The sequence below is a fragment of the Arthrobacter sp. DualSoilB13 genome, from assembly GCF_055389195.1.
This window is the reverse complement of the sequence record NZ_AP035865.1, coordinates 2,343,404-2,455,670: the sequence shown is the minus strand read 5'-3', so window position 1 is coordinate 2,455,670 and position 112,267 is coordinate 2,343,404. Positions and strand designations below refer to the sequence as shown.

At 60.9% G+C, this 112,267-nt stretch carries 111 protein-coding genes, 6 tRNA genes, 1 other RNA gene and 1 riboswitch (1 of these 119 only partly in view); of the genes, 79 read left to right on the top strand and 39 right to left on the bottom strand.

Going from position 1 to position 112,267, the window contains the following annotated elements:
- Positions 1–104, bottom strand: partial view of a cysteine synthase A gene (gene cysK, locus ACZ5J0_RS11275; RefSeq protein ID WP_062069167.1) — the 5' end (the start) only. It extends 832 nt beyond the left edge of the window; the window shows 104 of its 936 coding nt (coding positions 1–104); it begins with the start codon at positions 102–104; its stop codon lies off the left edge, out of view.
- A 66-nt stretch (positions 105–170) separates the two neighbouring features.
- Entirely contained in the window at positions 171–695 is a 525-nt protein-coding gene (msrA, locus tag ACZ5J0_RS11270; protein WP_166840480.1) for a peptide-methionine (S)-S-oxide reductase MsrA, read from the bottom strand.
- Positions 696–840: 145 nt separating this feature from the next.
- On the opposite strand from msrA, the gene ACZ5J0_RS11265 reads away from it, so the two are divergent.
- Positions 841–1,752, top strand: coding sequence for a Nif3-like dinuclear metal center hexameric protein (locus ACZ5J0_RS11265; RefSeq protein ID WP_464093145.1), 912 nt, complete (start codon positions 841–843; stop codon positions 1,750–1,752).
- Positions 1,753–1,840: 88 nt separating this feature from the next.
- Positions 1,841–2,578, top strand: coding sequence for a zinc ribbon domain-containing protein (locus ACZ5J0_RS11260; RefSeq protein WP_166840484.1), 738 nt, complete (start codon positions 1,841–1,843; stop codon positions 2,576–2,578).
- A 24-nt stretch (positions 2,579–2,602) separates the two neighbouring features.
- On the opposite strand, the gene ACZ5J0_RS11255 is transcribed toward ACZ5J0_RS11260, so the two are convergent.
- Positions 2,603–3,367, bottom strand: a complete 765-nt coding sequence (locus ACZ5J0_RS11255) for a YaaA family protein (protein WP_464093144.1) — start codon at positions 3,365–3,367, stop codon at positions 2,603–2,605.
- Between the two features lie 57 nt (positions 3,368–3,424).
- On the opposite strand from ACZ5J0_RS11255, the gene rnpB reads away from it, so the two are divergent.
- An RNA gene (rnpB, locus tag ACZ5J0_RS11250) (RNase P RNA component class A) lies at positions 3,425–3,817 on the top strand.
- Positions 3,818–3,959: 142 nt separating this feature from the next.
- On the opposite strand, the gene ACZ5J0_RS11245 is transcribed toward rnpB, so the two are convergent.
- The gene (locus ACZ5J0_RS11245) at positions 3,960–4,340 is read right to left on the bottom strand and encodes a hypothetical protein (RefSeq protein ID WP_464093143.1); all 381 of its coding nucleotides are present in this window, start codon (positions 4,338–4,340) and stop codon (positions 3,960–3,962) included.
- Between the two features lie 88 nt (positions 4,341–4,428).
- Positions 4,429–4,899 carry a hypothetical protein gene (locus ACZ5J0_RS11240; RefSeq protein WP_464093142.1) on the bottom strand — a complete coding sequence of 157 codons (471 nt, stop codon included), beginning with the start codon at positions 4,897–4,899 and terminating at the stop codon, positions 4,429–4,431.
- 152 nt (positions 4,900–5,051) lie between these two features.
- On the opposite strand from ACZ5J0_RS11240, the gene ACZ5J0_RS11235 reads away from it, so the two are divergent.
- Together ACZ5J0_RS11235 and ACZ5J0_RS11230 are read left to right on the top strand one after the other, a co-directional pair.
- Entirely contained in the window at positions 5,052–5,408 is a 357-nt protein-coding gene (locus ACZ5J0_RS11235; RefSeq protein WP_464093141.1) for a 4-fold beta flower protein, read from the top strand.
- Between the two features lie 97 nt (positions 5,409–5,505).
- Entirely contained in the window at positions 5,506–5,682 is a 177-nt protein-coding gene (locus tag ACZ5J0_RS11230) for a hypothetical protein (RefSeq protein WP_464093140.1), read from the top strand.
- Between the two features lie 470 nt (positions 5,683–6,152).
- Here ACZ5J0_RS11230 and ACZ5J0_RS11225 read toward each other — a convergent pair whose 3' ends face one another.
- The 5 genes from ACZ5J0_RS11225 to ACZ5J0_RS11205 form a co-directional block, all read right to left on the bottom strand.
- A complete protein-coding gene (locus tag ACZ5J0_RS11225; protein ID WP_464093139.1) occupies positions 6,153–6,899 on the bottom strand; it encodes a hypothetical protein in 747 nt (248 codons plus the stop codon).
- A gap of 91 nt (positions 6,900–6,990) precedes the next feature.
- A complete protein-coding gene (locus tag ACZ5J0_RS11220) occupies positions 6,991–7,749 on the bottom strand; it encodes a hypothetical protein (RefSeq protein ID WP_464093138.1) in 759 nt (252 codons plus the stop codon).
- 711 nt (positions 7,750–8,460) lie between these two features.
- Positions 8,461–9,780 carry a PIN domain-containing protein gene (locus ACZ5J0_RS11215; RefSeq protein ID WP_464093137.1) on the bottom strand — a complete coding sequence of 440 codons (1,320 nt, stop codon included), beginning with the start codon at positions 9,778–9,780 and terminating at the stop codon, positions 8,461–8,463.
- A 188-nt stretch (positions 9,781–9,968) separates the two neighbouring features.
- Positions 9,969–10,430: a hypothetical protein gene (locus ACZ5J0_RS11210; protein ID WP_464093136.1), complete on the bottom strand. Its 462-nt coding sequence runs from the start codon at positions 10,428–10,430 to the stop codon at positions 9,969–9,971.
- Positions 10,423–10,938, bottom strand: a complete 516-nt coding sequence (locus ACZ5J0_RS11205) for a hypothetical protein (protein WP_464093135.1) — start codon at positions 10,936–10,938, stop codon at positions 10,423–10,425. Before ACZ5J0_RS11205 ends, ACZ5J0_RS11210 begins: the two co-directional genes overlap by 8 nt.
- A gap of 889 nt (positions 10,939–11,827) precedes the next feature.
- Here ACZ5J0_RS11205 and ACZ5J0_RS11200 point away from each other — a divergent pair.
- The 11 genes from ACZ5J0_RS11200 (at position 11,828) to ACZ5J0_RS11150 (ending at position 19,720) form a co-directional block, all read left to right on the top strand.
- Positions 11,828–12,526 (top strand): hypothetical protein, encoded by a 699-nt coding sequence (locus ACZ5J0_RS11200; protein ID WP_464093134.1) that lies wholly within the window; start codon positions 11,828–11,830, stop codon positions 12,524–12,526.
- A gap of 199 nt (positions 12,527–12,725) precedes the next feature.
- Positions 12,726–12,917 (top strand): hypothetical protein, encoded by a 192-nt coding sequence (locus ACZ5J0_RS11195; protein ID WP_464093133.1) that lies wholly within the window; start codon positions 12,726–12,728, stop codon positions 12,915–12,917.
- A 7-nt stretch (positions 12,918–12,924) separates the two neighbouring features.
- Entirely contained in the window at positions 12,925–13,638 is a 714-nt protein-coding gene (locus ACZ5J0_RS11190) for a hypothetical protein (protein ID WP_464093132.1), read from the top strand.
- Positions 13,639–13,846: 208 nt separating this feature from the next.
- Positions 13,847–14,374: a helix-turn-helix domain-containing protein gene (locus ACZ5J0_RS11185; RefSeq protein ID WP_464093131.1), complete on the top strand. Its 528-nt coding sequence runs from the start codon at positions 13,847–13,849 to the stop codon at positions 14,372–14,374.
- A 10-nt stretch (positions 14,375–14,384) separates the two neighbouring features.
- On the top strand, positions 14,385–14,699 hold the full coding sequence (locus ACZ5J0_RS11180) for a hypothetical protein (protein ID WP_464093130.1): 315 nt from the start codon (positions 14,385–14,387) through the stop codon (positions 14,697–14,699).
- A 37-nt stretch (positions 14,700–14,736) separates the two neighbouring features.
- Positions 14,737–15,144, top strand: a complete 408-nt coding sequence (locus ACZ5J0_RS11175; protein ID WP_464093129.1) for a hypothetical protein — start codon at positions 14,737–14,739, stop codon at positions 15,142–15,144.
- 247 nt (positions 15,145–15,391) lie between these two features.
- On the top strand, positions 15,392–15,577 hold the full coding sequence (locus ACZ5J0_RS11170) for a hypothetical protein (RefSeq protein WP_464097194.1): 186 nt from the start codon (positions 15,392–15,394) through the stop codon (positions 15,575–15,577).
- 69 nt (positions 15,578–15,646) lie between these two features.
- Positions 15,647–15,943, top strand: coding sequence for a hypothetical protein (locus ACZ5J0_RS11165; RefSeq protein WP_464093127.1), 297 nt, complete (start codon positions 15,647–15,649; stop codon positions 15,941–15,943).
- 1,120 nt (positions 15,944–17,063) lie between these two features.
- Positions 17,064–18,515: a glyceraldehyde-3-phosphate dehydrogenase gene (locus ACZ5J0_RS11160; RefSeq protein ID WP_208096151.1), complete on the top strand. Its 1,452-nt coding sequence runs from the start codon at positions 17,064–17,066 to the stop codon at positions 18,513–18,515.
- A 73-nt stretch (positions 18,516–18,588) separates the two neighbouring features.
- The gene (locus ACZ5J0_RS11155; RefSeq protein WP_142938976.1) at positions 18,589–18,798 is read left to right on the top strand and encodes a hypothetical protein; all 210 of its coding nucleotides are present in this window, start codon (positions 18,589–18,591) and stop codon (positions 18,796–18,798) included.
- A gap of 121 nt (positions 18,799–18,919) precedes the next feature.
- The gene (locus tag ACZ5J0_RS11150) at positions 18,920–19,720 is read left to right on the top strand and encodes an HNH endonuclease family protein (protein ID WP_464093125.1); all 801 of its coding nucleotides are present in this window, start codon (positions 18,920–18,922) and stop codon (positions 19,718–19,720) included.
- On the opposite strand, the gene ACZ5J0_RS11145 is transcribed toward ACZ5J0_RS11150, so the two are convergent.
- The 4 genes from ACZ5J0_RS11145 to orn form a co-directional block, all read right to left on the bottom strand.
- Positions 19,705–20,517 (bottom strand): acyltransferase domain-containing protein, encoded by an 813-nt coding sequence (locus ACZ5J0_RS11145; protein ID WP_464093124.1) that lies wholly within the window; start codon positions 20,515–20,517, stop codon positions 19,705–19,707. The genes ACZ5J0_RS11150 and ACZ5J0_RS11145 overlap by 16 nt on opposite strands.
- Positions 20,518–20,520: 3 nt before the next feature.
- Positions 20,521–21,093 (bottom strand): peptide deformylase, encoded by a 573-nt coding sequence (gene def, locus ACZ5J0_RS11140; RefSeq protein WP_464093123.1) that lies wholly within the window; start codon positions 21,091–21,093, stop codon positions 20,521–20,523.
- Between the two features lie 151 nt (positions 21,094–21,244).
- Positions 21,245–21,320: transfer RNA gene (locus tag ACZ5J0_RS11135), tRNA-His, on the bottom strand.
- A gap of 133 nt (positions 21,321–21,453) precedes the next feature.
- Complete coding sequence (gene orn / locus ACZ5J0_RS11130; protein ID WP_464094722.1) at positions 21,454–22,047, bottom strand: oligoribonuclease; 594 nt, start codon at positions 22,045–22,047, stop codon at positions 21,454–21,456.
- A 189-nt stretch (positions 22,048–22,236) separates the two neighbouring features.
- Here orn and mptB point away from each other — a divergent pair, with 189 nt between their 5' ends.
- Entirely contained in the window at positions 22,237–23,793 is a 1,557-nt protein-coding gene (gene mptB, locus ACZ5J0_RS11125; protein ID WP_464094721.1) for a polyprenol phosphomannose-dependent alpha 1,6 mannosyltransferase MptB, read from the top strand.
- Between the two features lie 33 nt (positions 23,794–23,826).
- On the opposite strand, the gene ACZ5J0_RS11120 is transcribed toward mptB, so the two are convergent.
- The gene (locus tag ACZ5J0_RS11120) at positions 23,827–24,513 is read right to left on the bottom strand and encodes a DNA alkylation repair protein (protein ID WP_464093122.1); all 687 of its coding nucleotides are present in this window, start codon (positions 24,511–24,513) and stop codon (positions 23,827–23,829) included.
- 98 nt (positions 24,514–24,611) lie between these two features.
- Between ACZ5J0_RS11120 and map the strand changes: the two genes are divergently transcribed.
- Complete coding sequence (map, locus tag ACZ5J0_RS11115) at positions 24,612–25,379, top strand: type I methionyl aminopeptidase (protein WP_142938982.1); 768 nt, start codon at positions 24,612–24,614, stop codon at positions 25,377–25,379.
- Between the two features lie 268 nt (positions 25,380–25,647).
- Here map and ACZ5J0_RS11110 read toward each other — a convergent pair whose 3' ends face one another.
- Positions 25,648–26,202 (bottom strand): single-stranded DNA-binding protein, encoded by a 555-nt coding sequence (locus ACZ5J0_RS11110; protein WP_142938983.1) that lies wholly within the window; start codon positions 26,200–26,202, stop codon positions 25,648–25,650.
- 219 nt (positions 26,203–26,421) lie between these two features.
- Here ACZ5J0_RS11110 and ACZ5J0_RS11105 point away from each other — a divergent pair.
- From ACZ5J0_RS11105 to ettA, 3 genes are all read left to right on the top strand, one after another.
- Positions 26,422–26,494: transfer RNA gene (locus ACZ5J0_RS11105), tRNA-Arg, on the top strand.
- A gap of 136 nt (positions 26,495–26,630) precedes the next feature.
- On the top strand, positions 26,631–27,146 hold the full coding sequence (locus tag ACZ5J0_RS11100) for a DUF6993 domain-containing protein (RefSeq protein WP_238703414.1): 516 nt from the start codon (positions 26,631–26,633) through the stop codon (positions 27,144–27,146).
- A 56-nt stretch (positions 27,147–27,202) separates the two neighbouring features.
- A complete protein-coding gene (ettA, locus tag ACZ5J0_RS11095; RefSeq protein WP_142938984.1) occupies positions 27,203–28,885 on the top strand; it encodes an energy-dependent translational throttle protein EttA in 1,683 nt (560 codons plus the stop codon).
- Between the two features lie 96 nt (positions 28,886–28,981).
- Here ettA and ACZ5J0_RS11090 read toward each other — a convergent pair whose 3' ends face one another.
- Positions 28,982–29,887 carry an acyl-CoA thioesterase gene (locus ACZ5J0_RS11090; protein WP_166840498.1) on the bottom strand — a complete coding sequence of 302 codons (906 nt, stop codon included), beginning with the start codon at positions 29,885–29,887 and terminating at the stop codon, positions 28,982–28,984.
- 63 nt (positions 29,888–29,950) lie between these two features.
- Between ACZ5J0_RS11090 and ACZ5J0_RS11085 the strand changes: the two genes are divergently transcribed.
- A complete protein-coding gene (locus tag ACZ5J0_RS11085) occupies positions 29,951–30,622 on the top strand; it encodes a DUF8185 domain-containing protein (protein WP_142938986.1) in 672 nt (223 codons plus the stop codon).
- A gap of 3 nt (positions 30,623–30,625) precedes the next feature.
- Here ACZ5J0_RS11085 and ACZ5J0_RS11080 read toward each other — a convergent pair whose 3' ends face one another.
- Entirely contained in the window at positions 30,626–31,102 is a 477-nt protein-coding gene (locus tag ACZ5J0_RS11080; RefSeq protein WP_464093121.1) for a globin, read from the bottom strand.
- Positions 31,095–31,793: a mechanosensitive ion channel family protein gene (locus ACZ5J0_RS11075; protein ID WP_464093120.1), complete on the bottom strand. Its 699-nt coding sequence runs from the start codon at positions 31,791–31,793 to the stop codon at positions 31,095–31,097. Before ACZ5J0_RS11075 ends, ACZ5J0_RS11080 begins: the two co-directional genes overlap by 8 nt.
- Before the next feature lie 87 nt (positions 31,794–31,880).
- On the opposite strand from ACZ5J0_RS11075, the gene ACZ5J0_RS11070 reads away from it, so the two are divergent.
- Entirely contained in the window at positions 31,881–32,894 is a 1,014-nt protein-coding gene (locus tag ACZ5J0_RS11070) for an NAD-dependent epimerase/dehydratase family protein (protein ID WP_464093119.1), read from the top strand.
- Here ACZ5J0_RS11070 and ACZ5J0_RS11065 read toward each other — a convergent pair.
- Together ACZ5J0_RS11065 and pepN are read right to left on the bottom strand one after the other, a co-directional pair.
- Positions 32,891–33,370, bottom strand: a complete 480-nt coding sequence (locus ACZ5J0_RS11065) for an OsmC family protein (RefSeq protein ID WP_464093118.1) — start codon at positions 33,368–33,370, stop codon at positions 32,891–32,893. The genes ACZ5J0_RS11070 and ACZ5J0_RS11065 overlap by 4 nt on opposite strands.
- A gap of 58 nt (positions 33,371–33,428) precedes the next feature.
- On the bottom strand, positions 33,429–35,990 hold the full coding sequence (gene pepN / locus ACZ5J0_RS11060) for an aminopeptidase N (protein ID WP_464093117.1): 2,562 nt from the start codon (positions 35,988–35,990) through the stop codon (positions 33,429–33,431).
- A 131-nt stretch (positions 35,991–36,121) separates the two neighbouring features.
- Between pepN and ACZ5J0_RS11055 the strand changes: the two genes are divergently transcribed.
- The 3 genes from ACZ5J0_RS11055 to ACZ5J0_RS11045 all read left to right on the top strand — a co-directional run bounded on the left by ACZ5J0_RS11055 (position 36,122) and on the right by ACZ5J0_RS11045 (position 38,575).
- The gene (locus ACZ5J0_RS11055) at positions 36,122–37,117 is read left to right on the top strand and encodes a hypothetical protein (RefSeq protein WP_464093116.1); all 996 of its coding nucleotides are present in this window, start codon (positions 36,122–36,124) and stop codon (positions 37,115–37,117) included.
- Positions 37,118–37,247: 130 nt separating this feature from the next.
- Positions 37,248–37,688, top strand: a complete 441-nt coding sequence (locus ACZ5J0_RS11050; protein WP_167532122.1) for a ribose-5-phosphate isomerase — start codon at positions 37,248–37,250, stop codon at positions 37,686–37,688.
- A complete protein-coding gene (locus ACZ5J0_RS11045) occupies positions 37,688–38,575 on the top strand; it encodes an Fpg/Nei family DNA glycosylase (RefSeq protein WP_464093115.1) in 888 nt (295 codons plus the stop codon). The genes ACZ5J0_RS11050 and ACZ5J0_RS11045 overlap by 1 nt, the downstream gene beginning before the upstream one ends.
- Before the next feature lie 56 nt (positions 38,576–38,631).
- Here the strand turns inward: ACZ5J0_RS11045 and ACZ5J0_RS11040 are convergent.
- Positions 38,632–38,705 (bottom strand) — tRNA-Gly (locus ACZ5J0_RS11040).
- A 128-nt stretch (positions 38,706–38,833) separates the two neighbouring features.
- On the opposite strand from ACZ5J0_RS11040, the gene ACZ5J0_RS11035 reads away from it, so the two are divergent.
- The 6 genes from ACZ5J0_RS11035 (at position 38,834) to ACZ5J0_RS11010 (ending at position 44,084) form a co-directional block, all read left to right on the top strand.
- Positions 38,834–38,908, top strand: a tRNA-Pro gene (locus ACZ5J0_RS11035).
- A gap of 68 nt (positions 38,909–38,976) precedes the next feature.
- Complete coding sequence (tig, locus tag ACZ5J0_RS11030) at positions 38,977–40,359, top strand: trigger factor (RefSeq protein WP_464093114.1); 1,383 nt, start codon at positions 38,977–38,979, stop codon at positions 40,357–40,359.
- A 220-nt stretch (positions 40,360–40,579) separates the two neighbouring features.
- Complete coding sequence (locus ACZ5J0_RS11025) at positions 40,580–41,191, top strand: ATP-dependent Clp protease proteolytic subunit (RefSeq protein WP_014922040.1); 612 nt, start codon at positions 40,580–40,582, stop codon at positions 41,189–41,191.
- Positions 41,192–41,229: 38 nt separating this feature from the next.
- Positions 41,230–41,889 carry an ATP-dependent Clp protease proteolytic subunit gene (locus tag ACZ5J0_RS11020; protein WP_024816918.1) on the top strand — a complete coding sequence of 220 codons (660 nt, stop codon included), beginning with the start codon at positions 41,230–41,232 and terminating at the stop codon, positions 41,887–41,889.
- 182 nt (positions 41,890–42,071) lie between these two features.
- On the top strand, positions 42,072–43,361 hold the full coding sequence (gene clpX, locus ACZ5J0_RS11015) for an ATP-dependent Clp protease ATP-binding subunit ClpX (protein ID WP_024816917.1): 1,290 nt from the start codon (positions 42,072–42,074) through the stop codon (positions 43,359–43,361).
- A gap of 78 nt (positions 43,362–43,439) precedes the next feature.
- Entirely contained in the window at positions 43,440–44,084 is a 645-nt protein-coding gene (locus ACZ5J0_RS11010) for a mycothiol-dependent nitroreductase Rv2466c family protein (protein ID WP_142938996.1), read from the top strand.
- A 32-nt stretch (positions 44,085–44,116) separates the two neighbouring features.
- Here ACZ5J0_RS11010 and ACZ5J0_RS11005 read toward each other — a convergent pair whose 3' ends face one another.
- Entirely contained in the window at positions 44,117–44,992 is an 876-nt protein-coding gene (locus ACZ5J0_RS11005) for an Fpg/Nei family DNA glycosylase (protein ID WP_464093113.1), read from the bottom strand.
- Between the two features lie 343 nt (positions 44,993–45,335).
- Entirely contained in the window at positions 45,336–47,957 is a 2,622-nt protein-coding gene (valS, locus tag ACZ5J0_RS11000) for a valine--tRNA ligase (protein ID WP_464093112.1), read from the bottom strand.
- Between the two features lie 73 nt (positions 47,958–48,030).
- On the opposite strand from valS, the gene ACZ5J0_RS10995 reads away from it, so the two are divergent.
- Positions 48,031–48,822: an SDR family oxidoreductase gene (locus ACZ5J0_RS10995; protein ID WP_142938999.1), complete on the top strand. Its 792-nt coding sequence runs from the start codon at positions 48,031–48,033 to the stop codon at positions 48,820–48,822.
- Between the two features lie 61 nt (positions 48,823–48,883).
- On the opposite strand, the gene ACZ5J0_RS10990 is transcribed toward ACZ5J0_RS10995, so the two are convergent.
- Positions 48,884–49,948 carry an endonuclease/exonuclease/phosphatase family protein gene (locus ACZ5J0_RS10990; RefSeq protein ID WP_464093111.1) on the bottom strand — a complete coding sequence of 355 codons (1,065 nt, stop codon included), beginning with the start codon at positions 49,946–49,948 and terminating at the stop codon, positions 48,884–48,886.
- 325 nt (positions 49,949–50,273) lie between these two features.
- On the opposite strand from ACZ5J0_RS10990, the gene ileS reads away from it, so the two are divergent.
- The 4 genes from ileS to ndk are packed head-to-tail and all read left to right on the top strand — an operon-like array spanning position 50,274 to position 55,850.
- Positions 50,274–53,570 (top strand): isoleucine--tRNA ligase, encoded by a 3,297-nt coding sequence (gene ileS / locus ACZ5J0_RS10985; protein ID WP_464093110.1) that lies wholly within the window; start codon positions 50,274–50,276, stop codon positions 53,568–53,570.
- Positions 53,571–53,573: 3 nt separating this feature from the next.
- Positions 53,574–54,935 carry a bifunctional folylpolyglutamate synthase/dihydrofolate synthase gene (locus tag ACZ5J0_RS10980; RefSeq protein ID WP_464093109.1) on the top strand — a complete coding sequence of 454 codons (1,362 nt, stop codon included), beginning with the start codon at positions 53,574–53,576 and terminating at the stop codon, positions 54,933–54,935.
- A 1-nt stretch (position 54,936) separates the two neighbouring features.
- Complete coding sequence (locus ACZ5J0_RS10975) at positions 54,937–55,389, top strand: DUF4233 domain-containing protein (RefSeq protein ID WP_464093108.1); 453 nt, start codon at positions 54,937–54,939, stop codon at positions 55,387–55,389.
- A 41-nt stretch (positions 55,390–55,430) separates the two neighbouring features.
- Positions 55,431–55,850 carry a nucleoside-diphosphate kinase gene (gene ndk / locus ACZ5J0_RS10970; RefSeq protein ID WP_142939004.1) on the top strand — a complete coding sequence of 140 codons (420 nt, stop codon included), beginning with the start codon at positions 55,431–55,433 and terminating at the stop codon, positions 55,848–55,850.
- Positions 55,851–55,930: 80 nt separating this feature from the next.
- Here ndk and ACZ5J0_RS10965 read toward each other — a convergent pair whose 3' ends face one another.
- On the bottom strand, positions 55,931–56,599 hold the full coding sequence (locus ACZ5J0_RS10965; protein WP_142939005.1) for a vitamin K epoxide reductase family protein: 669 nt from the start codon (positions 56,597–56,599) through the stop codon (positions 55,931–55,933).
- Positions 56,600–57,071: 472 nt separating this feature from the next.
- On the opposite strand from ACZ5J0_RS10965, the gene ACZ5J0_RS10960 reads away from it, so the two are divergent.
- From ACZ5J0_RS10960 to ACZ5J0_RS10905, 12 genes are all read left to right on the top strand, one after another.
- The gene (locus tag ACZ5J0_RS10960) at positions 57,072–60,260 is read left to right on the top strand and encodes an Rne/Rng family ribonuclease (RefSeq protein WP_464093107.1); all 3,189 of its coding nucleotides are present in this window, start codon (positions 57,072–57,074) and stop codon (positions 60,258–60,260) included.
- Positions 60,261–60,443: 183 nt separating this feature from the next.
- Positions 60,444–60,542, top strand: a riboswitch (TPP riboswitch).
- On the top strand, positions 60,533–62,077 hold the full coding sequence (thiD, locus tag ACZ5J0_RS10955; RefSeq protein WP_142939007.1) for a bifunctional hydroxymethylpyrimidine kinase/phosphomethylpyrimidine kinase: 1,545 nt from the start codon (positions 60,533–60,535) through the stop codon (positions 62,075–62,077). Its footprint overlaps the riboswitch before it by 10 nt.
- A 398-nt stretch (positions 62,078–62,475) precedes the next feature.
- A complete protein-coding gene (rplU, locus tag ACZ5J0_RS10950; RefSeq protein WP_018777818.1) occupies positions 62,476–62,784 on the top strand; it encodes a 50S ribosomal protein L21 in 309 nt (102 codons plus the stop codon).
- Between the two features lie 61 nt (positions 62,785–62,845).
- Positions 62,846–63,109 carry a 50S ribosomal protein L27 gene (gene rpmA, locus ACZ5J0_RS10945; RefSeq protein WP_003803426.1) on the top strand — a complete coding sequence of 88 codons (264 nt, stop codon included), beginning with the start codon at positions 62,846–62,848 and terminating at the stop codon, positions 63,107–63,109.
- Positions 63,110–63,263: 154 nt separating this feature from the next.
- Complete coding sequence (obgE, locus tag ACZ5J0_RS10940; RefSeq protein ID WP_142939008.1) at positions 63,264–64,850, top strand: GTPase ObgE; 1,587 nt, start codon at positions 63,264–63,266, stop codon at positions 64,848–64,850.
- Positions 64,840–66,021: a glutamate 5-kinase gene (proB, locus tag ACZ5J0_RS10935; protein WP_142939009.1), complete on the top strand. Its 1,182-nt coding sequence runs from the start codon at positions 64,840–64,842 to the stop codon at positions 66,019–66,021. The genes obgE and proB overlap by 11 nt, the downstream gene beginning before the upstream one ends.
- Positions 66,018–67,382, top strand: a complete 1,365-nt coding sequence (locus tag ACZ5J0_RS10930; RefSeq protein WP_142939010.1) for a glutamate-5-semialdehyde dehydrogenase — start codon at positions 66,018–66,020, stop codon at positions 67,380–67,382. Before proB ends, ACZ5J0_RS10930 begins: the two co-directional genes overlap by 4 nt.
- An 84-nt stretch (positions 67,383–67,466) precedes the next feature.
- Positions 67,467–67,706, top strand: coding sequence for a hypothetical protein (locus ACZ5J0_RS10925; protein WP_142939011.1), 240 nt, complete (start codon positions 67,467–67,469; stop codon positions 67,704–67,706).
- A 55-nt stretch (positions 67,707–67,761) separates the two neighbouring features.
- A complete protein-coding gene (nadD, locus tag ACZ5J0_RS10920) occupies positions 67,762–68,382 on the top strand; it encodes a nicotinate-nucleotide adenylyltransferase (protein ID WP_250821229.1) in 621 nt (206 codons plus the stop codon).
- Positions 68,383–68,389: 7 nt separating this feature from the next.
- Complete coding sequence (locus ACZ5J0_RS10915; RefSeq protein WP_464093106.1) at positions 68,390–69,610, top strand: hypothetical protein; 1,221 nt, start codon at positions 68,390–68,392, stop codon at positions 69,608–69,610.
- 102 nt (positions 69,611–69,712) lie between these two features.
- Positions 69,713–70,117 carry a ribosome silencing factor gene (gene rsfS / locus ACZ5J0_RS10910; protein WP_142939014.1) on the top strand — a complete coding sequence of 135 codons (405 nt, stop codon included), beginning with the start codon at positions 69,713–69,715 and terminating at the stop codon, positions 70,115–70,117.
- 116 nt (positions 70,118–70,233) lie between these two features.
- A tRNA-Ala gene (locus tag ACZ5J0_RS10905) sits at positions 70,234–70,309 on the top strand.
- A 79-nt stretch (positions 70,310–70,388) separates the two neighbouring features.
- Here ACZ5J0_RS10905 and ACZ5J0_RS10900 read toward each other — a convergent pair.
- A complete protein-coding gene (locus tag ACZ5J0_RS10900) occupies positions 70,389–70,979 on the bottom strand; it encodes a ScbR family autoregulator-binding transcription factor (RefSeq protein WP_223940419.1) in 591 nt (196 codons plus the stop codon).
- A 390-nt stretch (positions 70,980–71,369) separates the two neighbouring features.
- Between ACZ5J0_RS10900 and ACZ5J0_RS10895 the strand changes: the two genes are divergently transcribed.
- Positions 71,370–71,442 (top strand) — tRNA-Ala (locus tag ACZ5J0_RS10895).
- Positions 71,443–71,504: 62 nt separating this feature from the next.
- On the opposite strand, the gene ACZ5J0_RS10890 is transcribed toward ACZ5J0_RS10895, so the two are convergent.
- Positions 71,505–71,882, bottom strand: a complete 378-nt coding sequence (locus ACZ5J0_RS10890) for a cupin domain-containing protein (protein WP_142939016.1) — start codon at positions 71,880–71,882, stop codon at positions 71,505–71,507.
- 173 nt (positions 71,883–72,055) lie between these two features.
- On the opposite strand from ACZ5J0_RS10890, the gene ACZ5J0_RS10885 reads away from it, so the two are divergent.
- The 5 genes from ACZ5J0_RS10885 (at position 72,056) to ACZ5J0_RS10865 (ending at position 77,805) form a co-directional block, all read left to right on the top strand.
- Positions 72,056–73,210, top strand: a complete 1,155-nt coding sequence (locus ACZ5J0_RS10885; RefSeq protein WP_464093105.1) for a class I SAM-dependent methyltransferase — start codon at positions 72,056–72,058, stop codon at positions 73,208–73,210.
- A gap of 224 nt (positions 73,211–73,434) precedes the next feature.
- Positions 73,435–74,634: an ROK family transcriptional regulator gene (locus ACZ5J0_RS10880; protein WP_166840522.1), complete on the top strand. Its 1,200-nt coding sequence runs from the start codon at positions 73,435–73,437 to the stop codon at positions 74,632–74,634.
- A gap of 101 nt (positions 74,635–74,735) precedes the next feature.
- Positions 74,736–76,124: an extracellular solute-binding protein gene (locus tag ACZ5J0_RS10875; RefSeq protein WP_464093104.1), complete on the top strand. Its 1,389-nt coding sequence runs from the start codon at positions 74,736–74,738 to the stop codon at positions 76,122–76,124.
- Complete coding sequence (locus ACZ5J0_RS10870; RefSeq protein WP_142939020.1) at positions 76,121–76,990, top strand: carbohydrate ABC transporter permease; 870 nt, start codon at positions 76,121–76,123, stop codon at positions 76,988–76,990. The genes ACZ5J0_RS10875 and ACZ5J0_RS10870 overlap by 4 nt, the downstream gene beginning before the upstream one ends.
- Positions 76,987–77,805: a carbohydrate ABC transporter permease gene (locus ACZ5J0_RS10865; protein ID WP_223940415.1), complete on the top strand. Its 819-nt coding sequence runs from the start codon at positions 76,987–76,989 to the stop codon at positions 77,803–77,805. The genes ACZ5J0_RS10870 and ACZ5J0_RS10865 overlap by 4 nt, the downstream gene beginning before the upstream one ends.
- A gap of 7 nt (positions 77,806–77,812) precedes the next feature.
- Here ACZ5J0_RS10865 and ACZ5J0_RS10860 read toward each other — a convergent pair whose 3' ends face one another.
- Entirely contained in the window at positions 77,813–78,016 is a 204-nt protein-coding gene (locus ACZ5J0_RS10860; RefSeq protein ID WP_374206998.1) for a hypothetical protein, read from the bottom strand.
- Positions 78,017–78,131: 115 nt separating this feature from the next.
- On the opposite strand from ACZ5J0_RS10860, the gene ACZ5J0_RS10855 reads away from it, so the two are divergent.
- The 6 genes from ACZ5J0_RS10855 to ACZ5J0_RS10830 are packed head-to-tail and all read left to right on the top strand — an operon-like array spanning position 78,132 to position 83,205.
- Positions 78,132–79,139, top strand: a complete 1,008-nt coding sequence (locus ACZ5J0_RS10855) for an AAA family ATPase (protein WP_142939023.1) — start codon at positions 78,132–78,134, stop codon at positions 79,137–79,139.
- 12 nt (positions 79,140–79,151) lie between these two features.
- On the top strand, positions 79,152–80,081 hold the full coding sequence (locus tag ACZ5J0_RS10850) for a DUF58 domain-containing protein (RefSeq protein ID WP_223940414.1): 930 nt from the start codon (positions 79,152–79,154) through the stop codon (positions 80,079–80,081).
- Positions 80,071–80,541 carry a hypothetical protein gene (locus ACZ5J0_RS10845; protein WP_142939025.1) on the top strand — a complete coding sequence of 157 codons (471 nt, stop codon included), beginning with the start codon at positions 80,071–80,073 and terminating at the stop codon, positions 80,539–80,541. The genes ACZ5J0_RS10850 and ACZ5J0_RS10845 overlap by 11 nt, the downstream gene beginning before the upstream one ends.
- Positions 80,532–81,503, top strand: a complete 972-nt coding sequence (locus tag ACZ5J0_RS10840) for a vWA domain-containing protein (protein WP_464093103.1) — start codon at positions 80,532–80,534, stop codon at positions 81,501–81,503. The genes ACZ5J0_RS10845 and ACZ5J0_RS10840 overlap by 10 nt, the downstream gene beginning before the upstream one ends.
- Complete coding sequence (locus tag ACZ5J0_RS10835) at positions 81,500–82,501, top strand: vWA domain-containing protein (protein WP_464093102.1); 1,002 nt, start codon at positions 81,500–81,502, stop codon at positions 82,499–82,501. The genes ACZ5J0_RS10840 and ACZ5J0_RS10835 overlap by 4 nt, the downstream gene beginning before the upstream one ends.
- Positions 82,498–83,205 (top strand): hypothetical protein, encoded by a 708-nt coding sequence (locus ACZ5J0_RS10830; RefSeq protein WP_464093101.1) that lies wholly within the window; start codon positions 82,498–82,500, stop codon positions 83,203–83,205. Before ACZ5J0_RS10835 ends, ACZ5J0_RS10830 begins: the two co-directional genes overlap by 4 nt.
- 17 nt (positions 83,206–83,222) lie before the next feature.
- Here ACZ5J0_RS10830 and ACZ5J0_RS10825 read toward each other — a convergent pair whose 3' ends face one another.
- Together ACZ5J0_RS10825 and ACZ5J0_RS10820 are read right to left on the bottom strand one after the other, a co-directional pair.
- Positions 83,223–83,729 carry a DUF2004 domain-containing protein gene (locus tag ACZ5J0_RS10825; RefSeq protein WP_142939029.1) on the bottom strand — a complete coding sequence of 169 codons (507 nt, stop codon included), beginning with the start codon at positions 83,727–83,729 and terminating at the stop codon, positions 83,223–83,225.
- 50 nt (positions 83,730–83,779) lie between these two features.
- Positions 83,780–84,745, bottom strand: a complete 966-nt coding sequence (locus tag ACZ5J0_RS10820; protein ID WP_142939030.1) for a LysR family transcriptional regulator — start codon at positions 84,743–84,745, stop codon at positions 83,780–83,782.
- A 397-nt stretch (positions 84,746–85,142) separates the two neighbouring features.
- Between ACZ5J0_RS10820 and nrdH the strand changes: the two genes are divergently transcribed.
- The 5 genes from nrdH to ACZ5J0_RS10795 all read left to right on the top strand — a co-directional run bounded on the left by nrdH (position 85,143) and on the right by ACZ5J0_RS10795 (position 90,627).
- Complete coding sequence (gene nrdH, locus ACZ5J0_RS10815) at positions 85,143–85,385, top strand: glutaredoxin-like protein NrdH (RefSeq protein ID WP_142939031.1); 243 nt, start codon at positions 85,143–85,145, stop codon at positions 85,383–85,385.
- Positions 85,386–85,447: 62 nt separating this feature from the next.
- Positions 85,448–85,918, top strand: coding sequence for a class Ib ribonucleoside-diphosphate reductase assembly flavoprotein NrdI (gene nrdI, locus ACZ5J0_RS10810; RefSeq protein ID WP_142939032.1), 471 nt, complete (start codon positions 85,448–85,450; stop codon positions 85,916–85,918).
- A 32-nt stretch (positions 85,919–85,950) separates the two neighbouring features.
- Entirely contained in the window at positions 85,951–88,071 is a 2,121-nt protein-coding gene (nrdE, locus tag ACZ5J0_RS10805; RefSeq protein ID WP_214814948.1) for a class 1b ribonucleoside-diphosphate reductase subunit alpha, read from the top strand.
- A 116-nt stretch (positions 88,072–88,187) separates the two neighbouring features.
- Positions 88,188–89,162: a class 1b ribonucleoside-diphosphate reductase subunit beta gene (nrdF, locus tag ACZ5J0_RS10800; RefSeq protein WP_166840537.1), complete on the top strand. Its 975-nt coding sequence runs from the start codon at positions 88,188–88,190 to the stop codon at positions 89,160–89,162.
- Between the two features lie 832 nt (positions 89,163–89,994).
- Positions 89,995–90,627 (top strand): hypothetical protein, encoded by a 633-nt coding sequence (locus tag ACZ5J0_RS10795; protein WP_464093100.1) that lies wholly within the window; start codon positions 89,995–89,997, stop codon positions 90,625–90,627.
- A 39-nt stretch (positions 90,628–90,666) separates the two neighbouring features.
- On the opposite strand, the gene ACZ5J0_RS10790 is transcribed toward ACZ5J0_RS10795, so the two are convergent.
- A complete protein-coding gene (locus ACZ5J0_RS10790) occupies positions 90,667–92,160 on the bottom strand; it encodes an HNH endonuclease (protein WP_464093099.1) in 1,494 nt (497 codons plus the stop codon).
- 140 nt (positions 92,161–92,300) lie between these two features.
- On the opposite strand from ACZ5J0_RS10790, the gene ACZ5J0_RS10785 reads away from it, so the two are divergent.
- Complete coding sequence (locus ACZ5J0_RS10785; protein ID WP_464093098.1) at positions 92,301–93,284, top strand: dienelactone hydrolase family protein; 984 nt, start codon at positions 92,301–92,303, stop codon at positions 93,282–93,284.
- Between the two features lie 18 nt (positions 93,285–93,302).
- Here ACZ5J0_RS10785 and ACZ5J0_RS10780 read toward each other — a convergent pair whose 3' ends face one another.
- The gene (locus ACZ5J0_RS10780; protein ID WP_142939036.1) at positions 93,303–94,391 is read right to left on the bottom strand and encodes a PDDEXK nuclease domain-containing protein; all 1,089 of its coding nucleotides are present in this window, start codon (positions 94,389–94,391) and stop codon (positions 93,303–93,305) included.
- 60 nt (positions 94,392–94,451) lie between these two features.
- Between ACZ5J0_RS10780 and ACZ5J0_RS10775 the strand changes: the two genes are divergently transcribed.
- Positions 94,452–94,943 (top strand): DNA alkylation repair protein, encoded by a 492-nt coding sequence (locus ACZ5J0_RS10775; protein ID WP_142939037.1) that lies wholly within the window; start codon positions 94,452–94,454, stop codon positions 94,941–94,943.
- 67 nt (positions 94,944–95,010) lie between these two features.
- On the top strand, positions 95,011–96,513 hold the full coding sequence (locus ACZ5J0_RS10770) for an FAD-dependent oxidoreductase (RefSeq protein ID WP_464093097.1): 1,503 nt from the start codon (positions 95,011–95,013) through the stop codon (positions 96,511–96,513).
- On the opposite strand, the gene ACZ5J0_RS10765 is transcribed toward ACZ5J0_RS10770, so the two are convergent.
- Positions 96,510–97,499: a hypothetical protein gene (locus tag ACZ5J0_RS10765; RefSeq protein WP_464093096.1), complete on the bottom strand. Its 990-nt coding sequence runs from the start codon at positions 97,497–97,499 to the stop codon at positions 96,510–96,512. The two genes, ACZ5J0_RS10770 and ACZ5J0_RS10765, sit on opposite strands and share 4 nt — an antisense overlap.
- 78 nt (positions 97,500–97,577) lie before the next feature.
- Here ACZ5J0_RS10765 and ACZ5J0_RS10760 point away from each other — a divergent pair, with 78 nt between their 5' ends.
- The 3 genes from ACZ5J0_RS10760 to ACZ5J0_RS10750 are packed head-to-tail and all read left to right on the top strand — an operon-like array spanning position 97,578 to position 99,650.
- Positions 97,578–98,066 carry a DedA family protein gene (locus ACZ5J0_RS10760; RefSeq protein WP_464093095.1) on the top strand — a complete coding sequence of 163 codons (489 nt, stop codon included), beginning with the start codon at positions 97,578–97,580 and terminating at the stop codon, positions 98,064–98,066.
- A gap of 31 nt (positions 98,067–98,097) precedes the next feature.
- Positions 98,098–98,901: a thioesterase family protein gene (locus ACZ5J0_RS10755; protein ID WP_223940403.1), complete on the top strand. Its 804-nt coding sequence runs from the start codon at positions 98,098–98,100 to the stop codon at positions 98,899–98,901.
- Positions 98,901–99,650 (top strand): lipoate--protein ligase family protein, encoded by a 750-nt coding sequence (locus tag ACZ5J0_RS10750; RefSeq protein ID WP_142939042.1) that lies wholly within the window; start codon positions 98,901–98,903, stop codon positions 99,648–99,650. Before ACZ5J0_RS10755 ends, ACZ5J0_RS10750 begins: the two co-directional genes overlap by 1 nt.
- A gap of 36 nt (positions 99,651–99,686) precedes the next feature.
- On the opposite strand, the gene ACZ5J0_RS10745 is transcribed toward ACZ5J0_RS10750, so the two are convergent.
- The 3 genes from ACZ5J0_RS10745 to ACZ5J0_RS10735 form a co-directional block, all read right to left on the bottom strand.
- Entirely contained in the window at positions 99,687–100,325 is a 639-nt protein-coding gene (locus ACZ5J0_RS10745; protein ID WP_142939043.1) for an MBL fold metallo-hydrolase, read from the bottom strand.
- A complete protein-coding gene (locus ACZ5J0_RS10740) occupies positions 100,322–101,407 on the bottom strand; it encodes an S-(hydroxymethyl)mycothiol dehydrogenase (RefSeq protein WP_142939044.1) in 1,086 nt (361 codons plus the stop codon). The genes ACZ5J0_RS10745 and ACZ5J0_RS10740 overlap by 4 nt, the downstream gene beginning before the upstream one ends.
- A 142-nt stretch (positions 101,408–101,549) precedes the next feature.
- The gene (locus ACZ5J0_RS10735; protein WP_018777778.1) at positions 101,550–101,807 is read right to left on the bottom strand and encodes a mycoredoxin; all 258 of its coding nucleotides are present in this window, start codon (positions 101,805–101,807) and stop codon (positions 101,550–101,552) included.
- Between the two features lie 168 nt (positions 101,808–101,975).
- On the opposite strand from ACZ5J0_RS10735, the gene ACZ5J0_RS10730 reads away from it, so the two are divergent.
- Positions 101,976–102,722 carry an SOS response-associated peptidase gene (locus tag ACZ5J0_RS10730; RefSeq protein ID WP_238703412.1) on the top strand — a complete coding sequence of 249 codons (747 nt, stop codon included), beginning with the start codon at positions 101,976–101,978 and terminating at the stop codon, positions 102,720–102,722.
- Between the two features lie 30 nt (positions 102,723–102,752).
- Here the strand turns inward: ACZ5J0_RS10730 and ACZ5J0_RS10725 are convergent, their stop codons facing one another.
- Positions 102,753–103,142, bottom strand: a complete 390-nt coding sequence (locus ACZ5J0_RS10725; protein WP_014921999.1) for a hypothetical protein — start codon at positions 103,140–103,142, stop codon at positions 102,753–102,755.
- A gap of 46 nt (positions 103,143–103,188) precedes the next feature.
- Positions 103,189–103,725, bottom strand: a complete 537-nt coding sequence (locus ACZ5J0_RS10720; protein ID WP_142939046.1) for a TetR/AcrR family transcriptional regulator — start codon at positions 103,723–103,725, stop codon at positions 103,189–103,191.
- A 58-nt stretch (positions 103,726–103,783) separates the two neighbouring features.
- Between ACZ5J0_RS10720 and ACZ5J0_RS10715 the strand changes: the two genes are divergently transcribed.
- The 6 genes from ACZ5J0_RS10715 (at position 103,784) to pgsA (ending at position 112,160) form a co-directional block, all read left to right on the top strand.
- Positions 103,784–104,839 (top strand): FAD-dependent monooxygenase, encoded by a 1,056-nt coding sequence (locus ACZ5J0_RS10715; RefSeq protein WP_223940401.1) that lies wholly within the window; start codon positions 103,784–103,786, stop codon positions 104,837–104,839.
- 79 nt (positions 104,840–104,918) lie between these two features.
- Complete coding sequence (locus ACZ5J0_RS10710; RefSeq protein ID WP_464093094.1) at positions 104,919–105,263, top strand: DUF6504 family protein; 345 nt, start codon at positions 104,919–104,921, stop codon at positions 105,261–105,263.
- 4 nt (positions 105,264–105,267) lie between these two features.
- Positions 105,268–108,768 (top strand): DNA polymerase III subunit alpha, encoded by a 3,501-nt coding sequence (locus ACZ5J0_RS10705; protein ID WP_464093093.1) that lies wholly within the window; start codon positions 105,268–105,270, stop codon positions 108,766–108,768.
- Between the two features lie 151 nt (positions 108,769–108,919).
- A complete protein-coding gene (gene thrS / locus ACZ5J0_RS10700; protein WP_142939050.1) occupies positions 108,920–110,929 on the top strand; it encodes a threonine--tRNA ligase in 2,010 nt (669 codons plus the stop codon).
- An 18-nt stretch (positions 110,930–110,947) separates the two neighbouring features.
- The gene (locus tag ACZ5J0_RS10695) at positions 110,948–111,541 is read left to right on the top strand and encodes an HIT family protein (RefSeq protein WP_166840592.1); all 594 of its coding nucleotides are present in this window, start codon (positions 110,948–110,950) and stop codon (positions 111,539–111,541) included.
- Positions 111,531–112,160 (top strand): phosphatidylinositol phosphate synthase, encoded by a 630-nt coding sequence (gene pgsA, locus ACZ5J0_RS10690; RefSeq protein WP_142939052.1) that lies wholly within the window; start codon positions 111,531–111,533, stop codon positions 112,158–112,160. The genes ACZ5J0_RS10695 and pgsA overlap by 11 nt, the downstream gene beginning before the upstream one ends.
- Positions 112,161–112,267 lie beyond the last annotated feature (107 nt).

The window sequence follows — 112,267 nt, the reverse complement described above, 5'->3', positions numbered from 1 at the left end:
AGCTTGACGGCAACCGTGGCGTCGAGGCCTTCGGTGAGCCGGTTCAAACGAACCAGCGGGGTGCGGCCGACCAGCTGCGTGACGTCGTCGTAGATCCTTGCCATGAAAATTACGCCTATCTCTGAAGAGGGATTGCTGAGGTCAGCCTAACCAGCGGGATCGAAACCTCGCTAAGCAGTAAGCCATGCAGAGTAATATTTCCGGGCCTTTGCCAACTTCGGGTTGATGATCACCTGGCAATAGCCCTGATAAGGGTACTTTGCATAGTAATTCTGGTGCACTTCCTCGGCCTCGTGAAACTCGGGAAGTCGGCTGACCTCGGTCACAATCGGATCAGACCACAGGGACTGGGCACGCTCGATGGCTTCTTCGAAGAGGACCTTTTCTTCCGTCGTTGTGTAGAACATTGATGAACGGTACTGGGTGCCGACGTCATACCCCTGGCGATTCAAGGTGGTGGGGTCGTGGAGGGCAAAGAACATGTCCAGGATGACTTCTTCGGGAACTACGGTTTCATCGAAGGTCACCGCAACGACTTCTGCGTGGCCGGTGGTCCCGGAGCATACCTCGTAGTAATCAGGATTGCGGACGTGGCCCCCGGTGTAGCCGGATACCACAGAGCTGACGCCGCGGGTCTTCTGGTAAACGGCATCAAGGCACCAGAAGCAGCCGCCGCCAAGTACGAAAGTTTTCATGTTCTCTTCAATGGATCGGAGGGCCTGATGATTCCCGCTTCACCTTACGGGAGAATTACGGCACCAGGGAGGTGCCACGGAGTGGCGGCTACCTGATGGGGGCTCAGTAGGGAAGAAATCTGGCTCAGTAGGGAAGAATAAGAGCATGGAAGCAGTAAACACCCACATTTCTGATGTGGATTCCGTCGAAGAGGACGAAACAGAGGACGGCAACGCTGATCCTACGCTCGGTCAGGTGTTGCTGGCTGTGGAGGAACTGTGGCCGGAGTCCCTGGCTGAAGACTGGGATGAGGTTGGCCTTGTTGTTGGCCGGCCCAATGTTCCCGTCACCAAAGTTCTCTTTGCCGTGGATCCCACGCTGGCCGTGATCGATGAGGCCGTGGAGTGGGGAGCGGACCTGCTGATCACCCATCACCCGCTTCTTCTCAAAGGCGTGAACTCTGTTGCGGCCACCTCAGCGAAGGGCCTAGCGGTGCACCGGCTGATAGAGGCAGGGGCAGGGCTGTTGACCGTGCACACCAATGGAGATTCAGCCGTGGGTGGAGTTTCAGATGTTCTGGCTGATGCCTTCGGCCTGGAAAACGTCACGCCCTTGACGCCGGCAAGCAACGGTTTGCCTGAGGAGGGTATTGGCAGGGTAGGAGACCTCCCTGAGCTTGAGACACTCGGTGACTTCGCTGCCCGCGTCTTTGAAATGTTGCCGGCCGTCGCAGGCGGTGTCCGGGTAGCTGGAGACAAAGACGGCCTGATCCGGCGCGTTGCGGTGTGCGGCGGAGCCGGTGACAGCTTGTTCGACGCAGTTCGAGCCGCCAACGCTGATGTGTACGTCACAGCAGACATGCGTCACCATCCAGCATCCGAAGCCCGTGAGGGCGCCACCAATGGCCGGCCCTATTTGATTGACGTTTCGCACTTCGCCAGTGAGTGGCTGTGGCTGCCTGCTGCCGCTGAAGCGTTGGGCAACGTGCTGGCGGACCAGGGCTACGACGTCGAGATCCGCGTCAGCGGCACCAACAGTGATCCCTGGGACTTCATACTCACTCCCGGCGGGGACTAGAGTCTAGAAAGATATGGACAGCCCTGACAGTCAGAGGCGGTCCGGCCGGACCTGATCCCCAGGCCGGCAGCTAATAGCGGAGGTAAGCGTGGCGAAAGCAGCACCGGCAGAACAATTGAAGTTGCTTGAACTGCAGGGACTGGATGCCAAGCTCAGGTCGCTTGCGGGCCGCCGGAAGGTTCTGGAAACGGATCCACGCATCACTGACCTCACGGATGCGCTGAGCGTGGCCAACGGCGAGCTCGGCTCGGCCAAGGTTGCCGTTCACGACGCCGAAGCCGAACTTCGCCGCGCGGAAGCCGATGTGGAACAGGTAGCCACCCGTATCCAACGCGACGAGACCCGGCTGAACAGCGGCACCGGGCTGTCCAAGGATCTTGTGGCGCTGCAGAGTGACATTGCCTCTCTCAACAAGCGTCGCTCGGACCTTGAGGACGTTGAACTCGAAATCCTGGAGCGCCTGGATACTTTGCGCGAGCGGCAGGCAGCCCAGCAGTCGATCGTTGACGACATTCAGGGTTCCTTTGGCAGCATCCGGGCTGAACTGGATGAAGCCATTGCCGAGATCGCCGCCGAGGAAACAGTGGTTCGGGGGCAGCGCGCCGCCTTCGCCGAATCCTTGGACGCGGGCATTCTCGCCATCTACGAGAAGACCATTGCCAAACGTGGAGTCGGGGCAGCACGGCTGTTCCACGGAAAGTCCGAAGGCTCCGGCATGATGCTCAGCCCTGGCGACCTCGCCGAAGTCAAAGCCGCCGCTGAGGACGATATTGTCTTTTGCCCGGATTCAGGTGTCATCCTGGTCCGTTCGGCGGAGTGGAACTGACGCAGCCCAACATCAGTTGGACGCTCAGGTGGTGAGGATGATGTTGAGCGCGTGCGGCTTGCGGGCCGTGCCTTCAACGAGTTCAGCAGTCCAGATCTCCCGGGCAGCCTTCAAGAGCTGATCCGGGGTTGCCGGGGCCTTACCGCGCCCGGTCAGCAGGTGGCGGGCCAGTTCGCCCCGGGTGTGTTTGGCGAAGTGACTGACAACCGTGCGCTTGCCGTTCGCTTCGTTGAAAACGTTGATGTTGACTGTTTGCGTCGCCGGGGGAGCCCAGGCAGCAGCGTAGGTACTGGAGCGGCAGTCCACCAACAGTTCGCCGTCGGCGCGTGAGGCGAGGGCAGCGTTAAGCTGCGGCTTCCAGTACGTGGCGAGGCGGCCGACGTCGGGCAGTGCCGTTCCCATGGACAGGCGATAGGCAGGCACGTGGTCGCCGAAGCCTATGGCGCCCCACAGGGCGGAAACCACCAGGACGGATTCGTTCGCCTTGCGGCGCTGCGTTGGCGTCATGCTGTTGTAGCCCAAGGCGTCGTAGAGGACTCCGGAATAGACCTGATGTGCGGGAGCGGCTGGTTCGGCATGCAGCCGGGTATTGCGTTCGACGTCGTCCCGCAACGAGGCGCCGACCCCCAGCAGCGCCAGTGCATCCTCGTGCGCGCTCACCGTACCCAGTGCTTCGAGTACTTTTGCACGGTAGGGGTTCAGTTCGGGGAAGCTGAGCGATTCCCAGTTAATGGCGGGACCGTTGGCAGCGGGGGTCTTGCCTTCGGAAGGCGGCAGCAGAATCAGCACCAGTCGATATTACCGGGGACTTTGGTAGGCCCCAACGCCGGTAGACTGGACGGCGGATGGGTCGACCAGGCGGTCGCGCGTCACGGAAGTGGCTCGAGGAACGTCCGGGCTCCGAAGAGCAGGGTGGTGGGTAACGCCCACTCGGGGTAACCCGCAGGCCAGTGCCACAGAGAACAGACCGCCTGCGCGCTGTGATGTTTTGCATCGCGGGGCAGCAGGTAAGGGTGAAACGGTGGTGTAAGAGACCACCAGCTCCCTGGGTGACCGGGGAGGCTAGGTAAACCCCACCCGGAGCAAGGCCAGACAGGACACGCTTGAGGGCTGCTCGCCCGAGTGTCCGGGTAGGCTGCTGGAGGGCGTCGGCAACGGCGTTCGTAGATGGATGGCCGCCACTCCCTTGCCGGTAACGGCAGGGGATGACAGAACCCGGCGTATCGGTCGACCCATCCACACTAAGGGGCTGAAACTCCCGTGATTTCGCGGGGTTTGGCCCCTTTTTGCTGCGTGTTTCCGGGCTTTCTCGCTTTGCTGAGCTTTGGCGTACTTTTAGTGTTTTGCTGGCTCTGTCCGCGCAAAAGTCCCTGAAAAGTCCCTAGCCACCGTGGAGTCCCGACTCCCGGACGTTCTTGTCCCGCACCCGGTCCGCGTACTCCCGCAAAAGCACCCAGATAGGTTCCTCGCGGTCCGCCACGCGGTCCCGGAGCTCCCTCACCGGCGACGTCGGAGTCTTCGGGTTGGAGACCACCCTGCCAAGGATCTGCGCGCTATCGAACGTGGCCGCCCACGCCAGGCGTTCCGGTGTCACGTCCTGCCGGGCAAGGACGCCCAACACTACCTCCAGATGAACGTCAGACGTCATTAGAGCCCCCAGCACCTCCGGGCGGACCGCAGCACGCGACAGGACCGCCACAGCAGCCTTCCAATCCCCAGCAAGGGCGGCTGCCTCAAACTTCTCCGCGTCATATCCACTCATCCCACCACCGCCCGGGGTACGACAAAGAGCCCTATCCTCCCGGAATCGGGAAGATGAGGATTCTATTACGGGGGGAAGATATCCGGACCTAGTTGTCCCTGTGGAAGTAGACAGACTGGTCGAGGTCTACCTGCAAGTCATCACTCATCCCCAGGAGCTCAAGGTTGGCGACGGTCGGAAAGACCTTGACGGCTGCGAGCTGACCGTCAATGGTCTGGTGACCGTGTTGCACTGCGAGAGGGCGACCAATATGGGCTTGGTTCAGGTCTCGTACCCTGACTTCCTCGAGGGAGCCTTCTTGGCCTTGGTTGTCCGTGATGAACCGGCGGATGTCACGGCCAAACTCCAGAGCCAGTGAGGCTGAGTAGGAGACTACCGCGATGTGGCGCTCGGAATTGCGGGTGAGGAACCAGAGCGGGCCAACCTTTGTGACCCTTGTGCTCTTGCCCTCCTGCGGTGGCATGTAGATGATGAGCCGGTCGCAGACACCGTTCTCCACGTCGATGAGCGCCTGGTCGATGAAGTCCAGTGCCGGGGTTTGGATCGTGGCCGGATCCACGGCCTGGCAAGTTGCCCTGGGGAGTCCCAGTGTGGACGCTCGATCTTCTCAGGCTCCGGTGCCGGCTCGAACATGCGGGCCGCGCGTGCTCCCACATGTCAACAGCCACGTCATCCTCCGAAATTGTCTGTCTGGTCCGGCAGACTTAGGGCATGGAAGCTATCTATGACTCGCGAGGCGATGTAATCGGTTGGTTCGAGGATGCCAACATGGTCCGCAACCTGCATGGTGCTGTGGTTGCCTGGCATAAGAACGGGACCATCTACGATCTGGGCGGACATGAACGAGCTAAGTTCTCTGACGGGTTTTTCCGCGTGGCAGGTGATGCCTTCGCCTTCATTCAGGGTGCCCGTGTTGGCCCGTCACTTCCCATGAGGTCAGTCAGGCCCGTTCGCCCAGTCCGCCATGTGAAGCCGGTTCGCCCCGTTTTTGCGGTTCCCACTGTGGCTCCTGTAAGTTCCCGCAACTGGAGTCACCTCAGCCCCTCGGAAGTAATTCAGGGTCTATAGGGCCCAGGTTAATTTCTGGTCATTTCTGTCAGACCCAGCCGGTAGCGTTTAGGAGTTGGGCCACAGAGCGTGGCCCTCGCCACGAAAGGTGTTATCCATGGCTGTTTCTAAGGAAGTCCGCGAGGCCGACCAAGCTACACGCATTGCTCTGCTCAATGACATCAAAGACGAGATCGGGGGAGGCCAGTACAGCATTCTGGACCTCGCTAAGGCGTACAACTACGTGACCCAGAACGAAGCGCATCGCGAACCGTCGCAGATGCGCTCCATGTAGTTCGTTGCTGCCAGGCCCCGCCGTGGTGCACCGTGGCGGGGTCCGGCGTTGCCGAGTCTCGTAACCCGGGCTCGGCGCCGGATAAAGGGTGATCTGCCAGTATCAGCCGCTGGTTGATCAGTGCCCGGTTTGGTGACCGGTCATAAGGTTCCATGCATGCGCCCCGGCGTCAGGGTGCGGAACTGGTCGGTACGATTTGAAAGTTCTGAGGCCCGCCAGCTCTTGTGTTCCGGCGGGCTATTCAGTTGTGGGGGACGTTCTTAGGCAAGTCCGTCCGTTGCAGGGCCTGAAAGAGGGAGCCCTGGCCGGCCTTCACAGTGTCCGTGGTTCACGCATTGACTCGTCCTCGGACGTGAAAGAACCCGCCTCAAATAGGGGAAGGCGGGTTCAGTCGTGTTGCAATGGTTTGCCCCAAAGCCACTATTCGCATCATGAAAAGACTGTGGACCAAGTTGGCAACTGTCAAGCGTCTAACTAGCAAGTGTGAGACGCTCACGCCTGCCGGTTGGGGTGTCCCGATATACGGCGATGACAGAGGCAGGGGTGTAAAGCTCCCGCTGGGTCCCCAGGTCGCACACGTCAGGCTCCAACTTGCCAGCGTTGACCCAATTGCGGGCTTTTTTGATGTCGATGCGTGCGTGCCCTGAGGTGGTGAGCCAGCGGGCTACGTCGGGCAGGAACGCTTGAACGTGCCACGCCTCGCTGATGAGCCATTGCTGGCGTTCCTTGGATGAATCTGAGGCGCCGCAGAGCCTGCATTTCGCGATCCTTCCGGCGACGAGGGACATCATGATCCCACCGCAGGGGCCGCCTTCGAATTCGTTCCAGCGGGCGATGACAGGCTGTTCCCCAAATGGCCCAACGGTGGGGAGCTGCGACTTCCACCCGTCGAGGATTACGCGGAGAGTCTGCGCTCGGTCGAGGGCGTCAAGGTTCGCGGGTTCCTGCGAGGCAGCGTGCCCTCCGGAGCCGCCCACTGAGGGCGCCCCAACGTCGAGCCTGGAGCCGGACACCATGATGCCTTCCCAGATCCCGGCCACGGCGCGAAGGTCGGCTTCGAGTGGAGTGGTGCAGGAGTGGCAGAGGGTGAATCCATCGAGCGGCGCTTCGCAGTTCCCGCATTCTGTGCCGGGTGAGCCGGTGCTGTGACTCCCACTCGTGATGACCTGTTGCGGGTGCGTGATGACCCCCAAAGCACTCCCCAATTCCCGAGACATTTACCAGTGGTAACTTTAACATCTACAATGCGCTCAGGCGTCGGAGGAAAATGCCCGATTGCACATTGTGCCCCGGTCCCGCGTCTTGTCGTTAGGAGATGGCAACCACGTCTTCGTGGAACATCGAAACCAATGCGAACGCCAAGGCCAACGCGGTCTTGGCGCCCTGCATGGTTACGTGCTGGTAAGTGTCCGAACCATGGCGCTCTCCGCCAGACCAGAGTTTTTGCATCATGCCGATGACGAGTTCGCCGTCTGCCATGAATGTGTGGGCCAGCGGGAGAGTCACAGACTTGTCTTTGAAATGGGCAATCACGGATCCCAATGTTGCCCTGTTGTTGGCAGGCAGGAACCGCGGGCAAACAATGGTCTCGACGGCCTTCACCATGAGTCCATATGCGTTGTTGGGGTCCGCAGCTGGACCGTAGATTTCGTTGAAAGCCTCTGCCAAGAGGCCCCCGGCAGAGGCGGTCTTCGAGACGACATCTTGATATGCGGCGGCAACACCTTCCGGGATGCGCTGCGCCATTCGAGGCTTCCCTTCATCAACCTCAGTCACGGTCCACTCGGAGTGACCGAGATCGAGGATGAACTTCAGATGCTCAGAGTTCCGGGCAACGGCATCCACATGGAACAGGAGCCAGTCCAGAACGGACACAAGATTCGTACTGTCCATTTCACGGAGGTGGCGTGCGAATTCATAGCTAACGTGCGGGAAGGGTCGTTTAAACGTAAGCGTCAGCAGCTGAGGGATGGTCTCGTCGAAGTATCTTCCCCCCAGCTCGTCGACGACCCACTCAGTTATGTGCTGCCGCATGTACCCCGGAATTCCGGGCTCAATAGACGTCATTTTTGCGAACTCATCGTGCCCCATGGCGGGCGAAACCCATTCCGTCATCTTCCCCGTTTCGTAAATCGGCCTCAATCGATCTTACAAGTCAGGCGAGGTCCCGCCGGCAAGAAGACGGAGATGCTGGGGGACGATTTCCGGCACCAACACTTGTTGAGAGGGGACAGGTTACGCGATGCAAGGGTACGCCGGATAGCCTCAGCAACAAGGGCACCCTGGGACTCAGCCAGCTTCACCATTCTCTCCTCAATCGCAGCCTTCGCGAGGTGGTCGCGTTCCTTCAGGTACAGCTCATACCAAACCGTGGGGCCAGCCTTCTCCGTGGTCTTATCGATCGGCCCTTCCGGCCCGATACCAACCTCAGTCTTAGACCTGCTCCAAATTGGATCGTCATGCCTTAATTCTTGGACTTTTTCTCGCAGCCAGGCGACGTGGCCAGCTGTCCAGTGGATCTCGTCCAGCAACGCCTTGCCCGGTCGATGTCGAGGGGGAGGCTAAGGGTGCGCACGCCGCGCTCTAGTTCTATGCGGGTTTGGGCTTCCACAACGTGCTTCTCCGCGGCACGCCTCGCTTGAGGGGAGTTCCCACAATGACCCCAGCAACGCTTGCCGCCTTCGGTGGGCGCGTTGCCACACATCTTAGCTGCTTGCTTACCGCGCAACTTCGCTCCGCACTGCACCGGTGTGTGGACTCGTCTATCGTCCATCAACGTCAGTCCTCATCGTCATTTCTGTCGATGATTCTTAGTAGCGCTTCAATTTCTGCTTTCCGACCTCTGGCCCCCGCTATGCGTGCTTGAATTTCGCTCAACTGCTCCCGAAGCAAGGCTCGCCCGGGGTCATCCTCGGAAAGATCCTCCATGTCGTAGTGCAGAACTGCTGCATCGTGTTCTAAAAAGTCGAAAACTCCCTCCAGGGAAAGGAGCTCATCCTTTAAGTCCCGAACTACCGGGTTGGCATCGTCAGGCTTTTCGGCATACAACTTCCAGTGCCTTCGGCTCTGCGGTGACAATGTACCGGCGTTGCGAAGCCCGATTCTGCGCTTGGCGTCAAGACTTCGCTTTAGTGCCTCCATCAGGTCAATGACGTCAGAGCCTTCTGACTCAGCAGGGGCGACCTCCTTCGCTTCGGAAACCGCTGCTTTCATGTCTTCTTGAGCTGCGCGGACCTTGGCGTTTTCGTCTGGGTTGTCGTCGGACGCGGGAACTAGCGAATAGTAGAACTGTTCACTGTTGAGGATGAGTATGTCCTGGCCCGTTACCTCACGGAACTCCTGAACGAGTTCCGGGCGTGGCGCCAAGGACGTTCCGTCTTCACCTTTCAGCCACCAGTCCAGCTTGTCGTCATCGGTAACGAAGACTACGTGCCGTTTGACGTTCGTGGCATGATCCAGAAGCTGTCGCCACAGGATGTAATCGCCATACTTGCGGTTTCCATCCTTGCCACTGTCTTTGTAGCCGGGAGGAGTCTCGTTATTGAAACGTTCCTCGCCGTCCTTCCACATCTCTTCCAGATCTTCTGGACTGGGTTTGGTTCCGACGCCGTTGTCAAACACGTTGGCGATTCGGTCCAGTAGGGCATCTGGCGTGTTGTGGTGTGTTTGTCTTTCGATTTCCTTCTTCTGCTCGTAGAGTTCCTGCTTCAGCTTTTCCAGCCCAGCTAGTGCTTCTTCCTGGCTGGCTGGTGGAGCTGTGTAGATGCGGGTTTTCTTGTCAGTTGAGCGGAAGTGATCAAGGAGTTGCTTGATTTTGCCGATACGTTCGGTGTGGTTTGTTGTTTGCTTTTGCTTGGCCCGTTCCTTGTGAACATTCCGGTGGAACTCGGTTGCGACCTGATATGGGATCCACATCTGCTCCTGTCGACGCTCCATCGCGTCCAGGTACAGGCCTGAGGTGTGCTCGTGCACTTTGTACAGAGATAGCAGGATGTTGGCATCCAGGACGATGAGGCCGCCTCGCCATATGGTGTCCCACTCCGCTTGTGTGGGGTGGTAGTAGCCGCGGAACAGGTCGCGCAATGTGTCCTCCATCATAAATGCTTGTGGTCAATTCAACCGAGAAGTGCGGCTGGCTCCTAATTGGTCCTCTCCGTTGCGCAGTGCATACCCGGTCAGTGGCGGTGTCCATGATGGAGTGGGGCTCCGACTAAATCCATCTCTCGGGGAGCTAGCAAGTGCTTCGGCGTCGGATAGGGTAGGGCGTCGCGGAGGCGGAGCGTCCTCTACTTCCAGAGGGTGACGGCTCGGGCTGCGTCGCCATCGCTGGCTACGCCCTGTTCAAACGGGTCACCAACGTTGACAGCACTTTCGGAGGGTCCAATTGGTCTTGGTGCCCCCGGATCAAGCTTCAGGGTTTCCATCCGGTCGACGTATCTCGGTTCAGTGAAAGCAGAACCGAAGTTGATGCCGTGGCCTCCGACGTTAACCCTTTTGCTGCGGAACGTCTGAGCGAGGGTTATCTTAGGTCCAACCTCGACTGCGACGACAGAGATCTTAATTCGCTTGAACCCTCCCAAGACCTCACCTGAGTCTGGGTCCTTGATGCTGTCGGTGGTGGTGTCCAAGATATTGAAGTACATTCCCTTCTCCACGCCGTGGTCAGACCCGCGATTGAGGATAAGTTCTCTGTCGCTGACGATCTCCGCGACCTTGCCCTCAATCTTCTCTGTTTGCGCGTCACTCATGCCAGTTTCCTTCCTCAATAAGTTGCTTAAACCTTCGGCGCCCACTGTTCCTCGTCTCAATTACTCGGTCGACAACTCCGGGGGCTGCGCTGTTCCAGTTATCCACGGCACGGGCCAACAGCTCGTCCTGAACATTGAGTGTCTCCTGAGCTGATCCGAGGTGTACTGCCTGCAGTCCAGGGTTCTTTTCTGCGGCGGCGATGCCGATGGACTGCGACGCTCGCTGCAAATTACTCTGCACATCCAGAAGGGTTATCACTGACTGGGAAGCGATTTGGGAGTTATCAATCGGCTTTGGCGAAGGAGCTGCCAATGTTCCTACGAGAGCGCCTGCCACTGCCGCGGCACCGAGAAGAAGCCCGTTACCTAAATGGCCGGCCGCAATGATCGTCAGGACCACGACAGCAACTGCAAGGCCTAAGGCCCACCAGAGGCGTGGGCCGAAGTAGATGACGGAGTTCCGGAAGCGGATGCCCGGCCTTTCATCATCCCCATGTTGATTTTCCACGCGTGAATCATCTCATGTTCCCTCGCAGGTCTTGCCCGGCGCACCCGCATTTCGACGCTCCGTCCGTTATGGGGTGGTGTGTGGTTGCGGTGCAGCACTCTTGGTGGTGGTGGCCGTGTGCGGCGCAGTGCGGCTGACGGTTCACGGCGTTCCTTCGGTTGGGGGAAGGAAACCCCCGCCGGAGCGGCGGCTTCCTGAGTGCTAGACGTTGCCGTTGCAGCCGCTGCGGTTGCGTCATACGTGCTGCGGCGGACACTAACGGCCCAGCAGACTATCACAGCCGAAGCATTAGCCCTACAGCGAAGCCTCGCAACAGAGGCTGCAGAAAAGCAAGCAAAGCTGGCTGAAGCGCAACTTCGCGAGCAACGTGCAGGGCTTGAACTCCAGCTACAAGCGCAAAAGGAAGGGCTTGCCCTCCAGCTGGCCGAGCAGAAACGAGAAGCTGTGTTAGATCGAGAGCACGCAGCCATAACAAGTCTCATTGAGGTGCTCACGGACTCTGTAGGGGTCTCCCACGGACGCACATCCGACGATGATCGCACGATGATGACGCGTGTAGGCGGAGCAGCTGCTCGCTGGCAGCTAGAAACGACGAACGCAGAGCTCCGTCTAGCTTTGAATGGATGGGGCCAGCTTTGGTATACACCCCGAAGAGGGTAGGAAAGTAACGTCGCAAGCCCTGGCAAGCATGCTTGAGCTGTCCCGCGAATGGACACACGCTAACGCGGATAAGCGTATAACACTTCTGGCGAATATCACTCTAGCCCGGGCGAAGGTGGACGCAACTCGGAAGCGTGCGGATGCTCCTGCCGACTAGTTCAGCATGATGGGCACAGCTAACCGCTGCCTTCATCGGAGGATCTCCTCCGCGGCCTCATAGTATTCAGTTGTGAATAGTGATGAAACTTGGCTCTTGCAGTTGTGGAGCGGAACGTTTGGCGCAACGATCAGTGCATTTCTGGCAGCGGGGGTTGCGTACTTCGTTGTGATTCGAACTAACGCCCACCAAACAAAGCTGGCAAAAACAGCCCTTGACGAGCAGCGCGAAGATCTGCAACGACAAATAGACGAGCAGCGGGCGGAAAGTTCAAGGAATCGTGGTATCGCAGCAATTGCCGACTTACTCCCAGACTTCGGACAAATAGAGGCGACCACCAACGAGAGCACAGTACCGACTTTTAGCGAACTGACAGCCTTTCGGTTGAGAATCACCACGACCATTTCGCGTTGGAGGCTTGAGGTTGACAACGTGTCGATGTTCAATGAGTTGGACCATTGGCCCTCCCTTATTTTTCGCATGGCGAAGCGATGTGTGGACAGCAGTGGTGACTCGCGAGCGACCTGGATTGAGCTCACGCTGACAACGGCCGCCATCCGAGATGTGGCAATGGTTTGGTACATGGCAGATTCTGGTGGACAAGAAGCACTCGCCCAGCGGCTCAAGGCTCAACGTCTGATGTTGGATCCCCTGTTACGAGGAGCGGACAAGCAGAAAGCCGAAACTTTGAAGGCCCTGCACGCGGAGGCTGAAGCCGAGAGTTCCATTGCGGCATCCAGCGCCGACCTTGCAGAAGACGCCAAGCGTTGAGTGCGGATTGGGTGACGCCTGTTGGTTGGGTGGGGAGTCGCGATGAGATCGCCGAGATGTACGGAGGCTCGATAAACGGCGGGATGGAGTCGCCGGAGAAGACGGCCAGCGTCCTCCTGTTCACTGACCCGGGTGCAAGGAGAACGGCTACGAGTATGACGGCTGGTCTCCAGATGGAAGCGTCTTTTCCTACACCGGCATGGATCGGGTCGGGCCACAAAGGATGCACCGTGGAAACAAAGCCACACGCGACCACAAACTGAACGCCAAGAGCCTCCGTCTCTCCGGTCCCGGCATTCACCCCCGTGGCCCACCGCCAACTGGTGCTGTTTCCCGGGCCGGCACGCGATCTGCAGCGCGGACGTTCCCACGGCTTCCCATCCCCGGCTAACCCAGCGATGGCAGCTTTTCTCGACGGGTTCGTCGTGGACTACGCGGAAAAGCACGGATGGAGCCTGACCGCGACCAAAATCGTCCGCCGCGGACTTGCCATCGCCCTTGGCCTGCAGGACACCCCAGGGGCACCTCTGCGTGCCACGGACCTTCTCGAACTGCAGCCCGTTAGAACGAACACTTTGCGGTTGCTGGAGGTTTGCGATGCGGCCGGGCTGCTCGAGGACGACCGTGAACCGACCGTCGACAAGTGGTTCAGCACCGCCATCGCAGGTCTTCCCGAACAAATGCGCCACGAGCTGGGCCGTTGGTACGTGGTCATGACCCACGGCAGCATGTCCCCTCCGCGCAGTAAACCCCGGACGGAACAGCCCATCCGCCTGAACCTGCGGTGGCCCCTTCCTGCCCTGAACGCCTGGGCGGCGGCCGGACACACCACCCTCCGGGAAGTCACCGCAGAAGACGCCAGAGAAGTCCTTCCCGGCTCTGGCAATCCGCGCGCCACCATGGGGCAAGGACTGCGCTGCTTGTTCCGGGTCCTCAAAGCCCACCGTGTCGTCTTCTTCAACCCCATCGGGTCGATACGCACCGGCACCCACGAGACCCGCCAACCAATGCCTGTGGCCACTTCCGCGCTGCGTGCGGCCATCAACTCCACGAATCCGGCCCGCGCAGCGGTGACAGCGATTGTTGCCTTCCCTGGACTCCGGTCCGGCTAGGTGCGGAAGCTCCAACTGAGTCAAGGACGTGGGCAACGTCGGCCGCGACTAACCACGGTTCCCCGTTGAGTACCTCGGACCGGATGGCTGATCCTTAAAAGTTGAAGGAATACTGGGCAAAGTCGGCGAATTACACGGGTGGTTTTCCACCTTTGGGGCCTTGTTTCCCGATTACGCTGAGTTGTGTTTCCTAAGTTTTCCTACGAAAGTGAATCTCGTGATCAGCGGAGATGAAATAAGAGCGGCTCGCGAGAATGCCGGACTCACGCAACAGGAGCTAGCAAGCCTCCTGAGCGTTACGTTGCGCACCGTCGGCAACTGGGAGCGTGGAGAGTCAGTCCCTCGAAACAGGGAGGCCGCTATCCGCTCGGTATTAGCCGAGAAACTCAGTGGTGACCGTCCGCAGGGCGTCACTCTTGAAACCGCCTCTGATAAGCAGCTTCTCGCTGAGCTCGCCAAACGATTAACTCCCGACGAAGCAGCTAAGCAAGTCATCTATAGGACGAGAGTCGTTGATATTCCCGACGACTACCGCCTAGCTGCGGATGTCAATGAACACAATATTGCGGGGGACGACCTCCCGCATGACATAGGGAACTGTAGTGAAGAAGGCTCTTGCTGGTGTCGGGATAACGACCCTATTGCTTGTCGGCTGCGCCGCGCCCAGCCCAACCGTTACGATAACGGCTACGCCAACGCCTACTCCGGAGAAGTTCACAGCGACAGTCAAGCTTGAGCTTCAGGACATGAATTACGTGCAGAAGCTCTACAACGTAAACACCAAGACCGAGTCTGGGTGTAAGGGCAAGGGGCCATATCAGGACCTGGCCTACAACGGGAATGCCACTATCCAAGACCTGGATGAGCTTCCTCTAAGCCTGGCTGGTGATGTGGTCAAGTCCGAACTAACGGCGGCCGGCTGTCTTATGACCTATGAGTTCCGCAGGGTCGTCCCGGGAGAAAAGACCTACGTTCTGCAACTCGGGCACCGGTCACCTACTGAGTATTCGGAATCTGAGCTACGTGACGGCATTGAACTGACTATCGGCGGCAAATCCTAGCCGCCATCAGCAACTTTAAATGGATGAAGGAACGCTGATGCAAGAACCACTACAAGACACCCCCGGATCGCTTGCCTCGCTGATTAACAGGCGACGCGGATCTCGGACGTATGTGGAGCTGTCGAAGGACTGCGGCGAGAAGCCAACCCACAAGGCACTCCAGCAGATGGTTACCCGCCAGCTCAAGAACTTCCCTGACCCGGACACCATCCGCGGCCTCGCCCGCGGCCTCAATGTTCTTGAGTCTGACGTTGTCGACGTCTGCGCCCGTGAAGTAGGGCTAAAGGTTGGGGTTGACGTGGAAGACAGCCTTGTCTTGGCTCACGCCCGCCGCCTCCCGGCCAGTGCCCAAGACGTCCTGGCATCAATGGCCCGCGAACTCCTCAAGCTTCATGGCCTCGCCGAAGCAGCAGGTACAAAGACGCAGGGAAATGACGCTTTCTGAAAAGTGTCAGGGGTCGATCCTAGAGTTTCCTGGCATGGACTATGAGAGGTTGGTTGAAGAGATGGGTGTCAACCTCGTTGACGGCGTTCCGCCTAATGGTTTGTGGGAGTGCTATGACCCTGACACGCACACGATCCTGCGGCTGAAGACGCTGGCCCCTTCAAAAGCGTTTATCGACTTACCACGAGCTGGGCCACGCGTACTTCCGGCACGTCGGCCGCGCCTGAAGCAGGAGGCGTAGGCCAGCATGTGGGCAGCAAGGCCGATGATAGCCGTCCGGTCTTTCGCTGATGCCCACAGGCTCTCTGATGACGTCCATACTCTGGCGTTCAACCTGGGCGTCATGCCTCGGGACGTGCGGCATTTCGTGCAGACGCTCACTGAACCCGAGCGGATCTTCGTGCAGCAGCCAATCGAAGAAGATGCAGCATAGTGGCCCGCGTCGAAGGAACCATGGGTCCGGGAAAAGGACAAGACTAGAACCCCTCAGTACGGCAAGGATATGCGTTGGCGTGTCATCTGGGAAGAACCTGGGGGAGGGCTGAAGAAGAAATCCTTCCCAAACAGAGACGCCGCCGGCGCCTACGCCGTGAAGGTTCATTTTGAGATCCAACGCGGCGAGTATCACTCGGCAGCATCCGATGGCACCACCCTGAAGGAGTGGGCGGAGACTTGGTTTGCTGCCCAAGTGCACCAGACGGACTCTTCAAGGGAGCAGATCCGACGCCGTCTTGATCGAACAATCTTGCCTTCCCTTGGCCACTTCGAGATGGCAGAGCTAGTCCGCGCCGACATCTAAGCCGCGGTAGCTGATTGGTCATTGGTCTTGGCTTAGTCAACTGTCAAACTGACTTACACCTATCTGGTCGGTATGCTCCGTGCAGCGCAGGCAGAGAAGAGGATCCGGGAGTTGCCTACAGTGGGGTGTGAACCTGCCGAAGATCGACAACGCCCGAGTACGGCCTTTGAGCACCGACCCAGTTCAAGCTTTGGTTCGAATCATCAGCCTTGGCTACCGTGAGGCTGTGGTGTTCGCTGCGGTCACGGGTCTTCGCCTTCCGAACTGTTTGGGCTTACGTGGGACCGTATCGACCTCGACGCGGGGATTGCGACGTTGATCGGCAGCTCATTCGGAAGGGACCGGACGGTCCTGTCCTGGGGCCGCTGAAGACACATGCCTCGTACCGTTCCGTGAAGATCGGTTCTTTCACCATCCTGATGCTCAAAGCCCGGCCAGAGAAAGACCCTGCAGCGCTGGTGTTCCAGAACGCCGTCGGCGGCGCATGCCTGCGGAACACTCGTTCGACCGCTTAGCAGAACGCTCGGGAGAAGCTGCCCAACATCGGTGACGGGCTGGCACCAGCTCCGCCACGCGTCCCTGCTGATCGCAGCCGGACTCTCGCCTGTCGCGGTAGCGCATAGGCTGAGTCATAAAGACGCAAACGAGACCCTAAAAACCTACGCACACCTTGGTCCACGGATGATGACCGGATGGTGTCAGTAAGCGATGGTTTGGTCGTGCTGGATGAGGTTGAAAGTCCCTAGAAAGTCCCTACCTGGCGTCTCGGTCCGTCTTTCCGCCATGTTTTCAGAACCCGGCGTGTCGGTCGACCCATCCATTTATGACTCCCTAAAATCCGGGTGTGTGAGTGATTTCACGCCCTGGGGCCGCCTGGAAGCCCTCCGTCCGCCCTAGAATGGTTACTGAACGTAGATGTTCTGCCGCCGGGACTGCGTTCGCAGCCGGCGGATTTTCTTTGCTCTCGTTCAAGGCGCTGTGGGTGGACCGAAGCCCGCCGGCGCATGTGCCGCAGGACTACTCCGGGCGGCCGCTGCCATCTGCATACGAGGACGTATGTGGTTGACCCAAGGAAGGTAGTTCTGTGAGCCAGACGTCAGATTCTTGTCTTGATAAGTGGATGGGCCGGGAGGCTCTCGCCGAGGCCATGATTCCGGTAATCGGCCGGTTGTACCGGGAAAATAATGTGGTCACGAGCATCCACGGCCGGAGCCTGATCAACAAGTCCACCATGAACATCCTCAAGGCCCACCGTTTTGCGCGCCGGATGAGCAACCACGAGCTGCTGCTAGAAGAGACTGCGCCGCTGCTGAACGCGTTGTCTGAGTTGGAGCTCGGCGCAGCCGCCATTGACATTGCACGCTTGACTGAGAAGTTCCGGGCCGAAGGCAATGGTGCCTCCCTGGATGAATACCTGCGCTCCGAGCTCGCGGAGATCGTGGGAAAGCGTGGCGCTGACGACCGCACCAGCACCGACGTCGTTCTCTACGGCTTTGGCCGTATCGGCCGTCTCCTGGCCCGCATCCTCATTGAAAAGGCCGGTGGCGGACACGGCCTGCGGCTCCGCGCCATCGTTGTTCGCAAGGGCGCTGAGAACGATCTTGTGAAGCGTGCCAGCCTGCTGCGCCGCGACTCCGTTCACGGTTCCTTCGAGGGCACCATCCGCGTGGACGAGGAAGCCAACACCATCACCGCCAACGGCGTGCAGGTCCAGGTCATTTACTCGGACAACCCCGCCACTGTGGACTACACCGCATATGGCATCAAGGATGCCTTGGTGGTGGACAACACCGGCCGTTGGCGCGACGCCGATGGCCTCTCCCAGCACCTGCAGAGCAAGGGCGTTGCCCGCGTCCTGTTGACGGCACCAGGCAAGGGCGACCTCAAGAACATCGTCCACGGCATCAACCACAAGGACATCTCCGATGACGACAAGATCGTCACCGCGGCGTCCTGCACCACCAACGCCATTACGCCGGTGCTGAAGGCTATCAACGACAAGTTCGGCATCATTCACGGCCACGTGGAAACGGTTCACTCGTTCACCAACGACCAAAACCTGATCGACAACTTCCACAAGGGTGACCGCCGCGGCCGTTCGGCAGCACTGAACATGGTCATCACGGAGACCGGTGCCGCCAAGGCTGTAGCCAAGGCATTGCCCGAGTTGCAGGGCAAGCTCACGGGCAATGCCATCCGCGTGCCCACCCCGGACGTCTCCATGGCCATCTTGAACCTCAACCTTGAGAACGGCACCACGCGCGATGAAGTCAACGACTTCCTCCGCGAAATGTCCCTGCACTCGGATCTTCGCAAGCAGATCGACTACATTGACTCTCCCGATGTGGTGTCCACTGACTTCGTTGGCTCGCGTCGCGCCGGCATTGTTGATGGCCTCGCAACGATTTCCAACGACAAGAACCTGGTTCTTTACGTCTGGTACGACAACGAGTTCGGCTACTCCTGCCAGGTTGTGCGTGTCATGGAAGAAATGGCCGGTGTGAACCCGCCGTCGTTCCCCGCGCGTGACGTGATTGCTCCCATCGCAGTACTTGAAGGGGCAGGAGCCTAGGCGCTCCGAAGTATTCGCGGGTTTCCCGGCTGAGTCACTGGTATCAGCCGGGAAACCTGATCAAAATGGGTTCATGGAAAACGAATCAACGTTGGAACATGAGACCACGCTTGAACACGCCTTGGACGTAGCCAAGGCCAACCACAAACAAGCGCAGAAGCTTCTGGACCAGGCGGTGGCGGGAAACGCCGCAGGTGATGTGCCGGACGAACGTGTAGAACAACTACGAGGACTCCTCGCCCTGGCAACCGAGGACCTGCAACGCGTGACACGGGAGCAATAGACCCGGTCACGCGCCCCATCACTGCAGTGTGACTTCTCCTACACACTGTGGATATCGACTCTGATGTCGGGGCTTTGTCCTACGCTCGAAGGACGTCGCCAGTCCCACTGAACGGAGTCCCTTGAGTACCACTTGGTCTGCCTACAAACGCGCCCGGCGGAGGTCACGTCAAGCGTGGGCCATTCTTGGATTGGCAGCTGCAACCGTCGTTGCAGGGCTTTCCTGGTACTTCACCGCCGGCCAATTCAACGCCGCAGAACCGTGGGCGGCCGGCCCCACCGAAGCACCCGTCTTCAATCCTGATTGGATGAAACCCCTTCGCGGGGCGGCACTTGTTCCGCCCGAGAAGGCAAGCGATGCTTTGGAACATCTCCCGGTCAAAGGACGTGCGCAGAAGTCGGACTACGACAGAGCCGCCTTCGGCCAAGCCTGGGCAGACGCTGACCGCAATGGATGCGATACCAGAAATGACATTCTGCGGAGGGACCTCTCCGCAGTCGAGTTCACGAAGGGTTCATCGTGCAAGGTCTCCGGAGGTAGCTTCCACGAACCTTACACAGGGGCGCAGGTAACATTCCAAAGAGGCCAGGACACCAGCGCCGCCGTTCAAATCGATCACGTAGTAGCCCTCGCCGACGCCTGGCAGAAGGGGGCCCAGCAGCTCACTGTCCAACAGCGGCAAATGTTTGCGAACGACCCCCTGAACCTGATCGCCGCGGACGGACCCGCCAACGTCAAGAAAGGTGCAGGAGACGCCGCCACGTGGCTGCCGGCCAACAAAAATTTCCGCTGCCATTACGTCGCGCGGCAAGTCTCGGTGAAGGCGGCGTATCAACTGTGGATTACGCAAGCCGAAAAAGACGCCATGAAGCGGGTCCTTTCCTCTTGCCCGGACCAGCAAACCATCTACAGTGCCAGGTGACCGTGCCCCAGCTGCCAGGCGCCGCCGTCGTCGATCCGCTCCAGGACCACGCGCTGAAGTGAGGTTTCCCGCGGAAGCCTATCCAGGTTGTCCAGTCCCCGCTGCCTGAAGGTGAAGTAGATGGCATCCGTAGGAGCATCAGTGCAGCGATCCAAGGTGAAGCGACGAGCAAAGGACGCGATGTTGCTCTTAGGCAGGCGCTCCACGAGGTACGGGTCCAGCATCCAGGAATCGCATGTGGCTTTGTGGGCAGGCTTGTCCGGAAAATACCGGGTGAAGAAAGCCCGGGCCTGCGAGAAGCTGGCATCCACCAATTCGGGGGAGAGTGAGCCATCCTCGGGAATGTGGACCCCCAGAACCCACTCTGGGCCTGGATCTGCGGCGGGCACCAAATGGAACTGTAGCCGTCCCAGCCGGAATAGATTTCCTGCCATGTGCAATGTCAGCCAGGCCCAGGTATCCAGTCCAAACCGTCCATGGACCCGTCGGTTGATGCGGAGCTGTAGACCCAGGTCTGCCAAGGAAGCAGCCGAAACCGCCGGACTGATTCCGAGACCCACATGGTAAGCGTGAACTGACGGGGCAAAACGGAGCAGGGCTTCGATCCAGACCGCCTCCACGGCGCCTTCTGCCCGGATGCTGTCTACCGGAAAGGCACCAAGCCTCTCCTGCATCGCCTCCATAGCCTGAAGAACAGGCTCGTCCGCAGGCGTGTCCAGAAGGTGCGCGCATTCAGCGGCATCTTCGCCGGTGATATCCAGGAGCTCGAAAAGCTCCGTGTGAGGGCTGGCGGCCACGGCTCAGTGCCCGAACGGATCTGGATCGACGCCAGGCATCCAAGTCAGTCCAGGAACACCCCAGCCGTTCTTCTTGGCCTGCTTCAACGCCTTCTTGGAGTACCGGTCCACGAGGCGGTTGACGTACAGTTTGCCGTCCAAGTGGTCGAACTCGTGTTGCAGGATTCTGGCGAACCACCCTGTCGCTTCGAAATCCAAGGGGTTGCCGTTGCCGTCAAAACCCTGAACTCGTGCCCATTCTGCGCGTTGCAACGGGTAGTACTCGCCCGGGAAGGACAAGCATCCTTCAACATGTTCGTCGGGATCCGGAAGTGCCCCCGAGACCTTGGATAGTGTCAGCACCGGGTTGACCACCACGCCCTGCTCCGGAACGTCGTCGTCGTTGGCGTACTTGTAGACAAAGAGTCGCTTACCCACGCCGATCTGAGGAGCGGCGAGTCCAACCCCGTTGGCGGCATCATTGGTTTCGAACATGTCCGCGATCAAGCCGCGGAGTTCATCATCGAAATCTTCCACCTCGCTTGCCCGGCGGTGCAACACAGGTTCGCCCCAGATAGTGACTGGCAGGACGGTCATCTCAGCATTTCCTTCGTTTAGCGCGGTAGTCCGGTGGCGGTCCGGCCGCGGCCTCGGACGTGGCCGCGTGACCCGCTCCGGGTTAAAAGCAAAGGCCGCACCGGATAACCGGTGCGGCCTTTGTGGAAACCGGCTCTGGAGCCAATCTCGGTGGGGTGAGCTACGGGGGTTGAACCCGCGACCTCCTGGACCACAACCAGGCGCTCTGCCAACTGAGCTAAGCCCACCATGCGCCTTATCGGGACTGAACCGTTTGACCGGCTTTCCTTCAAGGCAACGACAAATAGCTTACCTGCTGTTTTGGGGTGCAAAGTCCACTTTTGCCGTTTTTGGCGAAAAAACCTTGAAAAATGGTGCAGATCACATCCGTTCGCTGGATCCCAAGGTCTCAGCGGTGGCCATGATTTCCTTGGAAATGCGCTGTGCTGTGGCGGTGTCCGGTCCCGGCGTAGGAACGAAAACAGCCTGGCGGTAGTAACGCAGCTCGTCGATCGAGTCCTTGATGTCGCCCAATGCACGGTGGCCGCCATGCTTGGCGGGGGACTGGAAGTACGCGCGGGGGAACCAGCGGCGTGAGAGCTCCTTGATGGTGCTGACATCGATCACGCGGTAGTGAAGATGTTCCACGATGTTGGGCATATCCCGGGCCAGGAACATCCGGTCAGTTCCCACGGAGTTGCCGCCCAAGGGTGCCTTGCGGGGATCCGGGACCCACTTTTCGATGTATTCGAGGACCTGCGCCTCGGCCTCGGCCATGGTCTTTCCCCGTGGAAGCTCATCCAGGAGCTTGGAGCGGGTGTGCATGTCCCGCACGAAGTCGTTCATTTGCTCCAGCGCGGCATCATCGGGCTTGATAACCACATCCACGCCTTCGCCCAGGATATTGAGTTCGGAATCTGTCACCAGCGCAGCGACCTCAATCAAGGCGTCGTTGATGAGGTCCAAGCCGGTCATTTCGCAGTCGATCCAGACGATGCGTTCATTAGTAATAGGCACTCGCCCAGCCTATCGCTCAGTGGCTTCCAAGTGCTCCGATGGTACGATTTTTGAGCGCGGCAGCGTCGTTTCGTCCTGTTGCCGAACGCCCCCATGACGCAGAACTTTGACCCGACCGCAGCGGGTGAACGATTGGATGACGACCACATGACGGTGCCAATACCCGCCGCCCAGTTGGCAGGGGCAGCAACGCCGTCAGCCGACGCTGTAGGCGGCGAGGTAGATAACGCACGTTCGCCTTTGATCGCCGGCTTCATTGGTTCCATGTTCATGGTGTTCGGCTCCTTGGGCGTTGGCTGGCTTGCCCCCGTTTCGGAACTGCGTAGGTTGCCGCTCTTTATCTGGATGCGCACCGAAGGTGTTGGCGTTGGTCTGTCGATTGTGCTGTTGGCCATCGGTGGCATGCTGCTTGTCCGCGCCTGGCTGCGATTGGGCCAGCGCGTCCGGGTGTGGGGATTGGAAGCCCGAAAGGCGACGCTGCAGGCCGTGGCGGCTTGGGGGCTGCCCATGATGTTCACTGTTCCGCTCTTCAGCAGGGACGTCTACGCCTACATCGGTCAAGGCCGGTTGATGGTGGAAGGCATAAACCCTTATGAGAACGGGATTTCAGCCCTGCCCAACTACTTCCAGCTTGGCGCCGACAAGATGTGGACCGAGGCGCCTGTTCCCTACGGCCAGTTGTTCCTGTGGATAGAGCAGTTCGTGGTGTGGGTGACCAACGTACAGCCCGAAGCAAGCATTATGCTTTTCCGCCTTGTTGCTGCGGCGGGCGTGGTCCTCTGCATCATCTACGTGCCCAAGCTTGCGGAGCTTCACGGAGTGAATCCGCACAGGGCACTGTGGCTGACAGCAGCCAACCCGCTCTTCCTCACCAACTTCATTGCCAGTGTTCACAACGATGCTTTGATGATCGGGCTGGCACTGGCTGGCCTGTACTACTGTGCTACCCGTCGCGTCATTCGAGGGCTGGTGCTTGTCACGCTCTCCATCTCCATCAAGCCGATCACCGTGGTGTTCCTGCCCTTTATCGGACTCCTGTGGGCGGGCAAGCATGCCTCGTGGCCGCGCAAATTCCTTTATTGGTTCCTCACGGCCGCGCTGAGCTTCGGTCTCCTCTACGCCTTGAGTCTGGTCAACGGTTTCGGATTCGGCTGGATCAACGGTCTGTCGGCTCCTGGCAGCGTGTGGATTTGGTACGCGCCTGTCGGTCTCATCGGTATGGTTGTTGCCCTGATCTTCAATGCCTTTGGCTTGGACGGCTGGGCTTTGGCGAAGTGGGTTTACGACGCCGGCAAGGTGCTGACGGTTGCGGCCGTGGCATGGCTGATTTTCCGAGGCGAGTACGATCGCCTGATGCGACGGCTTACCTTGGCTTTTGCTGTTATTGTCATGCTCGCCCCCATGATCCAGTCGTGGTACGTAGTGTGGCTGATACCGCTGTTTGCCGTGACGGGTATCCGCAACGACTGGCAGGTCAAAGCGCTCTATTTCATCGTGTCGTTCTTTATGGTTTACGCGATCTCGGACCAGTTGGACGTGTTCCCTTACCTTCAAAGCGAAGACCTGGGGCTGGCCCTCATTCTGGCCCGTTACGGTGCGGCCCTCATTGCGCTCTTGTTCGCGGTCTATCTGATCTTCGTGGATCCGAAGACAAAGGGTTTGTTCCGGGTGAGGGATGAAGCCGGTCTGCGTCCCATCATCTGAGCAGTTCGTGGGTCGAGCCCTGCCGCTACCGGCTTAGCCGTCCGGCAACAGCCGCAGTGCTTCGCGGGTGGAGAGTGGACTCAGAGCACCCGCGTTATTGGAAACGAAAGCCCTGACCCAGGCGGGGTCGGTTTTGCTGTACTCCCGTAGCGCCCATCCGATGGCCTTGCGAATGAAGAACTCGTTGTCGGAGAAGTTCGAGGAGATGACCGCTGCCAGGAGGTCGGTGTCAGTTTTCGCTTTGGCTCCAAGTTGGGCAGTGATAGCGGCCCGCCGGACCCATATGTCGCCGTCTGTGGACCACTGACGAAGGACCGGAGTCAGGGTGGCTGGATGGGCGAGCAGGAGTCCGCCGATCCGATGCGCGACTCCATCGACGAGATCCCACCAAGCGCCGGTACGAATGATTTCTTCGTAAATGGGCAACATCTGCAGGTCTTCCTTGACCATTTGCAGGCCCGTCAGATCGATGGCTGCGTACCGCTCTTCCCGGACCCCAGCTTCGCGCCAGAGCTCAAGAACGGCTTTTCGCAGATCATCCGGAGACGCCACAGGGTACTGCTTCGCCGCTTCTTTCACGATCTTGCGTACCTCGGGAACCCGGACACCCAAAGAAGGCATCTCCGATTTCATATACGCCTGGGCACCAATTCCCCGCTCGGAGTCGGCCGAAGATCGGAGGGTAGACCGGATTGCGTGCACCAGGACATTGTTGGTCATGCCACAACTCTAGAGCGGGTATTGCCGCCCGCAGGGTCCAAGGGTGGCCAGGGACTGTGGGCCTCGCTCCCGCTGTGGGGCCGCCGTAGAGTGGGGAGATGTCAATGCTGAAATCACCGGACCAAATCTCGATGATGCGCGAGGCCGGTCGCGTGGTGGCCAACGCCCTGTCCGCGGTGCGGGAGCGAGCTGATGTGGGCGTTTCACTGAAGGAGCTCGACGACGTCGCAGCATCCGTGATTTACGACGCCGGCGCAAAGCCTGCGTTCCTCGACTACCACCCACGCTGGGCGGCCGTGCCATTCCCTGGGGTGATCTGTACCAGCGTCAACGACGCCGTGGTCCACGGGATCCCGAATGGATACGTACTTGAGGACGGCGATCTGCTCAGCGTTGACTGTGGCGCCTTCCTGGAAGGTTGGTGCGGTGATTCGGCCGTCAGCTTCGTCGTCGGGACCGGCGACCCGGAGGATCAGGAGCTGGTGGCAGCTACAGAGGCAGCACTGGCGCGCGGCATCGAGGCAGCGCGGGTAGGCAGCAAGATGGGCGACCTTGCCTATGCAATCGGCGGTGAGGCCAAACGCGCAGGCTTCGGGCTGTTAGCTGATCATGGCGGGCATGGCATCGGCCGGACAATGCACGCCGAGCCTCCCGTCCCCAACCTCGGGCGGCCTGGCAGGGGCATGAAGCTCGAAGAGGGCCTGGTCATTGCCATTGAGCCCATGTTGATCCTGGGTGGCAAGGACGACTACTACCATGACGAGGATCAGTGGACTCTTCGTTCAGCAAACGGCCGACGCGCCGCCCATAGCGAACACACTGTGGCCATCACGGCTGAAGGGCCGGTCATCCTGACGCTGCCTTGATGACGGTTCCGGTTACTGAACCGCATTATTGTTTGCGGAGCCCCACAACTGGCCGGCCTGGAACAGGTTCGGACACTTTTCCGGCAAGGGCGAACCACCGGCACCAGCACCGGGACGGTTCGCCCTTGGTTCCGAACAATTCCTCAACGGCCGCCCAGGTAGCAGGAGCCGTTTCGATCCTCGAAGGAGCATGGTCGTGTGGAATGGGCCCAGAAGAGGCCCGGCATGCAGGGCTGGTCCCGCTGGCCTCCGGGTCTTGGTGCGCCGATCAAACGCCGGCACCCACCAGTTCCCCCGTTGTGGTGTTGACCAGTAGGGGGCCGGTGCCGTCAGGGTTCTCTACGGTGCTTGAGATGGACTCGTCTTCGGGAGGATCTATCTCCTGGCCTTCGGAGTCCCACTCATTGTTGCGGTCAGGGGTCCCAGGCGCTTCCACAGCAGGTGCGGAGTCAGCAGGGGCTGAGGTGCCATTCATTCGGGTGAAGTTGGCGGAGCCCCACATGAGGTCATGCCCTACTGATTCGGCGTCGATTTCGGCCACATGGTAGACGCGGCCCTCATGTTCCCATTGCCGCAGCCGTAGCCTCCCAATGACGAGCACACGTTGTCCCTTTTTGATGCTGCATCCAACGTGCCCGGCGAGGAAGCGGAATGACTGAACGGTGTACCAGTTGGTGTTTCCGTCCACCCAGGTGCTGGTAGCGCGATCGTAGCGGCGCTCCGTGGTTCCAAGGCGGAATGATGCGGTGGCAGTGCCCCGCGTAGTAGTGGAACTCTTGACCTCCGAGGCCACGAAGCCCCGGACGCTGATCATGTCATTCATTGGTGGTCCTTCTCGGTGTAGGGAGTGCCTGTCCGGCGCTTTCAGCTTCATCCAGGAAAGACCGGGAGGGGAGGTCTGTAATGGCCTATGTGAATAACCTTGGCTGTACAGCCGTTGTGGAGGAGTAGAAGCTGTAGCGTGGTGGTGGCAAGCTGTGAGGCGATCGCACTGTAAACTCTTTGTGGCGCCAGCGGCCCACGGTGGTCAGGGCGCCAGTGCGCCCCAGTAGCTCAGGGGATAGAGCAGCGGCCTTCTAATCCGCCGGTCGGGGGTTCGATTCCCTCCTGGGGCACATATAAGGGGTCTTGGCCTGCATAAACGCAGGTCAGGACCTCTTCTCCGTTAAGTCTGCCGCGAATTGCCACGGGCCTTGCAGGCTGCACTCTGTGTGAAATGCACTGCTGCGTGGATGGCACAATGGCTACGTGATGAGCAGGCAAACGGCACAGACAAAAAGCAGGGCAGCAGACGCATGGAAAGTCCGCGTCGCAGGACTGACGCTGATAATCGCTGCCGCGTTGACGATGACGGCCTGCACGCCACCGGCCACGTCATCCGCCGATCAGCCCGTGCAGCCTTCCACCCGCCCTGAAGCCTCCACCAACCCGGAAAACTCCGCCAGCCCACAGGCCACAGCCACGGTTGATCCCGCTGTTGCGGCAACCACCTCCGCCGTGGAGTCCACCCTGAAAACCCTGGTGGCCGGCAATCCCAAGCCGGACCGGGAGGCGCTAAGGACTGCCTTGGTTTCAGCGGGCATCCCTGCAGACAATGTGGAGGTGTCTGTGAGCCGCACGCCCACCGGATTGGACGTTGACGCCATGGAGGCCGCAGCCCGGACGGGCGATAGTTGCATCATGGGGCAAATCCGCGATGGTGGGGTAGTGGTCACCGTGCTGCCCGTGTTGGCCACGGGAAAATGCTTCGTGGGAGACGCCCGCTAGTTCCACCGCAGCGCTCGAATGTGAGTTAAGTACGCCTACCCATTAGATTTAAGGGCATGGCGGAATTCATTTACACGATGACCAAGGCTCGCAAGGCCGTTGGCGACAAACTTATTCTGGACGATGTCAGCATGTCGTTCTACCCTGGCGCGAAGATCGGCGTTGTGGGCCCGAACGGTGCTGGTAAGTCCACCATCCTGAAGATCATGGCCGGACTGGACACCCCGTCAAACGGCGAGGCCCGCCTGAGCCCCGGCTACACCGTGGGCATCCTCCTGCAGGAACCGCCGCTGAACGAGGAAAAGACCGTCCTGGGCAACGTCCAGGAAGGCGTTGGCGAGATCTATGGAAAGATCCAGCGCTTCAATGAGATCTCCGAAGAAATGGCCAACCCGGATGCCGACTACGACACACTCCTGGATGAGATGGGCAAGCTTCAGGAAGCCATTGACGCTGCGGATGCATGGGATATTGATTCCCAGCTTGAGCAGGCCATGGACGCGCTGCGCTGCCCGCCTGCCGATTCCGATGTCACCGTCCTCTCCGGTGGTGAGCGCCGCCGCGTAGCGCTCTGCAAGCTTCTCTTGCAGAAGCCTGACCTTCTGCTCCTTGACGAGCCCACCAACCACTTGGATGCTGAGAGCGTTCTTTGGCTGGAGCAGCACCTCTCCCAGTACCCCGGCGCAGTCCTTGCCGTGACCCACGATCGCTACTTCCTGGATCACGTGGCCGAGTGGATTGCGGAAGTCGACCGCGGGCACCTGTACCCATACGAGGGCAACTACTCCACCTACTTGGAGAAGAAGAAAGCCCGTCTGGAGGTCCAGGGCAAGAAGGACGCGAAGCTCTCCAAGCGCCTTACCGAAGAACTTGAGTGGGTGCGCTCCAACGCCAAGGGCCGCCAGACCAAGTCAAAGGCACGTCTGGCCCGCTATGAAGAGATGGCGGCAGAGGCTGATCGCACCCGCAAGCTGGACTTCGAAGAGATCCAGATTCCGCCGGGACCGCGCCTGGGCTCCTTGGTTATCGAGGCCAAGAACCTGAAGAAGGGCTTCGACGATCGCGTACTGATCGATGGACTCTCCTTCTCGCTTCCCCGTAACGGCATTGTGGGCGTCATCGGCCCCAACGGTGTGGGTAAGTCCACGCTGTTCAAGACGATCGTCGGCATGGAGCCTCTGGATGACGGTGAGCTCAAGATCGGCGAGTCCGTGAAGATCTCCTACGTGGACCAGTCCCGTGGCGGCATCGACCCCAACAAGTCCCTCTGGGAAGTTGTCTCCGAAGGCCATGACTTCCTCCAGGTCGGTCAGGTCGAAATGCCTTCGCGTGCCTACGTTTCGGCGTTCGGTTTCAAGGGCCCGGACCAGCAGAAGAAGGCTGGTGTTCTCTCCGGTGGTGAGCGCAACCGCCTTAACCTGGCACTGACGCTCAAGCAGGGTGGCAACCTTCTCCTCCTTGACGAACCTACCAACGACCTCGACGTCGAAACTCTGGGCAGCCTCGAGAACGCCCTTCTCGAATTCCCCGGCTGCGCTGTGGTGGTCTCGCACGACCGTTGGTTCCTGGACCGGGTAGCGACGCACATCCTCGCCTACGAAGGTGACGACGAGAACCCCTCCAAGTGGTACTGGTTCGAGGGCAACTTCGACTCCTATGAGGAGAACAAGGTGGAGCGCCTCGGCCCCGATGCTGCCAAGCCGCACCGCGTCACGCACCGCCGCCTGACCCGCGACTAGAATTTCATCGCCTCAGGCACGAACGTAGAAAGGCCGGTCCCGTCAGGGACCGGCCTTTCTGTTCCAACGCGTCCCGGGCAGGAGGCTCTTCAGCGCCTACGGAACCCGGACCATTCCCTCTTGGGCAACGGTAGCCACATGCTGTCCGTCACGGTTGAAGATACGGCCTGTGGCGAGTCCCCGGGCACCTTGGGCGCTGGGGGATTCCTGGACGTAGAGCATCCACTCGTCAACGCGCACAGGGCGGTGCCACCACATGGCGTGATCAAGGCTGGCAACGCTCATGCCCGGCGTCATCCAAGCGAGGCCGTGCTTGCGGAGGATCGGCTCCAAAAGCGTGTAGTCGCTCGCGTAGGCCAGTGCTGCCCGGTGGAGGTTGGGGTCATCCGGGAGGGGCCCCATGGTCTTCATCCACACAGCGTTGGTCGCCACGTGATCGGCCGGCGGGGATACGTACAGTGCGGGGTCGATGTGCCGGACATCGAAGGGCCGCTCCGATGACATGTGGCGTGCCATGGGGTGATCGTAGTGGGATAAAAGTTCGGCGGTGCTGGGCAGGGAATCCGGATCCGGGATGCCTTCGGGCATCTCCGCCTGATGGTCCAAGCCGCTGTCTTCCACTTGGAAGGAAGCGATCATGGAGAGAATGGGCACACCGTCCTGGTAGGCATGGACGCGGCGGGCCGAGAAAGATCGGCCGTCGCGCAGTCTTTCCACCCCGAACGTGATCGGTTTGTTGGCGTCACCGGGACGCAGGAAGTAGCCATGCATGGAGTGCGCAGCCCTGTCAGGGTCCACGGTGCGCATGCCGGCCATCATGGATTGCGCCAACACTTGGCCCCCAAAAACACGATGCCGTGGCTGCTTTTGGGACGGGCCCAGGAAGATGTCCTCATTGGTCCGGGCTCCATCAAAATCACCAAGGTCCAGCAGGCCGATCAGCACTTCCATGGGGTCTTCTACGGGTGCTTCCACCTCGAGGCCAGCATTCGTCTCAGTCATGGTTCGACTTTAGACGCCGCCCCGACCCCTCTCAACCGCGGACATGCCGGTAGAGTCGATGATGTGACAGACGTCTTGACCCAGTCCTTCCGCTTCGCCGATCCCCGTGACCTCGCAGACCTGCGAACGTTCGTCACCAGGGCAAAAAGCATCGACGACGGCGCCATCCGCCTCCAGGCCGCAGGCACCGTCCTGGCCGCATATGTGTGCGTGCTGAGGCCGCGCATATTGGGTGAGTCCACCCCAACAATCCTTGGCTTGCGGACCATGGCCCTTGCTGAGCCGGCCCACGCAGACGTCACCGTGACGCTCGCCTCCGTTATGGACCGGTTGGCCAGGTCCGGTGCCGATGACGTGGAGCTGCCCATCCCGCCGTCTACCGTTTCCGAGTCCTGGGCGGGCGTTGGCGCGCCCCGCAGCGGCTGGGAGGCCCATGGCGCCATGCCCGACGCCGACCTCAAGGTGGCAGCCGAAGCCGGCATTGCGGAGGTGGCTGGCGTGATTCCCACAGCAGCGGGTGCCGCAGTGGTCAATAGCGCACGGGCAGCTGTTTGGGGTCGTGAACTTCCCGGCGCGGCCGGGCTGCCGGCAGGCGCCGCCTTCGCTGCCTTCGCGTTGGGTTTCCTGGGCGACGCTGAGCAGAAAGTCTTCCGCAATGGCCGCTGGTTCCGTCTGAGCGGACCCCGCGGCCATGTGCTGGTCAGGACCGGTGCAGGCCTGGGGCTCGGCTTCTAAAGACTAGGCGCCGGCTGAAGGACTGTTGATCATGGTCAGCGCAGCCCGCTCCATGTAGTCCCACAGGGTGCCTTCATGCAGCGGCGACAACTCCAAAGAGTCAACGGCCTTGCGCATGTGGAACAACCAACGGTCTTTGGCTTCGGGTGTCACCCGGAACGGCATGTGGCGCATGCGCAGCCGTGGGTGGCCGCGTTCTTCGCCGTAGGTTGTGGGGCCGCCCCAGTATTGCTCCAGGAACATCAGGAAACGGCGTCTGGCAGGTCCGAGGTCTTCCTCCGGGTACATGGGCCGGAGCAAAGGATCCGTGGCAACACCGTCGTAGAAGACATCGATGAGCTTGACGAACGTCTCGTGACCGCCAACTGCGGCGTAGAAGCTGTCCGTGTAAGCAGGTTGGCTGAACGGATCGTTCTGCATCAGCTGGCGTCGGGGGCCTGTCTGCGGAGTCGGTGGCTGCCCACCTGCAGTGTTACTCATTGGACTTCTCCTCGGCTTTGGTGACGCGCGGTGCGCCTGCTGTGATGGTGGCAGCTGCTGCGCCGGGTTGGTCGCCGGTGTCCGGTGTTTCCAATGGCACGTAGTCGCCCTGTGATCGGTTGCCCACGCGGAGGATTTCGCCGTTGCGCAGGTACCAGATGGCTCCGTCCTCAGCACGGACCCGCGTAATGCGCAGGCCTACCGATTCAACGGTACCAATCACTTCACTGGTGACAATGACATCGCCGATCCCGTACTGGTCCTCAATGGTGATGAAGATTCCGGCGAGGAAGTCGCGGATCAGCTGCTGGGCACCGAAACCAATGGCGACACCCAGGATTCCCACGCTGGTCAAAAGTGGTGCGACATCAACGTTCATGTACTTGAGGACGTAGATGATGACGATCACCACAACAACCACGCTCACCAAGCTGGTCAACAACGTGCCAATGGTTTCGGCGCGTTGCGATCGGCGTTCGTGGTCCAGTGCGCGGATGGCCGGTTGGACCCACTTGAAATGCGGTTTTTTGAAGAAGGAACTGCCGGCGGACACTCGTCGCGTGATGCGCAGGATGATGAACCGTGCCACGACCCACACAGCCAGGCCCACGCCCAGGGTGATGAGGATGGACATCAGATCGATTTTTTCAGGTTCCAAGGTGATGGTTTCTGCAAGGGGGATGGAGGTCAAGGTGGAATAACTCCCTGTCGTCGGCCCGTGTTCGCCGGGCGCGGAACACTCTGTCCACCTACAACCCTAGCGCCGTAGCGTGACGGGATGCGCATCCTGGTCTTGGGCGGCACCGCCTTCCTGTCAGCAGAAATCGCCCGGCAGGCTGTTGCTGCCGGGCACGACGTCACCTGTTTGGCACGTGGTACTTCGGCTGGACCGCCCGACGGCGTCACGTGGGTCAGGAGCGACCGCGCCCTGGGCGCCGCAGCCTTCGCCGACCTCAAGGGACACTGGGACTCGGTGGTAGAGGTGTCCCGCGATCCGGTCCAGGCCCGTGAGGCCCTCGAAGCGTTGAGTGCAGGAGCAGGGCATTGGACGTTCGTCTCCAGCTGCTCGGTCTATGCAGACCATTCCATACCTGGTGCCGATGAGGGCGCTGCACTGCTCGAACCCCTGCCGGCGGGTCAGGCAGGCACCCCGGAAACTTATGGGGAGTCCAAGTCGGCGATTGAGCGGATGACGCTTGCTGCCGTGGGGGAGAAGGCGCACATCGTCCGTGCCGGACTCATTGGGGGACCAGGGGACGGGACTGACAGATACGGCTACTGGCCGGCTCGATTCGCTGCGAACACTGACCCTGTCCTGGTCCCGGATATCCCGGACGCCGCCACACAGATCATTGATGTCCGGGACCTCGCGGCGTGGGTCCTGCAGTCTGCTGAACAAGGGCTGGCCGGTACCTACAACGCCCTGGGAGACGTGGTGCGGTTCGAGGACTACATCGACGAGTCGCGGCGGGCTGCTGAAACCGCAGTGGGTGATCGTGCCGCTGAGGAGGTCATCCGGGCTGATGAAGACTGGCTGGTGGGCCATGGCGTGGAGTACTGGGCAGGTCCGGATTCCATGCCCCTCTGGCTGCCGGAAGGCCATGATGGCTTTCAAGCTCGGACCAACCGCGCCGCACGGGAGCGTGGCATGGCCCTGCGCCCGTGGCAGGAGACCTTGGCAGCCACGCTTGATGATGAACGTCAGCGAGGCTTGGACAGGGATCGCAAAGCCGGGCTGCGCCGTGACTCTGAGCAGAGGCTCGTGGCACTGTGGCGCCGTGAACAGCGTTAGGCGGCGGCCGTCGTCGTGAGCGGTTCGTGGAGAACCGGGAAGTTGACGCTGCGGGCAATGAAGCAAACCTGGTTGGCTTCATGATGAAGCTGCGGGACCACGTCTGCGTGGGCGGGATCGGTAATGGTGACGTGCGGCCTCAACGTGACACTTTCGAACTGCCCGCTGCCGTCCCGGTAGAGCTTCATGAGGCCTTCGGCTTTGTCCTCGTAACCGGTCACCACCACACCGTGTTTGACGGCCACATGCAGGAAGGACAGCATGTGGCACTGGGAGAGTGCTGCGAGTAGCAACTGTTCCGGGTTGTAGCGGGTCCGGTCCCCATGGAAAGTGGGATCTGCTGAACCTTTTAGCGTCGGAAGGCCATTGATTTCAACGTCGTGATCCCGGGAATACGCCCGATACCCGGCAGTGCCTTCACCGAGGTTTCCGGTCCAGCGGACAGTCAGTGCGTAATGGTGTTCGTGGAGGCCCATGCCGACAGTTTAGCTTTGGGGCGCCCACTATCCGCACGGGCCTCACACGGGGCGGGGCTTAGACGTCCGCTGCCCTTGCCCGCAGGGCCCGGGCCACGCTGTCACGGTTTTCCAGCATCATCCGGCGCAGTGCTGCGCTCTCCTCGGGAAGTCCGGCCAGGAAGGCATCGGTGCGGTCCACCGTAGCTTGTGTTGTGAGCTGTGCCGGGTAGAGACCCACCACGATCTGCTGTGCCAAGGCATGGGTGCGTTCCTCGACGATTTCAGGCACTGCCTCAAAATACTTCTCCGCGAAAGGCTCCAGCAAGGCGGTGTCCGTCACGCGCATGAAGCCGGCCACCGCTGAGGCTTGCAGGGCGTTGGAGAGGTCCCCCTTGACCACGATTGAATCCCAGGCTGCTGCCTTTGCCTCCGGCGTGGGTATGGCCGCCTTGGCCAGTGCTGCCGCGTTGTGGCCGTTGGAAGTGTTGTCGCGGGAGAGTTCTTCGTCTATGCGGGCCTGATCCTTCCGTCCGCCGGCCACCAGCGCCGTGAGGAGCTCCCACCGCATGTCCTGGTCGATAGAGAGGCCCTCGAGTGTCTCCGTGCCATCCAAGAGGGCCTGAATACGGTCAAACTGCCCGCCACTGCGTGCCAGCTGGGCGAATGACTTGGCGAACTGCAGTTGGGCGTCCGAGCCCGCCGCCGCGGACGAAGCGAGGTCCCACAGTTTGTCTGCGGCCGCAATCGTCGAGGCAAGCTTGTGTTCTGCCGCAACGAAGTACGTCAAGGTGGTGGCGAGCTGACGCAGCTGGACCAGGATCACCGAGGAGTCCGTTTCCGAGGCGATGTTCGCCAGGATCAGATCAACATAGCCGCGGGCGGGGGTTTCCCCGTCACGGGCTGCATCCCATGCCGAGCCCCACACCAGAGTGCGCGGCAGGCTGGCTGCGAAGTCTTTCAGATGGGCTTTGGCGGTGGCGAGGGAGTGTTCGTCCAAGCGGACCTTGGCATAGGCGAGGTCGTCGTCGTTGAGCAGGATCAAGTCCGGCCGGGCTTTGCCCACCAACGCGGGTACGTCGGTGCGGGGGCCGTCGACGTCGAGTTCCTCGCGATGCGTCCGCTCCAGCTTGCCGTGGTCGGAGAGTGAGTAGAAGCCGACGGCGAGTCGGTGCGGGCGGAGGGTGGGCTGTTCCTCGATGGCAGTCTGGAGGATCGCGAAGCCGGTGATGGTGCTGTCACCGGCAACTTCCAGCTCGGGCGCCAGGGTGTTCACGCCGGCAGTTTCGAGCCACAGCTTGCCCCATGCGTCCAGGTCCCTGCCGCTGGCGGCTTCGAGTTCCACCATGAGGTCGGCGAGCTCGGTGTTCTTCCAGGCATGCTTGGCGAAGTAGGTGCGCACGCCGGCCATGAACTGTTCCGGACCCACCCAGGCCACCAACTGCCGCAACACCGAGGCGCCCTTGGCGTAGGTGATGCCGTCGAAGTTCACCTCCACGTCTTCAAGGTCGTTGATCTCGGCGAAGATCGGGTGTGTGGTGGGAAGCTGGTCCTGCTTGTAGGCCCACGACTTCTCCACGGAGGCGAAAGTGGTCCAGGCCCGGTCGAATTCCGTGTTTTCCACGGCGGCCAGGTGCGACATGTATTCGGCGAAGGATTCGTTGAGCCAAAGGTCGTTCCACCAGCGCATGGTCACCAGGTCCCCGAACCACATATGCGCCAGTTCATGCAGGACCGTGATGGCGCGACGTTCAATCTGGGCGCCGGTGACTTTTCCGCGGAAGACGTAGCCTTCCAGGATGGTCACGGCACCGGCATTTTCCATGGCTCCGGCGTTGAACTCCGGGACGAACAGCTGGTCGTATTTCTCGAACGGGTACGGGAACCCGAACTGTGCCTCGAAGAATTCGAAGCCTTGGCGGGTCAGCTCGAAGATGTTGTCCGCATCGAGGTACTGCATGAGCGACTTGCGGGCAAAGACTCCCAACGGAATCACCCGGCCGTCGGAGCTGGTGACCTCGGAGCGAACTGATTGGTACGGCCCGGCGATCAAAGCCGTGACGTAGGAGGACAGGCGCGGGGTGGAGGCGAAGTTCCACACGGACCGTGCGGTGCCATCGCCGGCAGCAGGAGCTTCAACGGGAACCGGGGTGGGGGAGTTGGAGATAACGTCCCAGTGCGATGGCGCAGTGACCGTGAACGTGAAGCTGGCTTTCAGGTCCGGCTGCTCGAAGACTGCGAACATGCGGCGGGAGTCGGGAACTTCGAACTGCGTATACAGGTAAACCTCGCCATCCACGGGGTCTACGAAGCGGTGCAGGCCTTCCCCGGTGTTCATGTACGGAGCATCCGCCACCACCACTAATTCGTTGTTCGCGGCCAGGTCAGGGAGCTGGATGCGGACGCCGTCGGAGACCTCAGCCGGGTCCAGTTCCGTCCCGTTCAAGGTCACACTGTGGACTGCCGCCGTGATGGCGTCGATGAACGTCGACGAACCCTGCTCTGCAGAAAACCTAACCACCGTAGTGGAGCCGAAGGTCTCTGAACCTTGAGTCAGGTCCAGGGTGACGTGATAAGACTCGACGTTGAGCAGTTCGGCGCGTTTGGCAGCTTCGTCGCGCGTGAGGTTCAGGCCTGGCAAGTGGTGCCTCCGAAGATTTGGGATGGCCGGCCTGTCGTGGCCGGACGCTGGTGTGAAGCCATTCTTTCACTCCGCGCCGTTAAGGCAAGGAGCGGGCACCACAGTGTCGCCCTACGGAGTAGCGTTGGACTATGGCATCGTTCCGGGAAACTCTGGATTTCCGCGCACTGAGGTTTGCGGTTGCCTTTCCGCTGCTTCTTGCCGTCGGGTTTGTGGTGTGCGCCCAGATGTTGCGCAACGAGCTCCCCAATCCTGTTGCGGTGATGTGGAACGCCGACGGCGGCAGTTCTTTCGCGCCGTTCGGCGCCTATGTGGCTGGCGGCGCTGCCCTCATCATTTTCTGCGGATGGGCAGTCTTTCTTCAAGCAGTGTCAATAACCAGGCCTGTAGTCATGCGGCGCGTCATGATGGGGCTGGGCCTGACGGTAAGCCTCTTCATCACCACCGTGGTGGCGGCCGGGCTAGTGGGCCAATCAGGTCTGCCGGACGCGCGCGGGTCCCATGTGGACCCCATTGTGCTGGCCATGGGCAGCGGCGCCGCCGTGGCTTTGGGCGTGGTGATGATGTTCGCGTTCAAGCCGGACCCGCGGTGGACCCGGGAGGATGACGTGGCGCTCGAAGAAGAGCTGCGGCTTCTTGAAGATCCCGATCTTGCCCGCGATACGCTCCGGCTGTGGGTGCATGCCAGGAGTTCCGTCTTCATCATGATCGTTGTCTCGGCATTGTTCCCCGCTGCACTGATAGCGGTGGCTGTCCCATGGCTTGGGGCCCTTGTTGCGGCGGCCGCGTTGGTTGGCGCAGGGTTCCTGTTCGCCCGGGTGCGGGCTGATCGTGGAGGGCTCCAGGTATTCGCCGGCGGGATCATACGCGTCTTGACCGTACCCGCCGTCGACATCGCCGCAGCCGCCCCCGCGGAGGTCAAGGCCGCAGATTATGGCGGGTGGGGCTGGCGGCACCACGATGATGCCACCGCGATGCTGGTCGGCAGCGGCCCAGCCGTCGTCGTAAGGAAACTTAACGGTGGCCGGGTGGCGCTGAGCGCGGGCACGCAGGCCTCCGCGGACAAACTTGCGGGAGTCTTGAACCGGGCGGCGCATCGTGCCCGGGGCGACGGGCCGCCCCTTTAACCCCGGTAGCGGTACCCTAGGTAGCGCATCCCTCATCGTCGGGCCCGGCCGCACGCCGCAGCCGCGCGCCAGAAAGAATGGACTTCCTGTGACTACACCCCGCGTCCACATTGCTACAGACCACGCCGGCATGGAACTCAGTGCCCACTTGGTCAGCCACCTCACGGCCAAGGGCTACGAAGTGGTGGATCACGGGCCCAAGGAGTACGACGCCCTGGATGACTACCCTTCTTTCTGCATCAATGCCGGCCTTGCCGTTGTTGCAGACCAGAAGGCCGGAGTGCACGCCCTTGGCATTGTGCTGGGCGGCTCGGGCAATGGCGAGCAAATTGCTGCGAATAAGGTCAACGGCGTCCGCGCTGCCCTGGCCTGGAACCTCTCCACTGCAAAGCTGGCCCGCGAACACAACGATGCCAACGTCGTAGCTGTTGGCGGACGCCAGCACACCGTCGAAGAAGCCACTGAACTCATAGAAGCTTTCTTGCAGGAGCCCTTCAGCAACGACGAACGCCACGTTCGCCGCATCGGAAAAATCGCGGTGTACGAAACCACCGGCGAGATCGTCGAGTAGTGCCTGAGGGGCATTCGGTCCACAGGCTGGCCCGCCAATTCCAGGACGTCTTTGGGGGCCGGCGTCTGGAAGTTTCCAGCCCGCAAGGCAGGTTCACGGCGGGCGCGGAGCTCCTCACCGGGCACATCCTGGTTGACTCCACTGCCCACGGAAAGCAGCTCTTTCTCAGGTTTGACCACGATCTCTTCCTCCACGTCCACCTGGGTCTTTACGGGGCGTGGAGTTTCGGCGGCGACAGTACCTTCACGGGTGCGTCCAGCATCGGCGCCCCGCGGCGCATCGGTGAACGGGAAAGCGCCTCTGTGGCGGACGCCGATGCGTACGACGGCCCGCCCCCGCCGGTAGGCGCAGTGCGCGTCCGCCTGGTCTCTGACCACGGTTGGGCCGATCTCCGGGGCGCCACCACGTGTGCAGCCATCACCGCTGCTGAGGCTGCGGCCGTGCTGGCGCGCCTGGGCCCGGATCCGCTGCATAACCGGCCCGGAGACCGTGATGAGTTCATTCGACGCCTGCGTCGGCGTAAGACGGCAGTAGCGCTGCTGATGATGGACCAGTCGGTGCTGGCCGGGGTGGGGAACATCTACCGGGCCGAAGTCTTGTTCCGGCAGGCTGTGGACCCGTGGACGCCGGGAAGCGGCATTGATGCCGAAACGGCTGGTCGGCTCTGGGATGACACCGTGGTCACCATGTCGGACGGCGTCCGTGATGGACGGATTGTTACGACGCCGTCCACGCTGTGGACCGGCGGTGGCGTGATGGCGCCCGACGCCGACGCCCACTTTGTTTATAAGCGCCAGGGCCTGCCCTGCCGCGCCTGCGGGACGCTGGTGGGGGTAACTGAAATTGGCGCCCGCAAACTCTACTGGTGTCCCGGCTGCCAGGTTTAGGAAAGTTCCTGGTCAACAAAAAAGGGCCCCGATCCGTGGATCGGGGCCCTTTGGTATGGAGGGGACGACGGGAATCGAACCCGCGTAATCAGTTTGGAAGACTGAGGCTTTACCATTAAGCTACGTCCCCAGGACGGATATCCTTGTTTCGGACATCTTCCCGGCGGCTGTTCAAGCCGGGTACAACTAAACCTAATTCCGGCCGCAGTGTCAAATGTGCATTCTGGGCCCGCTTGCCCGTAGACTGTCCTGTGCCTTCGGGGTGTAGCTCAGCTTGGCTAGAGCACCTGCTTTGGGAGCAGGAAGTCGCAGGTTCAAATCCTGTCACCCCGACTCTGTGTTTGTGTCTGTTCAGGGGCACAACAGAAACCCATACCCACGAAATCAGGAGTACTTAGACTGTGAAGAGCGCTGTCGAGAACCTCACCGCAACGCGGGTCAAGCTCAACGTTGAGGTTCCCTATGAGGAACTTAAGCCGAGCATCGATGCCGCGTACAAGACCGTTGCTTCGCAGATCCAGGTTCCCGGATTCCGCAAGGGCAAAGTTCCCTCCAAGCTGATCGACCAGCGCGTTGGCCGTGGCTACGTTCTGGAGACCGCCATCAACGATGGCCTCAACGGCTGGTACCAGGCTGCAGTCCAGGAAACCGGTGTTCGGCCCCTGAGCCGCCCCGAAGTTGAAATCACCGAGGTTCCGGATCCGTCCGCAACCGATGGCGAGCTCAAGTTCCAGGTGGAGATCGACGTCCGCCCCGAGATCGAGCTGCCGGACTACGCCGGCATCAAGGTTGAGGTTGCTGCTGCCGAGTCTTCGGAAGCTGATGTCGACAAGGCGCTGGACGAACTTCGCGGCCGCTTCGGCACGCTGAAGTCCGTTGAGCGTCCTGCCAAGAACGACGACTTCCTGACCATCGACATCACCGCCACGATTGACGGCGAAGACATCGATTCCGCTTCCGGCCTTTCGTACCAGGTTGGTGCCGGTACCATGCTCGAAGGCCTTGACGAAGCCGTGACCGGCCTCTCGGCCGACGAGGAAGCAATCTTCGAGACCACGCTGGTTGGCGGCGACCACGCCGGCGAGGCCGCTCAGGTGAAGGTTGTTGTCAAGGCCGTCAAGGAGCGCGAGCTCCCCGAGGCAAACGACGACTTCGCGCAGCTTGCCTCCGAGTTCGACACCCTCGCTGAACTTCGTGAGGACCTCGCCAAGCAGGCTGCTGATTCCAAGGTAGTGGAGCAGGGCGTTGAAGCTCGCGATAAGGTTCTTGACAAGCTCGTTGAGCTGGTTGAGGTTCCTGTTCCCGACTCCGTGGTTGAAGAGCAGATCGAGGCTCACTTCAACCCGGAAAACGCACACGGCGAAGGTGACCACGACACCGAGGAGCACCGCGCCGAGGTCAAGGCCAACACCGAGCGCGCCTTCCAGAACGAGATCATCCTCGACGCCATTGCGGACAAGGAAGAAGTGGACGTCAGCCAGAACGAGCTGATCGACTACATCGTCACCACCGCAAGCCAGTACGGCATGGACCCCAACCAGTTCGCCCAGATCATCGATCAAAGCGGCCAGGTTCCCATGATGGTTTCCGAGGTCCGCCGTCGCAAAGCCCTGGCAGTTGTGCTGGGCCAGGCAGAGGTAGTGGACTCCGAAGGCAACAAGGTTGACCTCACGGACTTCGTCCGCCCTGCAGGCGAAGCAGCAGCCGAAGAGGACGCAGCAGTTGAAGCCACCGAAGAAGCTGAGGTTGCCGCAAGCGATGACCCCGCAGCAGTGAAGTTCTAGTCAACGACTCCTACCGGCCCCGGATCACATGATCCGGGGCCGGTTTGCTTTAAGGCTGAACAGTGGTGCTGATCGCAGACGTGCGCCGTCAGCGAACAGTGCGATTTCAGCGAACAAATCGCCCGTGAAAACGGTTAGTGTCCAAGTAGTGAAGTTCAGTGAGGTCACTGGCACCAGCGAGAGGTAAGTACTTATGTCACAGCAATCAGAGGCTCCACGGATGGCAACTGTCGATCCCGCAGCCCAGGACAACTACATCTACAACCGCCTGCTGAAAGAGCGCATCATCTGGCTCGGCTCTGAAGTCCGTGACGAGAATGCCAATGCCATCTGCTCTCAGCTCCTCCTCCTCTCGGCTGAAGACCCTGAGAAGGACATCTACCTGTACATCAACTCCCCGGGTGGTTCCGTGACCGCTGGCATGGCGATCTACGACACCATGCAGTTCATCCCGAACGACGTCGTCACCGTGGCAACGGGTCTGGCCGCCTCCATGGGCCAGTTCCTCCTGTCCTCCGGAACCAAGGGCAAGCGTTACGCGACACCCAATGCCCGCATCCTGATGCACCAGCCCTCGGGTGGCATCGGCGGCACCGCCTCGGACATCAAGATCCAGGCAGAACTGATCTTGCACATGAAGAAGGTCATGGCCGAACTCACGGCAGAACAGACCGGGCAGTCCGTGGAGACCATCCTCAAGGACAACGACCGCGACAAGTGGTTCACCGCGACTGAGGCATTGGAGTACGGCTTCTTCGACAAGATCTCGGCGCATGCCGGTTCTGTTGCCGGTGGCGGCGGAACGGCCAACCAGTCGAACTCCGAAAACTAACCGGCACAAGAACCACTGAAACCCCAGGAGTAAAGAACATGAACTACAACTTCGGATGGTCTGCCGGTAATCTCCCGTCCAGCCGTTACGTCCTGCCCCAGTTCGAGGAGCGCACGCCTTACGGCTTCAAGCGCCAGGACCCGTACACCAAGCTGTTCGAGGACCGCATCATCTTCCTCGGTGTACAGGTGGACGACGCTTCCGCTGACGACATCATGGCCCAGCTGCTGGTCCTTGAGTCGACTGATCCGGACCGCGACATCACCCTGTATATCAACTCGCCGGGTGGCTCCTTCACGGCAATGACGGCCATCTACGACACCATGCAGTACATTCGTCCGGAGATCCAGACGGTGTGCTTGGGTCAGGCAGCCAGCGCGGCCGCAGTCCTCCTTGCCGCCGGCACGCCCGGTAAGCGTCTGGCACTGCCGAACGCCCGCGTTTTGATCCACCAGCCGGCGCTTTCCGGCGGTCAAGGTGGACAGGCGTCCGACCTCGAGATCCAGGCGGCGGAAGTCATGCGCATGCGCACCTGGCTTGAAGATACGTTGGCACACCACTCGGGCCGTACGTCCGAACAGGTCAACAATGACATCGAGCGAGACAAGATTCTTACCGCTGCGGATGCCCTGAGCTACGGTCTCATTGACCAGGTTCTGGACTCCCGGAAGATCAAGCCCCAGGCAATCACCCGGTAGCACATGGATTTGGACGCCGGTGCGGTTCACGAAATATGGACCGCACCGGCGTTCTGTTTCCACCCAAGCAGCCCATTGTGACCTAGAGTGGATCTTGTCACGGTGGTGCCAACCGCGGCGCAGCCGCACACTTGAGTACGGCGCGGAGCCGCATCACCCGCATGCAACGAAGGGATTCACACATGGCTCGGATTGGCGAGAGCACGGATCTGCTGAAGTGTTCTTTCTGCGGAAAGAGCCAAAAGCAGGTACGGAAGCTGATTGCCGGGCCCGGTGTCTACATCTGCGATGAGTGCATCGAGCTTTGCAACGAGATCATCGAGGAAGAGCTCGCGGAAGTTTCCGATCTCGGCAGTTTTGAACTGCCCAAACCTCGTGAGATCTTCGACTTCCTGCAGGAATATGTGATCGGCCAAGAGCCGGCCAAGCGTTCCCTTGCGGTAGCTGTCTATAACCATTACAAGCGCATTCAGGCCGGTCACGCTCCCAAGGCCGGCAGCCTCGGTGAGGGATCCCATCACGAGGATGTGGAGATCGCCAAGTCCAACATCCTTCTGATCGGCCCTACAGGCTGCGGAAAGACCTACCTCGCCCAGACTCTCGCCCGTCGGCTCAACGTGCCGTTCGCCGTGGCCGACGCCACTGCCCTGACGGAAGCAGGCTATGTTGGCGAGGACGTAGAGAACATCCTCCTCAAGCTCATCCAAGCCGCTGACTATGATGTCAAGAAGGCCGAGCAAGGCATCATCTACATCGACGAGATCGACAAAATCTCCCGTAAGAGCGAGAACCCGTCCATCACCCGCGATGTATCCGGCGAAGGCGTGCAGCAGGCTCTGCTCAAGATCCTTGAAGGCACTGTGGCCTCTGTTCCACCCCAGGGTGGAAGGAAGCACCCGCATCAGGAATTCATTCAGATCGATACCACCAATGTCCTGTTCATTGTGGCCGGAGCCTTCGCGGGACTGGAAGACATCATTGGTTCGCGTTCCGGCCGCAAAGGCATCGGATTCGGTGCGCCGCTCAACGAAGCCCGGGACAACGTGGATACTTACGGCGAAGTTATGCCTGAGGACTTGCTCAAGTTCGGGTTGATTCCGGAATTCATCGGCAGGCTCCCGGTCATCACTACGGTCTCCAGCCTGGACCGGCCGGCATTGATTCAGATCCTGTCCACGCCAAAGAACGCCTTGGTGAAGCAATACCAGAAGATGTTCCAACTTGATGGCGTGGAGTTGCAGTTTGACGACGACGCCCTGGATGCCATAGCGGACCAGGCTCTTGAACGTGGCACGGGCGCACGTGGCCTGCGGGCCATCATGGAAGATGTATTGCTCCCCGTCATGTTCGATCTTCCCAGCAGAGACGACATCGCAACCGTGGTGATCACGGCCGACGTCGTTGCCAAGACAGCACAGCCCACCATGATTGCCCACGACGTAGTGGCAAAGCGGCGGAATAAGTCCGCCTAGACTGCCGTTGGAAAAAGGGAGCGGCTTGGTTGCGAGCTGCCTTTAAAGCCACGTTTCCACTCTTCCGAGGAGTTCTCTGTGTCCGAACAGCTTGTGTCTGAAGTGACCGCGTCCCACAAAACCGTCAACAAGGCAGATTTCTGGTTCGATCCCGTCTGCCCCTTCGCGTGGATTACCTCGCGTTGGATCGGTGAAGTGGAGCAGGTGCGGGGCATCGAGACCGAATGGCACGTCATGAGCCTTTCCGTGCTGAACGAAGGCCGCGATCTACCTGCCGACTACAGGGCCATGATGGACGACAGCTGGGGGCCCGTTCGTGTGATCATCGCAGCGCAGGAGCTCCACGGCAGCAGTTACGTCAAGCCCCTCTACGATGCCATGGGTGAACAGATCCACCATGAGGGCAACAAGGACCGCGCATCCGTGATTCAGAAAGCCCTGGCGGACACCGGGCTTCCCGCGGACCTGGCACGTTTTGCCACTTCCGATGAATATGATTCCAAGCTGCGCGCCAGCCACGAGGCCGGAATTTCATTGGTCGGCCAGGATGTAGGAACTCCCGTGGTATCCGTCAACGGCACGGCGTTCTTTGGTCCGGTGCTCACCCGCATTCCGCGTGGCGAGGAAGCCGGGAAGATCTGGGATGCAACCGTCACTCTGGCCGGCTACCCGCACTTCTTCGAGTTGAAGCGCAGCCGCACTGAAAGCCCTGAATTCAACTAACGGCTTGTTGCCCTCCAGAGGACATGACCGGCCTACTTGAGGAACCGTGACGCACGCCGGTCGGCGAGGATCTTCCCGTTGGTCTGGCAGGTGGCGCAATACTGAAGCGAGGTGTCCGCGAAGGACACCTCGCGGACGGTATCCCCGCACACCGGGCAGGGCTGACCGGTTCTGGCATGGACCCGGAAGTTGCTGCGCTTGGTGTCTTTAAGCTCGTTGGAAGGTTTGCCGGCTGCTGCGTTGACGGCGCCGACCAGAACCTCCTGCATGGATTCATAGAGGCGGGCCACCGTTGCCTGGTCGAGGGACTTGGCGGTGGCGAACGGGGAAATCCTGGCGGCGTGGAGAATTTCGTCGCTGTAGGCGTTGCCAATCCCTGCGATCACGCTCTGGCTGCGCAGCAGGCCTTTGATCTGTTGCGAGCTGGAGCCCACAATGCCGGCCAGTGCGTCCAGGTCAAAATCGGGGCTCAGGGGCTCCGGTCCCAGCGTGGCTATTCCCGGAACGTCCTGAGGATCCTTCACCACGTAGATGGCCAGGCTCTTCTTGGTTCCTGCTTCGGTCAGATCCACCCCGATGTGGGCATCGTCGGCAGGCCTGTGGAGCAAGAGCCGTGCCGAGATGTTGCTTTTGCCCATGCGCAGCCCTGCAGATGACGGGTGTTCGGTATACCTGACCCAGCCGGCTTTTGCCAAGTGGAAAATAAAGAACAGTCCATCGGCGTCCAGGCATACGAACTTGCCGATGCGGTGCGCACCAAGGATGGTCCGGCCTTCGAGTGCAGTGAAAGGGGGATCGGCCGTCTTGAGTGCAGAGAAGGAGTTGATGCGGACCTCGGTCAGCACGGCTCCATGGAGTTGGGTGTCCAAGTACATGCACAGGCCGTGCACTTCGGGGAGTTCCGGCATGGTCAATACTCTGCCACAGCTGGCCTTCCAGCGGCACACAAACTACAGGTTTGTAGTTCTCGCGAAAGCCTTGTGCATCAACCCCAACGGGACAACAATGGTTCTTACCCACTTCGAAAGAAGAGGGACACGGAAACCAAAGATTCAGTGATTGCAACCGACGCAGCCTTTGGCAAAGTTGGAAGCAACCTACCAGTGATGAGGTAGGAAGACCTGAAATTCCAAGGATTCCGCCAGACTGTCAAGTCATCACCAGACAGCCGAAAAGTCGAAGCCCCACCAACGGCAAAACGCTGATGGGGCTTCCCCTTTGCCCGAAATCCCTGGATGGGACCGACTCTGGCTACGACGCGGGCTGCTCCTCGACAGGTGCCAGGACAACATCGCTGACTGTCAGTTCGCCTTCGCCGGACTGAAGAGTGATCTCCCGTGCGTTCGCGGCTGCCTTCAAGTCACCCAGGCCGGCCTTCAACTGGGCTACCAGCACTTCCGAAGCGGTAATGGATGCCGAAAGCACCTCGGTGCGCTGCTTGACCTTGGCCTCGGACTTTGCCTTGCGGATACCGCTGAGTGCTACGCCCACGGTGCCGAGCATGGTGGTGTCACCATCGGTGATCTCCAAGGCTGCCGGCCACTGTGCGCGGTGAACTGATCCGGTGCGCCACCAGCCCCAGACCTCTTCGGTGGCGAAGGGCAGGAACGGTGCGAACAGGCGCAGCAGGGAGTCAAGCGTTGTGGCCAAGGCGGCCAGGACGGATGCCTGCTCGGTTTTGCCAGCGGCACCGTAGGCACGGTCCTTGATGAGCTCCACGTAGTCGTCCGTGAACTGCCAGAAGAAGGACTCGGTGATCTGGAGTGCACGGGAGTAGTCGTAGTTCTCGAATGCCTTGGTGGATTGGGCAACGACGTCGGACAGTTGAGCGAGCAGCGCACGGTCCAACGGGTTGGTCAGCACGGAGAGGTCGCTGGACACCACCGAGTTCTCAGTAGCACCGAGGTTCAGCACGAACTTCGAAGCGTTCAGCAGCTTGATGGCCAGGCGGCGGCCGATCTTCATCTGGGCAATCTCGTAGGCCGTGTCCGCACCGAGTTTTGCTGACGCTGCCCAGTAGCGCACGGCATCCGAACCGTACTCGTTCAGCACATCCGTGGGCACCACCACGTTGCCCTTGGACTTGGACATTTTCTTCCGGTCCGGGTCAAGGATCCAGCCGGAAATGGCCGCGTGCTTCCACGGGGCGCTCTTCTGCAGGGCATCGGCGCGAACGGCAGAGGAGAACAACCAGGTGCGGATGATGTCGTGTCCCTGCGGACGGAGGTCGAACGGGTAGACCTTGGAGAACAGGTCCTCGTCGCGGCTCCAGCCACCCACAATCTGCGGGGTCAGGGAGGACGTTGCCCAGGTATCCAGCACGTCAGCGTCGCCTGTGAAGCCGTTGGGCTGATCGCGCTGTGATTCCTCAAAACCAGGTGCGGCATCAGCGGCAGGGTCCACGGGGAGCATCTGGTCCGAAGGCAGGATGGGGTTGTCGTAGTCCGGGTTGCCCTGGGCATCCAAGGGATACCAGACGGGAATCGGCACACCAAAGAAGCGCTGGCGGGATACCAGCCAGTCGCCGTTCAGGCCGGCGATCCAGTTCTCATAGCGTGAGCGCATGAACGCGGGGTGGAAGGTGATTTCCTGACCCCGGCCGATCAGGCGTTCGCGGCGTTCTTCGTCGCGCCCACCGTTGCGGATGTACCACTGCCGGGAGGTCACAACTTCCAGGGGCTTGTCGCCCTTTTCGAAGAAGTTCACCGGGTGGGTGATCTTCTTGGGTTCGCCATCAAGCAGGTCCGCTGCCTTGAGCAGTTCAACCACGGCTTCCTTGGCGGAGAAGGCAGTCTTGCCGGCGATCGCGGCGTAAGCTTCCTTGCCGGCCTCGGTGGTGATCCACTCCGGGGCTTCGGCAATGATGCGGCCGTCGCGGCCCATGATGGCGCGGGTAGGCAGCTGAAGTTCACGCCACCAGGTGACGTCGGTCAGGTCACCGAAGGTACAAACCATGGCGATACCCGAGCCCTTGTCCGCCTTGGCGAGGGGGTGGGCCTTGACCTCGAGCTCCACATCGAACAGGGGGGACGTGACGGTCTTGCCGAACAGCGGCTGGTACCGCTCGTCGTCGGGGTTTGCCACCAGAGCCGCGCACGCCGCGAGTAGTTCCGGGCGCGTGGTTTCGATGAAGATCTTTTCGCCGTCTTCGGTGAAGAACGGGTAGCGGTAGTAGGCGCCTGCAACTTCGCGGTCCTCAAGTTCGGCCTGTGCCACCGCGGTGCGGAATGTCACGTCCCACAGTGTGGGGGCTTCGGCCATGTAGGCGTCACCGGCGGACAGGTTGGCAAGGAAGGCGCGCTGGGACACGGCACGGGAGGTGTCGTCAATGGTGCGGTACGTCAGATCCCAGTCCACCGAAAGGCCGAGGGTCTGGAACAGGTTCTCGAAGACTTTCTCGTCCTCAACGGCGAGTTCCTCGCACAGTTCGATGAAGTTCTGGCGCGATACGACGTCGAAATCGCGTTGGTTCTTGGCCGGTTGTGCCGGGGGCGTGTAATCGGCCTTGTAGGGGATGGCGGGATCGCAACGCACACCGTAGTAGTTCTGGACGCGGCGCTCGGTAGGCAGTCCATTGTCGTCCCAGCCCATGGGGTAGAAGACATTCTTGCCGGTCATGCGCATGTAGCGGGCCTGGACGTCAGTCTGGGTGAAGGAGAACATGTGGCCCACGTGGAGCGAGCCGGACGCCGTGGGCGGGGGAGTGTCGATCGAGTAGACCTGCTCCCGGGTGGTGTCCGGGTTGAACTTGTAGGTTCCTTCTTCGAGCCAGCGCTGCGTCAAGGCAGCCTCAAGGCCTTCAAGGGCCGGCTTGTCGGGAACGTTGATGGGGGCGGTGGCGGGCGTGTCTGTACCCTGCGTTGATTCAGCCATGGGTCAATTGTTTCATGGCCTGGCGTTACAGCCCGCCCGTCAAGGGAGCCCACGCCCCGGATAAGGTTGTTCCATGACTTTGCCAGCGCACAGCACGCCTTCCGGACAGAACCCAAGGAACAACAAGACGGCGGTGGTCACCGGTGCCAGCACCGGCATTGGCGAGGCCACAGTGAAGGCGCTCGTATCCGCCGGATGGAAGGTCTTCGCCGTGGCGCGCCGGGCGGACAGGCTCGACGCCTTGAGCGCGGGCACTGGCGCCGTGCCGTTTCCCGCCGACATCACCAACGACGACGACGTCGCCGCCTTGCTCGCGGCCGTCACCGAGGCCGGAGGTGCTGACACCCTCATCAACATCGCCGGCGGCGCACGCGGCGCTGACACCATCGCCAACGCTGACACCGAAGATTGGGATTGGATGTATCAGGTCAATGTCCTGGGCACCATGAAGATCACCCGCGCCTTCCTGCCCATGCTGCGGGAACACGGCGAAGGAACCGTCCTGAACCTCACATCCACCGCAGGGCTGTCCGCCTACGAGGGCGGCGCGGGCTACAACGCCGCCAAGTTCGCCCAGCACGCCATGACCAACGCCCTGCGCCTTGAAGAGGTGGGCAACAACGTCCGGGTCATCGAGGTGGCTCCAGGGCTGGTACAGACCGAAGAGTTCGCGCTGAACCGCCTCGGAGACAAAGACGCAGCGGCCAAGGTCTACGCCGGGGTCGAGAAGCCCCTGACCGCTGATGACGTGGCAGATGTGGTCAACTACGCCGTCTCACTTCCTCACCACATCAACCTCGACCAGATCGTGGTCCGCCCGGTGGCGCAGGCCGCCAACCATAAGCTGGTCCGCAAAGAAGGCTAAAGACGTTGCCAAGCCGCTGTGACGTCGTTGGCCCACGACGGTTTAGCGGCTTGGCGACGAGCTAATCGGCCGGAATGATCAGCCGGGCCATGATGGCTGCGTGATCGCTCCCGGGAACCTGGTGGACGGAGTAGTCGCTGCTGCTGATTCCGGGCGAGGTGACCATATGGTCGATCACGATGCCCGGAAGCGGTAACCCTTCCATGGGCCATGTGGGAGAAAGCCGTCCCCCGGAGGCTGTTCCGACGTCCACTAGCTTCGTGCCTCCCTGTTGACCTGCCAGGGTTCCTTGCCGACCCAGTGCAGTATCCAGCATGCCCCGGAACTCGGAGTGATCGTACGTGGCGTTGTAGTCGCCCATCAGCAGGTGACGTCCTGGGCGGGATGCTTGGCGGGCCACTTTGTCCAAGTCGCTTCGCCACTGACCGATTCGCTCATCAACGGGCGGAAGGGCGTGGACATTGGTGAGGTTCAAGGTGGCCGTTGTACCGGCCCCCGCATCCGTGACCAGTACCCGCGTGACGTCCATCCGGAACGGGGTATCAGGCAAAAGTCCCATGGCCTCGAGTGGAAACACCGAATACACGGCCCCACCGGAGGCGTCCTCACTGGGCTCACTGAGCCGGTTGGGCAGCAGTTGATCCAAGCCCTCGGACTGCAGGCGGTCCTCAAGTCCCTGAGTGTGTTCCTGGATAGCCAGCAGTTGAATGCCGTTCTCACGGACAAGCCGCACGATGCTCGCGGCATCCGCTTCCCCGTATTCAGAGTTCAGGCTCATCACTTCCACCGGGACGGATACAGTGCCTGCAGGTAATGCTTCCGGCTTTCCAGCGTCCAATGGGAACAGCCACAACAGCTGGACTGCCAACAGCGCCGTCGTCGTGAAGATGACCCAAAGCCTGCGCCCCACCACAGCAAGCGCCACGGCAAACGCTGCCGGAAGCACCATCCAAGGTGTGAAGGACAGCAATTGCACCACGATGAGGGGCCATTCCACAGGGATTGCCCGGAACATTGATACCCCCGCCACCGGCATCACCATCAGCAGAGCCAGCACGGACCATGCCACCGAAGGCTGGCGTCGAGCCGGTCTGGTTGCTGGAGGGGCGGGGGATGGGTGCGTCATGGCCTCGAGTCTATGCACCGCCACACGTACCGCACTCCATCTACGGGATGAACCTCGGGTAGAGCAGTTGCCCCACTGACGCTAGACTTGAAGGACCAGCTTTGACCCGGCCATCACCGGTGAGCTTCCGGAAGAACAGCACTGACCATCAACACGGTGGAATGCGCCCAGTAGAACCGGGCGGGTAAGCCCGTCACAGCAGTAATGAGAGGCCGGAAAATTCTTTCCGGTAAGTGAGGTGGTACCGCGGTACCTGCGCAGCCGACAGGCAGCACAGACGCCGTCCTCGCATCCTGACAGTCAACCAGCTATCACAGGATATGAGATGACCCACTACCCCAAGGCCTCAGCGTCTTCGCCCGGCACGCACGGCGTGTCCGCTTCCGTGAAATTCCCGGAAATCGAAGAGCGCATCCTCAAATACTGGGACGAAGACGGCACCTTCCAGGCCAGCATCGACCAACGCGATGCGGGCAAGGACGGCAGCAACGAGTTCGTCTTCTACGATGGCCCTCCCTTCGCCAACGGCCTTCCGCACTACGGCCACCTCCTCACCGGCTACGCCAAGGACCTCGTAGGCCGCTATCAGACCCAGCGCGGCAAGCGGGTTGAGCGACGCTTCGGCTGGGACACTCACGGACTTCCGGCAGAGCTCGAAGCCATGAAGCAGCTGGGCATGACGGACAAGACCCAGATCGAAGCCATGGGCATCGACAAATTCAACGACGCCTGCCGCGCCTCCGTGATGAAGTACGCCAACGAGTGGAAGGCCTACGTCACCCGCCAGGCCCGTTGGGTGGACTTCGAGAACGACTACAAGACCCTCAACGTGGAGTACATGGAGTCCGTGCTCTGGGCCTTCAAGCAACTGCACGAGAAGGGCCTGACCTACAACGGCTACCGCGTACTGCCGTATTGCTGGAAGGACGAGACCCCTCTGTCCAACCACGAACTCCGCATGGACGACGACGTCTACAAGAACCGCCAGGACCAGACGGTCACCGTGACGTTCCCCATTAAGGCGGGGGAGTCGGAGCTTTCCAAGGCCCTCGAAGGCGTGCAGGCGCTCGCATGGACCACCACGCCCTGGACATTGCCCACCAACCTGGCGCTCGCCGTCGGGCCTGACATCTCTTACGCTGTCCTGCCCGCAGGACCCAACGGCGTCAAGGCTGCTTCCTCTGAGGCACCGGTCACGGGCAGCTTCCTGCTCGCGGCTGACCTGCTGGGGTCCTACGCCAAGGATTTGGGGTACGACGACGCCGATGCCGCAACTGCCGCTGTGGTGTCCACCCACACGGGTGCCGAGCTGGCGGGCTTGGAGTACGAACCGCTCTGGAACGACTTCGCTGATGCTGAAAAGTACGGCACGCAGAATGCTTGGCGCTTCCTCGTGGCCGATTACGTCACCACCACCGACGGTACGGGCATCGTCCACCAGGCTCCGGCCTATGGCGAGGATGACCAGAAGGTCTGTGAAGACGCAGGGATCCCCGTGGTCCTGTCCGTGGACGAGGGCGCCAAGTTCCTGCCGTTGTTCGCCAATGGCGAGCTTGCTTCGATCGTCGGTCTTCAGGTTTTCGATGCCAACAAGCCCATCACCCAGGTGCTCCGCGCCGATGGCCGCTTGGTCCGCCAGGCCAGCTACGAGCACAGCTACCCGCACTGCTGGCGCTGCCGGAACCCGCTGATCTACCGTGCTGTGTCCTCCTGGTACGTGGAGGTCACCAAGTTCAAGGACCGCATGTCCGAGCTGAACCAGGAGATCAACTGGATCCCCGGCAACGTCAAGGACGGCCAGTTCGGTAAGTGGTTGGACAACGCCCGCGACTGGTCCATCAGCCGTAACCGCTACTGGGGTTCGCCCATCCCGGTGTGGCAGTCGGATGACCCCGAGTACCCGCGCACGGACGTTTACGGTTCGCTGGCCGAGATGGAAGCCGACTTCGGCCGTCTGCCCGTCAACAACGAAGGACAGGTGGACCTGCACCGCCCGTTCATCGATGAGCTGACGCGTCCCAACCCGGACGACCCCACCGGCAAATCCACCATGCGCCGTGTGGAAGACGTTCTTGACGTTTGGTTCGACTCCGGGTCCATGCCGTACGGCCAGGTGCACTACCCGTTCCAGAACGAGGAATGGTTCAACACCCATAACCCGGCCGACTTCATCGTGGAGTACATCGGACAGACACGCGGCTGGTTCTACATGCTCCACATCCTGTCCACTGCATTGTTCGACAGGCCGGCGTTCCGCAACGTAATCAGCCACGGCATCGTGCTGGGCTCTGATGGGCAGAAGATGTCCAAGAGCCTGCGCAACTACCCGGACGTATCTGAGGTCCTGGATCGCGACGGTTCCGATGCCATGCGCTGGTTCCTCATGTCCAGCCCCATCCTCCGCGGCGGCAACTTGGTGGTCACTGAGCAGGGCATCCGCGACGGCGTGCGTCAGGTCATCCTGCCGCTGTGGAACGTGTACAGCTTCTTCACGCTGTACACGAATGCCGCGAACGGTGGTTCCGGCTACGAAGCCAAGCTCCGCTATGACGGCTACGCCGACACGCTGGATCAGTACCTCCTGGCCAACACCGGGGACCTGGTCCGCAACATCACTACCAGCCTGGACGCGTACGACATCTCCGGTGCCTGCGATGAACTGCGTAGCTACCTGGACATGCTCACCAACTGGTACGTCCGCCGCAGCCGCCAGCGGTTCTTCGATGAGAACGTTGACGCTTTCGACGCCCTGTACACGGCTCTTGAAGCGGTGTGCCGTGTCTCTGCTTCCTTGCTGCCGCTTGTATCGGAAGAGATCTGGCGCGGACTGACGGGTGGTCGTTCAGTCCATCTGGCGGACTGGCCCGACGCTACGCTGTTCCCGTCCAACCCTGAACTGGTTGAGGCGATGGACCGGGTCCAGCAGATCTGCTCCACCGGCTCCAGCTTGCGCAAGGCAGCGAACCTGCGTGTTCGCCTGCCGTTGCAGGAACTGACTGTGGTGGCACCCGGTGCAGATGCGCTGGAAGGCTTTGCCGCCGTCGTCGCCGATGAACTGAACCTCCGTTCGGTCCGTTTGCTCGACGCCGCTACTGCGTCACCGGAGGAGTTCGGGATTGAGCAGAAGCTCGTGGTCAACGCCCGGGCTGCTGGTCCCCGTTTGGGCAAGAACGTGCAGCAGGCCATCAAGGGATCCAAGTCCGGCGACTGGTCTGTCAGTGACGCCGGGGTGGTGGTGGCTGGTGGACTGGAGCTCGAGCCGCAGGAATACACGCTGGAAACCGTGGTGGCAGAAGCGGCCGACGGCGGTGCTGCCGCCAAGAAGGCAGTCGCGGTGCTGCCCGGCGGCGGCTTCGTGGTCCTGAACACCGAGGTCACTGCTGAACTTGCAGCCGAGGGGCTGGCTCGTGACATGGTCCGCGCCATCCAGCAGGCCCGCAAGGATGCCGGGCTCAACGTGAGCGACCGCATCCGCACTTCCGTGGAGGCCGGGCAGGACGTGGTGGATGCCTTGGAAGCCAACTCGGAGCTCGTCAAGACCGAAACGTTGACGTTGGAACTGGAAGTCCTGTTGGCCAGTGTCGACGAACCGCAGGTCACGGTCGCAAAGGCAGGTGCCTGATCCATGTCTGACGAATTCTCGGTTGAAAGCGTCTATGCAGAACTCCTGGGCCGTGCCCCGGAAAACAAGATGGAACCGCGCCTTGCTCCCTTGTTCCGTGCCATGGACGTGCTGGGGGAGCCGAACAAGGCTTACCCGATCATCCACATCACGGGCACCAACGGCAAGACGTCCACGGCCCGCATGATAGAAGCTGGACTTCGTGCCCACGGGCTGAGTACCGGCCGCTACACCAGCCCGCACCTGTCCAAAGTGACTGAGCGCATCAGCATTGACGGTGAGCCGGTGCCGGATGCGACCTTCGTGCGTATCTGGGACGAGATCCGTCCTTACCTGGAAATCGTGGATAGCGAACTGGTTGCCGATAACCAGCCGCGGCTGACCTACTTCGAATGCCTAACCATCCTGGGCTTCGCGGTGTTCGCCGACCAGCCTGTTGATGTTGCCGTCATGGAAGTTGGCCTTGGGGGCATCACCGATGCCACGAACGTCGGCGACGGCCAAGTCTCAGTGATCACGCCGATCTCCTTGGACCACACGGATCTTTTGGGTGACACCACTGAGGACATCGCCTACGAGAAGTCCGGCATCATCAAGCCGGGCGGCTTCCTGGTGAGCGCCGCTCAGCCGGTGGACGCTGCGCAGGTCCTGTTGGAGAAAGCCCGGGAAGTGGATGTGCCGTTTCGCTTCGAGGGCGTTGAATTCGGGGTGGAGTCCCGTAGCGTTGCAGTGGGGGGCCAGGTCCTGACTATTCAGGGCCTTGCAGGACGTTACGAAGACCTGCTGCTGCCACTGCACGGCGCCCACCAGGCTGAGAACGCGGCTGTGGCCGTTGCGGCTTTGGAAGCATTCTTTGGCGGAGGAGAGAAAGAACTCGACGCCGATGTACTCAGGGAAGCCTTTGGCACCGTGACGTCACCTGGCCGGCTCGAAGTAGTGCGCACTGCGCCCACCGTCGTGGTGGACGCTGCGCACAACCCTGACGGAATCCGCGTCTCCTCCGAAGCAATCCAGGAGGCCTTCAGCTTCAGCAAGCTGGTGGTTGTAGTTGGAGTTCTGCGGGAAAAGGATGCCGAGGAGATCCTCAAGACCCTCAAGGAGTCCCTCGGCGGACTGGCCGAGGAATTCTGCTTCACCCAATCCAACTCGGCCCGCGCCGTGCCTGCAGCCGAACTTGCCGAACTCGCCGTCGACCTCGGATTCGGCGAGGACAACGTTCACATCGCCGAGAAGTTGGACGATGCCCTGGAGTGGGCTGTGGAACGCGCTGAATCCAACGATGACCTTGCAGGCGGCGTCCTGGTGACGGGTTCCATCACCGTGGTGGCCGAAGCAAGGATCCTGCTCGGAAAGGCAAGTGCCTAACATGGCGAAAATGACCAAGGCCCAGCGGGAATGGCGGCCCGGCATGCCCAAGAAGCGCCGGTCCACCAAAGTAATGTTCGCTTCCACCGTGCTCCTGCTTGAAGCGTTCGTCGCGTTCTTCGGTACCCTGGCGGTTTTCGGCTTGAGGCGCGGGGAAGTAGATCCGGGCATCATTTTGGGTGTCGGTATAGCACTGACGGTGGTGCTGGTTCTGGCCTGTGCCGTGCTCTCGAAGCCGTGGGGCATCGCCCTCGGCTGGGGGCTGCAGCTGGTGCTGATCCTCACAGGCTTCGCCGAGCCCACCATGTTCATCGTCGGGATTCTCTTTGCCATTTGCTGGTGGTACGGGATCAGGACGGGCATGAGGATTGACCGTGAGGTGGCACAGAGGGACCGCGAGCAGGCCGAATGGAACGCGGCCCACGGTGACGAAGCTGGCACTCAAACCCCGTAAACTGGCTGGGAAACCACCGAACACATCACATTGGAGCATCTGTGAGCATTGAACGGACCCTTGTCCTGGTCAAGCCTGACGGCGTCGCCCGCAACCTGGGCGGAACCATCCTCGCCCGGATCGAAGCCAAGGGCTACACCCTGGCGGAGCTGAAGAAGGTCAACGCGACCCGTGAGCTGCTTGAGCAGCACTACGAGGAACACGTGGGCAAGCCGTTCTATGAGCCACTGGTTGAGTTCATGCTGAGCGGACCGGTCATCGCAGCGGTCTTCGAAGGCCACCGCGTGATCGAAGGCTTCCGCTCGCTGGCCGGAACTACGGATCCCACGACGGCTGCGCCGGGCACCATCCGCGGTGACTTCGGCCGCGACTGGGGCCTGGCAGTCCAGCAGAACCTCGTCCACGGCTCGGATTCAGTCGACTCTGCCGAACGTGAGATCAAGATCTGGTTCAAGGGCTAAGCAAAGCCCTTCGGGAAAAAAGTTAAGGCCAATGTTCTTCGTGAACATTGGCCTTAACTGTTTTACGGCGAGTGGTGGTTCTACGCTGTGGACGGCACGAAGAGGTGCATGAAAGAGAAGAAAATAGTGGCGATGACGGCCACATACAGCAGGGCAACGATGATCCAGCCTGAACCGGACAGCAGCTTGACCACTGCGGGTGGCGCCTTGATGACCCCGCTGGTGACGTTGCGGATGGTCACCCAGACGAAAAGCGGGATCATGGCGGCCCACACCACCATGCAGAACGGGCACAGAACATGGATTGCGTAGAGGGCCTGCGACCACAGCCACACAACAAAGGCGAACCCGAGGGTCACGCCGGCTTGGAGACCCAGCCAGTAACCCCGTGAATACTTAGCTCCGGCGAGGATGCCCATGGCCGTAGTGATGATCACAGCAAAGGCGACGATGCCGATGAACATGTTAGGGAAACCGAACACAGAGCTCTGCGGTGTCTGCATCACGGCACCGCAGGAGATAAAGGGATTTACATCGCACACGGTTACATGGTTGGGATCCTTGAGCACCTCAAGTTTCTCCAGTACCAGGGCTCCGGACGCCAACCATCCAATAACACCGGTGATCAGCAACAGCCAGGCAAAGGGCCTGTCCCGGACCGTCGCGGGAAGGGAGTCCTGAGGGGTGGACATGTCCTCCACATGGACTGTGGCTTGATTGGCCAGGTTTTCCCTGGCGGTGCTTGGCATCGTGGATGTGGTCCTTTTCGACAAATGGCCCGGCAAGCCGGGAAGGGCTCTTGGGAGGATTGTAACTCCGAAGACTGGGCGCCGCCCCCAGCTTCGCTGGCGGAGTACCGCGACACAGCGGCCTTCGCCGCGAATGTGCAGGGGTGTGAGAGAATGAACATGGCCGGACGTCGATCCACATTCGACACCCGGTCCGGTGACTTTGTTCCCAAGACCGCCAGTATGAGCTGGGCATGCCCGGATCACGTGATCCTCGGTGGGCCCGCCATGACAATGGACGGCACCTGGTTGTGGCAGCAGAACAACGGGTTCCAGAATAAAGCCGCCGGCCTTCCAGGGCTGCCGCACCCCAATGCTGGTGCGAACCGGGAGGCATACTGCCGACTTCTGTCAACGCCTGCGGGTTTTGACAATATTTGCTCCACTGGGCGCCGGATGTGGCGGCGTCGCTGGGGCAGGAGTGTTGCCACATATGGATAATGACCAGGTTGTAGCCGTTAATGACGAGGCAGCTCCCGCGGAAACTGCGGAAGCGCCCAAGAAAGCCACCAGGACCCGGCGCAAGGCAGCGCCGAAGGTTGCTGCTGACGTAGAGGCGCCTGCGGCTGACACGCCGGCGCCGGAAGCGACCCCGGAGGCCACCAAAGCGCCGGTGCGCCGCACCCGCTCCCGCAAGAAGGCAGAGCCTGCCGAGCCTTTGCCCGGTTTGGGGGATGACGCCACTGCCGCGCCCGAAGCCGCCGCAGAAGCCGCGCCCGAAGCGATGGCCGAACCTGCCCCCGAAAAGCCGGTCCGCCGCCGTCGTACCGCCAAGCCCAAAGCTGAGGTAGCCGAGGCACCCGCAGCTGCGGAAGCCGTGGCGGACAGCACGACGCCGGAAAAGGCCTCCCAGCCCGAGGCACCTGCCGCTGAAGCAGCTGCTGACGAGACTGAAGCCCAAGCCGCCACCGAGGAACCCGCCGAGGAAGCCGCTGCTGCCGCCTCCACATCATTGTTCATGGAGCCGGTTTCCATCACGTCCATGATCTTCCAGGCCCCGGACCTCACCACCGTTCCCCGCGTTGCCCCGGTTGAAGAAAAAGCCGAGGAGCCCGAAGAAGAAGCCGAAGTCCCTGCCGACGGCGAGCTGGAAGACGCTGGTAGCCGTCGTCGTCGCAGAAGCCGGGGCCGCCGTGGTCGCCGCGGAACCGAACGCGATGAGAACGAGGCCGAGGACGGCACCGAGACTGACGATGAAGAAGCGCCGGCACCTGAAGCCCTTGAGGAAGGCGTGACGTCTCGTCGTCGTCGCCGTCGTCGTCGTGGAGACCAGGATCTTGAACTGACGGGCGGCGCGGATGATGATCCGCCCAACACGGTCACCCGCGTCCGTGCCCCCCGCCCCATCACCGAGACAGCTCCGTCAAACCGCGTGACGGGTGTCAAGGGCTCCACCCGGTTGGAGGCCAAGAAGCAGAGGCGCCGTGAGTCCCGGGAGACCGGCCGCCGCCGCCAGGTCATCACCGAGGCCGAATTCCTTGCCCGCCGCGAATCGGTGGACCGTCAAATGATCGTTCGCCAGCGCGACGACAGAATCCAGATCGGTGTCCTGGAAGACGGTGTGCTCGCCGAGCACTTCGTGTCCAAGACCCAGCAGGACTCCCTGATCGGCAACGTGTACTTGGGCAAGGTCCAGAACGTGCTGCCGTCCATGGAAGCTGCTTTCGTGGACATCGGACGCGGCCGCAACGCCGTCCTGTACGCCGGTGAAGTCAACTGGGACGCGGTCAACCTCGAAGGCCAGCCGCGCCGGATCGAGAACGCCCTGAAGTCCGGAGACTCCGTCCTGGTTCAGGTCACCAAAGACCCCGTGGGTCACAAGGGTGCCCGCCTCACCAGCCAGATCTCCTTGCCCGGCCGCTACCTTGTGTACGTGCCCGGTGGTTCCATGACCGGCATCTCCCGCAAGCTGCCCGACGTCGAACGCAACCGACTCAAGCGCATCCTGAAGGACCGCCTGCCGGAAAACGCAGGTGTCATTGTCCGCACAGCCGCTGAGGGTGCGTCGGAAGAAGAGCTGACGCACGACATCAACCGTCTGCGTGCCCAGTGGGAAGGCATCGAAGGTCAGGCCTCCTCCACCAAGGTCCTTGCCCCTGAACTGCTGTACGGCGAACCGGACCTCACTATCAAGGTGGTCCGTGATGTCTTCAATGAGGACTTCTCCAAGCTGATCGTCTCCGGTGACGACGCCTGGGACACCATCGAGGCATACGTAACCTACGTTGCCCCTGATCTGGTGGGCCGCCTCGAAAAGTGGACCAAGGATCAGGACATCTTCGCTGCATGGCGCATCGACGAGCAGATCCATAAAGCCCTGGAACGTAAGGTCTTCCTCCCGTCCGGTGGTTCGTTGGTCATCGACCGTACCGAGGCCATGACTGTGGTGGACGTCAACACCGGCAAATTCACCGGCAGCGGTGGAAACCTTGAAGAAACGGTCACCAAAAACAACCTTGAAGCGGCCGAGGAAGTGGTGCGCCAGCTCCGTCTGCGCGACATCGGCGGCATCATCGTCATCGACTTCATCGACATGGTCCTCGAATCCAACCGCGACCTCGTCCTGCGACGCATGGTGGAGTGCCTGGGCCGGGACCGCACCAAGCACCAAGTGGCCGAGGTGACGTCCCTGGGCTTGGTCCAGATGACACGTAAGCGCATGGGCACCGGCCTTCTTGAGGTATTCGGTGAGCAGTGCGAGCACTGCGCCGGCCGGGGCGTTGTCACGCACGACGAGCCCGTTGAACACCGGCGCGCCAACGTGGTGGCAGCCGAGCAACACCGCCCGCACTCCGAGGTACAGCAGCCCGCTGCACGGACGGAACGCAAACGCCGCCGCGGGAAGGATGGGGGACAGGCCGTAGCCGAAACCCCTGCACAGGTCCATACGACGACGACTACCCCGGTTGCCCCCGCGACCCCGACTGAACCGCAGGATCCTGCCCGGCAGGCCAAGGCGGAGGCCACCAGGGCTGCCCTGGCAACCATTGCCGCTGCGGCGCACGCCGCGCACCTGCACGACGACGAAGTTCACCGTGCAGAAGAGCAGGCACGGGCGGCCGGCCAACACCAAGGGACGGCCGACGCCGGATCCGGAACCTCAGCCGGCAACGAAGCGGGGGCATCAGCACATGAAGCCGCCAACCGCGATGCAGCCGCCCAGGAAGCCAGGTCCACTCCGGTCCTGCGCTTCGGCGGAGAAGAAGTTGCGTTGCCGTTCGTGGAGCATCACGAGGAACCGCAGGCAAACAAGCCTGCCATGAGCCTGGACCTCCTGGCGGAAGCGTTCTCCCACCTTGGCGCCGCTCCGGCATCTGAGGAACAACCCGCTCCGCTGGCCGTACAGGAGCCTGCTGTGGCCCGGAAGGCTGACGCACCGGCGCGGGTTGAGCAAGATCCTGAGGCTTCGGCATCTCCGCGGGGTCGTCGTGGTCGTCGCAACCGCAGTGCCAGCCGGGCTCAGGGTGCGGCCAATGAAACCAGCGTCGAGCACCATGTGGTGACGGCCTCGGCCCCCCAGGGCTCGTCCCATGAGGCAAAGGCGCCCGTGGAGCCAGTCAAGAAGGCGCCGGCCTCCGAGCCCATCATTCTAGGAGTCGGGGTTCCAGCCTCGGAGCTTTAGTCACGGCCGAGCCGCTCTCCGCGGCCAACATCGGCTGAAAGGGCCCTGCGCTACCTGCCTCCGGCGGTAGCGCAGGGCCCTTTCGCGTTGCCTTGAATCCTTGGCGGGGGACGCGTTCCACGGTCACATCCGGGCTCCCGGATGGTTCGGTACCTGCAGCACCAGGCTTCCCGGCTAGGCTAGGGGACTGACACGGGGTGCCGGGCGATGGGCCCGGCTGAGATCCAGACCCGTTGAACCTGTCCGGTTAGCACCGGCGAAGGGATGTCCTCATGGCTGCATCACTACATTCATCTGTGTACCCGCTCCACTCGGTATACCCGCTGGACGCTCACACGTCAGCCCGCCAGGTCCCGCGCGTTCTCACTATTGCCGGTTCGGACCCTTCCGGCGGTGCCGGAATTCAGGCGGACCTGAAGAGCATTGCAGCGTTGGGTGGGTACGGCATGGCTGCCATTACGGCTCTCACCGCGCAAAACACAGTGGGGGTGAGCGCAGTCCACGTCCCTCCGGCGCATTTCCTGCGTCAACAACTGGAAGCAATTAGCGGCGACATCATCGTTGATGCCGTCAAGATCGGAATGCTCGGCGATGCTGCCGTCATTGCCCAGGTCCGGGACTGGCTCGAAGAGGTGCGCCCCGCCGTCGTGGTTCTTGATCCGGTGATGGTGGCCACCAGTGGCGACCGGCTGCTGCGGGAGTCCGCGGAGAATGCCCTGCGTTCACTGCTACCCCTGGCCCACCTCATTACTCCCAATGTTCCTGAGCTTGCCATGCTGCTGGGGGAGCCTGAGGCAGCAGACTGGGCTTCGGCACTGGAGCAAGGCAAGCGGCTTGCTGCGGAGTACGGAAACACAGTTCTGGTCAAGGGTGGCCACTTGCCGGGCCCGGAATGCCCGGATGCCTTGGTGAACACCACAGGGCTTTTGTCACGGGATGTTGTGGAGGTATCAGGTCCCCGCGTGGCGACGCGCAACAGCCACGGAACCGGTTGCTCTCTTTCGTCCGCCCTGGCCACCGTCCAGGCCCGCACGGGCAACTGGGAAACATCACTGCGGGAAGTAAAGCCCTGGCTACTCGGAGCTTTGACAGCCTCGGCGGAACTCCAGGTAGGCCGGGGGAACGGTCCGGTGCATCACTTCCATCACCTCCAGCGAGCGTCAGCCCCGGGCGCCTTCGCTGCGGCTTTGTGGGAGGCGGCCGTTCCGGAACTCGAATCCATTCATGGACTTCCCTTTATTCAGCAACTCCAATCCGGCGAACTCCTTGAACGTGATTTCACTTACTACCTCGCCCAGGATGCGATCTACCTCAACGGGTACTCCCGGGTCTTGGCACGTGCCGGCGCCCTGGCCCCCACGGAAGAAGAGCAACTGTTCTGGGCCAGGTCATCGCAGCAATGCCTGGAGGTAGAGTCGGAGTTGCACAGGACGTGGCTAAGCAGCCGTGAAGCGCCGACCGCACTGGGGCCGGTCACCAAGTCCTACGTGGACCATTTGCTGGCAACGTCCGCTTCCGGCAGTTACGCCGTGGTTCTCGCCGCAATACTTCCTTGCTTCTGGTTGTACGCGGAGGTGGGGCGGCAGCTCCATGCCAATTACCTGAATGCGGGCGCCGCGGCGGACCATGCGTATGCCGACTGGCTGACGACCTACGCTGACGAGGACTTCGCCGCGGCAACGCGGAAAGCGATCAGCCTCACGGATGCTGCGGCGGTCGCGGCTTCTGATACGGAGAGGGCCGCGATGATGGAGGCCTTCACCCAGTCCTGCCGTTACGAGACCGCATTCTTCGATGCTCCCAGGCTGTTTGCCTGAGTTTGCCGGGCGTCACTTTGGCAGGGTTCCCTTGGGCGGATTCGATGCGATTGCGGGGACACTTCCGCGCGTCGCTGGCCGAATCGCGTTAATCTCGCGCAAACACGGTAGGCTGTATGGGCACGGTGCCGGGAGAGTCCGTATCAACTGGTGACGCAAGTCACGAGGTAGCCTCCGGACTCGGCCTCATTTGCAGACGAAGGTCAAACTAGCGTAATCTTGATCTTCGGTGCTTACGCCAACACTTGGGTTATGCCCCTTGGAATTGTTCATGGGATGACTCGCGGGCTTCGATCAGAAGTCCACGGCGTTGAGGCACAGCGCGAACCAGGCCTGATTCCGGTTCAAGGTTCCGCACGCAAATTTTGTAATAAACGTCGAGAGAAGTGAGTACCCAAGTGGTGTACGCGATTGTCCGCGCAGGCGGCCGCCAAGAAAAAGTTTCCGTTGGAGACTACGTAACGCTGAACCGCGTCCCCGGTGGAGCCGGTAGCACGCTTGAGCTGCCCGCATTGCTCCTGGTTGACGGCGACAAGGTCACTTCCGCTGCTGCGGAACTGGCCAACGTCAAGGTCACGGCTGAGATCCTCGAAGACCTCCGTGGTCCGAAGATCGTCATCCAGAAGTTCAAGAACAAGACCGGCTACCGGAAGCGTCAGGGTCACCGTCAGGAACTGACCAAGATCAAGATCACCAGCATCGCGTAACTTTCGTTACCGCTGTTCAGGTTTTTCAGTTTCCCCAGAAATTTAGAGGCAGGCATTTCACATGGCACACAAAAAAGGCGCGAGTTCCACTCGCAACGGTCGTGACTCCAACGCTCAGTACCTGGGCGTCAAGCGTTTCGGTGGTCAGGTAGTTTCCGCTGGCGAGATCATCGTTCGCCAGCGTGGAACCCACTTCCACCCGGGTGCAGGCGTCGGTCGCGGTGGCGACGACACCCTGTTCGCACTGCAGGCCGGTGCGGTTGAGTTTGGTACTCGCCGCGGCCGTCGCGTAGTGAACATTGTTGCTGCTGCAGCTGCAGAGTAACAACAAGTTCTGAACCGGTGGAGCGGGCCAAACGGCCCGCTCCACCGTTCTTTTAACCGCATTACAATCGACTAGGGCGCCGTAGCGCACTGGTTTTTGCAACAGCGCTGGCAACAGCAACAAACGCTGTAAGACAGCAACTGAGGAGATCCACGTGGCGAGCTTTGTAGACCGGGTAGTCCTGCACGTATCCGGCGGAACCGGCGGCCACGGCTGTGTCTCTGTCAAGCGTGAGAAGTTCAAGCCCCTCGGCGGCCCTGACGGCGGCAACGGCGGCAACGGTGGCGATGTCATCCTTCGCGTCTCCGCCCAGACCACAACGCTGCTCGACTACCACCACGCTCCCCACCGCCACGCCACCAACGGCGGCCCAGGCATGGGTGACTGGCGAGGCGGCAAGAACGGTGAAACCCTGATTCTTCCCGTGCCCGATGGCACCGTGGTCAAGACCAAGGACGGCGAAGTCCTGGCTGACCTCGTTGGCGAGGGCACTGAGTACATTGCGGCCGCCGGTGGCCAAGGCGGCCTCGGCAACGCATCCCTTTCATCGCAGAAGCGCCGGGCGCCGGGCTTTGCCCTGCTGGGCATCGAAGGTGAATCCAGTGACATCGTCCTGGAACTGAAGTCCATCGCAGACATCGCCTTGGTCGGTTTCCCCTCTGCCGGTAAGTCGAGCCTCATTGCGGCCATGTCTGCTGCCCGGCCCAAGATTGCCGACTATCCCTTCACCACCCTCATTCCCAACCTTGGCGTGGTGCAGGCCGGCGACGTGCGCTTCACCATCGCCGATGTTCCTGGTCTGATCGAAGGCGCCAGCGAAGGCAAGGGCCTGGGCCATAACTTCCTGCGGCACGTAGAGCGCTGCGCTGCGCTGGTTCACGTCCTTGATTGCGGAACCCTTGAATCAGACCGTGATCCCCTTTCCGACCTCGCAATCATCGAAGCCGAACTCGAGAAGTACGCGGTAGACATGAGCTATGCCGGCGTTGACGGTGAAGTGGTGCCACTGAATGAGCGCCCCAAGTTGGTAGTCCTCAACAAGGTGGATCTTCCTGACGGCAAGGATATGGCCGAGTTCGTCCGTCCGGACCTTGAAGCCCGCGGATACCGAGTTTTTGAAGTCTCGGCAACAAGCCACGAAGGTTTGCGTCAGCTCGGCTTTGCCATGGCTGAGATCGTCCAAGCAGCACGTAACGCCGTGCAGACCGCGCCTCCCAAGGTGGCACCTCCCGTCCTGCGTCCGCGCGCCGTCAACGAGTCCGGATTCAAAATCCGCCGCGAGGAGAAGAACCTCGAGCCCCTGTTCCGCGTATTGGGTGAAAAGCCTGTGCGCTGGGTCAAGCAGACTGACTTCACCAACGAGGAAGCCATTGGCTACCTTGCCGATCGTCTTGCCAAGCTTGGTGTGGAAACTGAGCTGTTCAAGGTTGGCGCCAAGCCCGGCGACACCGTGGTCATCGGTGAAGACGATGGCGTGGTGTTCGACTGGGAGCCCACCATGATGGCCGGCGCTGAACTCCTTGCAACGCCCCGCGGGACTGACATCCGCGTCGCGGACATCGGTGACCGTCCCACACGTTCACAGAAGCGCGATGAGCAGATCGAGCGCCGTGAGGCCAAGGCTGCCGCGAGGGCCGAGCTCGAAGCGGAGCGCAAGGCTGGTATCTGGACCGAATCCGTCAGTGGTCGGCGCGCGCAGGCAGTGAAGGAAAGTCACCTGGATTCCGGTGATGACGACTAGGACTGTCGACGCTCCGGACACCGCTGAAGGACTCGAGCGTCAAGCTCTCGCCACCGCCAAACGAATTGTTGTCAAAGTGGGGTCATCCTCGCTGACCAGCATCAAGGGTGGCATCTCCGAGAAGTCCCTCACCGGGCTGGTTAATGCCCTTGCTGACAAGCGCAATGCAGGCACGGAGATCATCCTGGTGTCCTCGGGTGCCATCGCCGCCGGTCTTGCCCCCTTGGGTTTGGCCAAGCGGCCTAAAGACCTGGCCACGCAGCAGGCTGCCGCGAGTGTTGGGCAGGGCCTCCTGATGGCGCGGTACACGCAGGCGTTCAGCGCCCACGGCGTGACCGTCAGTCAGGTTCTGCTGACCGCCGATGACCTCATGCGCCGAACGCAACACACCAATGCCTTCCGGGCGCTGGACCGATTGTTGAACCTCGGCGTGGTGCCGGTAGTCAATGAGAACGACACCGTGGCCACCCACGAGATCCGCTTCGGCGACAACGATCGCCTGGCTGCCTTGGTGGCGCACCTGGTTCGCGCCGACGCGCTCGTGCTGCTCTCCGACGTCGACGCCCTCTACGACGGCCCGCCTTCCCAAGGCGCCCAACGCATTCCGCTGGTCCGAGGTCCGCGGGACCTTGAGGATGTGACCATCGGCAAGGCAGGCAAAGCCGGCGTAGGAACCGGCGGCATGATGACCAAAGTGGAAGCTGCGTCCATTGCTGCCGGCTCGGGCATCCATGCCTTGGTCACGTCCACGGCCAACGCTGCGGCAGCCTTGTCCGGCGGGGATGTGGGAACCTGGTTCGCCGTGAATGGCAATCGCAAGCCGGTCCGCCTCCTCTGGTTGGCGCACCTGGCCACGGTCCAGGGCCGGTTGATGCTCGACGACGGCGCAGTGAAAGCCGTGCGCGACCGGCACAGGTCACTCCTTCCCGCAGGCATTTCGGACATCAGCGGTGACTTCGAAGCCGGCGACCCCATTGAGATGGTTGCCCACGACGGAACGGTGGTGGCGCGCGGCTTGGTGAATTACTCTTCCGATGAACTCCCGCGCATGTTGGGCCGCACCACCCAGGAGCTGGGCCAAGCCATGGGCCGCGGCTATGACCGCGAAGTTGTTCATGTTGATGATCTGGTGCTCCTGAGGGCATCGCGCTCATCTAAACTTGGAGCATGACTGAAGCGCTGACCCCTGACGCCCCTGTGATCTCTGATGTTTCCGGTACCCCCGGCCAGACGCCGGAGAACCCTGCAGCAGGCGGCGCGCCGTTGTCACCGGAAGATGTCCAGGCTGCCGTTCACGCCATAGCGGACCGCTCCCGTAAGGCTGCCCGCCGTATGGGACAGGCAAACCGCGCATGGAAAGACCGCGCGCTGCGCGCCATCGGAGCTGCCTTAGTGGAGAACCGGAAGCATGTATTGGAAGCCAATGCCAAGGATGTTGCCGTAGGCCGGGCAAACGGCACCTCAGCAGCACTCCTGGACCGTTTGACCTTGACCCCCGCCCGTATTGACGGCTTGGTGGCTGCTTTGGAAAACCTGGCCGGATTGCCCGATCCTGTGGGCAACGTGGTCCGGGGCCAGACACTTCCCAATGGACTGCGCCTGCGCCAAGTAAACGTCCCCATGGGTGTTGTGGCCGCCATTTATGAGGCCCGGCCGAACGTCACAGTAGATATTGCCGGCCTTGCATTGAAGAGCGGCAACGCTGTGATCCTTCGTGGAGGTTCCGCCGCGGCCAACACCAACGAGGCACTTGTCCGGATTCTTCGCGAAGCGTTGGATTCCGTTGGCCTGCCCGCTGACGCGGTGCAGACCGTGGACCAGTACGGCCGCGAAGGAGCCAACGTGCTGATGCGAGCCCGCGGCCGTGTGGATGTCCTCATTCCCCGCGGTGGGCGCGATCTCATCCAAACGGTGGTGACCAACTCTTCCGTGCCTGTCATTGAAACCGGCGAAGGGAATGTCCATATCTTCATCGACGAGTCCGCGGGTGAAGAGATGGCCGTGGAGATCCTCCTCAACGCCAAAACCCAGAGGCCCAGCGTCTGCAACACCGTAGAGACCCTGCTGGTGCATTCCGGGTCCACGGTTCTGCCTGCCGTTGCCAAAGCCTTGCGTTCGGCCGGTGTCACCCTCCACGTGGATGATCGGATCGCTGCTGCTTTGGGCAAGGACGTGGAAACCGTTCCTGCCGACGACGAGGACTGGGCCACCGAGTACATGGATCTCGATCTGGCCGTCGCTATGGTGGACAGCTTGGATGAAGCAGTCAACCACATCCGTACCTGGACCACCGGACACACTGAAGCGATCCTCACCAACAACCTGGCAAACGCTGAGAAGTTCATCGCGGACATAGATTCCGCAGCTGTGATCGTCAATGCCTCCACCCGGTTCACTGACGGCGGCGAGCTAGGCCTCGGAGCCGAGGTGGGTATTTCCACCCAGAAGTTGCACGCCCGGGGTCCCATGGGCCTCACGGAGCTGACCACCACCAAGTGGATCGTCCAGGGCGAGGGCCAGATCCGCGGCTAGCAACGCGGTAACATAGAACAGAAGTCCGGAACGGCGGGGAGTCCCGCCGTCGAAAAATCCTTTGAGAACCAACTAGGGGAGAAGATGCTGTTTCAGCAGATCGCCACGTCCATTGCCGCCCAAACTGAAGGCGGCCACGAGGAACTCGCTCCGCTGTGGGCCGAGCCGTGGGTCTTCGGCGCAGTGATGTTCGCCCTCATGCTGGTTCTCCTGTTCGTAACCCTCGCCTACACCAACCTTGGCAACCGCCATGAGGCTGTGGAAGAGCACGCCGATCCGCACCGCCAGCACCCGAACAAGCACACGCACGGCCAAGGCCACTAACATTATCGCCGCAACACAGCGTGGGGAGGCGGGGCGCAGGCTCCGGCTGGGCGTGATGGGTGGAACGTTCGATCCCATTCATCACGGCCACCTTGTTGCTGCCAGTGAAGTGGCAGCAAAGTTCGGCCTGGATGAAGTGGTCTTCGTACCCACAGGCCAGCCGTGGCAGAAGTCCCACAAGCTGGTTAGCAGGCCTGAGCACCGCTACCTGATGACGGTCATCGCTACAGCCTCCAATCCCCGGTTCACTGTAAGCCGGGTGGATGTTGACCGTCCGGGGCCTACTTTTACCATTGATACCCTCCGCGATCTCCGTGCAGAGCGTCCTGACGCCGACCTTTTCTTCATCACCGGCGCAGACGCTTTGGCTCAGATCCTTTCGTGGAAGGACGTGGACGAGTTGTGGTCCTTGGCCCACTTCGTTGGCGTCACCCGTCCCGGGCATGAACTGCACGACATGGGCAGGGATGACGTCAGCTTGTTGGAAGTTCCTGCCATGGCAATCTCCTCCACGGATTGCAGGACCCGCGTGGGTGCAGGGAATCCGGTTTGGTACCTGGTGCCTGACGGAGTGGTGCAATACATCGCAAAGTATGGACTGTACGCGGCGCCACCCATCGAAGCAGATCTGACACCCGCACTGTCCGGATCAGACGACCAAGCACGTACTGAATGAGTTTTGAATGAGCAGCCAGGACCAGCGACCCATCCGCAGCAGGCGTGAGCTTCGGCGTGCCCGTGAAGAGCGCCCCGAGGAACAGCACGTGGATACTTCCGCGCCTGAGAAGGTAGAAAATCCTCCGCATGCCGACCGTCCGAACGGCCGCAATCGCCGCGCCGCCGATGTTCCGGTGGATGCCGTAGGGCCTGCGGCCCAGGAACGGTCCTCTCAGATCCGTGCCCGGGATCGTGCGGCCCTGCGCACCATCAAGGAGCTGGCCGACAAGGAGGAGCAGCTCTCCGGTGGGGGTCCGCCCACGCGTCGCCAGCTGCGCCTCCAGCAACTTCAGGCTGAAGTTGCCACCTCCATGAATCCGATTGTCCCCATGCCTGCCGGATCGTCTGCTGCGTCCGCGCCAGCCAAGCAACAGACTGCAAAGGATACGGCCAAAGAGGACGAAACCGCACAAGAGGCACCCCAGCCGGAGGCCGCCAACAAGCCTTCCAGCGCTCCCGCGGAGTCCGAAATGTCCGTGGAACAGGCGCTTGCAGTTCGGCAACTGATCGCCGCCCAGGTGGAAAACCAGACGGCTAAGCTGGAACATATCGCCGAGCAGGATCCCTTGGCCGTGGATCCTGATGTGCTGGCTCAGCAGATTGCCCTCGCGGAGCGTGCTGCAGTCTTGAACAAGCGTGCTGCTGCCAAGCAGAAGCTTGCTGAGAAGACCCAGATGGATTCCGGAAAGACCACTTCGGATTCCGGTAAGACCCCTTCGGGTTCCGGCGGGAACGGGAAGTCGCCCACGGCTGACGCAGGACCGTCCACGGCAAACAACCTCGCGATGGTGACTCCACTGGAGTTCGTGAAGATGCCGGGGATTGAGCGTCCCGTCATGAAGCGCCCCAGCACCACGTTTGTTCCGCTGATTACCTCAGCCGGGCCTACAGTCGACTCCGGACAAACCCAGGCCAAAAAGTCGGGATCCCGTGGCCGCGCCGGCGTTCTGGCCCGTGCAGAGGCGGTAGCGAAATCGGCAAGGAAACGTCCTGAGCCGGCGGGGGAGCCCAACGAAGAAGCCCAGCGCACACCAGTTTCGGCCAGCGCGGCGTACGGCCTTGATCCTTTGGATGCCAACACTGCGGGCTTGGCCCGCGCTCAACGTAACAGGCTGTTGCAATTCGGCGTCCTGGCGCTGGGCCTTGTGGCCCTCATCGTCGGCATCATCATGATCACCAGCGGCTAGTTCCGCTGGAGAGTAACTATCGCTGCAAAATGGCTCACGAACTATCGCTGTACAAATGGCTCACGCCAAACACAGGCCATTGGCCACAACAAGGAGTACCCCGTGTCTGCACATGAACAATCCATCACACTCGCTCGTCACGCTGCGCGTGCCGCGGCTGAGAAGCTTGCCGAGGACATCGTCGCATTGGATGTCAGCGAGCGTTTGGCGCTCACTGACGTTTTCCTGATTGCGTCGGCTCCCACCGAGCGTCAGGTCAATGCCATTGTTGACGGTATTGAGGAAGAACTGATGAAGCAGGACCTTCGTCCTGTACGCCGCGAGGGCCGGTCCGAAGGTCGTTGGGTCCTCTTGGACTATGCCGACATCGTGATCCACGTCCAGCACTCCGAGGACCGGGTGTTCTACGCCTTGGAGCGGCTCTGGAAGGACTGCCCTGTGGTGGACCTCGAATTGGGCGATGACGCTTCTGCCAAGGCTGTTACCGCGGAGGATTCCGGGCACTAGGAGCAGCAGCCTGCCGAAATATGTCCGATTTGGAATTTTCGGAAATGCTGTTCTAAGATATTTGAGTTGCTTCGGCGCGGGTAGCCTAAAAGCTGATCGCGAAGCAGCAAGAATATGGGGCTGTGGCGCAGCTGGTAGCGCACCTGCATGGCATGCAGGGGGTCAGGGGTTCGAGTCCCCTCAGCTCCACCAACGAGGTCCTGTCTTTTTCATGAATCATGAAGAGGGCAGGACCTTTTTGCGTTGGAAAAACGTCCCCGCGGAAAACTGGCTAGTTGGAACTGGTTGGCTGTAGAGCCGGCAGCATGAACTCCCACATCTGTTCGATCCTCAGCAGGACGTCTTCACGTGATGTAAGGACCTCGGAAACCATCTGAACTCCAGTGAAGGATGCAACCAGATATCTGGCAAAGGCGGCGGCATCCAGGTCGGCACGGACGGTGCCGTCCGTGGCTGCCTGTCGCAGCAGCTGCTCCGCTGTGTTGATCCAATCCTGGTAGGGGCCCGAGACGTCAGCGTCGAACGCGGAGGCTTCGAAAGTCAGTCGTATGCCGCCTTGGACCACGGGTTCGTCCAGGAGTTGTTGCCCGAACATCCTGCAGAGGCCTATGAGCCTGTCCAAGGCAGGGGCTTCCGAGGCTGCTATTTCAGATCCTGCCGCCTGAACGATTGCGTGCTGTTCCTCGATGACAGCCAATGCCAACTCCCGCTTCGAGGTGAAGTGGAAGTAGAGCGCACCCCTGGTGACGCCGGCGCGCTTGGTGATGTCGGTCAGGCTTGCGTTGCCGTAGCCGATTTCCGCGAAAACCCGGGCGGCACCTTCAATGACGGAAAGCCTGGTGTCTTTCGCACGTTGTTGCATCGGTGGTGGGTGGCCTCTCGGGTGAGTCAGGAGACGGAGGGGTGGGCCGCCGTCGAGACTCCACAACGCTACCACCGGGGGCGCGACGGGCCTCAGCAATCCTAAACCGACTGAACGGTTTGGTTTTAGTGCCAGGAAATTCTAGACTTCAGGGGGAGCCATGCCGTTTGGTTGAGGGCGGCTCCGGCGCAGCTGGTTTTGGGGGGAGGTGCGGTGGAATGATCCAACGCACCTCGGCTGCGGCAACCTCGGCGGGCCAACCTATCGCGGTGATGCAGGTCATATTCAGACGATTTCGCTTCTCAAGCGATTGTGGTTAGTATTGACGAGTTGCTTCGACGGGAAGAGAAATCATTCCGCTTGGAAGTAGCGGATTTGCACTATAAATCCGGGGCTGTGGCGCAGCTGGTAGCGCACCTGCATGGCATGCAGGGGGTCAGGGGTTCGAGTCCCCTCAGCTCCACTTCGGTAAAAAGACCCCGCTCATTGAGCGGGGTCTTTTTCGTTGTCCGTGTGGATTCGGGGTTACTCGGCGGGGCGCGCGAATTCGGCGCCGCTGACAAACTCGACGCCTTGGAACGGTTGGTCGCCCACCACGCGGGCGTTATGACCCGGCGGGATGCTGTAGGAATCACCGGCTGAAATGTTGATCTTGCCGCCGTCGGTGGTTTCTACTTCCAAGTTGCCGGAAACGCAGAATCCTACGTGGCTCAATTCGCACGAGTCGGTGCCCACTACAGGTTTGATGCAGTCGGCCCACGTCCAGCCTGGTTCGAAGGTCATCCGGCCGATTGTGTATTCGCCCACGGTGACGAGGTCCAGCACCGTCTTGTTGGGTCGCCTCGTTTCGTCGGGAGAGTTGTGGGACTTTACTTCAAGGTTCGTGACAACATTGACACTCATGGCTTCTCACAGAGGGAGGGGAGCCCAAATGATGGGTAGATCCCGGTGCCTGGCTCCAGGGGTCGCCGTGACCTGTGCCTGCCGCCTCCGTGGTTGCCACTGGAAGGCATGACAGGTGTTTGCGTCCTGCAAGCACTAGGTTCCTCCCACGCCACCGTAAAGTCGAGACAGTTATGCATGAAAGCGAGAAACTCAACGTGACGGTAATGGATGTTGAAGCGCTCTTGGGCGGGTTGAGTAGGCTTCCTGACGTCGAGGCGGACAACCTTCAGGCTTTTGATGCCACAGACAGGCTCCTGCTGGAGACGGCTACAGATCTGGTTGGCCCCGACTCCAAGGTGGTTGTCATTGGCGACCGCTACGGCGCCCTGACGTTAGGCGCCCTGGCTGGACTCGCCGTCGGGCATGTACGCGTAAACCAGGATCTGTTCTCCGGAAGGCTGGCGCTGGAACGCAACGCAGTTTCTGCCGGCTTGGAGGGTCGCTTCACCGGACACGAGCTGAGCCGGGAGCTATTGGACGACGCCGACGTAGTGCTTTTGCAGTTGCCTAAGTCGCTGGCTGAGTTGGAGGAAATCGCCGACGCCGTAGCCAGGTTTGCTGCCCCGGAGGCGGTCCTGCTCGCCGGAGGTCGCGTCAAGCACATGTCGCTCGGCATGAATGCAGTCCTGGAACGGTACTTCGCATCAGTCCAGCCGCAACTTGCCCGGCAGAAGTCCCGGGTTCTGGTGGCGCGTGAGCCCAAAGCAGCGCCGAATGATCACCCTTTTCCGGTGGTGGAGTCCCTTCCGGAATTGGGGATTACGGTTTGTGCGCATGGCGCTGCTTTCTCCGGCGCACGCCTGGACATTGGCACGCGCTACTTGCTGACCTTCATGGACCGTATACCGGCTGCCCGGCAGGCTGTTGACCTCGGTTGCGGGACCGGTATCCTCGCCACGATGTACGCACTTCGCCATCCGGATGCCCTTGTGGTCGCCACCGACCAATCCGCTGCGGCCGTCGCTTCAGCAAAGGCAACAGCGAAGGCCAACGGACTGGGGGAGCGGGTGGCAGTGATCCACGATGACGCCATGTCCACCCTTGAACCAGGCAGCGCGGACCTCATCCTGCTGAACCCGCCGTTCCACTTGGGCGCCAGTGTTCACGCCGGCGCAGCTCTGAAAATGTTCCAGGCTGCTGCGCGGGTTCTCGCCCCTGGTGGAGAGCTGTGGACCGTCTACAACAGCCATCTGCAGTACCGCGCGGCACTTGAACGGCATATCGGGCCGACGGTGGAGGAAGGCCGGAATCCAAAATTCACGGTAACGCGGAGTCGGAAGTCTTAAGCGGTGCCATCAAGGATCTGAGCACATGGCTGCCGCTGGCACACTCAACCGGCATCGTTACCAAGCCCTGATGCCGGTGTCAGCGTGTGCTCATATCCCCAACGGCGGCGGTATCGTACGATTCAGACAAAGACCAACTTCGACGAAGTTCATCCCAATGACTAGGGGCATCAGTGACTGAGATCCGGCAGCCGACACCGAGGCGCGGAACCAACCTTCCCCGCATGGGGGACTTTAATCTAACTGTCATTCTGGAGGCGATCCGCCGCTCATCAGGTGGGCTCAGCCGTGTGGAGTTGGCTCAGATCGTGGGACTTTCCCCGCAGACCATTTCCAACATTTCCAGGCGTCTGCTGGATCAGCAGTTGATCGTGGAGGCCGGCAAGGAGGGCTCTGGTCCGGGTAAGCCCAGGACCATCCTGCGCCTGAACCCGGCCGGAATGTACGCTGTGGGCGTTCATCTGGATCCGGCAGTCATCACCTTCGTAGTTCTGGACCTGCTGGGTGAGGTCGTCAAGCATTCCCGGATGGCAACTCCCGGTGGTGATCCGGCCGGGGTGATCACCAGCATCGCCGGGCAGATCAATATCCTCATTGAGGAATCAGGGGTCGATGCGTCCAAGATTGCCGGGCTGGGCGTTGCTGTCCCCGGACCCATCGACCTTGACGAAGGTTCGGTGGTGGAGCCTCCGCTCCTGACACGGTGGAACCGTGTGCGCATCCGGGAGGCCTTAGCCGAGGCCACCGGCATGGAAACCTTGGTGGACAAGGACGTGACCAGTGCTGCCGTTGCGGAAACCTGGGCAGGCGGCGCCAGCGGTGCAGGCAGCTTCGTGTTCATGTACATGGGAACAGGCATCGGCTGCGGCATTGTCCTCAATGATGAAGTGGTGCGCGGGACCTCGGGCAATGCCGGCGAAATCGGCCACATCGTGGTGGACCCGCAGGGTCCGCTGTGTGATTGCGGACTGCGTGGCTGCGTAAAGTCTTCCTGCATCCCGCAGGTGCTGGTGGCCGAAGCCGAAGCCGCTGGTGTGCTGGAAGGGCATCGGGCTGGTGCGGACGGCCCCGAAGTCCAGGAACGGTATGCCCAGTTGTGCGACGCTGCCGACGCCGGTGACGGCAGGGCAATCGCCATCTTGGACAAGTCCGCAACCCTCGTTGCGCGTGCCGTGTCCATAGTGACCAACACCCTGGACGTGGAGCGCGTCGTTTTCGGTGGCCCGTTCTGGGGGCGGATGTCGCCTTACTTCATGGAACGTGTTCCGGAACTGTTGGACAAAAACAACGCGGCCCGCATGATCCACGATCTCGAAGTTGTGGGGTCTGGCGTGGGCGAGGACGTTGGAGCCATCGGTGCCGCCTGCCTGGTTTTGGAGCACATGCTGGCACCACGGGCGCAAAGGCTCCTGCTGGAGGGCTAGTTAGTAGTAGGACAACTGAATAACCATAAGGCTCGGCCACGTCGCAGGTGTGTCACGGTGAAGTATGGGGGCTGTAGCCAGGTTCGACTGAATGGAGCACCATGCGCCGTCCTGTGATCAAAGCGCCACTGAAGTATGCGCCAGTGAAGTTTGCCGCAGCGCTTGTTTCCGTCGCTGCCGTATTTGCGGCAGCGACGTCCTGTTCGCCTACGCCTGAGGCCACGGTGAGCAAGACCCTGAAGATCGTTTATCAGAAGAGTGACTCGTTCACGGCCCTGGATATGGTCATGCAGGACGCAAAAAAGGAATTCGAAGCGTCCAACAGCGGTGTGACAGTGGACCTCCAACCCATCCAGGCCAACGACGACGACTACGGGACCAAATTAGCCTTGGCCCAGCGGTCAGCTGATACGGCACCTGACGTTTTCTATGAGGACACCTTCAAGGTGCGTTCCGACGTCGACGCCGGGTACCTGCTCAAGCTGGACAGTTACCTTGAGAAGTGGGATGACTGGAAGTCGTTCAACGACGCAGCCAAGCTGGCCGGACGTGCGGACGACGGCGGTATTTACGCGGTCCCGCTGGGCACCGATACCCGGGCAATCTGGTACAACAAGTCCGTCCTTCAGAAGGCTGGAATTCCGGTGCCGTGGCAACCAAAGACCTGGGACGAGATCCTCACGGCCGCCCGCGCCATCAAGGCTTCTGATCCCCAGGTCATCCCTTTCACCATGTACGCCGGTAAGGGGACCGGCGAGGGCACGGTCATGCAGAGCTTCTACGAGCTGCTGTATGGCACTGACAGCAGTTTGTATGACGGGGACCAGAAGAAATGGGTGGTGGGTTCCCAAGGGTTCAGGGATTCCTTGGCTTTCCTCAAAACCCTCTATGACGAGAAACTGGCCGTGAGTCCTGCCGAAGCCCTGGACGCCAACGTCTGGAAGAAGGTTTTTGGCGAGTGGTTCCCGCAAGGCAAACTGGGCGCAACCGTGGAGGGTTCCTATTCGCCGTCGTTCTGGCAGAAGGGCGGCGCCTATGAGTGGGCCGGGTACGAGCAGGAAATGGGTGTCGCGATGTTCCCCACGCAGAAGGGGCAGGATCCCGGAGGTGTGAGCATGTCCGGCGGTTGGACACTGGCTGTGGGGGCGAAGAGCAAGAACCCTGAGCTCGCCTTCAGCTTCCTCACCACGGCGCTGAACAAAAAGAATGCGCTTGCCTTCGACGTCAATAATTCCCAGATCGCCGTGCGTACGGATGTGGCATCGGATCCGGGATACTTGGCGGCCAACCCGTTCGTGAAGGACGTTTCAGAGCTGGTGAAGGTGACGCACTACCGGCCCGCGACGGCCGATTACCCCAGAATTTCCACAGCCGTCCAGGTAGCTACGGAATCTGTGATCACCGGTAAGCAGAGTCCTGAGGAAGCAGCAGCTGAATACGATGCCACCGTTCGGAAACTGGTAGGTGAGGACAAGGTTCTGGAGAAATGAGAATTCGCCGCTTCCTGCGGCTGCTGCCGGTATTTCCTGCCGTTCTTCTGCTCCTGGTGTTCCTGCTCGCTCCTGTGGCGTGGTCTTTTTATGCGTCATTCACGGACGCCGCGTTGTCGGGTAAGGCTGCCAGGGATCCGCAGTGGGTGGGAGCAGACAATTACGTCCGGATGTTCAGCGATGATGACTTTCCTTTCTCCGCCTGGCTCACGGTGGTGTTCGTCGTGGCTTCCGCAGTGCTGGGCCAGAATGTGCTGGGTTTACTCATTGCCCTGCTGATGACCCGTTCGCGCAAGGCAGTGGCAGCGTGGGTGGGTACTGCAGTGGTGGCGGCCTGGGTGCTTCCGGAGATCGTGGCGGCTTTTGCCGCTTACGCCTACTTCAACCGGGACGGGACGCTCAACCAGGTAGTGGGCGCCTTGGGAGGTGAGGGGCCGGATTGGTTGTATTCCTTTCCCTTGGTGGCAATCGTGCTGGCGAACACGTGGCGTGGAACTGCGTTTTCCATGCTGGTTTACCGTGCGGCGTTGGCTGATGTTCCCCGGGATGTGGCGGAGGCTGCGCTCATGGATGGAGCGCGCGGCTGGCAACGCCTCGCGTTCATCACGCTTCCGCTGATCCGGAGCAGCATTGCCACTAACTTGATGCTGATCACCCTTCAGACGTTGGCAGTGTTCACCCTCATCTGGGTGATGACTGCAGGTGGTCCGGCCAATGCCAGTACCACGTTGCCCGTGTTGGCCTACCAGGAGGCCTTCAAGTTCGGTGACATCGGCTACGGCACAGCTGTGGCGTCTGTACTGATTCTGCTGGGAATGGTTTTCGGCGCGGTGTACGTGAGGCTGCTACGGGAGCAAAAGACATGACTACCAAGGCGAAGCTGGGCGCGGACGTCGCCCTTGCGGTGATCGGGGTGTGCTTTGTTGCGCCCCTGCTGTGGTTGCTGTTGGCTTCCGTTGATCCTCAGGCCGGCTACCAGACCAAAGTTCCTGTGGCGCCGTCCACTGAGAATTTTCGAGCGGTGATGACTCCTGAGTTGTTGTTCCAGCCCTTGGCAAACAGTTTCCTGTTATCGGCGGGCACTGCTGTGGTGAATGTGCTTGCAGCTGTGCTTGCCGCCTACCCTTTGTCCAGGTATCAGTCCAGGTTCAACAAGCCCTTCCTGTACACGATTCTCTTTGGGACATCGCTCCCCGTGACGGCCATCATGGTGCCGGTCTATGGCCTGTTTGTTCAGCTGCAGTTTCTGGATTCAATGGCGGCGACCATCTTTTTCATGGCCACCACAACTTTGCCCATGGCGATATGGATGACCAAGAATTTCATGGATTCGGTCCCTCGTGAGTTGGAGGAAGCGGCATGGGTGGACGGTGCATCGACGCTGGCGGCACTGCGGAGCATCGTGTTGCCGCTGATGCGGCAAGGACTCGGAGTGGTGTTCATCTTCGTTTTCATTCAGGCGTGGGGGAACTTCTTCGTCCCGTTCATCCTGTTGTTATCCAGCGCTAAGCAACCAGCCGCTGTCTCAATCTTCAGCTTCTTTGGCCAGCACGGTGCAATTGCGTACGGCCAACTGGCCGCGTTCTCCATCCTGTATTCGGTCCCCGTGCTGGTGCTCTACGCGCTGGTATCCCGTGGCATGGGAAATTCGTTTGCCCTGTCCGGTGCTATGAAGGGTTAGCTTTCTGTCAGTCGATGTCCTCGATGATCTCGCCATACGGTATGGACTCGTCCAGGTGGGCTTGATGTCCGGTAGGGCCCCTGTTGAAAGTGATTCGTACGCCGTGCCGCTGGTCTGCTGCGGATTGGAGCAGGACCGGCCGTACGGCGTCGATGACATGCTGGTCCTGGGAAGCGAGGTAGTTCTGATAGGCGGCTGGTAGCTGATGCATGGCAAAAGGATAGACCTCCAAAGTCCACATGGGGAGGGGTCCCCATTGCCACGCTGCTTCAGGAAGGCTTGGATAGAGTGGCCGTTTCACATCAACGCCAGCGAGGGGACCACGAGTGCAACAGATCACAGCCATGGCCGGAATCGACGCACCGGATATGGCCCGTGCCCAGCAACTCGTGGGTAGCATCGTCCGCAGCTTCGAAAACAAAGTGGTAGGCCAGGCCAGGCTGCGTGAGACATTGGTTATCGGCTTATTGACCGGCGGCCATGTGCTGTTGGAAAGTGTTCCCGGTCTGGCTAAGACCACAGCGGCCCAAGCCATAGCAGAATCGGTCAGTGCGGAGTTCCGCCGGATACAGTGCACGCCGGACCTGCTGCCCAGCGACATCGCAGGCACGCAGATATTCGACGCCGCCAAGGGGACATTTGTCACGCAGCTGGGGCCGGTTCACGCAAACATAGTTCTGTTGGACGAGATCAATAGGTCCAGCGCCAAGACGCAAAGCGCCATGCTGGAGGCCATGCAGGAGCGTCAGACCTCCATTGGGGGTGAAACCTATCCTTTGCCGCAGCCCTTCCTGGTGCTCGCGACGCAGAACCCCATTGAGCAGGAGGGGACGTATCGTCTTCCCGAAGCACAGATGGACAGGTTCATGCTCAAGGACGTTCTTGACTATCCGAGCCCTGCGGAGGAAGCGGAAGTCATCCGCCGGATTGACTCCGGCGTTTTCAGTGCAGAGCAGAAGCCTCCGGCCGCTGCTTCCCTTGACGCCGTGGTCCAAGTCCAGGAACTCGTGCGCCGGGTATATATAGATCCCGCAATCGTCCGGTACATCGTCGGACTCGCCTATGTCACCCGTAACGCTTCCCAGTACTTGGAGCCCCGGCTGGCTAACGTGGTGGAATTCGGGGCCAGCCCGCGGGCGAGCATAGCCTTCAGCCAGGCAGCCCGCGCCATGGCGCTGCTCAAGGGGCGTGACCACGTCATTCCCGAGGACGTCAAGAACCTTGCGCATCGGATCCTGCGTCACCGCATCATCCTCGGATTCGATGCCGTGGTGGAGGAAATCTCCGTGGAGACCGTGATCGATGCCGTGGTGGCGTCCGTGCAGACGCCGTAGCGGGGCCCGGACGTGCCCAGCCTCCTCCGACGCGTTAAATCGAAGATGTTCATCTTCGCCCACCGTAGGACACTGACCCTTCTGGACGGCGAGTACGGTTCGGTCTTCAAAGGCCGCAGCCTGGACTTCGATGAACTCCGCGCATATGTCCCTGGTGACGAGGTCCGCGACATCGATTGGAAGGCCACGGCACGGCACGGATCCCCCCTTGTGAAGCGCTACGTTGCAGTCCGCCGGCACACAGTCCTTCTCCTGGTGGACACCGGGAGGAACATGGCCGCACAGGCATTGTCCGGGGAAACCAAGAAGGACATCGCCGTGCATGCGGCCGGAGTGCTGGGTTACCTGGCTTCCCGGCACGGTGACGACGTAGGTCTCCTGCACGGGAACGCCACAAGGTCCACGTACATCCCGCCCCGCAGTGGTGAGGAGCATTTGGAACGGCTGCTCCGCGAAGTGGATGCGAGCGCTTCCCTGGACGGACAGGCCAGTGGGATCGCCGAGCAGCTGGACTATGTGTTGCGGTACCTGAAGGGGCGTTTGCTCATCGTCGCCGTGGCGGACGAGTTCCTTCCGGACGCCCGCACGGAGACCTTGATGCGGAGGCTGCGCGGCCGGCACGAGGTGCTATGGCTGACAGTCTGCGATGCCGAGCTCGCCGCCGAACCCGGGAACCGGATGCAGGAAAGCACGGATGTGGGCACCGGGCAAGGAATTCCCCTGTCCTTGGCCGTGGATCCCACGGTACGTGCCGCCTACGCTGCGGCAACGCTGGAACGCGAGCGGCGGCGTCAGGATGTGTTCTACCGGCTGGGAATCGCCGAGGAACAAACCACGGGCAGCGAGGACGTCCTAGGTTCAGTCTTCGCTCTCCTCGAAAAGCACCGTTCCCGCGCCTTCACGGCAAGGACCCCTACCAAGGGCGGTAGCCGTGCAGGATGAAGCGGGCTTCTATTCGCCCCTGCAATACCAACCGCAATGGTTATGGCTCGGGCTTATGCTCGTGATCCTCATCGGAGCCTGGTACGCCTGGGTTCTCTTCTCGGACCGTAAGAAGGCTCCCGTCCGCCAAGACGCGCCGGTCCGCCAAGTTCCTGACCTGGACACGTTACGAGCCGCCTGCCTGTCTGCAATCGAGGCCACCTCAGCGGACGCCGACGCCGGTCGCCTGACGGAGCGCGACGCGCACCAGAGGCTCAGCTTCCTCGTGCGGGAGTTCGCCGGAGCGGCCACGGGCCTGCCTATGACCTCCATGACCCTCCAAGACCTCCAGCGCCACGAATTCAAGGAGCTGGCGGCAGGAATAGCCGGCATCTATCCCAACGAATTCGCGCCCCTGCCGATCCACTCCGTGAGCCAATCCGCAGAAGCAGCACGTCAGGTGGTGCTCGCATGGAACTGAGCTACTGGTGGATACTTCCCCTGGCCGCAGCAGCGGTGACAGTCACCGCGTGGCTGTCCCGCCGTCGTCGTGCCCCACAGACCAGGCCCATCGCCCACGGTGAGCGGCTCACTGACCTCCCCGAATACCAGCAGGCGATACGCCGGCACCGTACACGCCTGGCGCTCGCCGTGGTGTTGGGCGCCGTATTCCTCGCCGCCACCGCCACAGCCGCGGCAAGACCGGTGCACCGCACAACAGAGCAACCGGAAATCAGGAACAGGGACATTGTGCTGTGCCTTGACGTGTCCGGGTCAATGACCAGCACGGATGCCGCCATCGCAGCCGTTTTCGAAGACTTGGCCAAGGAATTCGATGGCGAAAGAATAGGCATGGTCATCTTCGACAGCAGCAGCGTGCAGCTTTTCCCGCTCACCGACGACTACCAGTTCGCCGCCGAACAACTCACCAACGCCAAGGAAGCCTTGGACAGCGGAGCCGGGTCCTTCTTTGACGGTACGTGGAACGGGGAAGGCTCCTCGCTCATAGGCGACGGGCTGGCAAGCTGCGTGCAGAGCTTCCCCGGCACTGACGCAGGGGAGCGCTCGCGATCCGTGGTCCTGGCCACGGACAACTTCCTTTCCGGAGAACCGATCTTCACCCTGGACGAAGCCTCGGCCCTGGCCGCCGAGAAAAAGGTGAAAGTGCACGCGCTCAATCCGGGCGACATGGACTATGGCGGGCAACTCGATCAGCCAGGGGCCCAGCTCAAAGCAGCAGCCCAACGAACCGGCGGCACCTATTTCACCTTGGATAGCCCCGACGCCGTTCAGGGCATCGTCCAGAAAGTGCAGGAAACGGAAGCTACAAGCTACCTTGCAGCGCCGCGGGTAGTGATTGCAGACGCCCCTGACTGGCCATTGGGCGTTGCACTGATTGCCGGTGCGGGGATGCTGCTGCTCGGTTGGCGGCTGGAACCATGACCTTCGCCCCCATCGTTCCGTGGCCCCTGCTGGCCCTGGCCTTCGCAGCCTTGCTCGGTTTCACGACTTGGACCTACGTGCGTCGTGAGTCAACCCGGCCGCGGCGGACCTCTAAGCCTGCAGCCCTGCGCGGTGCCGCCGTCGTCCTTCTGCTTCTTGCCGCTCTACGTCCCGGTTGGGCTGGAGGCCAAGCCCAAACCGGCACCGCAGACATGGACGTGTTCTTCGTCGTGGACACCAGCACCAGCATGGCCGCAGAAGACTACAACGGAACCAACACCCGGCTTTCAGGAGTCCAGCAGGACGTCATGGCCATTGCCAAGGAACTGGCCGGAGCCAAGTTTTCGCTCATCACCTTCGACAACAAAGCCAACGTCCGCATGCCCCTCACACAGGATGCAACAGCCCTGCAAACCGCCATGGCAACCCTGCAACCACAAAACAGCAGGTACGCCAAAGGAAGCAGCGTCACCGGCGCGGCCCAACTCCTGAAAGACAGACTCGAAGCGGCAAGTGAGCAACACCCAGGGCGCCCTGCACTGGTCTTCTACGCCGGCGACGGTGAGAACACCAGCGCGGAAGCGCCGGCTCCCATGAACGCCGGCAATGTGGCCGGGGGAGCAGTACTCGGGTACGGTACCGGGCAGGGCGGGAGAATGAAGGAAACCTCCACCCCCGATACCGCGTACGTGCAGGACAAAACCTCCGACACCCCGCAGGACGCCGTCTCACGAATCGACGAAGGACAGCTGCGCGCCATCGCAGACCAGCTCCACGTTCCCTACGCCCATAGGACAGGCACCGAGCCAACCTCGGACATGCTGAGCCAGGCCCGCCCCGGCACCATGACCGCAATGACCCCCGACGGTCCGGGCCGCGTGGAACTTTACTGGCTGCTGGCCCTGGCCGCTTTCCTGCTGGCAATCCACGAACCGTTGCGGCATCTCACCGCCCTCCAATCGCTTCGGCCCGCCGTGCGGAAGGAGCCCACCCCATGAACGACGACAACGCACGACGACGGCGACGTCGGCTGGCGCTCTACTCAGCACCACCAGCGCTACTGGCGCTCGCGGTTGCGGCGAAGCTCCTGAGCGTTGGTGTCCTTGGCGCCACTGCCGGGCAGTCCTTCGACGCCGGGCAGCAGGAGGGGGTGGCCGGTGCGGCATCGTGGTTGCAGGTAGCAAATCTAGTGGAGCCACATAAGGGACTTTTCGCCTCCGGTGATGCCCATGTTCTTGCGGGTGACTTTGCCGCCGCGCGGGAGGACTTTGAATCGGCGTTGGAGGCCGGCCCCGGCGTGGACGAATGCAGGGTGCGCGTCAACCTTGTGTTGAGTATCGAGAAGCTGGGAGATACGGCCGGGGATCCGGAAGCAGCGGCACGCTTGTTCAGGGAGGCCAAGGCCGGGGTAGAAAGCGCACCGCCGCAATGCCATGCTGTGGGTCCGGCTAACTCCGCAGGTGAGGGTGAGAACCTGGATGCGGCCCGGGATCGTCTCAACGGAAAGATCTCAGCGGGTGAGTCGCCGCGCAACGATCCATCCACGTCCGGGCAGGCCACGCAGCCGCCCCCGAACCAGGAGCAACTCCGGCAGCTTGAAGAAAGCGGGCGGCAAGCACAGCTTGAACGTTCGGAGGGTCAGGAACGGGGCGAGTACCTGCGGGGGCCGGACAAAGCCCCGGGGGTGGACCGTCCGTGGTGAGTTGTTACACGACGTAGTTACGACTCCCAGAGAATTTCGTCGTCCACCACGCCGTCCTCGTCAGCTGCAGCCACCAACAGTTCGTCGGTGAAGTGTGAGCCGAGGGTGAAATCCAGTACGAAGTAGCGTTCCGGCTGGCCGGGATAGATGGCCACGTGGCCAAGCTTGAGGGCTTTCAGGAAGACGTCGTTGGTGAGCTGGCCTTTGTCTTTGACGCCGAAGACGGATTGGAGTTGCTCTTCCTTGAGCTGCGAACAGTGAAAATGGAGGAACTGTTGGGGGTTGGTGCCGTCCTGGTCCAGTTCGTCGGCGATCATTTCCCTGACTTGGTCCACGAGTTCGGGCAGGAAGCGCAACCTGTAGTCCACCTTGCGCATGGCCGCCTCATCGAAGTGATCGTGCGCAGTGACGTTGAGGTCCAACTCAAGCTGGTTGCCGCCAAGTTCGTGTCTCGCAACGAAGCAATGTTCACGACCGTGGTTGAGCTCGATCTCCCCAAAATGTTTGCTCGCTACCTTGCCCATGTGATCAATCTAACCCCATCAACCGGCGGGTTCCAGCACTTCGCTCCAATTCACCCTTTGGGGTTCCGGCCCTTGACAGGAGCGGATTTCAGGGGGTGGAGGCCACTCTTTCCCGAGGTGTCCCTCAGGGTGTCAGCGAGCAGCTGTGTGAACAACTGCACTTGGGCTGTCCTCTTTTCATTGATGAGAAGAGCGAAGACGTTCCGGGCCAGGCGGATGTCCGGAACATCAAGAACTACGACGCCGGGTGGCCGGTTGCGCAGCGCCAGTTCCGGTACCAGCGATGCCCCCAGGCCGGCTGCGGTCATCTCCAGGCTGGCATGGAAGTCATCGCTGTAAGCCACCACGCGGGGGTGCAGGTTGCAGCTGGCGAAGAGGCGTTCGATGACCAGGGCATCGCTGGTGCCGGGGTGGTGGACGATCCATGGCATGTCCGAGAGGTGAGCCGCTTCGATCTCGGCGTCTTCCCGGATTTTCCATGATGCAGGCAGCACCACTCGGAAGTCGTCGTCGCCAATCCACTGACGTTCCAGGGAGTGCGGCCAGGCCAGACCGGATTGCCCCACTTGATAAACCAATGCCACATCCAGTTCACCGCCGGTGCGAAGTCCTTGGATGGTCTGGGCCGGTTCGGCCACTGAGACGCGGAGCTCAATGCCCAGTCTCTTCCACCGATCGTTCCGGAGGATCTCCGGCAGTACGTAAGTGGCGAGGCTGGGGAAAATACCCAGTCTCAGCTCCTGGGCGGGGGAGTCGTTGGTCCTTGAAGCCGCGGCCATGAGGGCTTCGACGTCGGTCAGCACCTTGGACGCGTGCCGGGTCATGGTCACCGCGGCCTCGGTGGGAATGACGCTGCGGGCAGAGCGTTGGAAGAGTTCGACGCCGGTATCGCGTTCCAGCGCGGCCATCTGTTGGGACACTGCCGACGCTGTGTAGCCGAGTTGGGCGGCCGCTGCGGCGAAGGAACCCAGCCGGGTGACCTCCATCAACGTGCGGAGATGGAGAAGGTTGACCATCAGGCGATTTTAGCTGTTCGCCACGCCACATTTTCAAACTGTCACGACACGCCGTATCCGGGCGACACGCTGAAGATTAAATGTGGCTAAGTAGTCCACAGGGTGTGGATGACATCTCTCAATTTCGCGGAATCACGGACATTTTGAGGGCCCTTGCCTGTGGACGAGCGGTGGATTGAATGACATACTTGTAATACATCATCTTGGGGTTCCAGTTCGGCGCTTGCACTACATGTAGTATCGATTTACGGATTGAGCGGGAAACCAGCACAAGACAAAATCAGAGCGTGTTGGCTGTCACGGCAGCCCGCGGGCCGGTATCGGATTCAGTACTAAAGTTCCGGTTGAGCCCGCCAGATACGAAGAGAATCAGACTTCAACTTAGGGGACAGGGATCATGACCGTAACGGTTTACACGAAGCCGGCCTGTGTTCAGTGCAACGCAACCTACCGAGCACTCGACAAGAAGGGCATTGCCTACCAGAGTGTGGACATCTCCCAGGACGCCGAGGCCCTCGAGCGCCTCAAGGCACTGGGTTACCTGCAGGCGCCGGTTGTCGTCACCGAGCAGGACCACTGGTCTGGTTTCCGCCCGGACAAGATCGAGGAACTGGCCCAGGCCGTTTCCTCCGTGGCCTAAGTTTTATTCAAACTTCGCCACCACATCACACTAAGAATTCCTATGTAGTAGAGGTGACTCCCATGGCACCGCTGGCAGCGGCACCCGTACGCGATGCTGCGGAAGCTGTGACCACGAGGAGTCACCTCATCTACTTTTCCTCGACCTCCGAGAACACCAAACGATTCGTCCAGAAACTGGGTATGGATGCAGCACGCATCCCGCTTTATGCCCAGGACGCTCCGCTTCAAGCTCTGGAACCCTTCGTCCTCGTGCTGCCTACTTATGGCGGGACAAACGGCGAAGGTTCCGTGCCAAAGCAGGTCATCAGATTTCTCAACGATCCCAGGAACAGGGAACTGATCCGCGGTGTTATTGGAGCAGGGAACACCAATTTCGCGGACAACTACTGCGCAGCAGGGGACATCATCTCCGTTAAGTGCAGGGTGCCGCATCTTTACAAATTTGAACTCATGGGAACGCCGGAAGACGTTCAGCGGGTCAACGAAGGGCTGGAAAAGTTTTGGACACAACTGTCGCAGAAACAGAAGTAACCGGGGGCGCTGTGGACACGGTCAAGAAGCCGCTGCCTGAGGCCTTCAAGGGCTTGGGTTATCACGAGCTCAACGCCATGCTGAACCTGTATGGCCCCAACGGCGAGATCCAGTTTGAAGCTGACCGTGAAGCTGCGCACCAGTACTTCCTGCAGCACGTGAACAACAACACGGTGTTCTTCCACGACCTGGAAGAGAAGCTCGACTACCTGGTGAAGAACCAGTACTACGAGCGCGAAACCCTCGACCAGTACACGATGAACTTCATCCGCGATCTCTTCAACCGCGCGTACAAGAAGAAGTTCCGCTTTGAGACCTTCCTTGGCGCTTTCAAGTTCTACACGTCCTACACGCTGAAGACTTTTGACGGCAAGCGTTTCCTGGAGCGCTACGAAGACCGCGTCTGCATGGTCGCCCTGCACCTGGCCCGCGGCGACGAAGACCTGGCCAACCGTCTTGTTGATGAAATCATCGACGGCCGCTTCCAGCCGGCTACCCCCACGTTCCTCAATGCAGGCAAGGCACAGCGCGGCGAGCTCGTCTCCTGCTTCCTGCTCCGCATCGAAGACAACATGGAGTCGATCGCCCGGGCCATCAACTCCGCGCTTCAGCTCTCCAAGCGTGGCGGCGGTGTAGCTCTCTCGCTCACCAACATTCGTGAGCACGGCGCCCCGATCAAGCAGATCGAGAACCAGTCCTCCGGCGTCATCCCCGTGATGAAGCTCCTCGAAGACAGCTTCTCCTACGCCAACCAGCTTGGTGCCCGCCAGGGTGCAGGTGCCGTGTACCTGCACGCCCACCACCCGGACATCCACCGCTTCCTGGACACCAAGCGTGAGAACGCTGACGAGAAGATCCGCATCAAGACGCTCTCCTTGGGTGTTGTGGTTCCGGACATCACGTTCGAGCTCGCCAAGAAGAACGAGGACATGTACCTCTTCTCCCCGTACGACGTGGAGAAGGTCTATGGTGTTCCGTTCTCCGACATTTCGGTGACCGAGAAGTACTACGAGATGGTTGACGATTCCCGGATCAAGAAGACCAAGATCAGCGCCCGTGAGTTCTTCCAGACCCTCGCGGAGATCCAGTTCGAGTCCGGCTACCCGTACATCATGTTCGAGGACACCGTGAACCGGGCTAACCCGATCGACGGCAAGATCACCATGAGCAACCTGTGCTCAGAGATCCTGCAGGTTTCCTCGCCGTCCATTTACGCCGAGGACCTCAGCTACGAGACCGTGGGCAAGGACATCTCCTGCAACCTCGGTTCCATGAACATCGCCAAGACCATGGACTCGCCGGACTTTGGCCGCTCCATCGAGACGTCCATTCGTGCCCTCAGCGCCGTGTCCGACATGTCCTACATCAACTCGGTGCCGTCCATCGCTCAGGGCAACGCCCAGAGCCACGCAATCGGCCTTGGCCAGATGAACCTCCACGGCTACCTGGCCCGCGAGCACGTCCACTACGGTTCCGAAGAGGGCCTGGACTTCACCAACATTTACTTCTACACGGTGCTGTTCCACGCTCTGCGCGCTTCCAACCGTCTCGCCATTGAGACCGGCCAGAAGTTCGGCGGCTTCGAGAAGTCCACGTACGCATCCGGTGAGTTCTTCGACAAGTACACCGAGCAGGAATGGGTTCCGGCAACGGAGCGCGTCAACGAGCTCTTCGCCGGCCACCATATCCCCACCCAGGATGACTGGCGCGAGCTGAAGGCTTCGGTCATGGAGCACGGTATCTACAACCAGAACCTCCAGGCTGTACCGCCTACCGGTTCCATCAGCTACATCAACAACTCCACGTCCTCCATCCACCCGGTGGCCGCCAAGATCGAAATCCGCAAGGAAGGCAAGATCGGTCGCGTCTACTACCCGGCTCCGTACCTGACCAACGACAACCTGGAGTACTACCAGGATGCCTACGAAATCGGCTACGAGAAGATCATCGACACCTACGCCGCTGCCACGCAGCACGTGGATCAGGGCCTGTCCCTGACGCTGTTCTTCAAGGACACTGCAACCACTCGCGATATCAACAAGGCGCAGATCTACGCATGGCGCAAGGGCATCAAGACCCTCTACTACATCCGTCTCCGCCAGCTCGCGCTGGAAGGGACTGAGGTTGAGGGCTGTGTTTCGTGCATGTTGTAACCGAAATCGGTTGATTTCTGCGGCGACTGCCGCTGCAAAAACTAAAGAGTACGACGGCGGGTCACCACCCGCCGTCGTAGGCTTACCTCAAGAACACCATCGCTTAAGGGGATGACATGACCGAGAAGGTCAAGCTGCTGACACACGTCGAGGCCATCAACTGGAACAAGATCCAGGACGATAAGGACGTGGAAGTCTGGAACCGCCTCGTCAACAACTTCTGGCTGCCGGAGAAGGTGCCGCTGTCCAACGACGTTCAGTCGTGGCACACGCTGACCCCGGAAGAGCAGCAGCTCACCATGCGCGTCTTCACGGGCCTCACCCTGTTGGACACCATCCAGGGTACCGTTGGCGCTGTTTCGCTGATCCCGGACGCCATCACCCCGCACGAAGAAGCCGTGTACACCAACATCGCCTTCATGGAGTCGGTGCACGCCAAGTCCTACTCGTCCATCTTCTCCACCCTGTGCTCCACCAAGGAGATTGACGACGCCTTCCGCTGGTCCCTCGAAAACGAGAACCTGCAGAAGAAGGCTCAGATCGTCATGGATTACTACCAGGGCGACGATCCCCTGAAGCGCAAGGTCGCCTCCACTCTGCTGGAGAGCTTCCTGTTCTACTCGGGCTTCTACCTGCCCATGTACTGGTCATCACGGGCCAAGCTCACGAACACGGCTGACCTCATCCGCCTCATCATCCGCGACGAGGCCGTGCACGGCTACTACATCGGCTACAAGTTCCAGAAGGGCTTGGAGAAGGTTTCCGAGGCCCGCAAGCAGGAAATCAAGGACTACACTTTCGAGCTCCTCTTCGAGCTGTATGAAAACGAAGTCCAGTACACGCATGACCTCTATGACGGAGTCGGCCTGGCCGAGGACGTCAAGAAGTTCCTGCACTACAACGCCAACAAGGCGCTGATGAACCTGGGCTACGAGGCCATGTTCCCGGCATCCGTCACCGACGTGAACCCGGCCATCCTCTCCGCCCTGTCCCCGAACGCCGACGAGAACCACGACTTCTTCTCCGGCTCAGGCTCCTCCTACGTGATCGGCAAGGCCGTCAACACGGAAGACGAGGACTGGGAGTTCTAAATCTTCACCTTGCTGTCGGTTCTTTCAGGGCCCCTCCCGCTTCGACGGGAGGGGCCCTATTTTGTTGTCGCTCGCGATCCGCCAACAATTGGGAGCTCCGTCACGTTCTCCCGAAATGAAGCACTTCCTGTATGACGACGGATTCAGACTCTGTGGCGTCGTTGACCACCATCAATCGCGAGCACGTGAGCTAGATACGTGACGGTTCGTAAGGGCGTTATTATTCTGGATCAGCTAAGTCCCAAAGTCCTTGTCCGCGTTATGGAAGAGGCAGAGGCATACCGAGGCCGCCTACTGAAGAGGACACTGGCGCATCTGCTCGTCAGCATCGTGGTCTGGCTTTTCGTTTGGATGGCGTCACTGAACGTGGACATGTCCTACAACCCGATCTTAAGGCGGATCCCTGGAGCTTCGGTGTTGTCGGGCTTCGGACTGCTGGCCACTCTAGTAGTGGCCGTCCAGCTTCAGGCACGATCCTTGAAGATCACTGACAAAAGGAAACACCCTGGCCCGGTTGAATTCCTAGATATGGCGTGCCGGGTTATTTCCCTTGCTGCTACAGGCCTGATGATGGTGTCCTTCGGGCAGTCTTTTGATTTCGGTTCATGGCCAAACCCTCCGCGTTTCGATGCTGTTCGCGGCCTCGGGTCTTTGGCCCTCGGCGGGCTTCTATCGCTGTTCGCCAGTGATGCTGCAGAGCACTCTAAGTTGGTTGACACCACGGCAGATGCTTACCTATGGAAACTTGTTCGCGAGAAGAAATCGGTACTCAGAGCCTTACCCCGGAGAAGGGTCGGCGCCCCCCCGCCGACCCACTTGCCACGTTGTCATAATGTTTGCCATTTATCCGGTGTCCAGTGGCATTGTGGCAGCATCGCTGGCGGGTGGGAAGGCGTTCATTCCAACTGTGGTCATCACCGCCGGCCTGGCATTTCTGGCTGTAGACCGGCTAAGCAAAATCTGTGTCCTTTGGTACAACAAGCAGTGGTGGTCAGTGACGGGAAGTGTGGCCATGGGCATACTCCTGTGGGCGATTTTCACGAGTCCGTTTATGGTGGCTGCGCTGGATATGGCCGCGGGGGGTCGCTGGGGGGTAAAGGCCACAGAGATCCTCGGCGGCTTGTTCCAATTTCTGGCTTTCTATATGGTGCTGACAGCTTTCCCCTTTTACGCTGGCGCATGGATGTGTTATTCGTCTGCCCGAGGCCGGGGTCTGGTCCTTGAAGTCGCGGTGCGGAAAACTCTGAGACAACTTCTGGCGCTTAGAAGGCGAACCGCCCTTCATACAGGTGCTGCTTCAAAGGAGCGTCCGATTGGTGGACCCGTCATGAGGATCCTTTCGGGCATGACGAGACGAGCGCCCATAATCGCGCTGGCTGCAACCGGGGTTATCTTCGTCTTAGGGGTGAGCTGGCTTGTAGTTTTTGGACCCGGCACCGTCTCGGAACTGTTTCCTGGGCAATGAGTGGTCCTGTTCCCCAAGCGTCAGTAGAACTTGCATCATTCAGGAGGTATCGGCGTCCATAGGCTGGTGCCCGGGTAGGGGTGGAGCCTTGGATTGGTAGGTGTGCCCGGTGGGGGTGCGGATTTCCAGGGTGTGCACGTCGGCCTGTACTGCACGGGTGGTCCAGCCGGGGTTTTCCTTGGTGTGATTGCATGCTTCGCACAGACCAGCCCCGTTTGCGAGGTTCGTTTTCCCTCCTGAACGCCACGGAACCACATGGTCTGTGTGCCGGATGGGCGCATCACAATACGGCGTCCGGCAAGTGTCATCACGGGTCTCAATGAATCGCCGCAGCCTTGCCGGGAAGAACCGGGCCTTGGAATCCGTTGCCAGGAGCTCTCCGGTGCCCGGCGCGGTGTAGAGCCGACGGAGCCAGACATCGAACTCCTGGTCTTGGGCCGACTGTGATGTCTGTATTGCTCCTAAGCTGTTTGCTGTCGGCGGTGCGGCTGCCACTGGTGCGGGGGCGGTTAGCTCGGGACCGGCGTGCCTGACGTCAGCCACCGGCACGGAGCATTCGGCGGGCGCTGACTTTTCGGCCTGCCCTGAGCTTCCTTTTGGCCCCAGGCCGAGAAGTTTCCTTCCCCACTCTGCCGGGACGATTCCGTATCCCTTGAGCCGGGCCGGTTCACTATCGCCCTGAAAGAGCGTCCGGTCGGTCATGACAAGATCCAGGTTGATCCCAGAAAACCCACCCGGCGTGCCGGTAACCCGTTCAACCAGAGTGTCGGCCATGACCTGGCCACGGGTCGGGGCTACTCCACCAGACCCGACACCCCCGCCAGTGCCAGCACCACCTGTGGAACGGGCAGTATCAGCAGCCCGGGACAACGCAGCATAAACCGCCACCCCCTGAGCTACCGGCAACAGCGCCGTCAGGTACGTCATGGTGTCCGGCGCCGGACGCAAACTCACCGTCCGCTCAGCAGCGGCACGGCTGGCACGACCCACCACCGACCGCGGATCACGCCGATACGCAGCAGCCTTCACCGCCGCAACAATCGCCTTATCACCCTTGCCATCAAAAGTCCCGGTATCGGCGGCGAGTTCCTCATCCACCGCGCACCGGTCCTCAACAGACAAACACGCCGTTTCCTTCACGAGCAACGTGGCCCGCCATTCATTCAAGAGCCCGGCCCGCAACGCTGCCAAAGTGTGGGGCATCTCCACCACCAGCGCCTTCGCAAAACCCAGCAAGCTCGACCCACGGTTCGGGGACTCCCGCCTCGCCAACGCCACCTGAGCCCCCACCCCTTTACCTTGGTCAGAGGCGGGAACGCCTTGCTGTGCCTGCTCCTGCCTCTGGGCCAGGTCAAAGGCAACAGCGATCTTGGCCTGCAAACTCGAGATAGCTGACTTCATATCTTCAAGCACCCGCAACTGCTGGATCAGATCACCACTGACGGTGCCCGACAGAACGAACCCTCCGGAGGTGGCAGGAAGACGCGCAGCGGAAACCGCCGCCTCCACTTGCCTTTCCCGAATCCGCTCCATGTCATAACTCTGGCAGGGGGCACTGACATTATTAGAGTGTCATTCCCGGGGAGGTGGCGACAGATCCGGCACTGAACCATCTCACCCTTGCTCACGTCTACACATCAAGGGAGGATCATCACATCGTCGGGAGGATCGCCGTGGTGCAGCTGGAGAAGTTCGAGAAGTACTTGATCGAAGAGTTCTACGATGACTACCGCTCGGGAGAGATGTCGCATAAGACATTCACCCGGCGGGTGGCGTTCATCATGGGAAGCATGTCGGCTGCAGGGGCGGCCATGGCCTTGGTGGGTTGCACGCCGGAGGAGGTTCCCAAGACCACGGACCCGATGCCCACGCCATCGACCACGTCGTCGGCGGCTTCTCCGGGGAACACCGTGAACGCCACTACCGCGGTTCCCAACGCCAAGAGCCCGTTGTCCGTTCCAGAGGGCGCGGCGGGTCTGGTTACTGCCACAGTGAAGTTCGACTCCGGCGGGACGGAGATCAGCGGTTACCTCGCCCGGCCTGAGGGAAGCCAGAGGGGCCCAGGCGTGTTGATCTGCCACGAGAACAGAGGCCTCACCCCGCACATCCAGGATGTCGCACGGCGTTTTGCCAAGGAAGGGTATGCGGCGTTGGCACTGGACCTCCTCAGCAGGGAGGGCGGGACAGCGTCGATGGACCCGGATGCCGTCCCGGGCGCTCTGACGCAGGCGGGTGCCCAAAGGCACGTGGGTGACTTTAAAGCCGCCTTTGAGTACCTCAATGGCCAGGGTTATGTGGAGGAGGGCCGGATCGCGATGGTTGGCTTTTGCTTCGGCGGTGGCATCACGTGGCAGGCATCCACAGACATCCCCGCCCTCAAAGCGACGTCGGCTTTCTATGGGCCCGCACCGGATTTGGCCAAAGTCCCCACTCTCAAGCCGGCTGTGTTCGGTGTCTACGCCGAGAAGGATGCCCGCATCACCGGCTCCATGCCTCAACTCCAAGAGGCGCTGGATAAAACCAACGTCAAGCACCAGCTCAAGGTGTACCCCGGCGTTGACCACGCCTTCCACAACGACACCAGTGAACGCTACGTGGAGGCCCAAGCCACAGCAGCCTGGAACGACACCCTGGCTTGGTTTAAGGACAACGTCTAGGGGACCCTGCCCGAGAACTCAACGCTGCAAGCGCGCAGCCTCACTAGCCAGCTCGGCCTCCAAGGTCTCAATACTGGGCAGGCTCGCCACCAATTCATCCGGCAAGGAATCGGCGATGGAGGTTTTCCACTCTGCGATGCCAACGGGGGCGTTGAACCCACGCAGTGCGTACTCGGCCACCACGCTGTTCTTCTCCTTACACAACAGCAGTCCGATGGTGGGCTTGTCGTCCGGGTGCGCCAGGAGATCGTCCACCGCAGCCATGTACATCCCAAGCTGGCCCAGGAACCCGGGTTCGAACTTCACGGCCTTGAGCTCTATCACCATGTAGCAGCGCAACTTCAGATGGTAAAAGAGCAGGTCCGCGAAGAACTCGTCGCCGGCAATCTCCAGCCGGACCTGCTCGCCCACAAAGGCGAAACCCTGGCCCAGCTCCAACAGGAATTTCTCCACATGCTTCACCAACTGCAGCTCCAGGTCCCGTTCAGTGTGCCGGTCACTCATGGACAAAAAGTCAAAGACGTAGGGGTCCTTGGTTGCCTGCTGCGCGAGATCCGAATCTGCAGGGACCATAGTGGCCGCAAAGTTGGTGATTGCTTGGCCTGATCGCTCATGGAGACGCGTTGAAATCTGGTGCGTCAGCACGTTGCGCGACCAACCGTGTTGGGCCGCTGCCGATGCGTACCAAAGGCGAGTGGCGGCGTCGTCGAGCTTTTCCAAGAGTGCGATCTGGTGGTACCAGGGCAATGTTGCAAGCGGCGCTTGCAACATTGGGAAGTCAGGCCACGCCTGCGCGAAGCTCTTCATATACCGAAGGTTCCTGGGGGAGAAGCCCTTCGCGTCCGGGAACCGGGTGCGGATGTCGGCGGACAGCCGGGTGACTACTTTGGCACCCCAGCCTTGCTCGGATTCACGTTCGGCCAGCTGCCGGCCAATGCTCCAGTAGGAGTTCAGCAACTCACTGTTGGCGGCCGCCAGAGCCCGGGTCCTGCCGACGCGGACCTGGTCAGCCACCGTGTTGAGCAGTGTGGGGTACCAGTGAGGCATGGACGAAGCCGCCGGGACACCCGGAAATGATGCCTCGGTGGCGAGCTCTTGGGACGGCATGTTGCTCCTGTCGATTGCTGGTGGCACCACGCTATGGGAAGGCACTGACAAAATAGACGGGTGAGTGAAGCCGGTGAATTCGTGGACTACACACTGCAGATGGAGTCCACCTGGGAGAAGGCTGCAGAGGCCAGTGAGCGTTTGGGCGGGACCTTGAAGGTGTATGGCGCGTCGGTGGGCGCAGTACGGGGAACCGTGAGGGACATGCTCAAGCGGTACAAAACCCTGGACCATGACGACGTTACTGCCTTGAGCTCGGAGTTGTGGGCTGAGCCTGTGTTCGAGAGGCGACTTGCAGCAGTGGTTCTGCTGCAGACCAAAGTCAGCGTTCTGGTCAACACGGACCTCACCCGTATAGAGGGTTTCATCAGGCAGTCCGGGACACGGGAACTGGTGGATCCCCTCGCCAAAGATGTGGTCCGCCCATTAATGGACCGGTTGGAAGGCCTCGCTAAGGAACGCGCGGAACGCGTATTGGAGCGCTGGGCCGCTGATCCGGACGCTGAACTGCGGCACGCAGCGGCTTTGGTGGTAGGCGCCGCGACCCCTTGATAAGCACCAACGACGCGCCTACTCTTTGCCTCACCACAGGCCAGTGAATTGAGAGGCAGGTTCGTTGATGAAATCGCTGTGGTTGGACCGGGAATCCCGCTTCATGTCCGACTCAATTCCCGAAGAAAAGCACTTTGACACCATAGTGGTGGGCGCGGGGCTCACCGGTATGGTGGCTGCCCTGCTGTTGTCCAGGTCCGGGCAGCGCGTGGTGGTCTTCGAAGCCAGGACACTCGGCGCTGTGACCACCGGTAACACCACCGGTAAGTTAAGCCTCCTCCAAGGAGGAGCCCTTTCGGCCTTGCGCGGCCAGTATTCGCTGAAGGTGGTGCAGGCCTATGTGGAGGCCAATAAGTCCGGCCAAGCCTGGCTGACGCAGTATATGGAGCAGCAGGGCATCCCGTTTCAACGCCGGACCGCGGTCACCTTCGCAACCACGGACGACGGCGGCCAGCGGCTCCGCAAGGAGGCTGCGGTTTCGCGGGACGCAGGTTTGGACGTCCACTTCAGCCGTGACGCCGGGCTGCCGTTCCCCATAGTGGAGGCTTTGGAACTCGAAGGCCAGGCCCAGATTCACCCCATGGATGTGCTGGAAACCCTTGCCAGGGACATTCGAGGCCATGGCGGCCTCATTGTCGAGGGCATGCAGGTGGAGAACGTAGCTTCCGGGCAGCCTATGGAGGTCTCCACGGGCAAGGGCACTTTCACTGCAGACACTGTGGTGATAGCTACGGGCACCCCAATCCTGGACCGCGGACTGTATTTTGCCAAGCTTGAGCCCAACCGCTCCTATGCGGCTGCGTTGAAGGTCCCGGGCGATCTTCCGAAGGGCATGTATCTGTCCATCGATTCACCTACCCGCTCGCAGCGCACCCACCCTACACCCGAGGGAGAGCTGCTCCTGGTCGGTGGTTATGGGCACACGGCGGGCCGGGCTGCATCACCTAAGTCGCATTTGGATGACCTGCTGGGGTGGGCCACCCGGCACTACCCCGGAGCCGAAGTCACCCATACGTGGTCGGCTCAGGATTACCAAGCCACCAACCTGATGCCGTTCTTCGGCAAGCTTCCCCGCGGCCACGGACGCATCTTTTTCGGCACCGGCTACAACAAGTGGGGGATGAGCAACGGGGTAGCGGCAGCCCTATCCATTACCTCGGACATCCTGGGCGGCCAATCCGATTGGGCCACCACCATCCATCGCCGCGTCACCTCGCCCCAAGGAGCGCTCCAAGCCGTGCGGTTGAACGCGAGCACCACCAAGCGAATGGTGGAGGACAGGGCAAGAATCAAGGCCAATCCTGACATCACGGATCAAACGCGTCCAGCCGAAGGAACCGGCGTTGTGGGGCTGTACAAGGGTGAACCAGCCGCAGTGTCCACCGTGGACGGCAACGTTTGCATGGTTTCGGCCAGGTGCTCACACCTGGGTGGCATCGTGACGTGGAATGATGCCGAAAAATCGTGGGACTGCCCTCTGCACGGTTCGCGCTTCACCCCCGAGGGCAAATATCTTGAGGGTCCTGCAACCCATCATTTGCAGGAGTCGCCGGTCAAGAAGAAGGACTAGCTCAGCCGATCGATGCGCCGTTGGGCTTGATCGGCGGCGCGGCGTTGCTGGGTTGCGGCCCGCACGGCCCGTTTCTTTTCTGATTCCGCGGATTCTGCATCACGGGTGACTCCAATGAGTTCGGCTTCAAGGGTTGCCAGACGTTTCTTGAGGTCTTCAATGTCGGCTTTGAGTGTGGTTCGGCGATCAGCCAGTGCATTGACGGTGTCCCACGCTTCGGATGCTGCCGCTTCTGCTTCCCTGGCCGTTTGGTCGGCGACGTCGAACTCGCTGCGGGCCTCTTTCAGTGCTGCTTGCTGCTTGGCGGCCCGCCGATCGGCCAAAGACGTCGCTTTTTCCTTGGAGGACTTCTGTTGCGGTGCCTTCCCCTTGGGCGGAGTGTCTTGGGACGTCGGAGTGCTCTTGGCGTGTGGTGGGGGCCCCTTCTTGACTGATCTCTCGACTGATCGCTCTTGTGTAGCTTCGGGCGCTTCGTCATCGGGACCTGCCGCAGCTATTGCTCCTGCAAGGTCCACTGCTTCGAAGCCGCTGCCGCTGAGCCCCCTGACCAGCCTGCCCGTTCGTACCGCGGCGGCTGCCCCGGCATCGGCCATGGCCGCCCTGAAAGTCTGCTCAACATCGGACGTTGCGGCCGCGCTCAGTGGAGCCCCCAGCTCTGCAGCGAGATCCCTGGCCGAATGGACGGCTGTTGTCAGCTGACTTTGGCGTTGCTGCCCGAGTTCACGGAATGCTTCGGTGTCCTGCTCCTCCTGGGCGCCTCGTAACGAAATGCCAAAACGTACGACGCCGTCAATTACCTCGGGTTTGTGAACGGCCAGGATGTTGATGGCCCAAGCTCCGGCAGCCGGCTTGGGAAGGCTGCCGATCTCTTGAGCCAAGTCTTTTTGCCCGGCGTCCTTCGCTTTGCGCACCAGAGCATTACGTTCCGCCGTGAATTCACGAGGTGTCACGGCGTACAGCTCCTGGGCGGCGTCGCGGAGGTCCATGGAATCATCCTAGGGTTTGACCGTAGGAGTCCGGGACCTGGTCTTCAGCGAAGCGCTGCTTAGGGTAGCCTAAGTCGAGTGGATCAGATCATGAGTTTGCCCTTCGGCGTCGCACTCGCAGCGCTCTTCGCGATTGTCATGATCCGTGTCAACGTTACTTATTGGATCGGGCGGGGGGCCATGGCCGGGTTCGCACATACCCGCTTCGGTGGTTCTTTGGAGCGGCCCAAAGCTGCCCGCGCCCAGGCGCTGATCCAGCGCTGGGGCCCGTACGCCGTCGTACTGTCTTTTCTGACTGTTGGCCTCCAAACTGCCATTAACCTCGCAGCCGGTGCCGCCCGTATGCCACTCCGACGATATTTGCCCGCAGCTGTGGCGGGTTCTGTGATCTGGGCCCTGCTCTACGCAACCATTGGTCTTGCCGCTCTGGAGGCATGGTTGGCGGTAGCCGCCGCATCACCTGGTGGAGCTGCTGTGGGCGTGGCGGTCCTGGTGACCGCCATTACGTTGGTTGTTGTGTTCCGTCGGCGTCGGGCAAGGGCCAAATCAGCGGATACAGTGGTCTGAGTTCTACAGCTGGATCGGCGAAAGGCCTGGGTTGACTACTGCATTACCGGAACTGGCGGACGGCGACTTTTACTACGAATCACTGGGTGGGGGCCGCTACCGGTCCACCCTTCACGCCCAAGGTGCCTGGAATCCCCACGAACAACATATGGCTCCGGCGTCGGGCATCATCGCAGATGCCTTGGTCCGCCATGAGCCACGGAACGACGTCCGCCTGGCGCGGATCAGCTATGAAATCCTCGGGCTGATTCCCGGCGGTGAATTCCAGGTCACCACCTCGACGCTGAGGCCGGGAAGGACCATTGAACTCCTTCAGGCAGAGCTTTCGGCAGGGGGTCGCGTGGCTATCCGTGCCGCCGCGTGGCGCATGATCACCAGCGACACCAGCGCCGTGGCCGCGGTGGAGGATGAGTCCATGCCGGCCCCTGATGAATGCAAGCCATGGGATGGGGCGAGCGTGTGGCCCGGTGGTTACATCCGGTCTTTGGAGATGCGCATCGCTGAGGGACACCGTCCTGGATCAGGCAAGGTTTGGATCCGGACGTCCCATCCGCTGACGAACCACAACGACAGCTCCGATGTGGCCCGCCTGTTGGGGCTGGTGGACACCGCGAATGGCATAGCCGCACGCGTTCCTCCGGGTGAAAACAGCTACATTTTTCCTAACGTGGATCTTCAAATCCATATGTATCGCGCTCCGTCCGGTGAATGGCTGGGTCTGGATAACAAGGTCTCTTTCGGAGCGGACGGCATCGGCCTGACCTCCACTGTGCTCCATGACCTCAACGGACCCTTCGGGCGGGCCGAGCAGATCCTGACCCTGAGGAAAAGCTGATGAGCGGGTTGGAAGCAGAGGCCCGCCAGCTCACTGTCTACCGCCAGAAGGAATCCATGGGTGCGGCTGCGGACCTTGATTTCGCTTTGGAGCTGCTTCAGCATGCCCGTAACGGAAATCTGGGCCCGTCCCTTCGCCTGTATCGACCACAGCCCACGGTTGCTTTCGGTCAGCGCGACGCCAACTTGCCAGGGTTTCAGGCTGCGGCAGAGGCGTGCCGGGAGCTGGGGTTCGAGCCGCTCATACGCAAAGCCGGAGGCCGCGCCGCTGCTTATCACCAAGGGACCTTGGTCATTGATCACATTGAGCCTCACCCTGACGCGATCGTTCGCGCCAAAGCCCGTTTTTCCGAGTTTGGTGAGCTGCTGGCCGGAGCGCTGAGAAGCGTAGGCGTTCATGCCGCCGTCGGTGAGATTCCCGGTGAATACTGTCCGGGGGAGTTTAGTGTCCACGGCGAGGACCCCGATTTCCCTGCACACCGCATCAAACTGATTGGTACAGCCCAACGTGTGGTTTCCGGCGGGTGGTTGTTTAGTTCGGTGATTGTGGTGGAGGATTCCAAGCCCATTCGTGAAGTCCTGGCGGCGAGCTACGCGGCGCTTGGGTTGGAGTGGGATCCTGCCACTGCTGGTGCGGCCAATGACCTGCTCCCGCACCTGGATGTTCAGTCGGTGGAGGATGCCGTTGTTGAGGCTTACCGCGGGTACGCGGAAGTTCTCGACGGCGACTTCCGCAGCCTAGTGGGGTAGGGGCGTCAGCCCGTACCCCACTATTTGCGCTTGGTGTCAGTGCCCGCGGGCGATCCATTCATCCAGGTGCGGCTTCTCTGCGCCGATGGTGGTGGAATCGCCGTGTCCCGTGCGGACCACGGTTTCCTCCGGTAGTGGCAGGAGCTTTGTCCGGATGGACTCGATGATGGTGGGGAAATCGCTGTAGGACCGTCCGGTCGCACCGGGTCCGCCTTGGAAGAGCGTGTCTCCGCTGAAGAGTGTCTCTTCGCTTGCAAGGTGGAACGAAACGGATCCTGGAGAGTGTCCGGGAGTGTGGATCGCTTTCACCGTTGCGCCGGCCACGGTGAACTCGTCACCGTCCACGATCGCCACATCAGGGTCAACGTGGGGGAACACGGCCTTCCACAGCATCCAATCGTCCTGATGCAGGTGGATGGGAGCCGTGACGAGCTCCCGGAAAGCACCTGCGGAACTGATGTGGTCGTCATGGCCGTGTGTTAGCAGGATGGCTTTGACGTCTCGGCCACCCACGGCCGCACGGATTGCTTCAGGGTTGTGGGCGGGGTCGATGACGATGCATTCGGTGGCGTTGCCGATGATCCAGACGTTGTTGTCCACGTCCCAGGTTCCTCCGTCGAGGGAGAATGTCCCGGAGGTTACTACCTGATCGATCGTGAGGTTGCCGGCGCTCACAGTTCAACCACCGATCGGAGGACTGCGCCATCGTGCATTTTGTCGAACGCCTCTTCCACCTGGTCGATGGTGATGCGCTCTGTAACGAAGGCGTCCAGGTCCAGTTTGCCCTGCTTATACAGGTCCACGAGCATGGGGAAGTCACGGGAGGGCAGGCAGTCGCCATACCATGAGGATTTGAGTGAACCGCCGCGGCCGAAGACATCCAGCAGCGGCAGTTCCAAGGTCATCTCCGGTGTGGGGACACCAACCAGGACAACGGTGCCTGCGAGGTCGCGGGCGTAGAACGCCTGCTTATAAGTTTCGGGACGTCCGACGGCGTCAATCACCACGTCTGCGCCGAAGCCGGCTGTCAAGGCCCGGATTTCCTCGATGGGGTCCGCTGCGGATGAGTCCACGGTGTGGGTTGCGCCGAGGTCCTTGGCACGCTGGAGCTTCTTTGCGTCGATGTCGACGGCAATGATGGTGGTGGCCCCTGCGAGCGCGGCGCCGGCGATGGCTGCTACGCCCACTCCTCCGCAGCCGATCACAGCAACGGAGTCGCCTCGCTTGACGTTGCCGGTGTTGAGCGCTGCGCCCAAACCTGCCATGACGCCGCAGCCGAGCAGGCCGACGGCGGCGGCATCGGCGTCGGGGTCTACCTTGGTGCATTGGCCGGCGGCGACCAGGGTCTTTTCGATGAACGCGCCGATGCCGAGGGCCGGTGAGAGTTCCGTGCCGTCTTCGAGGGTCATTTTTTGGGTGGCGTTGTGGGTGTTGAAGCAGTACTGGGCTTGGCCGCGGTTGCATGCGCGACAGTTGCCGCAGACTGCACGCCAGTTCAGGACGACACGGTCGCCCGGGGCTACGTCTGTGACGTCGGGGCCTACTGCGCTGACAACGCCGGTGGCTTCATGGCCGAGGAGGAACGGAAAGTCGTCGCTGATGCCGCCGAGTTTGTAGTGGAGATCGGTGTGGCAGACGCCGCTGGTGAGGATGTCCACCAAGGCTTCGCCGGGGCCGGGTTCCGGGACGAGGATGGTTTCCAGGGTTGCGGGGGCGCCTTTGGAGCGGACGACGACACCTTTGACTGCGTGGACCATGGGATGTTCCCTTCGGGCTTTTGGGGCGCGGGTCCTTTCTGTGGTGCAAAAAGGGCCCGCTACGGATTCCCATTCTGTCTATCACAGGTGGCAGACAGAGTGGGATTGTTCCGTGCGGGCCCAACAGCGGTGGTGTGGCAGACTATGCGGCCAGTCGGCTCTCCACCTCGGAAGCGGACGGGTTGGTGGCCGCGGTTCCGTCAGGGAAAAGCACGGTGGGTACGGTGCGGTTGCCTCCGTTGAGCTGCTCGACGAGTTCGGCCGTGCCATCTACTTCTTCGATGTTGATCTCGGTGTAGCCGATGCCCTTGGCGTCCAGCTGCTTTTTGAGGCGGTTGCAATAACCGCACCAGGTGGTCGAGAACATGGTGATGGTGCCGGAGTCGGGAGTGAAGTCCACAGAGCTCTCCTCAGTATGGGTTGTTAATGCAGGGTGGTTCGTCGGTAACAACGGTAACCCGCGTCCGAATAATTCCCGTTCGGCAGCAGGGCCGGGTTACGTCACATGCCGGTGCTGGTGCGTTGTCCGAGGAGAGGGCAGACTGTTGCCATGTGTGGACGTTATGTAATGGCTCGTGCGGTGGGGGACCTCCTCGCTGATTTTGACGCCGAACTTGAGAACGAGATTGCGCTGGAGAAGTCGTGGAATGTGGCTCCGACCGATGCCGTTCCTATTGTTTTGGAGAGGCTGATTGACGAGGACGTGAAGCGGCAGCTCCATGTGGCGAAGTGGGGTCTGGTGCCATCATGGGCGAAGGATCCCAAGGCTGGTGCCAGGCTTATCAACGCTCGAAGCGAGACGCTGTTGGAAAAGCCGTCCTTCAAGAAGGCCGCCGTTGCCAGGCGTTGCGCAGTTCCGGCAGACGGTTATTACGAATGGAAGAAGGGCGAGGGTAAGAACAAGCAACCGTATTATGTGCACCCGGGGGATGGCCACGGTTTGGTCTTTGCAGGCTTGTATGAGTGGTGGCGTGACCAGTCTGCATCCGATGATGATCCGGGGCGTTGGTTGCTGTCCATGTCCATCCTGACTGCCGATACCCCAACGGCGGATGAGGCCAAGACCCGGCGCAGTGCCTCGGTGTTTGACGAACTGACTGCCCTCCATGACCGCGTTCCCTTGCCGATGAGCACTGAGACGATGGAAGCGTGGTTGGATCCGAGGGAGAAGGACGCTCAAGGGTTGGTGGATCTGGTCCGCTCCAAGGCGCACGACGCCGCGGCCGGGTGGAGGTTGGACGCTGTGGGCGCAGCGGTGGGAAATGTCCGCAATAACTCACCGGAACTCATTGAACCGGTGGAAGCTCTCTTCTAGGAACTACAGGAACTACAAAGCGTCCAGGACCTACAGAGCTTCGGTGACGGGCACGCCGGATTGGAACTCCCGGCCATCGGCTTCGCTGAAGCCTGTCATGACGTGGCCTTTGCTAAGCCCGTGGATGGCAGACATCGGAAAATTCCCTGTGATGACGTTGCCGGAATGCTCTACGCCTTTGATGTCGTAGTTCTCCTCGGCACTGAGGGAGTGGTTGAACGAATAGAAGGAAATCGCCTCTCCGTTCATGAACTCTATGCCGAGCCTGCGCTGTGAGGAATAGTCCTCGCTGGCAGCAACAAGGCCCACGACGTAAGCGCCGGAGCCTGGTATGTTGCCATCGATTTCGAACCTTGCCACGAGGTTGTCGTCTTCGGCCGAGATGTTGACCTGCTTCAGGAGTGCATCATTGGTGCTCATGCCACAATCCTGCTCTGTGGACCGGCTGCCGTCCACCCCTTGACTTTCATCCCTCCAACAGACGCAGGATGTTGCGCGCCACTGTGGCTGTGTCAAGGTCCTGCCCCGTCCTCGCGGTCAGCAGGTGAAGGGCGAGCCCGTCGCTGTAGTCGGAGATTGCTTCCGCCCGGCTGCGTGCTTCAGATATGCCCATGGCGTCGAGCAATTGCGCCAAGGCTGATACCAGCCGCTCGTGCCCGGCAGTGACAACACCTGGCTGGTCTAGGGCAAAGGCGAACCTGGCGCGGGTCAGTTCGGCGTTCTGGTGCGCGAGTCCCATGACTGCTCCGGCGATCTGATCCGCCAAGTCGGCTACCGACGTCGGGATGTCCGTTCCACCCTGCTGCAGCAGGAGGCGGTCACGTTCTTCAACGCGGTCGACGGCGGCCCCCATGAGTGCTGCCCGGTTGCGGAAATAGTTCGAGGTAGTTCCGACGGCGACACCTGCTTGGGCGTCGACGGCCCTGTGCGTGAGTCCTTTGAGTCCCTTGGCAGCAACGACGGCGAGGGCGGCGTCGGCTAGTTCACTTCGGCGGTCCGGCATGGCGAAAGTCTAGCTTCAACCCCTACCGGCACTACAAATGTAGTAGTACTGTGAACCCATGGAAAAGGTGGACATCATTGGTGGAGGGATCGCCGGGCTGGCGCTCGCAGGAATACTGGACCCCGGCAAGTTCGACGTCACCATCTACGAGCAGCGCCCCGAACTCCCCACTGTTGGAACAACCCTCGCCATGTGGCCGGAAGCCCAACGCGCGCTCTCAGAGCTGGGGATACTCGGAGCTGCACGGAGTCGCGGAGCCAAGATCAAAACCGGCGCCCTCCGCCGCCCCTCGGGAGAACCCCTGCTGTCCATGGAAGGTGAAGGCCTCCTTGGAATATCCCGGCCCGAACTCCTGAGGCTGCTGGACACGGCAGTGCCTCGTTCCGTGAGCCGGGCAGTAGCCAGAGTGGACAAGCTGCCGGGTACTGCCGGGCTGACCGTGGGCGCAGATGGCGTCAACAGCATTGTCCGGCGGCACTTCAGAGGCCCGCAGAGCGAAGCAAGGCCAACACCATTCCTGGCCGTCAGGGGAGTCATCCCCGGAACCCCGCTCCCGGAGGACATCGGCGAATACTGGGGGCGTGGCGAGATATTCGGCTTGGCGCCAGCTGAGGGCGGAAGCAACTGGTACGCTTCATTCCGCTCAGACCTGGGGCCGGACAAAGTAGACGTCGCAGAAGCCCTCGAAGTGACACGAAACCGCTACGCAAACCACGCGAGCGCCGTACAGGAAGTACTCGCAAAGGCCAGGCTGGACACCACGCTTGCCCAACGCATCTGGATCTGCCCTCCCCTGATCAAATACTCGCAGGGAAACGTTGTGTTGATAGGGGATGCCGCCCACGCCATGACACCAAACCTGGGGCGGGGCGCCTGTGAAGCGCTGATCGATGCAGTGACACTGGGCAAACTTCTAAATGGGCTGCCCAGTGAAAAGGCGCTCGCAGCCTATGGCAGGAAGCGCATCATGCGCACGCAACTACTCCGGGTTGCTTCTTCCCTCATGGGGACTGTCGCCCTCGCCCAGGGTGCACAACCATGGCGAGACGCCTTGCTCAAGCAAGTTGGAAAGCGAGTATCGCGAACCCGGGAAAGGGCATCAACTTCGAACTAGGTTTTGTCAGGGCGTCGGCGTAAACTGAAATTATTCGAACATACTTTCGAATCATTATTCCGGCGTAAGAGGTGAAGGCATGGGGCTGTTCAGCGAGTCAGTAGGCGTGAGCTGCACGGACACCGGCCAGCCGCAGGAAGTCCACTGGAAAGGAACGCAGTACACCGTCACCAACGAACCCGTTCGCTGGTACGAGCGCCGGCAATGGTGGCTTGAAGAAAGCCGTGCACCCCTGGGAAGCGGAGCCGGCCTGGTTGACCACGAGATCTGGCGGGTACAACTGCTGCCTTCTTCCGCTGAACCGGAAACCAGCCACTGCATCACCCTCGATCTGGTCCGGCACCTGGGCAGCGGACGGTGGAGACTCCTGCGCATCCATGACGCCGCACCATCACGTGCAGTAGAACCCGACGAAGCAGCGTGAACCCTTGAGCTTCACCCATCTGCACGTCTCCACAGCCTTCAGCGCACACTACGGCGTCTCCTGGCCCGAAGAACTCGCCCAAGCCGCCGCAGCAGACGGAGCCACAGCTCTCGCCTGTACCGACCGTGACGGCCTGTATGGCACTATCAAACACCTCAAAGCATGCATGGACGCAGGCATCCACCCCATCGTCGGAGTAGACCTGGCCGTATTCGACGACGACGGCGACCACCGCACCCAAGTGGCGGGCCGCGTCGTCGTACTCGCCCACGGAAACAACAACGGCGCCGGATACAGGGCACTGTGCCGCCTCATATCCGACGCCCACGCGCGCACCTCCGGGAAAGCCGGGGGAGCAATCCCACCTGCGGTCACCCGAGGCGAACTCGCCTCCAGAACCCTGGACCCCAAAACCCTCAAACCAGTCCTCACCGTACTCGTAGGGCCCGACTCCGACGTAGGCCGGGCCATGGGCGGACGCAAATACCTCAAGCCCAGAACCCTCTTCAAACAATGGATCGACGCCATGCCCCCCGGCACCATGGTGGCCGAAGTCGTTTCCCACCTCAGCGCCCCCGGACAGCCACTCAGCACAGCCCACGCCGTACGCATGCTCAAACTCGCCCTCGAATTCAACACCCCCGCAATACTCAGCAACGCCGTCCGCTACTGCGCCCAGGACGGCGCCGCCACTGCAGATGTACTCGACTCCGCACGCACCCTCAAATCCCTTCCGGAACTCTCAACTGAACCCCTCCTCCAGCCAACAGGGCAGGGATGGCTGAAGACCCCGCAACAAATGCACCAACTCGGCAAAGAAATCATGAACGCCGCGGGCCAGGGGAAAGCCGACCTCACCAAACTCCTCGCAAACACAGAAGCGCTCGCCGACAAATGCCGCATCGACCCCATTCTCGACATGGGTTGGAAGAAGCCGGTAGTCCCTGAAGCCTCCATCATCGGCATCACCGCAGACCCCATGGTTGAACTCACCCAACGCTGTGAAGCAGGAATCAACAGACGGTTCCCAGGCATCAACGGAAACCTGGAAAAAAACCTGCGCTCGCGGTTGGAGCATGAGCTGGAAATCATTGCCGGACTCGGTTTTGCTTCGTACTTCCTCACCGTGGCAGAGGTCACCACAATGATCCTCGATATGGGTGTCCGTGTTGCTGCAAGGGGATCCGGCGCGTCAAGTCTGGTCAACTACTTGATCGATATCAGTCAGGTTGACCCGATACGCCACGACCTTATTTTTGAACGTTTTCTCTCCGGCCGGCGGTCCACCCTGCCTGATATCGACATTGATGTGGAAAGTGCTGAAAGGCATAACGTCTACCGAAAGATTTTTGACCGCTTCGGGGCTGAACGAGTCACCCTGATGAGCATGCAAAACGGGTACAGGGCACGTGGTGCAGTGCGGGATGCGGGCATGGCACTGGGGATGCCTGACGAAGAAGTGGGCGAAATTGCCAAGCAGCTGTGGAGATTCTCTGCGCGCAAATTCCGTGAAGCCCTGGTGGAGAAGCCGGAGCTTCGGGATTTTGCGGGGCGGGTGGAACGAGGAGCCCTGGAGGAGAACCAGCAGCTGGATTTGCTGGTGGATCTTACAGAAAGGCTGGATCGCTTGCCCCGGCATATTTCCATGCACCCTTGCGGAGTGATTTTGGGAAATGCCACCCTCCTGGATAGAACTCCGGTCCAACCCAGCGGTTTGGGTCTGCCCATGAGCCAGTTCGATAAACACGATATGGACCCCATGGGCATGCTAAAGCTGGATGTCCTGGGAGTGCGCATGCAAAGTGCCATGGCCTTTGCGGTCCGGGAAGTGATTCGGCTTCATCCTTCCAAAGCTGAGGTTGTCGCAGCGGGTAAGCACCCCGTGGAGCCGGGCGGGAATGGTCCCGACTACATTGCTCATGACGGCAGGATTAACCTCAATGCCGTCCCTTTCGACGATCAGGCCACCTTTGAGCTGATACGTAGTACCCACACACTTGGTTGCTTCCAGATCGAGTCCCCGGGGCAGCGTGAACTCATCGGAAAAATGGCTCCCCGGGAATTCAATGACCTGATCATCGATATCTCTCTTTTCCGGCCTGGACCCATGAAGTCGGACATGGTGCGGCCCTTCCTGGAGCATCGCCATGGGTTTGCTCCTGAGATTTACCCCCACCCGGACCTCAAGCCAGTTCTCCAGGAAACGCACGGGGTCACGGTTTTCCATGAGCAGATTTTGAAAACCTTCCACGTTATGACCAATTGCGGCTTGGACAGGGCCGACGAATTTCGTCGAGCCCTGGGCGACGAAGTACATGAGCCGGGAGTAGAAAAGTACTTCCGACGGGAAGCAATCAAAAAATACCCTCCAGAAGTGGTGGATAAAGTTTGGGGGACCCTGAAAGCCTTCGGTAGTTTTGGCTTCTGCAAAGCCCACGGTGCTGCATTTGCCGTACCTACCTATCAGTCAGCCTGGCTCAAGGCCCATCATCCCGAGGCCTTTCTTGCTGGATTGTGGGAACACGATCCCGGGATGTATCCCAAACGGCTGTTGGTCGCTGAAGCGCGCAGGCTGGGGATCCCCATCCTGCCTTTGGATATCAACAGGAGCAAGGCTGAATACAGGGTGGAGAAAATCCATCATGGCTCGGATCAGGGAAAGCTGGGCATCCGCTTGAGCCTGACTGGTATTTACGGGCTTTCAGGAGTGGAACTCAAGAGGATCGTTGCCGGGCAACCTTTCGATTCCCTGGCAGACCTGAGGGCGCGGGCGCGGGTCAGTAAACCGAACATCAAAAGACTGGCCCAGCTGGGCGCCTTTGATGCTTTGCATAAGGACTCCGGAGGAACTGCGAACCGTGCTGACCTTGTGCACCATCTGCAAGCGCTCCAAAGCAGCCCCTCCAAGAAGGCCCCCGATGTCATAGAAGGGCAGCTGTCCTTTGCGCTGGGCGATGTTGAACTGAGAAACCTTGCTCCTGAGCTTCCTGAGCCAACCATGGTGGATAACGTCAGGGCAGAACTTGATCTCATGGCGGTGGATGTCAGCGAACATCTGATGGAAAGTCATCGGCCACTCTTGGACAAATTGGGGGTCACCACGGCAGACAAGCTCCTGGGCTTGCGCAACGGGACCGAAGTCCTGGTAGCAGGGGTCCGAATTGCCACTCAAACCCCGCCCATGCGTGGCGGGCGTCGCGTTGTCTTCATCAGCATCGATGACGGTACTGGCTGCGTGGATTCGGTCTTCTTCCATGAGGCTCAGGAAGACTCCGGGCCTCTGTTGTTTGGTACCCGCCTCCTGCTTATCCGGGGGACCACCAGAAGGACCGGCCCCAAAGGAATCAGCCTCAGTGCCAGCAAAGCCTGGGACCTCAGCCGTCCGGAAGCGTTGCCTTATGCCGAGCTTCTCCCCGCCGAAACCGGGCTACCTGATGGATACACCCACCATGGGCCGCTCCACGGTATTTCCAGGAACCTTGCCATTACTGGTCTGGGAAGCTGAAACCTTGGCACAACCCTGCCTTGAGTAGCCTGATTTAGCCCCGGCGCGCTGCTTTGGCCACCTTCGCTGCAGCGGATACGATTGACGGTGGCTGGCTGTGGTCCCCGTACGCCACAAGCTATGAAGCCTTAACTATGAATAGGAGACACCCGTGTCAGATGCCCAACAGATCACCCTCATCGTCGATGGCGAAGAGACCAAGGTGACGGAAGGGACTACCGGCGCGGAACTCTTCTTCGAGCGCCGCGACGTCGTTGTAGCCCGTGTCAATGGTGTACTCAAGGACCTTGACCAGGTCCTCACCGAGGGTGCAAACGTCGAGGGCGTCACCATCGATTCCCCTGATGGACTCAACGTTCTTCGCCATTCCACGGCCCATGTCATGGCACAGGCTGTGCAGCAGTTGCGCCCCGACGCCAAGCTCGGCATCGGTCCCTACATCACTGACGGCTTCTACTTCGACTTCGACGTTGCTGATCCGTTTACCCCGGAAGACCTGCGCACGCTGGAAAAGATGATGCAAAAAATCATCAACCAGAACCAGAAATTCGTTCGCCGTGTTGTCACTGAAGACGAAGCCCGCGTGGCGATGGCCAATGAGCCCTACAAGCTTGAGTTGCTGGGCAAGAAGAACGATGCAAGCGACGCCGCTGAGGGCGTCAACGTTGAGGTCGGTGCCGGCGACATCACGATTTACGACAATGTGGATCGCAAGAGCGGCGAGAGCATCTGGTGCGATCTTTGCCGCGGACCGCACCTGCAGAACACCAAAATCATCGCCAACGCCTTCGCGTTGACCCGCTCTTCAGCTGCGTACTGGTTGGGCAACCAGAACAACCAGCAACTGCAGCGCATTTACGGCACGGCGTGGCCCACCAAGGAAGCCCTCAAGGCATACCAGGAACGCATCGCCGAAGCAGAGCGACGCGACCACCGCAAGCTCGGCGTGGAACTTGACCTCTTTTCCTTCCCCGACGAACTGGGCTCGGGCCTTCCTGTCTTCCACCCCAAGGGCGGAATCATCCGCAAGGCCATGGAGGATTACTCCCGCCAGCGCCACGTGGACGCCGGATACGAGTTCGTCTACACACCCCACATCACCAAAGGCCACCTCTATGAGGTCTCCGGCCACCTTGACTGGTACAAGGACGGCATGTTCCCGGCGATGCAGGTGGACGCCGAATTCAACGAAGACGGCACAGTGCGGAAGCCGGCGCAGGATTACTACCTGAAGCCGATGAACTGCCCCATGCATAACCTGATCTTCCGTTCCCGGGGGCGCTCTTACCGCGAACTTCCGCTGCGCCTGTTCGAATTCGGATCGGTATACCGCTACGAGAAGTCCGGCGTTGTGCACGGGCTGACCCGCGTCCGCGGCATGACACAGGACGACGCCCACATCTACTGCACCCGCGAGCAGATGAAGGACGAGCTCACCACCACGCTGAACTTCGTTCTGGGCCTGCTCAAGGACTACGGGCTGGATGATTTCTACTTGGAGCTTTCCACCAAGAACGAAGAGAAGTTCGTTGGCGACGACGCCGCGTGGGAGGAAGCCACGCGCACTCTTTCCGAGGTCGCCGCAGCCTCGGGTCTGGAACTCGTTCCGGATCCGGGTGGAGCAGCATTCTATGGCCCCAAGATCTCCGTCCAGGCAAAGGATGCCCTTGGCAGGACCTGGCAGATGTCCACCATTCAACTGGACTTCAACCTGCCGGAGCGCTTCGAACTGGAGTACCAGGCGGCCGACGGCACACGCCAGCGGCCTGTCATGATCCACCGGGCACTGTTCGGTTCGGTGGAACGCTTCATGGGTGTGCTCACCGAGCACTACGCCGGAGCGTTCCCGGCTTGGCTCGCTCCTGTCCAGGTAGTTGGCATTCCTGTGGCCGAGACCTTCAATGACTACATGTTCGACGTCGTCGGCCAACTCAAGGCAGCGGGCATCCGTGCCGAGGTGGACATCTCCTCTGACCGGTTCCCCAAGAAAATTCGTACAGCCAGCAAGGACAAGATCCCGTTCGTCCTGATTGCCGGCGGTGAGGACGCCGAGGCCGGTGCCGTGTCATTCCGCTTCCGGGATGGCAGCCAGGACAACGGCGTGCCCGTGGCCGAGGCGGTCCGCCGGATCGTTGACGCCGTTAAGAACCGCGAGAGCTGACGGAACGGAACACAGACGGTGCAGGAGAACACAGGCGCGGCAGCTGGCCTTCCGGGTGATGCCGACGTAACCGATGACTTCGGATTGGCCGGCGTACCGGACGCGTTTCAGCGCCTGTGGACTCCACACCGGATGGCTTACATCAAGGGCGGGCAGGATCAATTCAAGAACAAGGACGACTGCCCGTTCTGTGTAGGACCCACGCGCTCAGATGAGGAATCCCTGATCGTCCACCGCGGGCGGACCTGTTACGTCGTCCTGAACCTGTTCCCCTACAACCCGGGTCATCTCTTGATCTGCCCCTACCGGCACGTTCCCGATTACACAGACATCACCGTGGAAGAAACCGCCGAGTTCGCCGACCTCACTCAGACCGCTATGCGCGTGTTACGGAAGGTTTCAAATCCGAGCGGCTTCAACCTGGGCATGAACCAAGGGGTGACAGGGGGTGCCGGCATCGCCGCGCATCTGCACCAGCACGTGGTTCCTCGGTGGGGCGGGGACGGAAACTTCTTCCCGATCATCGCCCAGACCAAAGCCATCACGCAGACACTCGATGAGGTCCGCAAGCTTGTGGCTGAAGCCTGGCCGGGGGAGTCGAATGCTCAATAGGCATGCGCGCGGCTTCTTCACTTCACTTTTCACTCCTTTAGCGCGTTGGCTCCTGAGGATCGGTGTGTCTCCGGACGCCGTGACTATTGCCGGGACCCTAGGGGTGATTTTGGGCGGACTCGTCCTCTACCCGCTGGGCTTCCTATGGTGGGGCTCTGTGGTGGTCGCCTTCTTCGCCTTCTCGGACGTCGTCGATGGCATCATGGCGAGGCTGCAGGGCCGCAGCGGTGGCTGGGGTAATTTTCTGGATTCCACCTTGGACAGGCTCGCCGATGGTGCGATCTTTGCAGGCCTCACCATCTGGTATTTCACCGGAGGTGAAGATCCTGCTATTGGTACTGCCGCCGTCATCTGCCTGGTACTCGGCATGGTTGTTTCCTATGCCCGGGCTAAAGCCGAGTCCTTGGGCTACCAGGCGAGCGTGGGAATCGCCGAACGCGCGGAACGTTTGGCATCAGTATTGCTCATCACCGGGCTTACGGGATTGGGTCTCCCACCGGTGGTGTTATTCGGGACCCTGGTGCTCCTGGCCCTGGCGAGTGTCATCACCATTGTTCAGCGCATGTCCACCGTCCGGCGGCAAGCCATGGCCGAAGCCGATGGCACTGCGCCGGCGTAAAGGCCAGAGAACTATAGCTCACGTGTGGAACTGGCAACCGACCAGAGTCGCTGGGCCGCAGTTGTGCACTTGACCTACCACAGCCCGTTGTGTTGCCCTCCAAGGTG

Excerpts from the sequence above, each read along its gene's own strand:
- ACZ5J0_RS10880 (WP_166840522.1), top strand. The coding sequence starts at position 73,435 with ATGGGGGACTTTAATCTAACTGTCATTCTGGAGGCGATCCGCCGCTCA.
- ACZ5J0_RS11225 (WP_464093139.1), bottom strand. The coding sequence starts at position 6,899 with ATGTCTCGGGAATTGGGGAGTGCTTTGGGGGTCATCACGCACCCGCAA.
- ACZ5J0_RS10790 (WP_464093099.1), bottom strand. The coding sequence starts at position 92,160 with ATGGAGCGGATTCGGGAAAGGCAAGTGGAGGCGGCGGTTTCCGCTGCG.
- nrdI (WP_142939032.1), top strand. The coding sequence starts at position 85,448 with ATGGCACCGCTGGCAGCGGCACCCGTACGCGATGCTGCGGAAGCTGTG.
- ACZ5J0_RS10725 (WP_014921999.1), bottom strand. The coding sequence starts at position 103,142 with ATGAGCACCAATGATGCACTCCTGAAGCAGGTCAACATCTCGGCCGAA.
- ACZ5J0_RS11110 (WP_142938983.1), bottom strand. The coding sequence starts at position 26,202 with ATGAATGACATGATCAGCGTCCGGGGCTTCGTGGCCTCGGAGGTCAAG.
- ACZ5J0_RS11235 (WP_464093141.1), top strand. The coding sequence starts at position 5,052 with ATGGAAGCTATCTATGACTCGCGAGGCGATGTAATCGGTTGGTTCGAG.
- mptB (WP_464094721.1), top strand. The coding sequence starts at position 22,237 with ATGACGGTGCCAATACCCGCCGCCCAGTTGGCAGGGGCAGCAACGCCG.
- ACZ5J0_RS10990 (WP_464093111.1), bottom strand. The coding sequence starts at position 49,948 with ATGACGCACCCATCCCCCGCCCCTCCAGCAACCAGACCGGCTCGACGC.
- nadD (WP_250821229.1), top strand. The coding sequence starts at position 67,762 with ATGGGTGGAACGTTCGATCCCATTCATCACGGCCACCTTGTTGCTGCC.
- ACZ5J0_RS11090 (WP_166840498.1), bottom strand. The coding sequence starts at position 29,887 with ATGACTGAGACGAATGCTGGCCTCGAGGTGGAAGCACCCGTAGAAGAC.
- ileS (WP_464093110.1), top strand. The coding sequence starts at position 50,274 with ATGACCCACTACCCCAAGGCCTCAGCGTCTTCGCCCGGCACGCACGGC.
- ACZ5J0_RS11210 (WP_464093136.1), bottom strand. The coding sequence starts at position 10,430 with ATGAGTGACGCGCAAACAGAGAAGATTGAGGGCAAGGTCGCGGAGATC.
- thiD (WP_142939007.1), top strand. The coding sequence starts at position 60,533 with ATGGCTGCATCACTACATTCATCTGTGTACCCGCTCCACTCGGTATAC.
- ACZ5J0_RS10825 (WP_142939029.1), bottom strand. The coding sequence starts at position 83,729 with ATGGGCAAGGTAGCGAGCAAACATTTTGGGGAGATCGAGCTCAACCAC.
- ACZ5J0_RS10715 (WP_223940401.1), top strand. The coding sequence starts at position 103,784 with ATGGAAAAGGTGGACATCATTGGTGGAGGGATCGCCGGGCTGGCGCTC.
- ACZ5J0_RS10720 (WP_142939046.1), bottom strand. The coding sequence starts at position 103,725 with ATGCCGGACCGCCGAAGTGAACTAGCCGACGCCGCCCTCGCCGTCGTT.
- ACZ5J0_RS11175 (WP_464093129.1), top strand. The coding sequence starts at position 14,737 with ATGCAAGAACCACTACAAGACACCCCCGGATCGCTTGCCTCGCTGATT.
- ACZ5J0_RS10710 (WP_464093094.1), top strand. The coding sequence starts at position 104,919 with ATGGGGCTGTTCAGCGAGTCAGTAGGCGTGAGCTGCACGGACACCGGC.
- ACZ5J0_RS11055 (WP_464093116.1), top strand. The coding sequence starts at position 36,122 with ATGGCATCGTTCCGGGAAACTCTGGATTTCCGCGCACTGAGGTTTGCG.
- ACZ5J0_RS11220 (WP_464093138.1), bottom strand. The coding sequence starts at position 7,749 with ATGACGTCTATTGAGCCCGGAATTCCGGGGTACATGCGGCAGCACATA.
- ACZ5J0_RS11155 (WP_142938976.1), top strand. The coding sequence starts at position 18,589 with ATGGAAAACGAATCAACGTTGGAACATGAGACCACGCTTGAACACGCC.
- ACZ5J0_RS10870 (WP_142939020.1), top strand. The coding sequence starts at position 76,121 with ATGAGAATTCGCCGCTTCCTGCGGCTGCTGCCGGTATTTCCTGCCGTT.
- ACZ5J0_RS10930 (WP_142939010.1), top strand. The coding sequence starts at position 66,018 with ATGACTGAAGCGCTGACCCCTGACGCCCCTGTGATCTCTGATGTTTCC.
- rpmA (WP_003803426.1), top strand. The coding sequence starts at position 62,846 with ATGGCACACAAAAAAGGCGCGAGTTCCACTCGCAACGGTCGTGACTCC.
- ACZ5J0_RS10765 (WP_464093096.1), bottom strand. The coding sequence starts at position 97,499 with ATGGACCTCCGCGACGCCGCCCAGGAGCTGTACGCCGTGACACCTCGT.
- ACZ5J0_RS10900 (WP_223940419.1), bottom strand. The coding sequence starts at position 70,979 with ATGCAACAACGTGCGAAAGACACCAGGCTTTCCGTCATTGAAGGTGCC.
- ACZ5J0_RS11245 (WP_464093143.1), bottom strand. The coding sequence starts at position 4,340 with ATGAGTGGATATGACGCGGAGAAGTTTGAGGCAGCCGCCCTTGCTGGG.
- ACZ5J0_RS10885 (WP_464093105.1), top strand. The coding sequence starts at position 72,056 with ATGCATGAAAGCGAGAAACTCAACGTGACGGTAATGGATGTTGAAGCG.
- ACZ5J0_RS10830 (WP_464093101.1), top strand. The coding sequence starts at position 82,498 with ATGAACGACGACAACGCACGACGACGGCGACGTCGGCTGGCGCTCTAC.
- pgsA (WP_142939052.1), top strand. The coding sequence starts at position 111,531 with ATGCTCAATAGGCATGCGCGCGGCTTCTTCACTTCACTTTTCACTCCT.
- ACZ5J0_RS11050 (WP_167532122.1), top strand. The coding sequence starts at position 37,248 with ATGGAACTCAGTGCCCACTTGGTCAGCCACCTCACGGCCAAGGGCTAC.
- ACZ5J0_RS11120 (WP_464093122.1), bottom strand. The coding sequence starts at position 24,513 with ATGACCAACAATGTCCTGGTGCACGCAATCCGGTCTACCCTCCGATCT.
- ACZ5J0_RS11170 (WP_464097194.1), top strand. The coding sequence starts at position 15,392 with ATGTGGGCAGCAAGGCCGATGATAGCCGTCCGGTCTTTCGCTGATGCC.
- ACZ5J0_RS10770 (WP_464093097.1), top strand. The coding sequence starts at position 95,011 with ATGAAATCGCTGTGGTTGGACCGGGAATCCCGCTTCATGTCCGACTCA.
- ACZ5J0_RS10840 (WP_464093103.1), top strand. The coding sequence starts at position 80,532 with ATGGAACTGAGCTACTGGTGGATACTTCCCCTGGCCGCAGCAGCGGTG.
- ACZ5J0_RS10925 (WP_142939011.1), top strand. The coding sequence starts at position 67,467 with ATGCTGTTTCAGCAGATCGCCACGTCCATTGCCGCCCAAACTGAAGGC.
- ACZ5J0_RS11230 (WP_464093140.1), top strand. The coding sequence starts at position 5,506 with ATGGCTGTTTCTAAGGAAGTCCGCGAGGCCGACCAAGCTACACGCATT.
- ACZ5J0_RS11165 (WP_464093127.1), top strand. The coding sequence starts at position 15,647 with ATGCGTTGGCGTGTCATCTGGGAAGAACCTGGGGGAGGGCTGAAGAAG.
- def (WP_464093123.1), bottom strand. The coding sequence starts at position 21,093 with ATGACCGTCCTGCCAGTCACTATCTGGGGCGAACCTGTGTTGCACCGC.
- nrdH (WP_142939031.1), top strand. The coding sequence starts at position 85,143 with ATGACCGTAACGGTTTACACGAAGCCGGCCTGTGTTCAGTGCAACGCA.
- nrdF (WP_166840537.1), top strand. The coding sequence starts at position 88,188 with ATGACCGAGAAGGTCAAGCTGCTGACACACGTCGAGGCCATCAACTGG.
- ACZ5J0_RS10890 (WP_142939016.1), bottom strand. The coding sequence starts at position 71,882 with ATGAGTGTCAATGTTGTCACGAACCTTGAAGTAAAGTCCCACAACTCT.
- ACZ5J0_RS11180 (WP_464093130.1), top strand. The coding sequence starts at position 14,385 with ATGAATTACGTGCAGAAGCTCTACAACGTAAACACCAAGACCGAGTCT.
- ACZ5J0_RS10865 (WP_223940415.1), top strand. The coding sequence starts at position 76,987 with ATGACTACCAAGGCGAAGCTGGGCGCGGACGTCGCCCTTGCGGTGATC.
- ACZ5J0_RS11065 (WP_464093118.1), bottom strand. The coding sequence starts at position 33,370 with ATGGGCCTCCACGAACACCATTACGCACTGACTGTCCGCTGGACCGGA.
- ACZ5J0_RS11215 (WP_464093137.1), bottom strand. The coding sequence starts at position 9,780 with ATGATGGAGGACACATTGCGCGACCTGTTCCGCGGCTACTACCACCCC.
- ACZ5J0_RS11265 (WP_464093145.1), top strand. The coding sequence starts at position 841 with ATGGAAGCAGTAAACACCCACATTTCTGATGTGGATTCCGTCGAAGAG.
- ACZ5J0_RS10835 (WP_464093102.1), top strand. The coding sequence starts at position 81,500 with ATGACCTTCGCCCCCATCGTTCCGTGGCCCCTGCTGGCCCTGGCCTTC.
- map (WP_142938982.1), top strand. The coding sequence starts at position 24,612 with ATGTCAATGCTGAAATCACCGGACCAAATCTCGATGATGCGCGAGGCC.
- ACZ5J0_RS11195 (WP_464093133.1), top strand. The coding sequence starts at position 12,726 with ATGGATCGGGTCGGGCCACAAAGGATGCACCGTGGAAACAAAGCCACA.
- ACZ5J0_RS10780 (WP_142939036.1), bottom strand. The coding sequence starts at position 94,391 with ATGCCGTCCCAAGAGCTCGCCACCGAGGCATCATTTCCGGGTGTCCCG.
- proB (WP_142939009.1), top strand. The coding sequence starts at position 64,840 with ATGACGACTAGGACTGTCGACGCTCCGGACACCGCTGAAGGACTCGAG.
- clpX (WP_024816917.1), top strand. The coding sequence starts at position 42,072 with ATGGCTCGGATTGGCGAGAGCACGGATCTGCTGAAGTGTTCTTTCTGC.
- ACZ5J0_RS10750 (WP_142939042.1), top strand. The coding sequence starts at position 98,901 with ATGAGCGGGTTGGAAGCAGAGGCCCGCCAGCTCACTGTCTACCGCCAG.
- ACZ5J0_RS11070 (WP_464093119.1), top strand. The coding sequence starts at position 31,881 with ATGCGCATCCTGGTCTTGGGCGGCACCGCCTTCCTGTCAGCAGAAATC.
- ACZ5J0_RS11005 (WP_464093113.1), bottom strand. The coding sequence starts at position 44,992 with ATGCCGGAACTCCCCGAAGTGCACGGCCTGTGCATGTACTTGGACACC.
- ACZ5J0_RS11080 (WP_464093121.1), bottom strand. The coding sequence starts at position 31,102 with ATGAGTAACACTGCAGGTGGGCAGCCACCGACTCCGCAGACAGGCCCC.
- ACZ5J0_RS10980 (WP_464093109.1), top strand. The coding sequence starts at position 53,574 with ATGTCTGACGAATTCTCGGTTGAAAGCGTCTATGCAGAACTCCTGGGC.
- ACZ5J0_RS11160 (WP_208096151.1), top strand. The coding sequence starts at position 17,064 with ATGGGCCGGGAGGCTCTCGCCGAGGCCATGATTCCGGTAATCGGCCGG.
- ACZ5J0_RS10960 (WP_464093107.1), top strand. The coding sequence starts at position 57,072 with ATGGATAATGACCAGGTTGTAGCCGTTAATGACGAGGCAGCTCCCGCG.
- ACZ5J0_RS11190 (WP_464093132.1), top strand. The coding sequence starts at position 12,925 with ATGGCAGCTTTTCTCGACGGGTTCGTCGTGGACTACGCGGAAAAGCAC.
- ACZ5J0_RS10915 (WP_464093106.1), top strand. The coding sequence starts at position 68,390 with ATGAGCAGCCAGGACCAGCGACCCATCCGCAGCAGGCGTGAGCTTCGG.
- ACZ5J0_RS10875 (WP_464093104.1), top strand. The coding sequence starts at position 74,736 with ATGCGCCGTCCTGTGATCAAAGCGCCACTGAAGTATGCGCCAGTGAAG.
- ACZ5J0_RS10730 (WP_238703412.1), top strand. The coding sequence starts at position 101,976 with ATGGCTCGTGCGGTGGGGGACCTCCTCGCTGATTTTGACGCCGAACTT.
- ACZ5J0_RS10965 (WP_142939005.1), bottom strand. The coding sequence starts at position 56,599 with ATGCCAAGCACCGCCAGGGAAAACCTGGCCAATCAAGCCACAGTCCAT.
- ACZ5J0_RS11020 (WP_024816918.1), top strand. The coding sequence starts at position 41,230 with ATGAACTACAACTTCGGATGGTCTGCCGGTAATCTCCCGTCCAGCCGT.
- ACZ5J0_RS10740 (WP_142939044.1), bottom strand. The coding sequence starts at position 101,407 with ATGGTCCACGCAGTCAAAGGTGTCGTCGTCCGCTCCAAAGGCGCCCCC.
- ACZ5J0_RS10860 (WP_374206998.1), bottom strand. The coding sequence starts at position 78,016 with ATGCATCAGCTACCAGCCGCCTATCAGAACTACCTCGCTTCCCAGGAC.
- ettA (WP_142938984.1), top strand. The coding sequence starts at position 27,203 with ATGGCGGAATTCATTTACACGATGACCAAGGCTCGCAAGGCCGTTGGC.
- ACZ5J0_RS10820 (WP_142939030.1), bottom strand. The coding sequence starts at position 84,745 with ATGGTCAACCTTCTCCATCTCCGCACGTTGATGGAGGTCACCCGGCTG.
- ACZ5J0_RS10995 (WP_142938999.1), top strand. The coding sequence starts at position 48,031 with ATGACTTTGCCAGCGCACAGCACGCCTTCCGGACAGAACCCAAGGAAC.
- ACZ5J0_RS10975 (WP_464093108.1), top strand. The coding sequence starts at position 54,937 with ATGGCGAAAATGACCAAGGCCCAGCGGGAATGGCGGCCCGGCATGCCC.
- ACZ5J0_RS11025 (WP_014922040.1), top strand. The coding sequence starts at position 40,580 with ATGGCAACTGTCGATCCCGCAGCCCAGGACAACTACATCTACAACCGC.
- msrA (WP_166840480.1), bottom strand. The coding sequence starts at position 695 with ATGAAAACTTTCGTACTTGGCGGCGGCTGCTTCTGGTGCCTTGATGCC.
- orn (WP_464094722.1), bottom strand. The coding sequence starts at position 22,047 with ATGACCGGCTTGGACCTCATCAACGACGCCTTGATTGAGGTCGCTGCG.
- ACZ5J0_RS10795 (WP_464093100.1), top strand. The coding sequence starts at position 89,995 with ATGTTTGCCATTTATCCGGTGTCCAGTGGCATTGTGGCAGCATCGCTG.
- valS (WP_464093112.1), bottom strand. The coding sequence starts at position 47,957 with ATGGCTGAATCAACGCAGGGTACAGACACGCCCGCCACCGCCCCCATC.
- ACZ5J0_RS11100 (WP_238703414.1), top strand. The coding sequence starts at position 26,631 with ATGAGCAGGCAAACGGCACAGACAAAAAGCAGGGCAGCAGACGCATGG.